This is a genomic window from Bacillus sp. 0209A (assembly GCF_036765095.1).
GTDB classification, from domain to species: Bacteria; Bacillota; Bacilli; order Bacillales; family Bacillaceae; genus Bacillus; species Bacillus subtilis_G.
Map to the genome: position 1 here is coordinate 230,088 of NZ_JBAIZV010000002.1, position 115,343 is coordinate 345,430.

Below are 115,343 nucleotides of genomic sequence, written 5' to 3' on the forward strand. Positions count from 1 at the left end.
GGTTTCAGCTGCCGCGTCATAACCGCCTTCAGCTGTCCAAGTGGACTGGAAGTTGCCGCGGCAAATATGCATGGTCACCGTCAGGTCATCCGGACGATCCGCAATCGCGTCGTTAATGGATTTCGCAAACAGCTGGCGAAGCTCGTCTGGCGTTGTTCCGAATGCTTCGATTTGTTTTAAGCCTTTTTCAGATAAGAAAACAGCCCATGCCGTATCATCAAGCTGGAGGTAGCGGCAGCCTCTGTCATAAAACGCTTGAATCGCTTTTTTATATGCTTTGGATACATCATGCTGGAAAAGCTGATAGTCGTTTTTGTACGCATCCTTTTCAAGCTTTCCGCGGAAAAACAGCATATTCGGGCTTGGGATCGTCATCTTCGGCGTCGCGTCACCTGCAATGCTATGGAGAAATGAATAATCTTCAAGCATTGGGTGAGTTGAAAAGTCGATATCATCTGTGACTTTAATGCCGCGTGCTTTTGTCTGTACGTTATGAAATTGAATGCCGTGCTCAGGAATAAACGGCTCAACCCCATCCAAGTTTTCCAGAAAATCAAAATGCCACCACGCTCTGCGGAATTCGCCGTCTGTCACGACGTTCAGGCCGGTTTCCTTCTGTTTTTCCACAATGCGGATGATTTCATCGTTCTCGATCTGGCGAAGCTGTTCAGCCGTAATCTCGCCGGCGGCTTTTTGCAGCCGCGCTTTTTTGACGGGCTCAGACCTCAGCAGGCTTCCGACTTGATCCGCGCGAAATGGCGGTTTTTGTCTTTGAAGTGATTTTTGTTCTGCGGGTGTTGTTTGTTGTGGCATGTTGTTCATTCCTTCTTTCCATTCAAATATAAAAAAGCTCTTCCTTTGGATAAGGAAGAGCTTGCGTGACAATCTCAACCTTATCTTCAAGAGCAATCAATGCTCTAAAGGATTTAGCACCATTCTGTTAAACAGCGGTTGCCGGGTATCGCAGGGCCAGTCCCTCCACCTCTCTTGATAAGGAAAACCTTTTTATGAAATTTTCTGATAGTATCTATTATTCACACATTTTACATGTCTGTCAATGATAGATTATCTCCACACATCGTTGGCGATGTCGATGACGTGGCGCAGCTTCGCCCATTGCTGCATCTCTGTCAACAGATTGCCTTCTTCTGTAGAGGCGAAACCGCACTGCGGGCTGAGGCACAACTGGTCAAGGCTGACAAAGCGCGCCGCTTCATTGATTCGGCGTTTCACATCCTCAGGATTTTCGAGCTCGCCGTATTTTGATGTAATTAAGCCAAGAACAATTTGCAGATCCTTGCGTTTCACGAAACGGAGCGGATCAAAATTTCCGGAGCGATCATCATCATATTCCAAGAACAGGCCGTCCAAGTTTAAGCCGTCCAAAATCGTTTCCGCTACAGCGTCATAGCCTCCTGATGCCGCCCAAGTCGACTTGAAGTTGCCGCGGCAAATGTGCATTGTGATTGTTAAATCATCAGGGCGGTCCGCGACTGCATCGTTAATCGTTTTGGCAAACAAGGCAGGCAATGTTTCTGGATCGCCGCCGAGCGCCCGGACAACCTCTCTGCCTTTTTCCTCAAAGAAGAGAGACCATGACGTATCATCTAGCTGAAGATAGCGGCATCCAGCGTCATAGAAGGCGTTGATTGCTTTTTTGTACGCTTGGGCCAGATCATGAAAGTACTCCTCTTGATCGTCATAAATGCCTTTATCGGCCTTTTCACCGAAAAACAGCATATTCGGACTCGGAATCGTCAATTTAGGTGTCGCGTCGCCGGCAATCTCTTGTAAAAATTGATAATCAGCAAGCGCTGGGTGGTTCGTAAAATCGAGTTTTCCCGTCACTTTGATGCTGCGTGCTTTTGTTTTTACGTTATGGAACTGAATCCCTTCAGCGGGAATGAACGGTTCCACACCGTCAAGCCCTTCGAGAAAATCATAATGCCACCAAGAACGGCGAAATTCACCGTCTGTTACCACGTCGAGACCGATTTCTTTTTGTTTTTTGACAATGCGAGTGATTTCCTTGTTTTCAATCTCACGAAGCTGTTCCGCTGTGATCTCGCCGGCCGCTTTTTTCTGGCGTGCTTCTTTCACCGGAGCGGAGCGCAGTAAACTGCCGACATGATCGGCGCGGAAAGGAGCTTTGTTTTGTTTTTCTGATTTTTGTCCTGCAACATTTGTTTGTTGAGCCATGTCATTCGCCTCTTTTCTGAAATAGGGTAAGCATGAAAAAAGCTCTTCCTTTGAGTAAGGAAGAGCTTGAATGATCAAATCTCCGCCTCATCTGCAAGAACGCAATGTTCTTAAGGATTTAGCACCATTCTGTTTGAAACAGCGGTTGCCGGGTATCACAGGGCCAGTCCCTCCACCTCTCTTGATAAGGTACATCTTCATATTTACATTTTAATTATCTTAATATTATTACTTTTGAATCAATTGTCAACACTTTTTTAGAAAAGACTCTCATCTTCATCGTCATATAAGACCATATCCAACACGATAGCGATGGCCGTGCAAAGCAGCACATCTTCCTCGTTTGCAATCTGCAAATGATAGGAATCACCCCAGCTGAGCCACTTCTTACTCACCGACATCCGGACATTCTCCCCGTCAGTCAGCTGGAATTCATTCTTCCACAAGTCACCGTCAATTTGCCAGTTAAGTCCGGAAATCTCAAACTTCGGTTTGAAAAACGCTAATTTCTTCGTCACCTCACAAACCGTTTTCCCGCCAATTGAAATCACATATCGCGGCAGAAATGACATCACTTTTTGTTCAATGGAAACGAGCGTTTTCCCGGATGAATCTGTCAATTGTAATGAGTCCCCTAACGAAAAGAACCGTCCTTCGACCTTGAATCGCTCTTGTTCATCCCGGTCATAAATGTGAAATGTATCTTTAAACGAGAACATTTTTTGTTTCATAAATAAATCGATCATTGCTGCAGTCTCCTTTTGAATTTGCCTTGTAAAATATTACGGACAGGGGGCAAAAAGGTTTCAAGTCCAAATCTATGTTTCCAAAATGAAAAAAGGCTGCGTTGTTCAGCAGCCTTTTCGTTTGAAATATCGTTTTAGGAAAGATGCATCCGGCGTTTTTGGCGGATGGCGTCAAGGTCGATTAGGTTGTTATGATAAGTTGCGGCTGCTGGCAGAGGGCTTGTCTTTTGCGGTTTGCGGCGATTGTCCTTGCTGAAAGAAAAAAGAAGATAGCCGCATAATGCGATGATAATAAATAGGATCATTTTACATACCTCCCAAAAAAAGTTTTGGTATCTCTATTGTACGGATAAATTGTCAAAAAGTATTCAAAAAATTCTAAATCAATCAAAAATAAATAACTGCCCCTCTAAAACAGTTTAACCTGATGACCTGAAAATAGTCTTGAATCACGGTGAATGTTCTAGTTGATGTTTAGTTCTATAGTTACTATCGACGAGAAAATAAATTCCTTTATATAACTTTTAACCTAAAATTATGTGATTCCAACTACCTGTTTTTGGATGTTTTTTTCTTGCTTGTTTGATGTATACCCTATTTATCTTAATTAAACACAAAAAACCCAAATCACGGAGCATTTGGGCGGTACGAGGGTATGCAGATTGTGGTTTTGAGGATTTGGATGACTGATCAGAAGAAGCGTTTGAACATTTTTCTAATCTTTTGAAATGCGCTTGATTTCTTTTGTGTGTTAAGCGGCCGGGTCATGATCCATTTTTTCAATAAACTTTTTGCAGCGATTGCATGTTTTGTCATTGTTTTTCCCCCTCATCCGTTGATACTTGTTTTACGGAGGACGTATGAAAAATGTTTCATTTTCACGTAAAAAAACCAGTCCTTTTTTTAGACTGGCTTTTGGCATTATGCTTGTTCTTCAAACTGCTTTGCAATCTCAACGATGACGTTTACGGCTTTAACCATGTTGTCGGCCGAGATGTATTCAAATTTGCCGTGGAAGTTTTCGCCGCCTGTAAAGATGTTTGGCGTCGGAAGCCCCATGTAGGACAGCTGGGAACCGTCCGTGCCTCCGCGGATTGGGGAAATCTTCGGTTCGATGCCGAGGTTTTCCATCGCTTGCTTGGCGATGTTGACGATTTCGATGACAGGTTCGATTTTCTCTCTCATGTTGTAGTATTGATCGTTCATATCAAGGTGAATCCGGTCTTGCCCATATTCATTTTGAAGTTCCTCAACGACACGCTTCATCGTTGCTTTTCTGCTTTGGAATTTCTCTTTGTCAAAGTCTCTGATAATGTAGTGGAGCTTTGTTTCCTCTACATCTCCTTGAATTGACAGCAGGTGGTAGAAGCCTTCGTAGCCTTCTGTATATTCAGGCGCTTCATCTGCCGGCAGCAGGCTGTTCAGCTTCATCGCGATTTTCGCGGAATTGATCATTTTTCCTTTTGCCGTGCCGGGATGTACGTTGTTGCCTTTGACTGTGATTTTTGCGGCCGCGGCATTGAAGCTTTCGTACTCAAGTTCGCCAAGCGGGCCGCCGTCAACTGTATAGGCAAAGGACGCATTGAACCGTTTGACATCAAACTTGTGCGGTCCTCTTCCGATTTCTTCATCAGGCGTAAACGCGACTCTGATGGTGCCGTGCTTGATTTCAGGGTGTTTGATGAGGTAATCCATGGCTGTCATGATTTCGGCAATCCCGGCTTTATTGTCTGCGCCGAGCAGGGTTGTGCCGTCAGTGGTGATGAGTGTGTGGCCTTTATAGCCAGATAGCTCAGGGTATTGATCAGGTGACAGGATGACCTGCAGTTTTTCATTGAGAACGATGTCTTTTCCATCGTAGCTTTCAACGATTTGCGGATTCACGTTTTTGCCGGTAAAGTCTGTAGCGGTGTCGACGTGAGCGAGAAAGCCGATTGTCGGCACGTCTTTTTCAGTATTGGAGGGAAGAGTCGCCATCACATAACCGTTTTCGTCAATCACTGCATCCTGCATGCCGATAGATTTCAATTCATCAACAAGCATGTTTCCTAACGTCAATTGGCCGGGTGTGGAAGGGCAGGTGTCGACGGATTCATCAGACTGCGTGTCGACTTTTACGTATGTAGTAAACCGTTCAATGATTTCTTCTTTCATTTCCAATCATCTCCTTTGTCTTATCTTATCATGGCGGGACGAGAGATTTCTATTGCACAATACCGTTACGGATGGCAAACACGACTGCCTGTGTCCGGTCTTGGGCGTTGCATTTTTGCAGGATGCGGTGCACGTGGGTTTTCACAGTGCTTTCACTGACGAATAGCTTTTCAGCAATCTCTTCATTTCTCAATCCGTAGGCCATTTGCTGAAGAACCTCGAGCTCTCTTTTGGTAAACGATTCTGCCAGTTTATCAGCTTGTGTCTGTTGCTTCGCGCGAAATGTTTCACTGATGATTTTTAGTTAAGCGGAATGATCGAACATGTCCCGGGCTTTACCGTTCGTTCTCGATACATCGATAAAATAATAAAAATAATTCAAATCAACATATAGGGGCTCATCGCCATGTTATCAAATCCTTTCTGCATGAAGCATAGCGAATATTGGAAAAGAAAACGTCAACCGGCAGATTGATTTTTCAGCTGCTATACTTGTTCGCGCAGCATAAAGTCATGTAACATGGCGTGAAAGTGCTGAATGTCCTCATTGTTTCTTTTCCACATCATAAACGTCTGGGACGCCGGCAATTCAAGATGCGGGGGCGTACTTACAGCCATCAGCTTTTTTTCCGCTTCTTCCTGCTTGATGATGTAGGCGGGGAGAAAAGACGCTCCCATTCCCGCTTTTATCATATGGACAGCCGTATCAGTCTGCCCGGCAGCCATCGTTTGAAGGTGAGGGTAATGTGAACGGATGTTATGTAAAAAGGTATCCCCATATGAAGGGTGATCATGCGTGAGAAGCCGATAATGGCTGAAAACAGAAGCAGCATCAGCAGGCCCGTTTTCCTGGAATGGGGCCGCAAGACACAGCGTGCCTTCGCATATGTGCTGATAATAGAGTGTGTTTGAGTTCGGATCTTTCCGCGACAAACCAATATCCGCTTCATTTTGTTCCACCGCTTTTTTGATATCATCAGATCCAGCCACATGAGTTGAAAGTTCAACATGCGGATGTTTTTGGATATAAGCCGGGAGAAAGCGAGGCAAGATATAGGATGCAATGTAGGGATGGACGGCCAGTGTAAGTGAACGGCTGTATCCTTGCTTCCATTGGCTGACTTTTTGCTTTCCGGCTTGGTATACATTGATCATTTCTTTGGCATAAGGCAAAAACAGCCTGCCTTCGTCAGTCAGGACGACGCGTCTCCCGCGATGCAAAAACAGCCGCATGTCCAGTTCATTTTCCAATTTTCTTATATGTTGAGAAACAGCCGGCTGGGTGAGGTAAAGACGCTCAGCCGTTTCCCTGAAGTTCTCTGATGCCGCTGCGACAATAAAGGTTTGCAGCCATTTTAAATCCATAACCTATCTCCTTCACTGCAAGTAATCAATAACAAATTGTTAAGTGAACATGCGCATTTGCTTATCACTGATTATACATCCATTCGTTTAGTATACCTATAGAACGAGAAAATAGAGAGAGGGATTCATATATGAACATATACGTAGAAGCAAATCCGTATTTACATGACAAGTTTTCAAAATACACTGATGAAAAATATAAAAGAGAAGGGAATCCATTTGTATCCTTTCCGATTCGTTTTGAGGACGTCCCGCCCGGCGCAAAGACGCTCGCGCTTACTTTCATTGATCATGACGCCATTCCCGTATGCGGGTTCAGCTGGATTCACTGGACAGCGGCTAACATTCCGGCGCGCATCGGAGAGCTTCCTGAACATGCGAGCGAGGAAAGACAGGACTTGATGATACAAGGGCAAAATAGCTTTGCTTCACCGCTTGCGGGAAGCAGCAATCCAAAGGTGATTCACCAGTATTGCGGACCGACACCGCCTGACAAGGATCATGCTTACGCGCTGACAGTTTATGCTTTAGACACAGAGCTGAATCTTCAGCAGGGCTTTTATATGAATCAGCTCTATCAAGAAATGAAGGGGCGCATTCTCGATGAGACCTCTATTGAATTACTGGCAAGGGTTTAAGAAGAAAATATGAAGAAACGGTTAATAAACAATTAAACTTCTTGAAAATGGATGTAGAAAGCTTCTGAAAACTTTATAATATTAAACAATACATTCTCTTTAGGAGGTTATTCATCATGGCAATACTTGTAACAGGCGGAGCGGGATACATCGGGAGCCACACATGTATTGAATTATTAAACAGCGGCTATGAGATTGTCGTTCTAGATAATCTGTCCAACAGTTCGGCTGAGGCGCTGAACCGCGTCAAGGAGATTACAGGAAAAGATGTAACGTTCTATGAAGCGGATCTATTGGACCGGGAAGCGGTAGATTCTGTTTTTGCGGAAAATGAAATTGAAGCTGTGATTCATTTTGCGGGGTTAAAAGCGGTCGGTGAATCTGTTGCGATTCCGCTCAAATATTATCATAACAACCTGACGGGAACGTTTATGTTATGTGAGGTCATGGAGAAATACGGCGTCAAGAAAATCGTGTTCAGTTCATCCGCGACGGTGTACGGCGTTCCGGAAACATCGCCGATTACCGAAGACTTCCCATTAGGTGCGACCAATCCTTATGGGCAGACAAAGCTCATGCTGGAACAAATTTTGCGTGATTTGTATACAGCCGACAATGAGTGGAGCGTTGCGCTGCTTCGTTACTTTAATCCGTTCGGCGCTCATCCAAGCGGACGAATCGGTGAAGACCCGAACGGCATTCCGAATAACCTCATGCCATATGTAGCGCAGGTAGCGGTAGGAAAGCTGGAGCAATTAAGCGTATTCGGGAATGACTATCCGACAAAAGACGGGACAGGCGTACGCGATTATATTCATGTCGTTGATCTCGCAGAAGGCCATGTCAAAGCGCTGGAAAAAGTACTGAACACCACAGGAGCCGATGCGTACAACCTCGGAACAGGCACAGGCTACAGCGTGCTAGAAATGGTCAAAGCCTTTGAAAAAGTGTCAGGGAAAGAGGTTCCGTACCGTTTTGCGGACCGCCGCCCTGGAGACATCGCGACCTGCTTCGCAGATCCTGCAAAAGCCAAGCGGGAACTGGGCTGGGAAGCGAAACGCGGCCTTGAGGAAATGTGTGCCGACTCCTGGAGATGGCAGTCTTTGAATGTGAATGGGTATAAGAGTGTAAAATCATAAACAAAAGGGCTGGAGGTTTCCCCAGCCCTTCTTTTATTGATCCAAGTTTACTTCAAATGTAAATGGGTTAATTGTAATATCGTAGTTTTCGGAAGAACCTTCTAAAATAATATTTGCTGTTTTGCTTTCGATTTTAGGGAAGACAATAATCCCTTCAGTTTTAACCCCCGGTAAGATTTCACTTTGAATTTCAGGATACTCTGAAAGGTCGGATTTAGGCTCAATCTGTTTATTATCAGCTGTAATTTTGGCATTGAAGTCATAAAAGCTGATTTCATCTTGTGATTTGTTTTCTATCTTTACATAAAGGCGAGTTTCTTTTTCCGCAAGTTCAACTTTTTGAAGTGTGAGCGCAAATCCGTGCTGGTTCTGTGTTTTATCTACGTTAATTGTTTTTTGAGCTGGGGCGAAAGCTGTTGCATAGTCGCTTTTTTCAATGGAATCGGCAATGATTCTAGGGGCTGAAACTGATCCGCCCAATGCGTTTTCACCATCATATTTGTCTTTCACCGTACCTACTACATGAATAATGTCGTCATCTTTAATATCTAAATCAGGGTCGTCGATCATAATAAGAGTATTTTTGCTTAACTTTTCCGGATTATTATAGCCCTGAAGATATGTACCATCGTCGTCTTGTTCAACGTCAAAAACTTTTACATACAGATCGACTTTATAATTTTTAAATTGATCGGCATTAGTATACAGTTTTTCGATATCAGTCTTTTGTACTGTTTTAGTTGACTTTGTAGAGTCGGAGCTGGTTGTAGTAGAAGCTTGAGAGTCTCCGCTATTTCCGATGTTCGCAATAATAATAATAATGACTACCATCGCTAGAATAAACGTAATGATTTTATGCCTCATAAAAAAGTTACGTTGATCTTTACCGCAATTCGGACATTTCTTAACGCCTTTTGCAATCTCTTGGCCGCAAGCTTTACAGTGTAGTAGCTTTCCTGACATTATGTTTCCTCCTAAGTAATTAATTTCTTGAAATATATGTTCTATTTTGCCTATATATTTTCATGCAGTCAATGATAAATTGGAAAAAACCTTTTAATTTATATCTGTTCAAAAAGGTACTTTGTATCATATCGACCGAATCTTTCATTTATTAACAGCTGATGATCTTTTTTGTTTCTCTTAATTTATTGAATAAATCTCCGCAAATACCTCTTGAACCAATTCAAACCGTCCCTTATAATGCTAATATTGGAAAGAAAAAATGATAGGATAAAAACATTGGTTTTCTAGGGTTCCGCAATGCATATTGGACTGTGACCGAGAGAAAACACATAACAGCCCGGCTGTTATGACACGGTGGGATAAAAGCCCAGGAGTTTCTGCTCTTTTGCGAGAGCGTACTCCTGGGCTTTTTTGTTGATACTATCTGGAGAAGGAGTGTTTTGTGGTGAAAAAGAAAATGCTTGATGTGCTGATGCTTGTGATTGGCGCTTTTTTCTTCGCGCTTGCGGTCAATTTGTTTGCGATTCCCAATGACCTTGGGGAAGGCGGGGTCACTGGGATTACGCTGATTTTATACTATATCTTTCAATGGTCTCCCGGTGTGACAAACTTTATTTTAAATGCATTTTTGCTCTTAATCGGCTACAAATTTCTAGACGGTAAAACCACGGTCTATACCATCATTGCTGTTGCGGCGAATTCGCTATTCCTCCATCTGACACATGGGTGGAGCACTCCGTCTGATGAATTGATCATTAATACGATTTTCGCGGGTGTTTTTGCGGGAGTCGGGATCGGAATGATTATCCGGGTCGGGGGGACGACAGCCGGCTCTGCGATTTTGGCCAGAATCGCTAATAAATATTTAGATTGGAATATTAGCTATGCGTTATTGTTTTTTGATTTAATCGTGGTATTTAGCTCTTACTTTATCATTGGCGCGGAAAAAATGATGTTCACGATCGTGATGCTGTATATCGGTACGAAAGTGATGGACTTTATTATTGAAGGCTTGAATACGAAAAAAGCCATTACGGTCATTTCAGAACATAAGAGTGAGATTTCAGAGAAGGTAAATAACTTGATGGATCGGGGTGTGACGATTTTATCAGGGAAGGGAAGCTATACAGGCCAGTCAAAAGAGATTTTATATATTGTCATTAACAAACAAGAGCTGTCTATGCTGAAGAAAATCATCAGAAGCTGTGACAAAAAAGCGTTTGTGATCGTGCATGACGTACGTGATGTGTTTGGCGAAGGGTTTGTTGATATATCGAAATAAAGAAAAATCCCTCTGCACTTGATGCAGAGGGATTTGTTCGTTTAGAACGGATATTTGCGGTATTGCTTCTGGATCGAAATCCATTTCGTTACGGTAAACTCTTCGACCACCCACGGATTTCCGAAGCGGCCGACACCGCTTGCTTTGTTTCCGCCAAAGGCGATATTCGGTGAATCATTGACAGACTGGTCGTTGACATGGGTCATGCCGCTGTCAATTTGCAGGGCGAACGTTTCACCTTTCTCTAAATCAGAAGTGAAAACTGCCGAGCTGAGCCCGTATTCAGTATCGTTTGCCATGTCAATCGCTTCCTGATCGCTGGAGGCTTTGATAATGGTGGCAATCGGGGCAAACAGCTCTGTTTGGGCAATTTTGCTGTTGTTGTCGGCGCCGACAAAGACATACGGTGTGAGTACGTTTCCGACGCGTTTTCCTTCAACCGCAAGCTCGATGCCATCTGCTTTTGCCTGCTCAATGATTTCCAGCGCTTTCTCGATTTGGCCCTCATTGATCAGCGGTCCGACTACGGTTTTCGGATCGGTTTGATCGCCGTACGGAAGCTCTTTGACACGTGCGGTGAATTTTTCAACAAATTCATCGTACACATCTTGATGAACGATGATTCTGTTGATAATCATGCATATCTGTCCCTGGTGAATAAATTTCCCGAAAATCGCTGCGTCTACGGCACGATCGACATCCGCGTCGGAAAGGACGGCAAATGGGTTGTTGCCGCCGAGCTCAAGGGCCATTCGCTTGAAGTTGCGCCCGGCGATTTCACCGATGTGGCGCCCGACTGCGGTTGATCCTGTAAAGCTGATTAATCTTGGGATTGGGTTTGTCAGCATGCCGTCTCCGATTTCCTTTAAGTCCGTCAACATGACGTTAAGGACACCCGCAGGAAGGCCGGCGTGTTCGAACGCTTTCGCAATGATGGTTCCGCCGGAAAGAGCGGTTTGGATATCAGGCTTGTGAACAACACTGTTTCCCAGCGCAATCGCAGGCGCAATCGTTCTCATTGATAAATTCATCGGAAAATTAAATGGAGAAATCGATGAAATCACGCCGAGCGGAAGGCGGTAAATCTTGTTGATTTTCCCTTCAATGTCGGATGGAACCTCTTTGATGCCGCCTAATTCGCCGGTATACGTAATGGCTTCATCTAAAATCGCAATGGTTTGTTCAAGCTCGATCGTGGCTTTAATGATCGTTCCGCCAGTTTCGCGGGAGATCATCATGATGATGTTATCGCGGTTTTCCTGTAAATAGCCTCGCGCTTTTTGCAGAACTGCTTTTCGATCTTCTGTTGTGCTCCTGGCCCACTTTTTTTGCGCCCGCTGTGCAATGTCAAACGCATCCTCCAGCTGCTTGCTTGTTGCCAAAGATGCTGTTGTAATCACAGACTGGTCGTATGGATTCAAGATATCCTCCGTACGTCCGCTTTCCCCTTCTGTCCATTTTCCGTTGATAAAACTTTTGTTTAACGCTTCTAAAGCCATTGATGATCATCCTCCTTTGGTCCTGCATTACTCTTCTATTTCCGTTGAGACCGACATGTAAACGAATCGGTTTTCCCTTTCAGTTTCTCGTCTGCTGTGCCGGATATACTCTTTTTTATTGGAGAACATGAGTGTTTCGCCTTATACTGGATATACAGATCCTTACATAAAGAGAGGAGACCATATGAAATCGCTGCTGGCTATTTATCCCGGTTCGATTGTGTCTGAAGAGCTTTGCGTACAGGAAGGCTGTCTATGTTTTTTTGATGAGAACAGTCAGAGATATATCTCCATTCCAAAAACAGAGATTAGCGAAAAAGAAATAATGCTGCTGCAGTCATTTTTGACGCCTGCGGATGAGGTCAATCAAATGTCTTTGAAGTCGGCGGAAGAAAACAAGTGGTTTGCGTTTCTTTTTTCTAGAGGGGAAGTGCCGGCGGATATAAAGAAGCGAACGAGATTTGTTCATTTTCATTTGATCGGTAATATAGAGCGGACGTCATTTGCGGAAGCTGTTCGTCATTTTTGGCCGGTGTCTTTTGTGATTGTGTGGATGCATGAGGACAGAGGCGTGATTGTCGAGCAGGAAAGTGAAGCGGCGGCGGGGAAGGACGAACTTGAATCGCTTGCTAAGGTTCTTGAGAGTGATTTCTACTTCAGTGTCCGTTTTTACGCCGGGAGATTTTATGAACCGGATGAGAGTCTCCGTACTCATTACGCCCGTGAACAGACGTATTTCCTCTTTGCTGAAAAGCGGCTGCCTCAGATGCAAAGTGTGACCTTTGACATGATCTTTCCTTTTTTATTATTAGAAACAGAAAAAGAAAAGCTGCAAACGCTGCTCTCTGAAGAAGCTGAGCTTTTATTTGAAAATGAATCTGAGCTGAGAAAGACAATCAAGCTCTTTATTGAAAACAACTCAAACGTGACGTTAACGGCGAAACAGCTGCATCTGCACCGCAACAGCCTGCAATATCGAATTGACAAGTTTGTTGAGCGGTCAGGGATAGACATTAAAACATATAAAGGCGCGCTGCTCGCCTATTTTATCTGCCTGCAAAGCAAAAGTTCAGAATAAATTGGAAATATGCACGAAAATGGCTGGTTGATTTTATGAACACTGCCCATATCAGTGATATGGAAATGCTGTTACACTCAAGTGAGGAAAGCGTTTACAATGATAAAGGGGGAATCAAGATGGCTGAATTGCGGATGGAGCACATTTATAAATATTATGAGCAGAAGGAAGCGGCTGTTGATGACTTTAACCTTCACATTGACGATAAGGAATTTATCGTATTCGTCGGCCCGTCCGGCTGCGGGAAATCAACGACGCTGCGGATGGTGGCAGGACTTGAAGAAATTTCAAAAGGCGATTTTTATATTGAGGGGAAACGGGTAAATGATGTAGCGCCAAAGGACAGGGATATCGCGATGGTCTTTCAAAACTACGCGCTCTATCCGCATATGACGGTCTACGATAATATCGCATTCGGGCTGAAACTTCGGAAAATGCCGAAGCCTGAAATCAAAAAAAGAGTAGAGGAAGCCGCTAAAATTCTCGGGCTGGAGGAATATTTGCACCGCAAACCGAAAGCGCTGTCAGGCGGACAGAGACAGCGGGTCGCGCTTGGACGGGCGATCGTGCGGGATGCAAAGGTGTTCCTGATGGATGAGCCTTTGTCGAACCTGGACGCCAAGCTGAGGGTGCAAATGCGTGCGGAAATTATTAAGCTCCACCAGAGACTGCAAACCACAACGATTTACGTGACGCATGACCAGACAGAAGCGCTGACGATGGCGACACGGATCGTGGTCATGAAAGACGGAAAAATCCAGCAGATCGGGACGCCAAAGGATGTATATGAATTCCCTGAAAACGTCTTTGTCGGCGGTTTTATCGGGTCACCAGCGATGAACTTTTTCAAAGGAAAGCTGACGGAAGGCGTCATCAAAATCGGTTCTGCGGCATTAACCGTGCCGGAAGGAAAAATGAAAGTGCTGCGTGAAAAGGGCTATATCGGCAAAGAAGTCATCTTCGGCATTCGTCCTGAGGATATTCATGATGAATTGATTGTCGTGGAATCGTATAAGAACTCTTCGATTAAAGCGAAAATCAATGTCGCAGAGCTGCTTGGTTCAGAAATCATGATTTATTCGCAGATCGAAAACCAAGACTTTATTGCGCGGATTGACGCCCGTCTCGATATTCAATCAGGTGATGAGCTGACGGTTGCGTTTGATATGAATAAAAGCCATTTCTTTGACAGTGAGACAGAAGTGAGAATTCGCTAAGTTCTAAACCGGACATGGAGACATGTCCGGTTTTTTTTCGCTCCAAGGTTTACAGAAAAAACCGCAGCGGGTAGTGGTTGGTAAGAAAGGAGAGATAGAGATGTGGCATGCGGCAATGTGGGGCGGGATCTCAGGCTCTGCTGTTTTGCTGGGCGCGCTGGCGTCCATGTTTTTTTCGATTCGCAAACAGATCATCGGCTATATTATGGCTTTTGGCACAGGGGTATTAATTGGCGCGGCTGCTTACGAACTTCTTGGGGATGCAGCGGCAGAAGGCGGGATGGTGTCGACGGGCGCCGGATTTATTGCAGGGGCGGTCGTTTTTACGATTTTTGATTACGCGGTTTCTAAAAGAGGCGCGTCACATAGAAAAAGATCGGGACAAGCAGCTGCCGGCGGAGGAGGAATCGCCATTTTTATCGGCACCGTCATGGACGCTGTCCCGGAATCGATTATGATTGGCGCCAGTCTTCTCGAAGAACAATCGGTCAGCTTCCTTTTGGTGATCGCTATTTTTATCAGCAATATACCTGAAGGGCTGTCCAGTACAACAGGAATGAAAAGCAGCGGGTATACCAGAACGAAAATTTTGCTGCTTTGGGCCGCAGTGCTCGTGATTTCAATTCTCGCTTCATGGTCAGGTTATTTCTTTCTAAACGGTGCTTCTGAAGAAGTGATGTCAGCAATCGCGGCGTTTGCGGGCGGGGGAATCATTGCGATGGTTGCGTCGACGATGATGCCCGAGGCGTACGAAGACAGCGGTCCAATGACAGGTTTAATCGCTGCACTTGGGCTGTTAACCTCGCTGGTTTTGAATCAGTTTTCTTAAATGTGCCGGTCATACTTCCATGTCCGGTTTTTTTGCTTGAAAATTTCAGAAAAAAACCGATGAAAAAGGAGGAAGAAATAGACAGAAAGCAGGAGAACGATGAAACAATTGATTTTAAGCATTTTTCTTTTGGGAAGCTGCTCGGCTCTGGCGGCTTGCGCTGATCAAGAGGCGAACGCGGAGCAGCAGATGCCGAAAGCGGAACAAAAGAAACCGGAAGAAAAGACAATACATGTTCAGAAAAAAGAGGACGATACATCCGCATGGATCAAAACAGAGAAACCGGCAAAGCTGCCGATTTTGATGTACCACAGCATTTCCTCAGGAAACAGCCTCCGTGTCCCGAAGGAAGAATTCGAAGCGCATATGAAATGGCTGCAAGATAACGGCTATCAGACATTAACGCCGAAAGAGGCGTACCTTATGCTGACGCAGGATAAAAAGCCGAGTGAGAAATGCGTGCTGATCACGTTTGATGACGGATACACCGACAATTATCAGGACGCGTATCCGGTGCTGAAAAAGTACGGGATGAAGGCGACGATTTTTATGATCGGCAAATCGATCGGACATCAACATCATCTGACAGAGAACCAAATGAAAGAAATGGCGCAGAACGGCGTATCGATTGAAAGCCATACAATTGACCACCTTGAACTGAACGGGTTATCGCCTGAACAGCAGTACAATGAGATGGCTGATTCGAAAAAGCTGTTTGACAACATGTTTCATCAAGAAACCTCCATCATCAGCTACCCGGTAGGGCGCTACAATGAGGAGACGCTGAAGGCAGCCGAAGAAACGGGCTATCAAATGGGCGTGACGACAGAACCGGGCGCGGCATCGAGAGACCAGGGTATGTACGCCCTCCACCGAGTGCGCGTGTCTCCGGGCATGTCAGGTGCGGCTTTTGGCGCATACATTGAGTCGATGAAATAAAAAAAGGCGGCGCTTAAACGCCGCCGCAGCGTGTCGACAAACCCTTGCATTCGTTGTTAAGCCTGTGCGTTGGTGCTCACGAATTAGGACATTCGCTCCGCTCCAATGCTCGCCTTTCCTAGACTTCAAGGGTTTTCAACCACGCTGAAAAGATGACAACATCCTAAAACTAAACCGTTTTAGGATGTTGTCAACAATCTGAGGCGGCGCTTAAACGCCGCCGTCTCCTCCTCCGCAGCCGGAATCACTGAAACTGCCGTCACTGCCGCATCCTCCGTTATGGTGCGAGCCATGGTCTGAATAACCCCCGAAAAACCCGCTGTCCGCATGCTGGCGGCTTTTGTTTTCCAAGGGCTTTGGCTGTACGACTGAAACGAAAACAATAATCGCTATAATGAATAAGATAATCACAATCACTTCTGGTCACTCCCTTTTCTCACCATATCTGTTATACGAACGAAACGCTGGCCGGTTTCATTTCAGAGAAATCGATTCCTTCAGCCGGTCTCTGAACCAGCGCTTCAACACCCCGTGTCCTTTGTTTGACAATAACGTGTTGACACGCCAATACATAGGGGGATGAGGTGCGAACTGAAAATCAATGAATCTGAAAAGCCAGCTTTTATCACGGGAGAGAGAGTCAATGGTAAGCTCGTCCTCATCTGCTTCAGAGCTGTAGGCGCTTTGTTTCTGTATATCCTCATCCTGCCGAACCGCCAAGATCCTCAATGCTTCCGCCATTTGTTTGTACCCGTCTTCCAGCAGTGAGGCGCCAAGGTTGTCAGCGCGCACCTCCATCCATTGTGAACAAAAGGATTGATAGAGCTGAAACAGGATGATGATTGCCATGATGAAAACCCAAAGCGCCACTTTATGGTCCGCGGGATGGGCGATATGCTGCTCAAATAAGAGGATGATCCCAACGACGGCTCCAAGATATAGAAAACGCAAAAGCTGTGATGACAAAACGTCACGTTTTTTAATATGAATCGCTTCATGGGCCACAATGCCTTCGATGACACGCTGCGGAAGTGTTAGTGTGGCGCTTGTCAGAATGACCATTGACCTTCCGACATTCATGCCGACTGCCATTCCGTTGTAATCATCACTCTCCGTCTCGTATATGCGGACATGGGAAATGCCGGCTTTGCGGAAAATTTTGTCGGCCGCTGTCTGTACATGCGGATGATGACAAGGCTTGGCATCCATTGCCGCCCGCAAAACAATGTCTGACAGGTACATATTGAAAATCCAGTACAACATCACGGCAACGGCCATGACCCATGGAGAGGTTTGCAATCCGTATAATGCGAGCACCAGTAAGGCGTAAGCTGACACGCCTTTTACGCTGGCGGCAAAATAAAGCTTCCCAAGCAGCCGCTTCACATTTTTTCTATGATAAAACGGCAAAACAGAAATCACAGTGTCCTCGTTGTTTTCCGCGTCTGTGTATTCCCGGAGAATCGCTTTCCATCTTTGCGGTTCCTTCACTGTCAGAAACAGCGTTTCACCGGGAAGGGACAGTTTGATGACTTGCTGAAAGCTTGTTGTCAAATCTACACGAGATGAATACATCGTCAGAAGCGGATGGAGCTTTAAGAGATCGGCTGTTGATTCAAGCTGGATGTCTTTCAAATCGGAAAGCGGGTATGTACGGGTTTCATAACGCGAGCTGATGTGCAATTTTTCTAAGGACGCCGAATACAAAACGGTTACACTGAAAACATTCCATATTCGTTTTACAAGTGCTCCTCCGCCGGAGATCATGCCGAAAAGGATCACATATTTGAGAGCGCTTGGATCAGGTCCATAGATGAAAAAAATAATGGCGCCCGCAAACACAACGGCGGTCAGCATGATGTCTGACAGGAGGCGTGTTTTGTTTCTGGCAAGCTCGATTTCCTGCCAGTCTCCCGAAGGTTTTTCCGCACGTTCTGACACTGTGAGATCCATTGCGGTCCAATAACAGTAAAACATTGTCGCGATCGAGACAATGCCGTCCATGAATGATTGATGAGAGAAGATATAAACAGCAGCGCAAACCCAAAGAACGATGTCAATCCAGAAGTCTATGAACGGAATGAGTTTTGCTGCCAGGGCTGATATAAAATATAATCCCAGCCCGAGAATCATAACGAGAAATAGATCTATTCCCATAGGCATGCTAGAGTCCTTTCTATCTGGTATTTCCAACTATTACTATACCATGGCGCGGGAATTTGCAAAAACAGGAATATGTAAAAAAAGCAAGCTCTTTCGTTTGACGAAGAACTTGCTTGCGGTGTATCAATAAAACTGGTGAAGCAGCAATAAGGTTAAGGACACTGTAATGGCTCCCCCGATTCGGGTAGACACCTGGGCGAATGGCATCAATTCAAGCCTTTCTGCGGCGCTTAAAATGGCGACGTCCCCGGTGCCGCCTTGTCCTGAGTGGCACGCATTGATAATGGCGGTCTCAATCGGATACATGTTCAGCCACTTTCCGGTGAAGAAGCCGACGGCCATCATGGTCACAACGACAGACAGAATCGTAATGATGTTGTTGAGATTAAAGGCGGCGACAAGCTTGTCCCACGGCGTCATGGACACCCCGATCGCAAAGAGCAGCGGGTAGGTCACAGCGGTTGAAAAGAAGCGGGACACCCCAAACGCGCCATTTTCAATTGAGGCGGGCGCCAATCTGAACAGCTTAATCAGAACAGCCAGTAACAGCATGGCAACGGGTGCCGGAAATCCAAAAAAGTCGTGAGCGAGCATGCCGACTAAGTATAAAGAAACAGCAAGGATACCGCCTGACGCAAATAAGGAAAGGTTGAACATTTGCTGTCCGCTTTGCGATTCTTCCAGCGCAGGGGACTCTTCTTCAGATCGGTCCACTTTGCCGTTGCCTGTCCATTCCGGTTTTTTCTTACCGATTCTGTTCAGCAATCCCGCTAGAATGATCGCGCACAGACTGCCCAGCATGATCGACGGCAGAACAAGTGCAAACGCTTCCCCTTGAGACATCGGCATGATGTCAGAATAACCGATGGACAGCGGGATAGCGCCTTCTCCGACACCCCCTGCCATGATAGGGATGACGATGTACAGCAATGTGTGCTGAAATCCGAGCCCGAGCGATGTGCCGACAGCCAGTCCGACAATAGCGGCTGCGACAGAACCGGCAATAAGCGGAATAAAGATTTTCATGAATGCTTTTATGAGTGTTTCTCTTTTCATGCCGAGGATGCTTCCGACGACAATCCCAGCGATAAATAAGTATAGAAAGTTTGAGTTTTCTGTAAATTCTGTGGTGGATTTGACGATATCATTAGGCAGCAGGTGATAGTAGACGACAGCGGACGGAATAAAAGTAGCTAGGATGGCTGGGCCGCCGATAGAACGAACAATCGGTATCGATTTACCGATTTGGGCAAAGGTAAACCCGAAAAAAGCCATGACGGCAATGGATGTCAAGATGTCACTTTTCACATCGTGATGCATAACAAAAACAGTGATTAATATAAACAGCAAGGCATACACAGGAAGCGGTATAATGCCTACTTTTATATTCATGGCTCTCGCAAACCAATTCTCTTTTCGAACCCCTTCGTGAATTGTATCCGTTTGCAATTGCATTTGGGTTTGAAGCTCTCCCATTGAAAAACCTCCCCTATTCTTGATGCAGTGAAATTGTTCACTACATGAATTATACTAAAAAATTGAAATGTTTAATATATTAAAAATTTACTATTCAGGTTTTCAAATCTTCCCGGTTCAAATAGAAAGAGGCATTCCGACTAAAAACGGTCTATGACGGAGTGCTGAGAAGCGAGGGCTGGTGACGGACAAGCATTTTATTCGCAAGGAACGAAATGTTGATGTACGATAATAAAGGGTCATTTATCCTAGCATCCGTCATAAATCCTCAACAAAATAGACAATAATCCGTCACACAGTGCGGGACTTTTTAGGTATTTTGGTCTTTATTTTTGAAATAAATCGTTGTAAAGTACTTAATATGAACCAGTAAGAGAATGTGTCATTTGATCAGTCTGGCAATCAGGAATCATATTGAATGATTTTTTGACATGTTTGTGAAATATTGAACAAATATTTTTTTCGTCTGCTTTGTGAATTGGTGATCAAAGTATCGCTTTTATTTGTGAAATAGTGAGCAAAATGCAGTTTTTAACCGGAAATGGAGGAGAAAGCATGAGTGAATTAGTTTTAGCCCGCATTCAATTTGCATCAACAACATTGTTTCACTTCTTGTTTGTGCCGTTGTCTATTGGGCTTGTGTTTATGGTTGCGTTGATGGAGACTCTTTATCTTGTGAAAAAAAATGAGCTGTACCTCAAAATGGCAAAGTTTTGGGGACACTTATTCTTAATCAATTTTGCAGTCGGTGTTGTAACGGGGATTTTGCAAGAATTCCAGTTTGGAATGAACTGGTCTGATTACTCCCGTTTTGTCGGAGATGTATTTGGCGCTCCGCTTGCGATTGAAGCATTATTGGCGTTTTTCATGGAATCGATCTTTATCGGATTGTGGATTTTCGGCTGGGACCGCCTGCCGAAAAAAATTCACGTTCTCTGCATTTGGCTCGTATCATTTGGAACGATTATGTCGTCTTTCTGGATTTTAACCGCGAACTCCTTTATGCAGGAGCCTGTCGGCTTTACGATCAAAAATGGCCGCGCGGAAATGAACGACTTTGCCGCGCTGATTACAAACCCTCAGCTTTGGGTTGAATTTCCGCACGTCATTTTCGGTGCGCTTGCCACCGGGGCTTTCTTTATCGCCGGAGTGAGTGCTTTTAAACTATTGAAGAAAAAAGAAGTGCCGTTTTTCAAACAATCTTTTAAACTCGCAATGATTGTCGGCCTTTGTGCCGGTCTTGGCGTCGCACTTAGCGGACACGCGCAGGCTGAGCACTTGATGGAATCACAGCCGATGAAAATGGCTGCCAGCGAAGGCCTTTGGGAAGACAGCGGTGACCCTGCTGCTTGGACGGCTTTTGCCACGATTGATACAACAAATGAAAAAAGCTCAAATGAAATCAAAGTTCCTTATGCTTTGAGCTACTTGGCGTATCAAAAATTCAGCGGAAGTGTCAAAGGGATGAAAACACTTCAGGCTGAGTACGAAAAAATATACGGAAAAGGCGACTACATTCCGCCTGTAAAAACGACATTCTGGAGCTTCCGCATCATGGTTGGCGCAGGTGTTGTCATGATTCTTGCTGCGTTAGGCGGCCTTTGGTTAAACCGCCGCAAAAAGCTTGAAAACAGCAAATGGTATTTGCGCATCATGATCGCGTTGATTTCCTTCCCGTTTATTGCGAACTCCGCGGGCTGGATTATGACAGAAATCGGACGCCAGCCTTGGACGGTTATGGGCTTAATGACAACCGCTCAATCTGTGTCGCCTAACGTAACAGCCGGCTCCCTGTTATTCTCAATCATCGCGTTCGGTGTGATGTACTTGATTCTGGGGGCGCTGCTTGCCTTCTTATTCGTCCGTGAAATTAAAAAAGGCGCGGAGCATGGTGATCATCATGATGCTCCTGTATCAACAGATCCATTTAGTCAGGAGGTATACCATGTCTCTTCATGATCTTTGGTTTATACTCGTTGCTGTATTGTTTGTAGGTTTCTTCTTTTTAGAAGGCTTTGATTTCGGGGTCGGCATGGCGACCCGTTTTCTTGGCCATAATGAATTAGAACGCAGAGTGCTGATCAACACGATCGGACCGTTTTGGGATGCGAATGAAGTATGGCTTTTGACTGGTGCAGGCGCCATTTTCGCGGCATTTCCGAACTGGTATGCAACGATGCTGAGCGGTTATTACATTCCGTTTGTCATTGTGCTGCTTGCATTAATAGGCCGCGGGGTCGCGTTTGAATTCCGCGGCAAGGTTGATCATTTAAAATGGGTAAAGGTTTGGGACTGGGTCGTTTTCTTCGGCAGTCTGATTCCTCCGTTTGTGCTTGGTGTGCTGTTCGCGACATTATTCCGCGGGATGCCGATTGATGCCGATATGAACATTCACGCGCAAGTATCCGATTATTTCAATGTGTACTCTGTACTTGGCGGTGTGACTGTAACACTTCTTTGCTTCCAGCACGGATTAATGTTTATCACGCTGCGTACGATCGGTGATTTGCAAAACCGCGCCCGGAACATGGCGCAAAAGATAATGGGTGTTGTTTTTGTAGTGGTTCTAGCTTTCGCGGCTCTTTCTGCCTATCAGACAGACATGTTTACACGCCGCGGCGAGATAACCATTCCGCTCGTTGTTTTGATTGTCATCTGCTTTATGCTCGCGGCTGTCTTTATCCGTAAGAAAAAAGACGGCTGGACATTTGGGATGACTGGCGCGGGGCTGGCGCTGACTGTAGGAATGATCTTTATTTCATTATTCCCTCGGGTCATGGTCAGCTCGCTTCAAAGCGCGTACGATTTAACAGTAGCTAACGCTTCTTCCGGTGATTATTCGCTTAAAGTCATGTCAATTGCGGCATTAACCCTATTGCCGTTTGTAATCGGCAGTCAGATCTGGAGCTATTATGTCTTCCGGAAGCGCGTCAGCCATAAGGAGCCTATGACTTATTAATGGGAAAAGACCTGTTTCGATATAAAGGAATGAAGCGGATTCTCACCGTGATTACTTGTTTAACGCTGATTCAGACAGCTGCCATTATTATGCAGGCAGAGTGGCTGAGTGAAGCCGTAACCGGACTGTTCAACGGGAAGAGCATGGCCTCCCTGTTTCCGGTGATCGGCTTTTTCCTCATCGCTTTTGTCGCCCGGCACGGGGTGACGGTGGCACGCCAGAAAATCGTCTATCAATATGCCGCCCGGACAGGAGCCGATTTGAGAAAGAGTTTTCTTGATCAGCTGTTCCGGTTAGGTCCCCGCTTTGCAAAGAAAGAGGGGACGGGGCAAATGGTGACGCTGGCGATGGAAGGCATCAGCCAGTTCCGCCGCTACCTGGAGCTGTTTCTGCCGAAAATGGTCAGCATGGCGATTGTGCCGGCGGCGGTTGTCATTTATGTGTTTTTTCAGGATCGCACGTCAGCCGTCATTTTAGCCGCTGCGATGCCGATTCTGATCATCTTTATGATTCTCCTCGGCCTTGTCGCGCAGAGAAAAGCGGATCGCCAGTGGAAATCCTATCAGAGACTTTCCAATCATTTTGTTGATTCTCTTCGCGGGCTGGAGACATTGCGTTTTTTAGGTTTGAGCAAGTCGCACAGCAAAAACATTTTCTACGTTAGTGAGCGGTATCGCAAAGCAACGATGAGCACACTTCGGGTGGCATTTTTATCTTCATTCGCCCTCGATTTTTTCACGATGCTGTCAGTGGCGACAGTTGCAGTGTTTTTGGGCCTGCGCCTTATTGACGGAGATATTTTGCTTGGTCCCGCCTTAACGGCGCTCATTCTGGCACCTGAGTATTTTCTGCCGGTGCGGGAAGTGGGGAATGATTATCATGCAACGCTGAACGGACAGGAAGCAGGCAAAACCATTCAAGAGATTTTGTCGCAGCCTGGTTTTAAAAAAGAGGCGCCGCTTCAGCTTGGGACGTGGTCCGAACAGGATGAGCTGAAAGTGTCCGGCGTGTCAGTCGGCCGGTCGGTGTCCGATATTGATTTGTCATTGAAAGGCAAGAAAAAAATCGGCATCATCGGTGCAAGCGGTGCCGGGAAATCAACATTCATTGATGTCCTTGGCGGATTTTTGGAGCCTGATGACGGTATGATCGAGGTCAATGGCTCAAGCCGGTCCCACTTGCAGGACGGAAGCTGGCAGAAAAACCTCCTTTATATCCCGCAGCATCCGTACATTTTTGATGACACGCTGGCGAACAACATTCGCTTTTACCATCCAAGCGCGTCGGCCGAGGATACAGCCCGCGCCGCTGCCTCGGCGGGACTGACGGAGCTGGTGGACAAACTTCCGGACGGATTAGAGGGACGGATCGGGGAAGGCGGCCGGGCGCTCAGCGGCGGCCAGGCTCAGCGTGTCGCACTGGCCCGTGCCTTTTTGGGAAACCGCCCAATCCTGCTGCTGGATGAGCCGACCGCCCATCTTGATATCGAAACAGAATATGAATTAAAAGAAACGATGCTGGATTTATTTGAGGATAAGCTCGTCTTTCTCGCGACACACCGCCTTCACTGGATGCTCGATATGGATGAAATCATCGTGCTTGACGGGGGCAGGGTTGCAGAAATCGGGACTCACGATGAATTGCTGGCGACAAACGGTGTGTACACCAAACTGGTGAAGGCGCAACTGGGGGAAAGAGCATGAAGAAAGAAGAATGGATTCTGCCGTATATCAAGCAAAATGCCCGCCTTTTCGTTCTGGTTATCTTGTTGGGAGCGGTGACGATTTTTTCTGCTGCTTTTCTCATGTTCACCTCAGGATTTTTGATCTCGAAGGCGGCGACAAGGCCGGAAAACATCCTGCTCATTTATGTGCCGATTGTCGCTGTGCGCACCTTTGGGATTGCACGGTCTGTGTCACGATATGCGGAACGCCTTGTCGGCCATCACATCATTTTAAAAATCGTGTCCGACATGCGCGTCCGCCTTTACAACATGCTTGAGCCGGGTGCTTTGATGCTGCGTTCCCGATTTCGCACGGGGGATATGCTCGGCATTTTGTCGGAGGATATTGAGCATTTGCAGGATGCCTTCTTAAAAACGATTTTTCCTGCGATCTCGGCCTTGCTTCTGTATGCTGTTTCAGTAATCGCGCTTGGCTTCTTCTCTTGGCCGTTTGCCATATTGCTTGCGCTTTACTTGTTTGTTCTTGTTATACTGTTTCCGGTTGTGTCTTTGCTCGTGACGAGAGCGAAGAATGCGAAGCTGAAAAGCGGGCGGAATGTGCTGTACAGCCGGCTGACAGATGCCGTGATGGGTGTCAGCGACTGGATGTTCAGCGGACGCCGGCATGCTTTTATTGATTCCTATGAAAAAGAAGAACATGCTTGGTTTGAGCTTGAACGGAACAAACAGCGCTTCACAAGATGGCGGGATTTCGCCGCGCAATGCTTTGTCGCGGGCCTCATTTTGCTGATGCTGTTTTGGACGGCGGGGCAGCATGCAGACGGCGAACTCGCCAAAACGATGATTGCGGCCTTTGTGCTAGTGGTGTTCCCTTTGACGGAAGCCTTTCTGCCGCTTTCAGATGCTTTGGGCGAAGTGCCCAGCTATCAGGATTCCATCAGACGCATGAACAAGGTAGCCCCTCAAACGGAAGCGTCACAAACAGAATCAGCGGCTGAAACGCTCGATCTCCAAGATGTCACACTGTCCTTTCGTGATGTGGCGTTTGCTTATGATAACAGCAGCCGAGTGCTGAACGGCTTTTCCTTTACGCTGGGCCAAGGAGAAAAAATGGCGCTGCTCGGCCGGAGCGGGTCTGGGAAATCAACGTCGCTCGCATTAATCGAGGGCGCCTTAAAGCCGGATTCAGGATCTGTGACGTTAAACGGAGTGGAGACCGAGCTGTTAAAGGATCAGATTGCTGATACGGTAGCTGTGTTAAATCAAAAACCTCATCTGTTTGATACAAGCATTCTGAACAACATCAGGCTTGGAAATGGCGACGCAAGCGACGAGGATGTGCGCCGTGCTGCAAAGCAGGTGAAGTTGCATGATTATATTGAGTCACTGCCTGACGGATATCATACATCTGTTCAGGAAACCGGCATCCGGTTTTCCGGAGGGGAGCGCCAGCGGATCGCACTCGCCCGGATTTTGCTGCAGGATACGCCGATCATCATCCTCGATGAGCCGACAGTCGGACTCGATCCCATTACAGAACGCGAACTAATGAATACGGTGTTTGACGTACTGAAAGGAAAAACGATTTTATGGATTACGCACCACCTCGCGGGAGTGGAAGCGGCGGATAAAATTGTGTTTCTCGAAAACGGCAAAACAGAAATGGAAGGAACGCATGAGGAACTGCTGGCGGCAAACGAACGGTATCGCCGCCTGTATCATCTTGATGTTCCTGTGAAATAAGACAGCTCCCTAAGGCTGTCTTTTTTTGTTTGAAATAGAAAAGGTACAGGAAAAATAGGAAGAGAAAGCAGAGGAGGGATAGAGATGAATATTCCAATTTGGACGGAGGAGCATGTGAGGGCCTCGCTTCCTGAAAGAGATGCGGAGAGCCATAAAGGCACGTACGGTACCGCATTGCTTCTGGCGGGAAGCGACGACATGCCGGGCGCAGCGCTTTTAGCCGGGCTTGGTGCCATGCGGAGCGGTCTCGGCAAGCTTGTCATCGGCACGTCTGAAAGCGTGATCCCGCTGATCGTTCCGGTTCTGCCGGAGGCCACGTATTGGCGTGACGGCTGGGAAAAAGCGGCGGGCTCTCGCCTTGAAGAGACGTACCGGGCAATTGCGATCGGTTCGGGGCTTCCGCAAACAGAGAGGGTGCAGCAGGCCGTTGATCAAGTCCTTGAGAAGGATTGCCCCGTTATTTTGGATGCCGGGGCGCTGACAAAGCGCACGTATCCGAAACGGAAGGCGCCCGTCATCCTTACGCCGCATCCAGGTGAGTTTTCCCGAATGACAGGGGTTCCGGTGAAAGACTTGCAAAATAAAAGAGAAGAATATGCCAAGGAGTGGGCGGTTCAGCTGCAAACGGTGATCGTGTTAAAAGGAAATCAAACCATCATCGCGTTTCCCGATGGCGACTGCTGGAGCAATCCGACCGGAAACGGGGCACTCGCCAAAGGCGGAACCGGCGACACACTGACGGGAATGATATTGGGCATGCTTTGCTGCCACAAAGACCCGAAACATGCCGTATTAAATGCCGTATACTTGCACGGTGCATGCGCCGAGCTTTGGACTGACGAACACTCTGCTCATACGCTGCTCGCCCACGAGCTCTCTGACATGTTGCCTCGTGTGTGGAAACGATTTGAATGAAAAAAGCTGTCTTCATAGGGAAGACAGCTTTTCTTGATAAGCCGCTCGTTTTTTCAGGCGCGGTTTCATGAGTACATAATATAGAACAGAAGGCACGGCTAAGCCGATAATCCATGCAATATCCCCGCCGCCAAACATTTTTGCCAATGGCCCGATGTAAAAGGATGTATTGATAAACGGAATTTCTAACAAGATGGACAGAATGAAAGCAATCGTTGTGATCCAATTGACTCTTCCATATGGCCCGTTGACATCAAACATCGCTTTGACCTCATAGTTCCCGTGGCGGACGAAGTAGTAATCCACTAAATTGATCGCCGTCCATGGAATTAAGAAATAACTGATAAAAAAGATAAAATTCAAAAACAGCTCCATAAAATTACTTTGCCCGAGAAGGCTTAGGACTGTTCCGACGACGGTGACGCCAAGGATCATGATGATTCTGATTTTCGGTGTGACTTTTAATTTCAGAAACGGCTCAAGCGTAGTCGTCGTGGACATAAAAGCTCCATACAAGTTAAAGACATTAATCGCCATCTGGCCAAATAAAACAATGATCAGCATAATGAACGAGAAGGGACCGAACAATTGCACAATCTGGGTCCCTGAGTTTGTCGTAAAATCAGGAAGTGCCGTGGTCAGCAGCGCGCCGAGCAGCATCATCCAGATGGAGCTGACAGATGTTCCTGCGTAGCTGTACCAAAACGTTTGGGACGCCGGTGTTTTAATTGGCAGATATCTGGAATAATCGGCGACATAAGGCGCATAGGCAAGCTGCCAAGTTGCTACGGCGCTGACTGCCACCAAGAAAACGGGCAAGTCGATCGTCCCGGGCATCCAGCTGCCTGCCGGAATCGGTAATTGGAAAATGAGTATCGTTGCAGCAAAAAATACGGCAAAAGAGGTCCAAGACAGGATTTTTTGCATTTTGTGAATCAAATCATGACCGAAAATGGTGAGTAAAAAACATGCGGCGCTTAAGCCTATAATGCTCCATGATCCCGGGATGGGAACAAAGCTGCTTAAGGTTCCGGCCGCCAGAATCGTGCTGCTTGCGAAGAAACCAAGGTAGATAAACATAACTAAGAAGAGGGGAAGAATCGCTCCGATTACGCCGAATTGGGCACGGCTTTGAATCATTTGCGGGATGCCAAGCTGAGGGCCTTGCGCGGAATGAGACGCCATAAATATGGCACCGATTAAGGTTCCGCAAATAATAGCGGCAACACTCCAAAACAGATTAAGTCCCATTGCCACGGGAAGAGTACCGGTCACTAACGTGGTGATATGCATATTAGCCCCAAACCATACGGGGAATAAATCTTTCGCTTTACCATGTCTTTCTTCATTCGGAATATGTTCAATCGTTCGCCTTTCTACTTTCAATGCATCGTCCTCCATATTGGATGTTATTTAAAATCGACATAAAGACATAGCTTAGCAGACTATGAGGGGGTTTACAAATGCGGATGTACAGCCAAACGTCCGAGAAGCCTGATCTGTCAATAGCTGAATAGAATTGTAAAAAAGCTGAACGGTTTCGAATCCGGTGTCGTCTCATAAGGCAGAAAAACAAAAAAAGGGGGATCGCGGCCATTGGATACATGTGAAGAACAGCAGCTGATTCAGCAGGCGAAAGAGGGAAACGATGAGGCGTTTACAGCCCTTTTCCACTATCATTATTCTTTTTTATACAAATATTTGTTAAAGCTTTCCCTTCACCCTGATCTCAGCGAAGAACTTGTACAGGAAACCTTTCTGAAAGGGTACATTCATTTAAGAAGCTTCCAAGGCCGTTCCAAATTCTCCACGTGGCTGATCTCTATTGCATCGCGGCTCTATCTCGATCACCAGAAAAAGAGAAAGAGAGAATGGAAACGGAATCAGGCGGTTACGGAGGAAGCAATCCGCAAGATCAAGTGGGATGTGTCGTCGAAAGGGGCAGAGTGGAGCGAAACGCTCGATCTGTTTTCAAAGCTGGACCCTAAACTGCGCACGCCGGTTTTATTAAGGCATTACTACGGTTATACCTACGCCGAAATCGGAGTGATGCTTCAAATCAAAGAAGGCACTGCAAAGTCAAGAGTGCATAAAGGGCTCCAGCAAATCAGAAAGGAGTGGGACGATGAATAAAGAAAAGCGATCTCTTCATTTAAAATCAGAATTGCAGAAAATTGATGAAACAGCCAATCCCTCTATACCGAATCAAAAAGAACTGCTTTACCAGCTGTCACTAATGAAAGCTGAACGCAGAAGAAAACTGCTAAAAGAGATCATCTTATTTGTATTCTGCGCGCTGATGGTTGTGAGTGCGGCAATCCTGGCATTCACTCAAGCTCCCGCTGTGTTTATCGTACTTCAGGTTTGTGTGCTTGCTACCCTGCCGATCTTGATTGTGAACGAGAAAAAAAGACAGCTCGGGGAATGCGAGGTGGAGCGCCGATGACACAAACAGAAATGATCATAACGGCTGCGGCTTATCTCATCGTATTAGCGCAGGGAATCTTTTTATTTATTGATGCGAAAAAACGAAATCGCATGGCATGGGTCTGGGGAATTGTCGGGCTGATTCAAGCGCCGATGCCTCTGATTTGCTATTACTTTTTTGTTATTAAGCCGGACCGGAAGAAAAGGGGGATTAAGCAATGAATATTTCTTGGGAAATGATTTTGCCGCTGATTGTATTGCAGTTGGTTTTGGCGGTGTTTGCCCTTATCAGCTGTATAAAAGAAGAGCGGACAAACGGGCCAAAGTGGATGTGGGCTGCAATCATCGTATGTATCAATATTATCGGGCCGATTTTATTTTTCACCGTCGGCAGAAAGCAAAGGTGAGCGGGCATGCTGTCTATTGAGTCATTATACAAATCGTACAGGCATCATGAAGCTGTAAAGAATGTCAGTTTTCACGTGAATGAAAACGAGTGTGTCGCACTATTAGGCCCTAATGGAGCCGGTAAAACCACAACGCTGCACATGCTGGCCGGACTGCTTTCGCCAACCTCTGGAACCATCAAGCTGTTAGGGGAGAAAAAGCCGGATCGTCGTTTGATCGGGTACCTTCCGCAGTATCCTGCCTTTTATTCGTGGATGACCGCAAACGAATTTTTAACATTTGCCGGGAGACTGTCAGGGCTTTCAAAGAAAAAGTGCCAAGAGGAAATCGGCGGGATGCTTGAATTTGTCGGCTTGCAGGAAGCGGCACACAAAAGAATCGGCGGCTATTCAGGCGGCATGAAGCAAAGACTCGGTCTGGCACAGGCGCTGCTCCATAAACCGAAGCTGTTGATTTTGGATGAACCGGTGTCCGCTCTTGATCCGTCAGGACGGTTCGAGGTGCTCGATATGATGCGGGAGCTGAAGAAGCATATGGCTGTTCTGTTTTCCACACACGTTTTGCACGATGCAGAGCAGGTGTGTGATCAGGTGGTGATCATGAAAAACGGGGAGGTTTCATGGAAAGGCGAATTACAGCAGCTTAAGAACCAGCATCAAACGAACGTTTTCACCCTTACAGTGAAAGAGGAGCTGAGGGGCTGGCTTGAAGAGAAGCCTTACGTATCAGGTATTGCCTATATGAATCCGTCGCAAGCTGTTTTCGAGCTGCCTGGTATACACGCTGGCCGGACATTGCTGAGTGATTGTATCCGAACGGGATTGACCGTCACCCATTTTGAACAGAAAACGGAGTCTCTTGAAGACGTCTATCTAAAGGTGGTGCACGCATGAAGGTGATGATGACTCTATTTCAAAAAGAATGGCTCGATGGGTGGAAAAGCGGCAAGCTGATCTGGCTGCCGATCGCGATGATGATCGTCGGGCTGACACAGCCGCTGACCATTTATTATATGCCGGAAATCATTGAACACGGAGGAAACCTTCCGGACGGCATGAAAATCAGTTTTACGATGCCTTCCGGGTCTGAAGTGATGGTCAGCACGCTTTCTCAATTCAACACGCTTGGCATGGCTCTGGTCATCTTCAGCGTGATGGGCATCGTGGCGAATGAAAGAAATCAAGGCGTAACGTCGCTGATCATGTCGCGGCCTGTGACGGCAGCCCATTATATCGTGAGCAAATGGCTGACCCAAAGCGTGATCGGAATCGCGTCCTTTGCAGCTGGATACGGGCTTGCTTATTATTACGTCCGGCTGCTGTTTGAGGACACATCCTTCAGCCGCTTTGCCGGAAGCCTTGGCCTTTACGCTCTTTGGATCATGTTTATTGTGACAGCCGGCCTTGCCGGAAGCACGATGTTTCGGTCTCTCGGAGCAGCCGCGGCTTCCGGGATCGGGCTGACGGCTGCGGTTTCTTTTGCTGTTTCGCTATTTCCTGATGGTGCGAAATGGCTTCCGGCTGCGCTTTGCAAGCAGGCGGAGCATATCCTTCTTCATGGAGAGCGGGCGGATTTTTTCGGATGGTCGCTCACATTCTCTATTTTGTCCATCGTGCTTCTGGCCATGTTTTCTGTGTGGCGCTTTCAGCGATATGAAAGCTATTAATTGGCCATGCTGCGCTTTTGCATGAGCATGACAAGAAAGGCGGCAAATGCCAGCGCCCCGGCTCCATAAAAAACCCCCGAAAGCCCGAAAAGCTGTGCGATTTTTCCGGCGAGAAGGGGTCCAAGGAAGATGCCCAATGCATAAAACGATTGATAGAATCCCATGACTGACATTTTTAAAGGGGCAGAACTGATATGGACGACATGGCCTAGCAGCAAAGGGAACACGAAACCGAGCGCCATCCCGATGCAGGCGTGCGTGATGCAAACCGTGAACAATGTAGCTGAAAAAGGAACGAATAGCAAACAGGCTCCGGTCACTGCAAAACTGGAGAGCAGCACGGAGTAAGCGATCCGGCTTGTCATGCGCAGAAACACAACGCTTAATGTGGCGGCTGCGTGAGGGAGGAAAAAGGCGCTCATCACCCAAAGCAGCTCCGCGTCACCCAATCCGAGCTGATGAATGTAAAGCGGTGTAAAACCAAACACTGTCATAAATAACACCGCGTGGGCGGTCATAGAGAGGATGGTGAAAAGCTTGAGCTTCGGCAGCCGCAATGTGTCTTTGATGTATTGCGGCACACCGATTGTGTCGCGATTCGCGGGAGAAGCCGACGGGTCTTTAATAAAGCAGCAAATTACCAGACCGGCGGCCGAGGCCGCCAGCGCCATCCAAAACGGAACCTGCCTGCCTAAGTGGGCTGCCGCAAGCCCGCAGAACACAATGCTGATAAACTGAGGCATGACGGTGAAAAACTGCATGATGCCCATTGCTTTTGAGGCATTTTCGCTGTTGGAATATTGTGCATATAAAATCGTCGCCATGACCCACATAGAGGCGGTGATCCCCGCAAACAGCCGGGCGGCCAGCACGAAGAAGAAAGAATCAAACAGCAGAAAAAGCAGGCTGCTGAGGATGGAAAACCCAAACCCGCCAATTAACAATTGTTTGCGTATAGAAAACAGGATGTCTGACAGCAAGCCGAGCGGAAATCGAAGAAGAATTTGCGTCACCCCGTAGCTGCCGAGAATGATGCCGATGGCGCCATAGGAAAAGTGCAGGTCCTCCAAATACAGGCTGAATACAGGGACGTAAATATAGCCTGAAAACCAAAAACAAAATATCATGCATAAGAAAACGGCGTGATCTAAAGCGCCGATTGTTTTTTTCTGAGACATCATGTCCTGCTGTAATTCCATCTTTCCTCTCCACCTTTTTCTTCCAGTACAACACAATTGCTGAGAGCGTTTCAATAGAAAAATAAAAAACAGGACTTCCAAAAGCCCTGTTCGATGTTTTAATACGGGTCAGACGGATGACTTTCCTGTTCAGCTTGCATTGCAGCCTGTTCAGTCGCTGTTGTGCCGATCGGTCCGTTGCTGTTGTTTTCGGTGGCTTTTTTCAGCCCTTCTGCCACGCGTTTTCCGTAGTCGGGATCAGCTTTTGTGAAATTCTCTATCATTTGATCCTGAATTTCTTTTCGGCATGTAGAAAGTGTATTAACCAGATTCGTGATCAATTCGTTCCGTTCAAATTCTGAAAATCTCCGGTAGGTCTCTCCAGCCTGTCCGAAGTTGTTCGTTCTGTTGAGCGCTTCACGCTTTACATCACCTTCGACATGGGGCGTATGATCTTTGCCATCCTGATTCGCTTCCTTCAGCCCGCCCATAATCGATGGCTCATAGTTGACGTGCGGGTTTTGGCCTTCTGCTCGATCGACCCGATATTGCATTTGCCCGCCTTCCTGGTTGGTGGCGACATGCTTATTCGGCGAGTTGATCGGAAGCTGCAGGTAATTTGCGCCTACACGGTAGCGCTGCGTATCAGAGTAGGCAAACGTCCGCCCTTGCAGCAATTTATCATCTGAAAAATCAAGCCCATCGACAAGCACTCCCGTTCCGAATGAAGCTTGTTCCACTTCCGCATGGAAGTTTTCCGGATTTTTATTAAGAACCAGTTTGCCGATCGGCTTCCATGGAAAATCGTCTTTATACCACAGCTTTGTCGGATCAAGCGGATCAAAGTCCAGTTCAGGATGCTCATTATCGCTCATAATTTGGGCATACACTTCCCATTCCGGATAATCGCCATTTTCAATTGCTTCATACAAATCCTGTGTTGCATGGTTAAAGTTTTTCCCTTGAATCTCTTCCGCTTCCTTCTGTGTCAGGTTGCGGATGCCCTGCTTCGGTTCGAAATGATATTTCACGAGGACGGCCTTGCCTTCCTCATTCACCCACTTATAGGCGTGTACGCCTGAACCCTGCATGTGCCGGTAGTTGGCCGGAATGCCCCAAGGCGAAAATAAGAAGGTGATCATATGTGTCGCTTCAGGAGACTGGGAAATGAAGTCGAAAATACGTTCACCATCTTGGATGTTGGTCACTGGATCAGGCTGAAATGCGTGGACAAGATCCGGAAATTTCAGCGGGTCGCGAATAAAAAAGATTTTCAGGTTGTTCCCGACCAAATCCCAGTTTCCGTCTTCGGTATAAAGCTTCACGGCAAAACCGCGCGGGTCTCTCAATGTTTCGGGTGAGTGTTTTCCATGATTCACCGTAGAAAAACGGACAAATGCCGGCGTTTTCTTGCCTTTTTCCTGAAACAGCTTGGCCCGGGTATACTTTGAAATCGGTTCGTCTCCAAAGCTTCCATACGCTTCAAAATACCCGTGTGCACCCGCTCCTCTGGCGTGGACAACCCGCTCCGGGATGCGTTCACGGTCAAAGTGGCTGATTTTTTCGAGAAAATCGTAGTTCTCAAGTGTTGTAGGCCCTCTGTTCCCGACCGTTCTCACATTTTGGTTGTCAGTGACAGGGTGCCCCTGCCTGTTCGTCAAAGTATCCTCTGATTCGTTTTTCCCGGATGTCTTATGAGAAAGCGTATCTTCGCTGCTTTGGGCATTTGTTCCGTGATGCTTGTTTTGGTGCTCATCTTTCATTGATTGGCCCTCCTTTTTTGAACGATAACAATATGCCCTGAATGGAAAGATTTTAAAACAGCCGTTTTTCTTCATCAGGTTGGGGAATGGTACAATGTACAAAAATCGGTAAAAGGAGAGGTCGATTCGTGACGAGAGAAAGACATCCGCTACCCATCACGTTTTATCAAAAAACCGCCCTTGAGCTTGCCCCGGCGCTTCTCGGCTGCCTTCTGGTTAAAGAGACAGACGAAGGCACAGCATCAGGCTATATTGTGGAAACAGAGGCCTATATGGGAGCTGGAGACAGAGCGGCCCACAGCTTTAACAACCGCCGGACGAAGCGGACTGAGATTATGTTTGCGGAAGCTGGGCGGGTGTATACATACGTCATGCACACCCATACATTGCTGAATGTCGTTGCCGCAGAAGAGGATGTCCCGCAAGCGGTACTAATCAGGGCGATTGAGCCCCATGAAGGGCAGCTGTTAATGGAGGAGAGAAGGCCGGGCCGGCGTCCGAGGGAATGGACAAACGGACCTGGAAAGCTGACGAAAGCGCTTGGCGTCACGATGAATGACTACGGACGCTGGATCACGGAACAGCCCCTTTACATTGAAAGCGGGTACACACCGGAAGAAATCTCAACCGGCCCGCGCATCGGCATTGACAACAGCGGAGAGGCACGCGATTATCCGTGGCGTTTCTGGGTGAAGGGAAATAGGTACGTGTCGCGTTAGCATGTTTATGCAAAAGAGAATCAGGGGAATGGTTGAGAAAAAAGAAGGGAGAATCGGAGCTTTGAAAAAGATGATCAAAACCGTTATCAAATGGGCGCCGCTCATTTACCCGATTGTACGAAAAATCATGAAGGATCGGAAGGCGTCAAAACAAAAGAACACGTCCTCATCCCGAACAGCCGGCTGAACCCGGCTGTTTTTTTATGGGTCCGTTTCCCCTCTTGTCCTCCCGATGTTCATTGACTTGCCATTCTCTCCATTATAGAATTTATATACATTTCATTCCTTCACCATCCTTTCTGCCTATTGACTTTATCCCTGCATCTACTTGATAGGAGGTTTTTCTCATGCTTCATGGGCGACTTCGTGATATTCTGCGCTTGCTGATGGCGGCTGAATCCCCGGTGACTAGCTCGTTTTTTGCCGCGCAATTAAACGTAACGACGCGGACGGTCCGCAATGATATAAAGGAACTGCAAGGTGTGCTGAGCGGTCATGGCGCCTGGGTCCAATCGGTAAGAGGCTCCGGTTACAAACTCCGCATTCAGGATGAGCAGACATTCAGAACGCTGCTGCAAGATGTATTTCAGCAAAAAAAGGCCCTGCCGGTGTTGCCGGAGGAGAGAATGATTTATCTTATGAAACGGCTGCTGCTGGCGGAGCATTACCTCAAGCTCGATGAATTGGCTGAAGAACTATTTATCTCAAAATCTACGCTGCAAACGGATTTAAAAGAAGTAAAGAAACGGCTGCTGCCTTACCGCATCGTCATGGAAACACGACCGAATTACGGCTTCAAGCTGCGCGGGGACGAGGTGCAGATGAGATATTGTATGGCTGAGTACATTGTCGATGAAAGAGAAACGGAGATTGATGTTCTGAATGAAAAGGCTAATATTTTGCCGAAGGAAGAAATTGAGATCATCCGTTCCGCCATCCTGAAAAAAATGAAAAACGACCGCATTCCTCTCTCTAACTTGGGACTGAATAACCTCATCATTCATATCGCCATCGCTTGTAAACGAATCAGAACGGAAAACTATGTCTCTCTTTTCCCGGAAGATATGGATCATATCCTGCATCAAAAAGAATATCAGGCTGCAAAAGCCATCGTAAAAGAGCTGGAATCAGCTCTCGCCGTTACATTTCCGAAAGACGAGGCGGCCTATATCGCCATGCATCTCCTCGGCACAAAACGAATGACACAATCCCAATGCGGGGAAGACACATTTTCAATAGACGAAGAAACCGATCAGCTGACTTTTGCTATGATCAAGGCAGTTGATCGTGAACTGAAGCTCGGCATTCTGCATGACAAAGAGCTGAAAATTGGCTTGGCGCTGCATGTGAAGCCGGCGATCAGCCGCAATCGATACGGCATGAACCTGCGAAATCCGATGCTGGCAGCGATCAAGGAACATTATCCTCTCGCTTTTGAGGCCGGAATCATTGCGGGAATGGTGATAAAGGAAGAAACGGGCATCGACATTCATGAAAACGAAATGGGTTATCTGGCCCTCCATTTTGGCGCCGCGATTGAACGAAAAAAAACAGAAAGCCCGCCGAAACGCTGTATCATTGTGTGTGCATCAGGTGCCGGGAGCGCCCAGCTTCTGCGTGAAAAACTCCGTTCCCATTTCGGCAAGCGGCTCGATATTCTGGGAACTGCTGAGTATTACAGTCTTGACCAGATATCCTATGAATCCATTGATTTTGTCATCAGCACCATCCCGATCAAAAAAGAGCTGCCTGTACCAGTGCTGAAGGTTAACACACTCTTGGGCGGAACCGACTTTACAAAAATAGAATCCATTCTAAGGGATGAAAAAGAAAAAGCGGTCCGCTACCTGAAAAAAGACCTCGTTTTCTTCCAGAAGGATCTGCGCTCAAAAGAAGAAGTGATTCAATTTTTAGGGCGGAAAGCGGTTGATTGCGGCTATGCAGATGATGAACTCATCGCTTCCATTTTTGAACGAGAAGCCATGTCGCCAACGTGCTTCGGCAATCTTGTTGCCATCCCGCACCCGCTCGTTCCGCAGACGAAAACAACGTTTTGGGTCGTTTGTACGCTGAAAAAACCGATAGATTGGGAGAATCAGCGTGTTCAATTTGTTTGTCTGCTTTGTGTTGAAAAGGAGAACAAAGCGGATTTGCAAAGCATGTACAAATTGCTCGGCAGCATGTTGGATGACCCGTCGGCGGTAAACCAGCTGATCAAATGCCGTTCGTATCAAGAGCTTTCGGAAGTGTTTGACCAAAAAATGCTGAGCTGACAGCCTGTATATACCTTTTTTCCGTTTCCTGCGGAAAAACCTTGAGTGTTTATGAAAGCGATTTCATAATATGATGATATCAACAGCAGGACATGACAAAATTGATTAAACTCTAGGAGGTCTTTTACATGAATATATTACTCGTTTGTGCAGCAGGCATGTCTACCAGCTTACTGGTGAGCAAGATGGAAAAAAGTGCGCAGGAACAAGGAAAAGACTATACCATTTGGGCAGTTTCAGGGGATTCTGTACAACAACATATTGATAAAGCGGATGTATTGCTTCTCGGCCCGCAAGTCCGTTATATGCTTCCGCAGCTGAAAAAATTAGGAGAGGCAAAGGGGGTTCCGGTAGACGTCATTAATACCGTCCATTATGGCACGTGCAACGGGGCGGAAGTGCTGAAATCGGCTGAACAGCTTGGACATGTGTCATAGAGAGGGGCGGGCTATGTGAATAAAGTCAATCAGATCTTAGAAGAAAAGGTCATGCCTATAGCGGGAAGAATTGCGGGCCAGCGTCATTTGCAGGCGCTGCGTGATGGTATCATTCTCACGATGCCGCTGATTATCATCGGTTCCTTTTTCCTCATCATCGGCAACCTCCCGATCCCGGGCTACGCTGAGTTTATGGCAAAAACGTTTGGCAGCTCCTGGTCTGATAAACTGGACTACCCAGTCGACGCCACCTTTGAAATTATGGGCCTTGTCGCCGCGTTCGGCATCGCCTACCGGCTCGCCGAGAAATATGGTGTTGATGCCTTGTCGGCCGGAGCCATTTCACTTGCGGCATTTTTGTTAGCGACACCGTATCAAGTGCCGTTTACGCCTGATGGTTCGACGAAAGAAATCATGGTCGGCGGCGGAATTCCGCTAACACTCATGGGAAGCAAAGGTCTGTTTGTCGCCATGATTATCGCGATGGTATCAACTGAGATTTACCGCCTCATTATCCAGCGCAATTTGGTCTTCAAAATGCCGGACGGTGTTCCCCCGGCGGTCAGCAAGTCATTTGTCGCGTTAATCCCCGGCTTTGCCGTCATCTTTCTGATTTGGGCAGCCCGGCTGATTGTTGAAGCAACACCGTTTGAAAGCCTTCATAATATTGTAAGCGTTTTATTGGGGACGCCGCTTTCTATTCTTGGCGGAAGTCTCGGAGGCAGCCTTGTCGCTGAAGCCGTCAAAATGCTTTTATGGGCCTGCGGTCTTCATGGAGCAAACATTGTCGGCGGCGTCATGGCACCGATTTGGTACGGCGCCATGGATGCCAATAGGATTGCCTTCCAAGCCGGTGAGGAGCTGCCTAAGATTTTCACCCAGCAATTTTTTGATATCTGGATCAATATCGGCGGAAGCGGCGCCACTTTGGCGCTGGTTGTCACAATGTTCCTGCGCGCCCGAAGCAAACAAATGAAGCAGCTCGGAAAGCTTGCGATCGGACCGGCCATTTTCAATATTAACGAACCGATTATTTTCGGTATGCCGATCGTCATGAACCCGATGCTTTTACTTCCGTTTATCATCACGCCGCTTGTCACAGTGACACTCACATACATCGGAATGAGCACCGGGCTTGTCGCCAAACCGGCGGGGATCGCAGTGCCGTGGACCATGCCGCCAATCTTTTCAGGCTATTTGGCGACAGGGGGAAAAGTCTCAGGTGCGGTCATGCAAGCCATTAATCTCGCCGTATCCTTTGTTGTCTACTATCCGTTTTTCAGAATGTGGGATAAACAGAAGCTGAAAGAAGAAAACGATCTGGAGCTGGCCCAAACGCCTGCAGCATCAGATGACAAAGAAGCGGCTCTGTAGAGAAAGGAAGTGAATCGCGTGAATGAGAAAATGGAGCAAATCATTTTTCAAATCATCCTTCACGGAGGAAACGGAAGGAGCTCCGCAATGGAGGCCATTGCCGCTGCGAAAAGCGGTGACGCAGAAGAAGCGCGGAACAAGCTTCAAGATGCCGCAGAAGAATTGTCAAAAGCCCATCACTATCAGACAGAGCTGATTCAAAATGAAGCGGGCGGAGAAAAAACGGAAATGACGCTTCTGATGGTTCATGCACAGGATCATTTAATGAATGCGATGACAGTGAAGGAACTGGCGGCGGAGATCATTGAGCTATATGAAAAAATCACCGAGCAAAGGGGAGCAAGCATATGACAAAAGGATTAAAGATTGTAACGATTGGCGGAGGTTCGAGCTACACGCCAGAGCTCGTGGAGGGATTGATTAAACGGTATGATGAGCTGCCTGTCCGTGAATTATGGCTCGTCGATATCCCCGAGGGCGAAGAAAAGCTCAATATTGTCGGCACGCTCGCCAAACGGATGGTTGAAAAAGCCGGTGTCCCGATTGACATTCATCTTACGCTCGACCGAAGAAAAGCGCTGAAAGACGCAGACTTTGTCACGACTCAATTCCGCGTCGGACTTCTGCAGGCAAGAGCCAAGGATGAGCGCATCCCATTAAAATACGGCGTCATCGGCCAGGAAACGAACGGCCCGGGAGGCCTGTTTAAAGGATTGCGCACGATTCCGGTCATCCTTGAGATCGCAAAGGACATAGAAGAGCTCTGCCCGAACGCATGGCTCGTTAACTTCACAAACCCTGCCGGCATGGTGACAGAAGCCTTGCTTCGCTACTCCAACCTGAAGAATGTCGTCGGTCTCTGTAACGTTCCAATCGGCATCAGAATGGGCGTAGCCAAAGCGCTTGATGTAGATGTGGAACGCGTAGAAGTCCAATTCGCCGGATTGAATCATATGGTGTTCGGGCTGGATGTCTTCTTGGACGGCGTCAGTGTGAAGGATCAAGTCATCGAAGCAATGGGTGATCCGAAAAACGCGATGACGATGAAAAACATCTCAGGCGCAGAGTGGGAGCCGGAATTTTTAAAAGCGCTCGATATCATCCCTTGCGGCTACCACCGTTACTATTTTAAAACAAAAGAGATGCTGGAGCACGAACTGGAAGCATCACAAACGGAAGGCACCAGAGCTGAAGTGGTGCAGAAGGTCGAAAAAGAGCTATTCGAACTCTACAAAGACCCGAACCTTGCGATCAAACCGGAGCAGCTGGAAAAACGGGGCGGCGCTTACTACAGCGATGCCGCGTGTAATTTAATCAGCTCCATTTACAATGATAAACACGATATTCAGCCGGTAAACACGATCAATAATGGTGCGATCGCCAGCATCCCAGACGATTCCGCGGTTGAAGTGAACTGCGTGATGACGAAAAACGGCCCTCAGCCAATTGCTGTCGGGGACTTGCCGGTATCTGTCCGGGGCCTCGTCCAGCAAATCAAATCCTTTGAACGTGTCGCGGCAGAAGCGGCTGTCACAGGCGACTACCAAACAGCACTCCTCGCCATGGCGATTAACCCGCTCGTTCCGTCCGACACGGTCGCTAAACAGATTTTAGACGAAATGCTGGAGGCGCACAAAGCGTATCTGCCGCAGTTCTTTAACAAGATTGAAGCATAGAAAAGCCGGCCTTCAGTGGGCCGGCTTTTTCTTACTTGCTTTCAGTCAGCGCTGCGACCTCTGTCGTCCATCCGAATTCGTCTGCGACAGCGCCTTTTTGAATGCCTGTAATCGTGTCATATAGTTTTTTGGCGATTTCTCCTGTTTCACCGTTGTTAATCGACAGTGTTTCATCCTGCCAGATCAGCTCGCCGACTGGAGAAATAACAGCCGCTGTACCGGTTCCGAAAGCTTCTTCGAGGATGCCGTCTTGATGGGCTTGGATGACCTCATCGATCGCAATTTTCCGTTCAGAAACTTGAAGGCCCCAATGCTTGAGCAAGGCGATGACGGAATTGCGCGTAATGCCTTCCAGGATGCTTCCGTTCAGCATCGGCGTTACGATTTCACCGTTGATTTTGAAGAAGATGTTCATGCTGCCGACTTCTTCGATGTATTTCTTCTCAATGCCGTCCAGCCAGAGCACTTGGGAAAATCCTTTCTCTTCGGCTACCTGCTGCGCTTTTAAGCTTGAAGCATAGTTCCCCGCGGTTTTGGCATTTCCCGTTCCGCCTTTTACCGCACGGACAAATTCATTTTCAACAGCGATTTTGACCGGCTTGATGCCTTCTTTATAATAAGAGCCGACCGGAGAGAGAATGATAAATAGTTTATACGTATGAGATGCCGCAACACCGAGAAAAGGCTCGGTTGCGATGATGAACGGACGGATATAAAGGGACGTGCCCTCCGCGTTCGGAATCCAGTCTTTATCGATTGCGACAAGCTGTTTTAAACCTTCGAGAACCTGTTCTTCATCGATTTCCGGGATGCAGAGTCGGTCGTTTGATTGATTCAGGCGCTCCATATTTTTTTCCGGTCTGAAAAGCAGGACATGGTCATTCTCTGACACGTAAGCCTTTAACCCTTCAAACACGGTTTGGCCGTAGTGATATACCATTGCGGCCGGGTCCATTGAAAAGGGTTGATAAGGAATGATTCTTGGATCGTACCATCCTTTATCCGCCGCATAGTCCATTACAAACATGTGGTCTGTAAACACTCTTCCGAACGAAAGCTGATTAGGATCTGGTTTCGGTTTTTTTGTTGATGTCAATTCAACGCGAATCGTATGTTTAGTCATGGTCAATCTCCCTGCTGTTAAATTGTTTATATTATCAAACTTATTTGAAAATAATTTATATTCTATTGTATACCTTCAACAAATATTCGCAATAGGTTTGCTCAAATTTGTAAGAAATTCATAAGAAAAAAGCAGGAGAAATTAATTCTCCTGCATGTTCATTTGTTCGAACACCCTGTCATAATCGGCGCGAGTGGCATTACGAAGACCTTCAACACGTTCATTTGTAATCTCTTGTTTGCCTTCTTTCAAGCCGTCCAAGAAATATTGAACATATTCTTCAGCTGAAATGCCGCGGTACGTCAGGCCTTGTTTATCGCGTGACTTTTGGTTTAATCCCGTGTCCACCATAGGAGGCGCCATTTCAATCACTTCCACGCTCGTATCGCGGAGTTGGTGTCTGAGCGTAAGCGAGAACGAGTGCAGCGCCGCTTTTGTTGCGCAGTACACTGGATAAACAGCTAACGGGTTAAACGCAAGCCCCGACGTGACCTGAACAATTGCCGCCTCGGATTGCTTCATCAAATGAGGTGTGAAAAGGGCTGATAAATGGACAGGCGCTTGGAAATTAAGTTCAATTTCATCTCCGTCCACAAAAAGCTCCTCAGTCCCTTTGGCAAAGTCGATTTCCTTTTGAATGCCCGCGTTGTTGACGAGAACATTCAGCTCCGGAAATTCCTTTAGAGCCCATTCAAACAAAGCTTTCCGCTGCGAACGGTCTGCAACATCACATTGCTTCGTATGGATGTTTGGGAGCTGCTGTTTCGCTTCCTTGAGACGCGCTTCGCTGCGTCCGCAAATGATGACTTCACTGCCGAGTTCCAAAAGCCGCTTGGCCAGTTCAAGCCCGATGCCCGCGGAACCGCCTGTGATTAAAACTGTATTGCCTGTCATCTTCATGGATGTAACACCTCTAATTCAGTTGGCTGTGATTCCTTTACTATTTCAAATCTTAGCAGGAAATATGCAGCCGCGTCCTATGGGATGCTCAGGATGAAGTGACTTTTCCGGTTCTATAAAATTCGTCAATCGCTTTATCGACATACACCCAGCCTTTCCAGCCGATGTGAATGGTATCTTTCATGAAGTACGGGTCATGTTCATGCCCAGAAAAATCAGCAACCTGGAAGCCCTTCGCTTTAATCTGTTTATTCACCTTTTGGTAATAGTCAGTGCGGCCTTTTTTCGGGAAGCCTGTGTAGTCGTACCATTTTCCGTTAACAGGAATAGTGACAAACATAGGCTCTGCTCCCGCATCCTTCAGGATATCAAGCATCAGCTCGAAATCACCGTATTCCGGTGACACCGCATACGATTTTCCTTTGTTTTTCCCTTTCAGCTTAGGCACTTTCGGCTTTAGCTTTTTATAAACAGGGTTGTCGATGTGAAAATCGTTAGACCCGGAGTGGCGTTTGCCGGATTGTTCTGCGAGTTTATTTAATTCAGCCCATGACTTATCCTTTACTGCCTGTGAGATATGCCGCTTTGGACCGGATGATTCCGTCGCTGAATAATACAGGTCTTTCTTTTCCAGCATGCTGTAATACACTTTTGCCGCCGGCTTCAGCGCGTTCACTTTCCACGTCTGCCCGTTTACGATTGCTTTGTACAGCTCGGAAAGAATCTCATCGTTTTGCACGGCCTTAAAGCGCAGCATGCGTTTCATCATTTTCTTTTTCACATCGGGGTCGACCTGCTCGTTAAACGCCAAATCAAGCCCTTGCAGCGCGGAATAGTTCGGCGCGAAATGCTGTTCATCAGACCCGCGCTTAATAAACCATTGCGGAGACACGATGAATACGATTTTTTTGCCCTTCAACTGATCCATATGGGCAGCGAAGTTTAAAGAATGAATCAATGACTGTGATCCGCCTTTGCCGACAAGGTATGGCGTGAACCCCTCATTGTTCACCTGAAAATAGTTAGATGGGTGGAACTCGTCCAGCCGGGAAAGCTCAGATGACCCGTAAATCGGAAGATATGCCGGATCTTTGAGCATCTGGTCTTGTAAATAAAGCCCTTGAAACATACTTGGGTTCAAGGCTGTTGCTGATTCTTTCACCCGCTTATCGGTGATGAAGCCTGTCAGCCATGAAGATGGAATTGCGATGGCGCCTGCGAAAAGAATAAACGCCAAAATAATTGGACCGAAAAAACGCTTTTTCATTATTTCAACTCAGACAGCTGATTTACAATGTTGTTAGGTGTATTCCATATATCCCGGTCAAACTCAGTGATCGGCACTAAAATATCAAAACGGTTTTCAATCGCAAGCAGCAATTCTACTGTTCCAAAAGAATCAAGCAAACCTTCTTCAAAAATTTCAATATCAGGATTTTCCTTTACGATGTCATCCTGGCAAACCTCTGCTAAAACGTCTAATACCTCTTGTTTAAATTCCATAGCTTTCTAATCTCCTTTAATGGTGGTGATGAAATAGTTTTCCTGAGAAAATATAAAATCCGAAGCAAACGAAGTGGAATGTGATCACAATCGCAAGAGCGGTTGTCCAGCGGTTGGACGGCAGCCATTTGTATTTCTTATTCCACTTCTCGAAAAAGTTGTAACACGTCATCAGCACGGCGTGATAGAGGCCGTAGATGATATATTGCGGCGCAAGCCCGTGCCAAACCCCCATCAGCATAAACAGCAGGAAATACCCGATGTTTGAGACGGCCATACGGTTTTTGATCCACTTTTTCTTTGTCATCCAAAATACAAATCTCATAAACACATAATCTCTGAACCAAAATGACAGAGACATATGCCAGCGGTTCCAGAAATCTTTAATATTTTTACTGATAAACGGTTTATTAAAGTTTTCAGGTGATTTAATGCCCATTATATAGCTGACCCCGACGGCAAACATCGTGTAGCCGGCGAAATCAAAAAATAAATACATGCTGTAGCCGTACATGTACAGGAGGTTCCCAAGAATCTTATTGTGCGTGATCGCGGGAAGATTCATGATGAAGTACGTGTTGATGGCGTAGCCGATAATAAACTTGTACAGGAAACCGATAAAGATTTTATGAATCCCTGTATACAATAGATCGGCGTATTCTTCTTTCGTCCAAGCCTTCTGTTCATCCTTGACGAACCGGCGGTATCTGTCGATCGGGCCGGAGGAAATCGTCGGGAAAAACAGGATAAAATACAGCAGGCGGTGCAGCGGCAGCTGTTCCTTCAACAGACCGTCTCTTGCTTCCATAATCAGCTGAACGCCTTTAAAGGTTAAATACGAAATCCCTAAAAAGCTGATCAGATTATGTGGCGGGTGGTGCGGCTGCGGGTGTGAAAGAAACGGCCATATTTTTGACAAGAATAAAGGCAGAATCGATGCGATAACAGCCCCGCAAAAGACAAAGCCGCTATTCGCTTTCTGCCTGTACGCCAAGTAGCCGCTGATCAAAAGCACCTGCCATATCGTAAACAGACACAGGGCGATGACCCCGTGTACGTCGTGCGAAAAAATTAAAGCTAATATAATGATAGATATGAACATGTTGTATGCTTGAAATCTTTTTCCGTTCAGGCCGAGAATGATCGTCGGCAGAAGAAGAATGCCAAGCAGTATAAAGAATAAAAACGAGCTGTAAGGCGTCATACAAGAACCTCTTCGCCGATGCGTTTCCGGTCAATTTTGCCGTTAGCCGTCATTTGAATGTGATCCTGGTAAATGAATTTTCTCGGGATCATATATGCCGGAAGGGAAGCGGCAAGCTCTTTTTTAATGGCGCTTGTCAGCTGGAATTCCTTCTGGAACTCATGCTCCTCAGGCACAATAGCGGCGATCAGGTACTCAACTGTTTCGTTTGGCTGATACGGAATCACGACAGCAGAGCGAACGTACTGAGACTGTCTGACATGGACCTCGATTTCCTCGAGCTCCATTCGGTAGCCGTGAAGTTTAATTTGGAAATCCAAACGTCCTTGGCAGAAAATCTGACCATCTTGGATATAGCCGGCATCGCCAGTCCGGTATGCCCACTGCCCTTCATAAGAGAAAAACGCTTTATCCGTCAGTTCAGGTTCGCCAAGGTAGCCTCGGCTTACGCTCGGCCCTGCAATGACGATCTCTCCTTTTTCTCCATCAGGAAGCGGCTGTCCCTGTTCGTCCATAATGAAAATGTTCATATCTGGCTTAGCGAACCCGACGGGAAGCGATTCGTTGCGGCTTATGACGTCATCCGTAATTTCAACAGATGTGACAGCCACTGTTGCTTCGGTCGGACCGTACGTATTAAAGAGGTTTGCTTTCGGAAAACGCTCAAGCAGCGCTTTTGCAACAGAAACCGGGAGTACCTCTCCACAGAACATAAATGTGTCCGCATGAGGCAGCAGGTCCTGTGAAAAACCCGGGTCCATCAGGCACATCTGCACAAAGGAAGGCGTTGATGTCCACACATTCAGCCCGGACTTCTTCAGCTCTTCGAATAAGATTTTCGGCTTATTCACAGCATCCTTTGTCACGCAGTGTAAAGTCCCGCCTGATTGAAGGCACGGATAAAGGTCCATGACAGATAAATCAAATGAAAACGGCGCTTGGTTTAAAAATGTTTTTCCTCCGCTGACTGGAAAATCTGCACAAATCCAGTCTGTGAAGCTTTGAAGATTCGCGGCGGAAATCTGCACGCCTTTCGGATTTCCTGTGCTTCCGGAAGTGTAAATGATATAAAACGTTTCGTGTTCCTTGACCCATTGACCTTGGCTGACAGAGCCGTCTTCGTTTTCCAGCAGTTCTTCTGCTGAAACCGTCTGAATCTGGTAGCTGTCTGCATCAATTGAAAGTCCGGCAGCATGGATTAACAATTCTGCTCCAGAGCTTTCGATAATTTTCGCGATCCGCTCGGACGGAATCGACAGATCAACTGGAATATAAGGATGTCCCGCTTTGACACTTCCCAAGAAGGAAACGATCATGTGCGGCTCCATATGGCCGTACACAAGGATAGGGGCTTTCTTTTCCCCGGAAATGCGTTGTTGGATCGCGGCAGCCGCACGGTCAGACTGCTCCCATAATTCCTGATACGTGAGCGACTGGCCTTGAGAGCGGAAGACAACGGTTTGCGGATAAGATTCCGCATGTGTTTGAATAGCATGTAAAAGTTTCATCTTTATTCTCTCTCCAATTAGAAATCGTTATAAATATATGAACCGGTGTTCGCGGTGTGAAAACCATACATAAAAAACAAAACAAGCAGTATTATCAAATAAAAACCTGTATGACATGTCCACTTGACAGCGGGCTTTTCATACAGCTGTTTCATCAATTGCAGCATATCAAAAATCCTTTCCCGTTTTTTCGACAATCACATGAGTATTTGACGATTAGATGCTCAAAAAGTTTCATTTTTTCCCTAAACTCCTCAAATAAATATATCGGCATTTTGCTATTGAAAATGAATCTTTATACCCGCTAGGGCAAGAATGAATTGTCTGAGGCTGATTCATTATAAAAGGTAAAGGTAGAAGGAGTAAAAATGATCTTTTTAACTTTTAAAAAGCGTAATGCACTTAAAAAAAATTTTCTGTATTTGTTCGTTCAGGTGAAAGCAGAAAACTGATGAAATCGGGGCGGAAAGCGTATAATAAGAAAGAAAACGCCTTCTTGCGGTATCTTGTGAAATGGGGGAGAAGTCATTATGATAGATAAGGAAGCAAAAGGAGTTTTTATCAAAGCTGCCGGCTGAAAAAAGTAAGCCTTTTAATAGAAAGGAAGAGGAAGATGAACCAAACAAATAAGGGTGAGGGTCAGACAGCGCCGGAAAAAGAAAGCATGGGGCAGATCCTTTGGCAGTTAACCCGTCCTCATACGTTAACCGCATCGTTTGTGCCTGTGCTGCTCGGAACGGTTTTGGCGATGTTTTATGTGAAGGTTGATCTGCTGCTGTTTCTGGCTATGCTGTTTTCTTGCTTATGGATCCAGATTGCGACGAACTTATTTAATGAATACTACGATTTTAAACGCGGGTTAGATACAGCAGAATCTGTCGGAATCGGAGGTGCGATTGTACGCCACGGAATGAAGCCGATCACGATTTTGCAATTAGCCCTTGTATCATATGGGATTGCCATTTTACTCGGCGTCTATATTTGCGCGAGCAGCAGCTGGTGGCTGGCTCTGATCGGCCTTGTCGGCATGGCGATCGGCTACCTGTATACAGGCGGGCCGCTGCCGATTGCATACACGCCGTTCGGTGAGTTATTCTCAGGCATTTGTATGGGTTCGGTGTTTGTGCTGATTTCGTTTTTCATTCAGACAGATAAAATCAATTTGCAAAGCATTTTGATTTCGATCCCGATTGCGATACTTGTCGGTGCGATTAACCTGTCGAACAACATTCGCGACATTGAAGAGGACAAAAAAGGCGGACGCAAAACATTAGCGATTTTGATGGGGCATAAGGGAGCTGTCACGGTCTTAGCTGCGTCGTTTGCTGTCGCTTATATCTGGGTTGTCGGCTTGGTCATCACCGGTGCCGCAAGCCCGTGGCTGTTTGTCGTCTTTTTGAGCGTGCCTAAGCCGGTTCAGGCAGTGAAGGGCTTCGTCCAAAAAGAATTGCCGATGAATATGATTGTCGCAATGAAATCAACAGCCCAAACGAATACATTTTTCGGATTCCTGCTCTCGATCGGGTTATTGATCAGTTACTTCCGGTAAAAAGAAAGACCGCTTGTTTTTCGTGCGGTCTTTTTTTGTTACATTCGACCGCATTTTGTAAAAAAATTCATAGAACCATACTGGAAGCAGGGCCGTCTAGTACATGGACAGCGGATAAAGATCCGTTAAAGGAGATGACGAAAATGGATTTATCTGTAACACATATGGACGATTTAAAAATGGTAATGGAAGATTGGAAAAATGAATTATTAGTTTATAAATTTGCGCTTGATGCTCTGGATACAAAGTTCTCAATTATCAGCCAGGAATATAACCTCATTCACGGACACAACCCGATTGAACATACGAAATCCCGTGTCAAAAGCTTTGAAAGCATCGTGAATAAGTTAATGAGAAAGGGCTGCGAGATTACGACGAAGGAAATGAAAGAGCACATCCACGACATTGCCGGTGTTCGCATCATTTGCTCCTTTATTTCGGATATTTATAATGTCGTGAATGTCTTAAAGCAGCATGATGACCTGCGAATCATAAAGGTAAAGGATTATATCCAGACGCCAAAACCGAACGGCTACCGAAGCCTGCATTTAATCATTGAGATGCCTGTGAATTTAACGAACCGTGTGGAATACGTCAAAGCGGAAATTCAAATTCGGACGATCGCGATGGATTTTTGGGCGAGTCTTGAGCATAAAATTTACTATAAATTGAACAATGACGTTCCTAAGCCATTAACAGATGAGCTGAAGGAAGCCGCGGAGATCGCCCATTATTTAGATGAGAAAATGCTGGGGATTAAGAAAGAAGTGGATTAGAAAAGACGGCAAAGTGCCGTCTTTTTTATTGAATATCTTCATAAATGTCAGGGGCTTTCGCCTTCATTTGTTTCTTAATGGTTTTCGCTTTCTTCTCTTTTTTCACAGCCTGATAGACAGCGTTTGTCACAAGATCGCCGGCCTGCTGAAGGCGTTCTTTGCTGACATGTTCGATCGAGTCTTCAGGGGTGTGATACCACGGCTCAACTTCTTCGGTTTCCGGATCTCCCCAAATAAAGTTGGCTGAATCAATGCCGGCTTCGTGGAACGGCACATGATCAGACGATCCTCCCTGTGTCAGAGACAGGCTGTCAAACCCAATGTTTTCAGCGGCCGTCTGGCTGGATTCCCAAACAGCGTTAGATTGGCCGTCCAATGTGTTGACATACAGCTCAGACGCATTCTCCCAGCTTGTGCCGACCATGTCTAAGTTGAAGTTCACTTCACTTCGTTTCAACTCTTTTTCCGATAGATGATCTACATAATATGATGAGCCGAGCAGGCCAAGTTCTTCAGCGCCGAAAGCGATAAAGCGGATTTCTTTGTCGGAAGGAAGGCTTTTTAAGACGCGCGCCATTTCCAGCATGACAGAGGTTCCTGAGCCGTTGTCATTTGCCCCGGGGGAAAAAGGAACACTGTCGTAATGGGCCGTCACGTAGACGATCTCTGGATCTTTGATGTTCTTTGGTTTTTTGATCCCGATGATGTTCTGGGAGGTCTGGTTTGTGATTGCTTTTAGGTTTAAGGTTGCTTCTTTTTGCTGGGTAAGGGTTTCGCCGTCTTCTTTTTTAATTCCGACGACGGGAATGCCGACTTCATTGCCTGACAGGTTTGGCGTCACAGGCACGAGGCTTTCTTTGTTGTTATAAATGATGACAGCCTTGGCTCCGGCGGTTTGGGCATTTTTCGCTTTCTCGTAAAATGTAAGGTCTCCTCTGGAAATCAAAGCGATTTTGCCCTTGGCGTCAGCGGTGAAGTCCTTTGGATAGCCCAATCCGGCATTGTAAAGCGGAGCTGTCAGCCCTTTTTCTTCTGTAGGGGCTGAGCCGGATGCCGCTCGGAGAAGAATATCGTGTCCTTCTGAAGAAAGCGTTCCCTCAAGCCGGTCAGGAATACCGAATCGTTGAACCTTCACATCAAACTTTAATTTTCTCAAGGATGAAGCGATCAAAAGGGCACTCTTTTTTTCAGCGGCAGTTCCGGCTATTCTGGGGCCAATTGTTTCACTAAGCTGAGAAATGGTTGAGTACGCACGCTTTGCGTGAAATGGAAGCTCCCGCTCGTTATCTGATATTTGAACAGCGCGGGCGGCAGGGGTGACACTCTGTGCCGGCATGAGAATCGTACCGGCAGTTAAAACGGCCATCGTCATGACAGTTAAAAGTTTTCTCATCAAAAAGAAACCTCCCCTAATGTATGGATGGGGAATATTTCGGGATGCTAAGGGAATTTCCTGCAAAAAGGAGAGCGTTTTTGAAAAGACAGTGCTTAATACCTGTAAAAAAACGCTTATGAATGAAGGGTCATAAGCGTTTTGGGATATCAATCTATTGGAGTTTTAAAAACTTGCGTTTGCCGACTTGGATGATCATATTCTCCTTTATCTCCGCATTGGCGTGAATATCTGTTATTTTCTCTCCGTCAATTCGGACACCGCCGTTTTGAATCATGCGGCGTGCCTCGCTCTTCGAAGAGAGGAGCTCTAATGTGACCAGCAGATCGACAATCGATAATGTTTTCTCACCTTCCCATTGGACAGCCGGAATATCATCAGGCAGGCTGTTTTCCTGAAAGACTGTTTTAAACGAGTGTTCGGCAGCTTCAGCCGCTTCGGCTCCGTGATACATTCGGACGATTGTTTTGGCTAAAAGCATTTTGGCATCCCGCGGATGAACGGCGCCGTTTTCTAGGTCTTTCACGAGCTGTTTTTTCTCCTCAAGCTCTAAGTCCGTTGCCAATTGGATGTACTTTTTCATCAGGCTGTCGGGCAGTGACATCGTTTTTCCGTACATGTCATTTGGATGTTCATCAATGCCGATGTAGTTATTTTTTGACTTCGACATTTTTTCAACCCCGTCTAAGCCTTCCAAAAGCGGCATAAGGATGACGACTTGTTTTTCTTTGTTGTATCGTTCTTGGAAATGCCGCCCCATCAGCACATTGAAATGCTGGTCTGTCCCGCCTAATTCAATATCGCTTTCGAGAACGACGGAATCGTATCCCTGCATCAACGGGTAAAAGAATTCATGAAGCGAGATCGGTTTTTGCATGGCAATTCGTTCTTCAAAATCGTCGCGTTCCATCAGGCGGGCTACCGTTATTTTGCCTGCCAATTCAATGACATCTTCCAGATTCAATGTTTTCAGCCATTTCGAGTTGTAGTGAAGCTCGATTTTTTCTGGATCCAGAACTTTCCCGAATTGCTCAAAGTATGTTTTGGCGTTGTGCTGAACTTCTTCATCAGTCAGCTGCTTTCTGGCTGCCGATTTTCCGGTCGGATCACCGATTTTTCCTGTGAAATCCCCTATTAACAGCTGGACAATGTGGCCGTTTTCTTGAAATTGGCGAAGCTTGTTTAACACAACTGTATGGCCCAAATGTACATCCGGTGCAGACGGATCTAATCCGAGCTTAATTTTAAGCGGTGTGCCTGTGAAAACGGATTTGACGAGCTTGGCCTTTAATTCCTCCGGCGGTATGACCTCATGGGCGCCAGTCATGTATAGCTGAAGCTGTCTTTCGACTTCTTTTTGCTGTGCTGCTGTGAGCTGCTCAAATGTTTTCATGATTCTTCCTCCTTTTTTAGAAACACAAAAAAGAGCCCATCCCGAAAAGGGACGTGGCTCAATGCACGCGGTACCACCCTGGTTGAAGACATCGTCTTCCGCTCATTCGAATAACGGTTTCCCGTTCTTTGCTACTAAGGTTCACAAAGAAAGCTCGGGGAGGTAATTCACGGTTGCCTGTGCGCCGGCTCGCACCTTCCGCCGGCTCTCTGAAACAGGGAGACAAAACGCTACTGGATTCCCGTCAAAGCTTATGTTGTATGAAGATTGTCAGCTACCTTTCTAAGCAGCTCTGTCAATGTTTTCTGTTCGTTCTTCGTCATACCCGCAATGAGCTCTGTTTCCCCTTTGTGAAACTCCGGGTAGAGCTCTTCGATCGCTTGTTTTCCGGAATCGGTGATGGAGACAAACACGAGCCGTCGATCTCTTGTGTCGATGCTTTTGCTGCAAAAATTCTTTCTTTCGAGCGTTTTGATCACGTTGCTTGCTGTAGCTGTTGAAATGCCTGACAGCTCAGCAATTTTTCTCGTTTCGAGCGCCCCCCATACCCATAGATCATAAAGGATGGAGAAAGCGGTCCAAGAAAGGCTATAGGAAGAAAGAACCTCAGTCTCCATTTTGACACGGAGCTTTTGCGCAGACCGATACAGGTTCGTCGCAATCGATATGGCTTCCAGGTTGAGTGACTCAACGGGCATTTGTTTAAGCTTAGAAAGTGTGTCATGTTCTTCTTTCCGAAGCTGCTGATGTTGATAGGAACGTTCCATTTTTTAGGCCTGCCTTAAATTATCAGAATCATTAGCTATGAAATGAATTGTAACAGAGACCGATTTGAACTTCAAGCCTATATATCGGTTGAATAAAAAAGGCCCCCACAACACCAAAATAAACAAAAACTCGCAAACGGGGGTGCCATCTTGCAAAAATATGTTCAAGCCGTCTATAAACATGATCCGTTTCACCTTTTTTCAGCAGAGCATGTGGTGACATTAGCAGTGATCGCCGTCTTGGCCATTCTGTTGTTTTTGTTCCGCCAGACGGTCAAGCGGCCTAAACTCAGCCAGTTTTTGCGCTATTTGTTTGTGTTTCTGCTGCTTGGCTCGCAAATCGGTTATCAAATATGGATGATCGCCGCGGGCAGGTGGTCGGTGCGGACTTCATTGCCTCTCCAGCTTAGTGACCTGTCGGTGTATTTGTCGGCCATTATGCTGGTGACCAAAAGCAGGAAGCTGTTTGTATTTTTATACTTTGTCGGCATCGGCAGTTCGATTCAGGCTCTTGCCACTCCTGATCTCGGTATGTTTTCTTTTCCGCATATCCGATATATCCTCTTTTTTATTTCGCACGGATCTGTGTTTCTCTCCTGCCTGCTGATGACGGTAATTGGGACGTACAGGCTCAGACAGCGTTCTTTGTGGGTGACCGTCCTCATTGTCAATGTGTACGGGGTCTGCATTTATTTGCTTGATCGCTGGCTTGGCGCGAATTATATGTATTTGACGAAAAAACCGGGGGGCTCTTCTCTTTTGGATGTTCTCGGGCCGTGGCCGTGGTATATCGCCTCGGCTGAAGCCATTACGATCGCATGCTTTTACATTCTTTATTGGCTTTATCGCAGGTTTAAAACATGACGCCTTTTTTGTTGTATAGCACATTCTGTCTAAAAAAGTATTGATGAATAGTGTTTAATTTTCTGAAATCGGGAATGTAACTTGTACAACACAAAGGGAGATGAATACCATTGAAGAAAGATGAAATTATGCATATCGTGTCATGCGCTGATGATAATTATGCTCGTCATTTAGGTGGAATGTTCGTTTCTTTATTGACAAATATGGACCAGAACAGAGAAGTAAAGCTATATGTGATTGATGGAGGAATCGAGCCTGATAACAAAAAAAGGCTGGAAGAAACCACATTGAAATTCGGCGTGCCGATTGAATTTTTAGAAGTGGATGCCAACATGTATGAACATGCGGTGGAAAGCAGCCATATTACAAAAGCGGCGTATTACCGCATCTCAATTCCTGACTTAATTAAGGATGAGAGTATCAAACGAATGATTTATATCGATTGTGATGCAATTATTCTGGAAGATATTTCGAAACTGTGGGATTTGGATATTGCGCCATATACGGTCGCTGCAGTTGAGGATGCGGGGCAGCATGAACGCCTGAAAGAAATGAACGTCAGTGATACAGGGAAGTATTTTAACTCAGGTATGATGATTATTGATTTTGATTCTTGGAGAAAGCAAAACATCACTGAAAAAGTCATCAACTTTATCAATGAAAACCCGTCTGAAGACTTTCTTGTGCTTCACGACCAAGATGCGCTGAATGCGATCTTGTATGATCAGTGGTATGAACTTCACCCGCGCTGGAACGCTCAAACTTATATCATATTAAAACAAAAAACGCCTGCGACGCTGTCAGGCCAGAAGCTTTATAGAGAAACGAGAGAGAACCCGGCCATTGTCCACTTCTGCGGCGGAGAAAAGCCTTGGAATTCCAATACAAAACACCCGTATCGCGACCAGTATTTCCATTACATGTCGTATACGAAGTGGAATACAATCAGCAATCCGGCGATCAACCAATAAACTGAATATAAAAACGCTTTTGATGATCTCAAAAGCGTTTTTATTTTGCCTCAGCGTGCGACTGACCGTTGGTAAAATCGCTGAATATGCATGGCGATATAGCATAATTCTTTTTCAGGAAACACAAAGCCGTATTCCTTCTTCACAAATGTACCGATGCTTAGGGCACACAGGAATGCATCCTTAAACTTCTCTTTAATAATGTCGATCATTTCTGCGTCCAGCTCGTAAATGGATTCGCCCGCTTTTATATGCTGGATCGCAAAGCGGAGATGGGTCACAAGCCGCTCATAAGAAATGGTATCTTCTACAATATTGATTGATAGCTGAATTTCAATAATCTCAATGATATCACGGATCATAGTTGTAATATCAAGCGTCTGTGTCATATCACCGGCATTGTTTCTTGCTGTGTGGATATGCATGGCGATATTGCCGATTTCATCATCAGGAATGTGTATCCCCAGTTTATCTTTAATCAGCGCTCTGGCCCACAAGCCGATCTGAAATTCCTTGGGATAAAGGACTTTGATTTCATTCAGCAGCGGATTTTTGATCACCATTCCATTGCTCAGGCGTTCGATCGCAAAGGAAAGATGGTCTGAAAAAGCGACGTGTATGCGCTCGTTGATTTTAATGTTCAGCTCTTTTTCGGCATGGGAGATAATTTGCTCGGAAATCTGAATATGGTCTTCCGGCAATGTTTCTAAAATCTCTTCGAACTGCTTATAGTCAGCTGTGTCTTTTCTGACAAAGGTTTTTTCTATTTTTGACGGATCGACAATATCATTTTTCTTTTTGTCGAACGCAATTCCTGCACCTAAGAGAATCTTCTCTTCACTTTGATCCTTTACGACGATAGCATTATGATTTAAGATTCTTTTAATTTTCATAGCTTTTTTTGTCCTTTCATCCCCCGTTTTATGAATGAAAACGAATAAATCCAGTTATTCTGTCTCTTCTTTAAACCCGAGAAACAATGTAGCTATAAAAGCAGAGACGGCCGCGATCAAAAAACCGATCATATAATGAACAAAATTGGCGGCGCCGAACGGCAGCACGATTGAAATCATCGGAATGCCTGTCAGCCCGTAGGAATTCGACACGACATGTACCGCAACCACGTATGCTCCGCCAATAGCGCCGCCGATGGCAGCTCCGATAAAGGGACGGATCAGTTTGACATTTACCCCGAACACAATGGGCTCCACTATGCCTAAAAACGCGGTGAGGGCAGCGGGGAGCGCAATTTTTTTCAGGCTTGATTGTTTCGTTTTGAAAAAGACCGCAAGTCCCGCTCCGCCTTGGGCCACATTCGCCATCGACCATATCGGCACTAAAAAGTTCACACCGACATGCGGGTCAGCAAGCAGCGTTGCTTCAATCGCATAAAAGCTATGATGCAAGCCAGATAGAACGACAGTGGAGTAGATGCCGCCGAATAGGGCACCTGCGGCAATGCCGGCGTGATCATAAATATAGACAATCGACTGTGTCATGATCTGGCCGATGATGGAAGCGGCGGGATTCATGACAATCAGTGCGAGGCATCCTGTCACCATGACTGTAATAAAAGGAATGATGATGACATCAAGCGACTTCGGCACAATCCATTTTAGTAGCTTCTCAATTCTGCTCATGACATAAACGGAAAGAAGAATCGGGATAATGGAGCCTTGATAGCCCATCATTGGAATATGAAGCCCCCATATGTCTAAGGAAGCAGGGGTTTTGCTGCCGAGCATAGACGGGTCCAGAAGATCGGGATGCGTCAAGAGCCCTGCTAACACTGCCCCTAAATAGGGATTGCTGCCAAATTGCCGTGCGGCACTGAAGCCAACCAAAATCGGCAGCAAAATAAAGGCTGTGCTGGACACGAGGTCGAGCATTTTGATCCAAGGGCTGCCGGCTGCAAACCAGTGAAACACCTTAATCATGCCAATCAGCCCCATGAGCAGGCCGCTTGCTGTGATTGCCGGGATAATCGGCACAAAAATATCGGACAGCGTTTTCGCGAATGCTGCGACAGGGGTCAGCTTCCGGCTGGCCTTTTTCTGTTGAACAGGCTCCTCAGAAGGCGCGGCCTCCCACACTTGAACGACTTCTTTATATATTTTGTTGACGACGCCTGCTCCGAAGATAATCTGGAATAACCCATATCGGAAAAAGGTGCCCTGCACACCTTGTAGATGTTCAATGGCATGTATATCGATTTTCGTCTCGTCTTTTACCTCAAAACGAAGACGGGTCGTACAATGGCTGATGCTGATAATATTGCTTTTTCCTCCTGTGAGGAGAAATAATTCTTTTGCAATCTCTTTTTGCAAGCAATCAAAACCTCCTTTGCTGCAGAAAAGTCGGCTTGTTCATCGTATCAAATGAAAAGTTGACAATCAAAATGAAAAAAGTGAGAAATACCGGCTCAAAATGACAAAATGAGCAGGGACAACAAAAAATGCCCGCGTCGGTGACGGAGCATGAAAATAGGAATAGGGGTTGTCCATGGCGCCGTTATGAGCCCAACACGAAAAGAAGGGTAAAAAATGCCCTGTTTATTAGGCACTAATACTCCCTTTACATCATTGGGTCTTGCCTGCTGACCAGTCACAATCCCTCCATATGTGGCGATAACTGTAATAACGTACATTTTATGCTGTTCATGGCTGGATAGCAATAGTAGGAAAAGCCTGCGCGGTGTATGGGAAAATGGTTGTGTGTGATGTTCTTGCAATGGAAAAAACCTTTAAAACCTAGAATACAAGTCTTAAAGGCTTTTTGGTTACTTTTTCGGTTTGACGGCATTTAACCGTTTTTGCAGCTTTGTTTTTTCATTGGATTTTTGTAATTGATTCACTGCAGACTGAGCGGATGTCTTTGCTTTTTTCGTTTTGGCTTTTTCCGCTTTCTTCACTTTTGCTTTGGCAGTTTCAACTTTTTTCACTTCGGCTGCGGCCGCTTTTTTCTTCACTTTGTCTAACCGTTTTTGCAATGACGTTTTGTCCTTGCCTGATTGAAGCTGATTGACGGCTGATTGTGCTTTTGCCGCATTGGCATGAGTTGATTTCTTTTCTGCTGCAGATACGGATTGCTTCGCCGTTTTCAAATTGGTGCTTTTTACTTTGGCAAGGCGCTTCTGCAGGGACGTTTTTTCTGAACCTGCCGGCAGCTTGCTGACTGCTGATTGTGCGCTGTTAACATCTGTTTTCTTTTTGCTTTTTTCCGCTTTCGCCACTTTCTCTTTCGCCTGCTTTGATGCGATATAGCGTTTTACTTGGTTTAAGCGTTTTTGCAGGTTCTTTTTGTCTGTTCCGTTTGGCAGCTTGTTAATGGCAGCTTGTGCTGTATCAACGGTTTGCTGAGTTTTATATTTTTGAGCTTTTACGACTTTGTCTTTCGCATCTTTTACATTTCTGAATGACTGTACTTTATCCAGTCTTTTTTGCAGGGCCGTTTTGGCGTTAGAATTCGGCAGCTGGCTGACGAGTTTTCTCGCTTTGTCGATATCTGTTTGTGTTTTTGTTTGTTCCGCTTTTTTCACCGCTTGCTCTGCCTCAGCGTATGCAGAATCTGCTTTCTGCGCTTTATACTGGATCATCCCATAGCCAAAATGCTGATCGCGGCCTGTGGTTCCAAGATCAATGATATTTTTTTTCATTTCTGCGCGCAGCTGCACGTTTGTCTCGGCAGGATTACGTTGCAGTAACAAAGCAAACATGGCAGCGGCGTGCGGTGTCGCTTGGGAAGTTCCGCTTCCTGTCGCATAGTATTGATGTAAGTAAGTGCTCGTGATGTTGGTTCCCGGCGCTGAAAATTCAACTTCATCTCCGGTAGTTGAGAATCCGGCAAGCTGATTCTTTTCGTTTGTCGCTGAAACGGCAACGACACTGCTGTATGCCGCCGGATAGTTCACTGGTTTGCCGTTCCCGTCGTTACCGCTGGCGGCAACGAGCAGAATGCCTTGTTCATATGCTTTGTCCACGGCGTTATGAAGGATTTGGCTGTCTGAGGTCGTGCCAAGGCTCATATTGACGATGTCCATCCCGTGTGTGATCGACCAGTCGATTCCTTGGAGAAGGCTTTGAAGATCCCCCGAACCGTTCTGATCAAGCGCTTTAACCGCGTATATTTGAGCTTCCGGTGCGATGCCGTTAATTCCGTAGCCGTTATGCTTGGCTCCGATAATCCCAGCGACATGTGTTCCGTGGCCGTTATCATCTTTGTAAGAAGAGGTGTAACTGGCAGCTGAAAACCCGCCGGCAATCGACAGGTCTTCGTGGGGAGAGATCCCGCTGTCAATAACTGCGATTTTGACACCTTTGCCAGTCAGTCCTGCTTTCCAAGCCTGTTTCACTTGAATGGGTTCAAGGTTCCATTGTTCAAAATTTTCAGTGTCCTCAGTGTCGTCTGTCAGCACTTTGAAATCTGTGCTGCCTGCTGCGGTGAATGAGACATTGTTTTCGACATACAAAATATCAGGATCCTGTTTTAATTCTTTCACTGTCTCCTGATCAGCTGTGACCGCTACCGCGGGAAGATGCTTATACTGCTGTTCAACCTCTGCATCGCTGTCAAGGACGGTTTCCTTGCCGGCCTTATTTTTATAAACCACAATAACTTCTTTCCCGCTGCTGTTTTGCGCATGCGCGAAAGGGCCTATGGCGAGAAAACTGAAAAACAGAGTGACTGATATGACAAGCTTGCACGACACGTTTTGCATGATTCATCTCCTTCTTTCTATGATGTTTGATATATATATCGGAGAAAAAAGAGAGTTTAATAGTTAGGAGGAAAAATTTTTTCATTGACAGGACTGTAGAGCAGAACGCAGGTTTTTTCCGCAGGAAGAGGAAATTTTCCAAATGAATTTGTAAGCGTTTTCAAAATAAGATAAAGAAAACATTGCGAAGGTTGTTTACAAAGCAATGCAAAAAGGGGGCTTTTCAGATGAGCGCATTCACTCGGGTGATGGAAGAAAAAATCATGCCTGTCGCTGGGAAAATTGCCGGGCAGCGGCATCTCAGCGCTTTGCGTGACGGCATTATCCTGACCATGCCGCTGATTATTATCGGGTCTGTCTTTTTGATTTTAACGAGCCTGCCGATTCCCGGTTATGCTGATTTCATGGCGAGTGTGTTTGGAGATCAGTGGGCGGATAAGCTCGGTTATCCCGTTAATGCTTCATTTGATATTATGGCGATGATCGCCGCTTTTGGAATCGCCTATCGTCTTGCGGAAAGCTATGGTGTAGATGCGCTGTCGGCCGGCGCGATATCAATTGCCGCATTTCTGTTGGCAACGCCGTTTGAGGTGCCATTTACGCCGGATGGATCAACGGAATCCATCTTTGTTGGGGGCGGAATTCCGATTACATTGCTTGGCAGCAAGGGTTTGTTTGTCGCTATGCTGATCGCTTTGTTTTCGACTGAAATTTACCGGTACATTATTCAAAAAAATATCGTCTTCAAAATGCCAGACGGCGTGCCGCCGGCGGTAAGCAAATCATTTGTCGCGCTGATTCCCGGATTTATCATTGTGTTTCTCGTGTGGCTGGCGCGTCTTCTGATTGAAATGACGCCTTTTCAGAGCCTGCACAATGTCGTTGGAGACTTGCTTGGCACACCGCTTTCCATCCTTGGAGGCAGTCTCGGCGGAAGCCTGATCGCTGAATTTGTGCAGATGTTGCTGTGGTCGTGCGGGATTCACGGAGCTTCCATCATTGGCGGAATTATGGCGCCGATTTGGTATGGCGCGATGGATGCCAACCGTCTCGCGTTCCAAGCGGGAGAGGCGATGCCGAGTATTTTTACGGCCCAGTTTTTTCAAATTTGGATTAATGTCGGCGGAAGCGGAGCGACGCTGGCGCTTGTCCTGACAATGCTGGTACGCTCCCGGAGCAAACAAATGAAGCAGCTGGGCCGATTGGGGATTGGTCCTGCGCTATTTAATATCAACGAGCCGATCATTTTCGGCATGCCGATTGTCATGAACCCGCTCCTCATCGTTCCATTCATCATCGCGCCGCTCCTCACGATTACAACAACTTATATCGGCATGAGCACCGGACTGGTGGCAAGGCCGGCGGGAATCGCCGTGCCATGGACGATGCCGCCGCTCATATCAGGCTATCTGGCGACTGGCGGAAAAGTGTCCGGAGCCGTTATGCAGCTGGTGAATCTTGTGATCACCTGTGCGATCTACTATCCGTTTTTCAGAATATGGGACCATCAAAAATGGCGGGAAGAGAGTGCGGGTGTAGCTGTGGATAAGAATGTTTTGTGATTATGTAAGCATTTAATTAACGAAAAAAAGCAGCGTTATGCTGCTTTTTTCTTACCGCTGAAAGAACTCAATCCACTCACCGTCAGGACCTTCGATATAGAAATAACGGTATCCGTTTGGAAGTGTTGTGATCTCTTCGTCGATAAATTTCGCGTTCATTCTTTCCGCTTTTGTATATTCAGCCGCGATGTCATCCGTCAGCAGGGCAATGTGGTGCACTTTTCCTTCGGCGGGAAGCTCGCTGCTGTAGCCTTGAATCAGTTCGATTTCTGTTTCCGGCCCGTCTTCAAAGCCAAGAAAAGCAAGCTCGATTATACCGTTCGTGTGAGTGATGCGATCCTTCAATTTCATGCCGAGAACCTCTTCATAAAATGTGATGGACGCGTTGATATCCCTTACCATAATGCCTGTATGGTCAATTCGTTTTGCCATGCTGCTCCTCCTCGTAACTCTTTTTGTCTATCGTAGAAAAACCTTTCCTTTCTGTCAATGCAGACATCTTGGCGTTTTGTGGTACGATAAGAGAAAGCAAACAGAAAGAGGACGAACAGATATGAAGCTACTCACTCTAAAGAAAGCACATGCTGCAAAAATCAAAAAAGGCTATCCGCTCATCGATAAGGAAGCTCTCGCAGGGAGTGCGGGGCACGTGAAAGAAGGAGACCTCGTTGATATCGTGTCAGAGAGCGGCGAGTTTCTCGCGCGGGGTTATTACGGCCTGCAAAACAAAGGGGTCGGCTGGACGCTTACCCGCAATAAACAAGAACAGATAGACCAAGCATTTTTTCTCAGCAAATTAACTAAAGCGATCGAAGCGCGCGCCAAACTTTTCGCGGCTCAAGACACAACAGCTTTCCGTATGTTCAATGGTGAGGGTGACGGCATCGGCGGCGTCACCATCGACTATTATGGCGGGTATCTGCTGGTTCAATGGTACAGCAAAGGCATTTACGCCTTTAAAGATATGCTGATTTCCGCTTTGGATGAGCTTGATCTGGATTATAAAGCGATTTACGAGAAAAAACGCTTCGACACGGCTGGGCAATACGTCGAAGATGATGACTTCGTGAAGGGGAAAAGAGGCGAATTCCCGATCATTATTCAGGAAAATGGCATTCAATATGCGGTAGATCTGAATGAAGGCGCCATGACAGGCATCTTTTTGGATCAAAGACATGTACGCAAGGCGATCAGAGACCGCTATGCAGAAGGAAAAACCGTCTTAAACACGTTTTCTTATACGGGGGCATTCTCCGTGGCAGCTGCGCTTGGCGGAGCGGAGAAAACAACAAGCGTGGACGTGGCAAACCGGAGCATGGCCAAAACGATCGAGCAATTCAGCGTGAACAAGCTCGATTACGAGGCACACGACATTAAAGTGATGGACGTCTTTAACTATTTTTCGTACGCGGCGAAAAAGAATCTGCGTTTTGATCTGATTATTCTCGACCCGCCTTCCTTTGCGCGCACAAAAAAACGCACCTTTAGCGCGGCTAAGGATTATAAAAACCTCCTGAAGGAAACGATCGCTATCACAGCTGACAAGGGCGTCATCGTTGCTTCCACAAACAGCAGCGCCTTTGGCATGAAGAAATTCAAAGGCTTTATCGATGCCGCCTTTAAAGAAACAAATGAACGCTACACGATCATTGAGGAATTTACGCTGCCGGAGGATTTCAAAACGATTTCGGCGTTTCCGGAAGGCAACTATCTAAAAGTGGTCTTTCTGCAGAAAAAATAAAGCAAAAAGCTGCCCTGTTCAGGAGCAGCTTTTTTTATGTAGAAATGATCTGCTGGACGCGGCCGATGCGGCCATCTTCAAGCCGGACTTTAATGCCGTGCGGGTGATAGCTTGATTTCGTCAAAATATCCTTCACTGTGCCTCTCGTCAGTTTTCCTGTTTTTTGGTCTTCTTTCAATACAATATCCACCTGTAAACCTTTCGAAATGCTTCTTCGCTCTTGCCCGTTCATCGCGCTCATCCTTTCTTTTATTCATTATAGTCATTATGGTTTAAAAGTAACAGCCGGCTGATGAAGTGTATTTTTGTTTTTTTCAGCCCTCATTAAATAGAATGTCAGCCCAAAGCCTGCTATGCTCAGAATGCTAAAAAGCAGGTAGACTGCGAAGATGGACACGTAGTCAAAAATGTACCCGCCCGCAAATGTACAGAACCAGTTGCCGAATCCATTGCCGATGGCCGCGTACATGGTTAACGCCGTCGCTTCAACGTGGCTTGGGGTGATTTTTTTCACGTATTGAAGCGCCGCCGGGATAAATAAACCGATGGCCACTCCCTGAAGAAAGACTGTCGCATAAATGATCCATAATGAAGGCGCTGTGAAATAGAGCGCCCACCTGAATAATGAGACCCCGCCTGACAGCATAATGACATTGAGCAGCCCCATTTTATCTATAAATGTTTGGGCGAATCGCATAAATGGAATTTCCGAGATCACGCCGATAAAAAATAAAATGCCGATAGCGGAAAGGGACGCGCCGCTTTTGTCCAGAAAAAGACTGAAATACGTATTGTTCGCTAAGTTTGGAGCAAATGTCGTAAAGGTGATGATCATAAAGATGAGGAACGTTTTGTTGCTGATAAGCTCCCGGAATCCTTTGCGGATATTGACCTTTGTTTTTGTCTTCTGCTGGCCCGGCATTTGTGAGGCCAGTATGGCGGCAATACAGAGAAAGGCACAGCCAAAAATAAAGATCACGTGAATGGGGTACAGCTGATTCGTCACCTGTCCCATGACAAACACGGCGACGCCGAAGCCCAGAGAACCAAACAGGCGGATTCCGCCGTAGTTGCCGTTTGTTTCTTGAGTGTACCTTAGTGAAATGCTGTCCGATAATGGAATAATCGTGCTTTGAAAGACTGCAAAACAGGCCGCAACTAAAATAAAAAGAGGAAACCCGTCAAATGCAATATAGCCTAATCCGATGATGCCTGTGATTGCTGTGCAAACCGCCAGCAGGCTTTTCGTTTTTTGCGTATAGTCGCTCAGCATGCCCCAAAACGGCTGAAAGAAAATCATCACAATCGGGCCGAGTGACATGATCAAGCCGACCTGTGCTCCGCTTAAATGCTGTTCTTTCGTTAAATACATGCTGAGTAAGGGGATCATGCTGCCCGTGCCGAGAAAGGCAAACAAATAAAATCCTTTTAACGCGGCGTAATGCCGTCTCACCTGCAAGTTATGCATGGGGGTGCCTCCTTTAGTATCCACAAATTACATTATATTGTAATCTGCCAGCTTTTCAATAAGGAGAAGCACATAAAAAAACTGCCCTCGAGAGGACAGTTTTTTCTTACATAAATGAAAGTAAAAACGGCGCCGCGCAAAGCGTCATAATCGCAGCTAAGATCATCGACACACTGGAAATCGTGCCGGACACAGAGCTGAGCTCAAATGCTTTTGACGTTCCCGCTCCATGTGCGCTTGTGCCGAGCAGCACGCCCCGCGCGATTTCGTTATCAATACGGAAATAGCGGATGACCATTGGGCCAATTACTGTGCCTAACAAAGCGGTCAAAATCACAAACACGGCTGTGACGGCAGGCATTCCGCCGATCATTTCAGATACGTTCATAGCGATCGGCGTTGTCACTGATCTCGGGACGAGGCTGTCAATTAAGCCGGTGCCGAGGTGAAGCCATTTCGCAATAAGAGCAGTTGAAATAATCGCGATGCATGAGCCGACGGCTACGTTCAAAATAATTTCCACTGCGTATTTCTTCAAAACAGGGAAATATTTATATAGCGGGATCGCAAAAGCTACGGTGGCCGGCTGAAGCATATCGGTCAGCAATTCGCCGCCAAGATTATATGACTCGTACGGGACATTCACCAGCAGCAGCAGACCGACTAACACAGCGGGCGTTACCAATAGCGGAGACGTATAGACACGCGGAAAGCGTTGATATACCTTTTTTGCTCCTACATACACCAAGACCGTTAAAAACAAACTTACAATTCCGATGAACACGTATGCTTTTTCTCCTTTCTTTTTGCAATGATTTGTGTAAGCGTTCCTGTGGACACCATCACGACAAACGTGCTGATGATGACAACAAGCAGAATGCTGACGCCAAATTTCGACATAATGTCTCCGTATTCAATCACTCCGACGGCAGACGGGATAAAAAATAAAAGCAGCTCCCCGAGAAGCCACGCCGCGCCAAGCTCTATCCATTCAAGCTTGATAATCTTAAAGTGTAATAATGTGAAAATAATCACAATCCCAATAATACTGCCGGGAATATTTATATGAAGAAGGGCTGTCACCCAATTAATCAGCCGGGCAAATATAAATAACAGAGCGATTTGAATAACGGTTAGCAGCAGTTTTTTCATATTGATGCCTCCCTTATATTCATATTGTACATAAGGTCTCGCTATAGGTAAAATATATATTAAGAATAATAAGTATTCCTTTTGTCTATAGGAAGGGTGAAGCACATGGATATCCGCCATTTAACATACTTTTTGGAAGTCGCCCGTTTAAAAAGCTTTACGAAGGCTTCCCAATCTCTTTATGTTTCGCAGCCGACGATATCAAAAATGATCAAAAATTTAGAAGAAGAGCTCGGAATTGAGCTGTTTTACCGGAACGGCAGGCAGGTGGAACTGACTGACGCCGGGCAGAGTATGTATGTGCAGGCGCAAGAAATTATTAAATCATTTCAAAACCTGACGTCAGAATTAAATGATATTATGGAGGTCAAGAAAGGTCATGTGCGGATCGGGCTGCCGCCGATGATCGGGTCGGGATTTTTCCCGAGAGTGCTCGGCGATTTTCGTGCAAACTATCCGAATATCACCTTTCAGTTAGTCGAAGACGGTTCTATAAAAGTCCAAGAAGGTGTTGGGGACGGCTCTCTCGATATCGGCGTTGTGGTTCTTCCTGCAAACGAAGACATCTTTCATTCGTTTACAATCGTAAAAGAAACCTTAATGCTTGTCGTTCACCCATCCCATCGGCTGGCAGAAGAAAAAGAGTGCAGGCTGCGTGAGTTGAAGAACGAGCCTTTTATTTTCTTCAGGGAGGATTTTGTCCTGCACAATCGAATTATGACCGAGTGTATCAAGGCTGGATTCCGGCCTCATATCATTTATGAAACCTCACAATGGGATTTTATCAGTGAGATGGTGTCAGCCAACCTGGGAATCGGGCTTTTGCCGGAACGAATCTGCCGCGGGCTTGATCTGGAAAAAGTGAAAGTCATCCCGCTTGTTGAGCCGGTCATCCCTTGGCACCTCGCCATTATTTGGAGAAAAGACCGCTACTTGTCCTTTGCGGCCAGAGCTTGGCTTGAACACACGAAATCGTATTTATGGGACCCGAAAAAAGAAAGTAAAGGATGATGCAAACATGGATGCACAATCAGCTGCAAAATGTCTTACTGCTGTCCGCCGCCACAGCCCTCTGGTGCACAGCATAACCAACAATGTCGTTACGAATTTCACAGCGAACGGACTGCTCGCCCTCGGCGCATCCCCCGTGATGGCGTACGCGAAAGAAGAGGTCGCCGACATGGCGAAGATAGCGGGAGCCCTTGTTTTAAATATCGGTACGCTGAGCAAGGAGTCAGTCGAAGCGATGATCATCGCGGGAAAATCAGCCAATGAACATGGCGTCCCCGTCATTCTTGATCCTGTCGGTGCCGGAGCAACACCGTTCCGCACCGAATCAGCGCGTGACATCATTCGTGAGGTGCGCCTCTCTGCGATTAGAGGAAACGGGGCGGAAATTGCCCATACCGTCGGCGTGACCGATTGGCTGATCAAAGGTGTGGATGCGGGAGAAGGCGGAGGCGACATCATCCGCCTGGCTCAGCAGGCGGCACAAAAGCTCAACACGGTCATTGCGATCACTGGCGAAGTCGATGTCATAGCTGACTCGTCAAACGTATATACCCTCCATAACGGCCACAAGCTGCTGACGAAAGTGACAGGCGCCGGATGTCTGCTGACTTCCGTTGTCGGTGCGTTTTGCGCTGTCGAAGAAAATCCATTGTTTGCTGCTATCGCTGCCATTTCTTCATATGGGGTCGCAGCCCAGCTTGCCGCACAAGAGACAGCTGACAAAGGTCCGGGAAGCTTTCAAATTGAATTGCTGAACAAGCTATCATCTGTTACTGAACAAGACGTCCAAGAACTGGCGACAATAGAAAGGGTGATTGTCTCATGACACGTATTTCTCGGGAAATGATGAAAAAGTTATTGTCTGTTTACTTCATTATGGGGTCAAACAATACGAAAGCCGATCCTGTCACAGTCGTACAAAAAGCGTTAAAAGGCGGCGCCACGCTGTTCCAATTTCGTGAAAAGGGCGGGGATGCGCTGACAGGGGAGGCGCGGATTGAATTCGCTAAAAACGTGCAGGAAGCCTGCCGTAAAGCCGGCGTTCCTTTCGTTGTCAATGATGATGTGGAGCTGGCTCTGAAACTGAAGGCTGACGGTGTCCACATCGGCCAGGAAGACGCCAGCGCAAAAGAAGTAAGAAGTGCTATAGGCGATATGATTCTTGGCGTTTCCGCCCATACAATGTCTGAGGTGAAGCAAGCTGAAGAAGATGGAGCGGATTATATCGGACTCGGGCCAATCTACCCGACAGAAACGAAAAAGGATACGAAAGCCGTACAGGGTGTATCTCTTATCGAAGCGGTTCGCCGCCAAGGCATCGGCATTCCAATTGTCGGCATCGGCGGCATCACAATCGAAAATGCCGTACCTGTTATCCAAGCGGGGGCCGACGGTGTCAGTATGATCAGCGCCATCAGTCAAGCGGATGATCCTGAGGGTGCCGCACGCAAGTTTTATGAAGACATTCAAACGTATAAAAAGGGTAGATAAGCGTTCTTATTTCTTCGAAAGGCTGTTCCGTAATGGACAGCCTTTTTGCCGTGGCATCAAGGTTTTCAGACCTTCAAATTTTAATTGACAAAAAACAGGAACTGGCTATGATTATGTTATACAATGATAATCATTTTCAATTATAGGAGGAGCATGATGACTCGGGGGCTGGCGCTTATTTTATTTAGCTTGTTGATGGTTTTCGGTTCTGCGGCATATGCGGAAGACGATCCGATCGCTGCGCTGATTCAATTAAACAAGCAAATGACCGAATCCGTAAAAGACGGAGATACGGAATCGGCACAACAAACGTTTGAAACATTCAAGGCAAAGTGGAAAAAAGAAGAACCTTCTATTAAAAAGGAAAACCTTTCTTCCCACAGCAAAATGGACTCGAATATCGCGATGATTTCTCTTTCTTTCATTAATCAAGATGCAGATAAACTCAAAACGCAGCTTGAAGAGCTTTCTTCTCATCTAGAAACCTATCAGCAGGCTGTCGTGCTGAAAAAGACATCCTCGGGTCAATCAAGGGCGTCCTTAACAGCCTATATTCAAAATTTAAAAGACACAAAAACGTTAATAGAGCAAAACCGATTGGATGAAGCGTCATCCGCAATCGACAATTTAATTACATCCTGGCTCGCTGTTGAGGGAGACGTCGTTTCCCAATCGAAAGAAGCCTATACGACATCAGAGGAAAATCTGGCGCTGATGAAGGCTGAGATCGGCAGCCATCCCGAAAAGGTATCAAAGCAAATTGACGACATGATCCAATTGCTCGAGCCGATCGCTTCAAGCAGCTACAGCTGGTGGGATGCTGCGTTGATCCCGATTCGTGAAGGGATGGAGGCGCTGCTAGTCATCGGGGCGCTTTTGACCATGACAAAGAAAGCCCGTGTCACGCGTTCCTCGGTATGGATCTGGGGTGGAGCGTCAGCCGGCATGGTTATTTCCTTGACAGCCGGCATCGGTGTCACGCTTCTGTTCTCCTCCAGCGTATTCGGAGAAAACAACTTCTTGCTTGGCGGCGTCACCGGCGTACTGTCCGCTCTCATGCTTTTATATGTCGGGGTGTGGCTGCACAGAAACGCCTCAATGGATAAATGGAGAGAAAAAATCAATATCCAGAAGTCACAGGCGCTTAAAAAACGAAGCCTGCTTTCCTTTGCGCTCATTGCATTTCTGGCAGTTGTAAGAGAAGGGCTCGAAACAGTCATCTTTTTCATCGGCCTTGTCGGGAAGCTCCCGCTCACTGAGCTGATCGGCGGAACTGCCGCGGGGCTTGTCGTTCTCGTCATCGTCGGTGTTCTAATGATCAAGCTCGGAATGCGTATTCCATTAAAGCCGTTTTTCCTGCTGTCCATGGCGGTCGTCCTGTATATGTGCGTGAAATTTCTCGGAACAGGCGTTCACAGCCTGCAGCTGGCGGGCATTCTACCGTCTGATGCGGAGAGCTGGCTGCCGTCTATATCGGTGCTTGGTGTTTATCCGTCCGTGTACAGCGCCATTCCGCAATTGCTGATTTTACTCTTTTTACTGATTGCGCTTATCTCAGAAGCGGCAAAATATTTTACAAACGGAAAGGAACTGACAAAATGAATTTCACAAAAATCGCTGTATCAGCAGGCTGCATCCTTGCGCTAGCAGGCTGCGGAGCTAATGAGACATCCTCAACCAAAGAAAAAGCTTCATCTGAAAAAAGCGGGGTTACTAAAGAGATCGCCGCATCTGTAGATAAAATGGAAACCATGATTTCCAAGCTGAATGATTCAGCGGAAAAAGGAGACCAACAAGAGATCGAAAAAAAGGGGAAAGAGTTAAACAGCTACTGGCTTTCCTTTGAAAATGATATCCGCAGCGATTATCCGTTCGAGTATACAGAAATCGAAAAGCACCTTCAGCCCATCTATACAGAAGCGCAAAAAGACAAACCAGATACTGACAAAATCAAGACGGAATCCGAGTCATTGAAAGCATCCTTAGAAGACCTGACAGAAGCGAAGAAGAGCAGCAAAAAGGCAAGCGAACAGCTGGCAAAGGCAGCGGACGAATATAAAGACTATGTCAAAGAACAGAGCGATCAGCTTGTAAAAGCGACGGAAGCATTTACAAGCGCTGTAAAATCAGGCGATATCAAAAAATCTAAAACGTTATACGCGAAAGCGCGTGTTTATTACGAACGAATCGAACCGATCGCTGAAAGCCTCGGTGATCTCGATCCGAAAATTGACGCCCGTGAAAATGATGTAGAAGAAGGGGGCAAATGGACAGGTTTCCATAAGCTTGAGAAAGCCATCTGGAAGGATAAAGATATTTCCGGGGAAAAGGCAATAGCTGACCAGCTTCTCAAGGATGTAAAGGAGCTTGACGGTTCAATTGAATCACTGACATTAACACCTGAACAAATGGTAGCAGGCGCGATGGAGCTTCTGAACGAAGCCGGCATTTCGAAAATCACGGGAGAAGAGGAGCGCTACTCACGAATTGATTTAGTCGACCTCATGGCGAATGTGGAAGGCTCCGAAGCTGTTTATCAAACAGTAAAAAGCGCGCTTGTCAAAGATCACTCTGACCTGACGGAAAAACTGGATACGGAATTCAGCGAATTTGAAGTTTTAATGGCAAAATACAAATCAAATGATCAGTCTTATACGTCTTATGATAAATTAAGTGAAGATCAAATCAGAGAGCTGAGCACAAAGCTGACGACTCTTTCTGAAACCATGTCGAAGATTGCGAATGTGCTATAAAAGGAGTTTTGTAACAGCATGAGCGATGAACAAAAAAAGCCAGAACAAATTCATAGACGGGACATTTTAAAATGGGGAGCGATGGCAGGTGCGGCCGTTGCGATCGGTGCCAGCGGACTCGGCGGTCTTGCCCCGCTTGTTCAGACTGCTGCTAAGTCATCAAAAAAGGATGAGCAAGAGGAGGAGCAGGCCGTCCCGTTTTACGGAAAGCATCAGGCCGGAATCACAACTGCCCATCAGACGTATGTATATTTTGCCGCGCTGGATATAACAGCAAAAGAGAAGAGCGACATCATTACATTATTCAGAAACTGGACAAGTCTGACACAGATGCTGACGTCAGGAAAGAAAATGTCAGTTGAGCAGAAAAATCAATATTTGCCGCCGCAGGATACAGGTGAATCTGCTGATTTATCCCCTTCCAATTTAACGATCACATTCGGATTCGGGCCTGACCTTTTTGAAAAAGACGGAAAGGACCGCTTCGGGCTGAAAAACAAAAAACCGAAGCACCTTGCCGCTCTTCCAGCTATGCCGAATGACAACTTGGATGAAAAACAGGGAGGCGGAGATATCTGCATTCAAGTATGCGCAGACGATGAGCAAGTGGCGTTTCACGCGCTGAGAAATCTGCTGAACCAAGCGATCGGCACCTGTGAGGTCCGCTTTGTGAACAAAGGCTTTTTAAGCGGAGGGAAAAATGGCGAAACGCCGCGCAATCTCTTCGGGTTTAAAGATGGAACAGGCAACCAGAGCACGAAGGATGATACCTTGATGAACTCGATCGTGTGGATTCAGTCCGGTGAGCCTGACTGGATGACGGGCGGCACCTATATGGCCTTTCGGAAAATCAAAATGTTCCTTGAGATATGGGACCGTTCTTCCCTCAAGGATCAAGAGGACACCTTTGGGCGCAGAAAAAGCTCGGGGGCGCCTTTCGGCCAGAAAAAAGAAACAGACCCTGTGAAGCTGAATCAAATCCCGTCAAATTCACACGTCAGCCTTTCCAAATCTACGGGAAAACAAATTTTGCGTAGGGCTTTCTCTTACACAGAAGGACTTGATCCGAAAACCGGCTATATGGATGCGGGCCTCCTGTTTATCAGCTTTCAAAAAAATCCCGACAATCAGTTCATCCCCATGCTGAAGGCCCTTTCGGCAAAGGATGCGTTAAACGAATACACGCAAACAATCGGTTCCGCTTTATATGCATGCCCAGGCGGCTGCAAAAAGGGCGAATATATTGCCCAGCGTTTGCTGGAATCATAAAAGAAGCCTTTATCGGCTTCTTTCAGCGTGTCGACAAACCCTCGCATTCGTTGTCAAGCCTGTGCGTTGGTGCTCACGAATTAGAGCATTCGCTCCGCTCCAATGCTCGGCTTTCCTAGACTTCAAGGGTTTTCAATCACGCTGAAAGGATGACAAAATCCTAAAACTGTATCGTTTTAGGATTTTGTCAACAATCTGAAAGAAGCCTTTATCGGCTTCTTTTTTAAAAAAACATTTGTAACTTTAATAGTTACAGTTTAAAATCAACCTATACGAAAGGAGATTATCATGACAGTACACATCAAAGTTTATTCAGATTACGTCTGCCCATTTTGTTTCATTGGCAAAGCCGCTTTTGAAGAAGCGATTAAAGGAAAGGATATTGAAGTCGAGTGGATGCCGTTTGAACTGCGCCCAAGCCCATCTCCAAAGCTTGACCCGGTCAATGATCCTTCCAAGCAGTACATGTGGCAGACATCAATTCAGCCAATGGCGGAGAAATTAGGAGTCGAGATTAATTTTCCAAACATCTCGCCTCATCCATATACAGATTTGGCGTTTGAAGGCTTTCACTTTGCAAAGGAATACAATAAAGGACATGAATACAATACCCGTGTCTTTCAGGCATTTTTCCAAGAGGGCCAAAATATCGGCGACATTGACATCTTGACGAAGCTTGCCAAGGAAGTGGGGCTAGACGGAGCTTCATTCAAATTCGCACTGGACTTAAGAACATATCAGGACGTGCAGCGCCAAGCCTTAAAACACGCCTACGAAGAGGCTGACATCACAGCCGTTCCAACCTTTATCATTGGCGACACCGTGATTCCGGGTGTTGCCGGCAAGGATGTATTTGAAAAAGCGATTTCTGAGGAACAGCAGAAAAAGTAAGGAAAACTCTCTATACAAGAGAACTCAGGCTGTCGAGAGTACCTCGACAGCCTTTTTTGGATTTCAAGCACAGATTGGTTTTTCCTATTTCTTTTTTACTCTTGATCCATATGAATGCCGGTATGCGCCTTCACCTGTATTTCCGCAAACGTATCTTCATCAACTGTTTTATCTGACGACAGCACCGTTCCAAGCCACGCGCCGAGGAAGCCGAGCGGGATGGAAATAATGCCCGGATTGGAAAGCGGAATGAGCGGATCGCCGATAAAAACAGCACCTCCGGACGGATCCCACACACTAGGGCTCATCGACACAAGCACAAGCGCGCTGATCAGGCCTGTCAGGCTGCCCCATAGAGCGCCTGAGGCATTGAATCTCTTCCAGAAGACCGTAAACACAATCAGCGGGAGGTTTGCGCTGGCCGCCACCGCAAACGCAAGTGCGACAAGGAACGCTACATTTAAAGACTGTGCAAAAATCGCAAGAAGAATGGAGAGCACTGACACGGCGACAGAAGCCCATCTGGCCGCTTTCATCTGTTCTTTTTCAGTTGCTTCTCCCTTTCTGATGATTTGGCTGTAAATATCATGGGCAAACGCTGAGGCGGCAGACAGCACCAATCCGGTCACGACAGCTAAAATGGTTGCGAAGGCGATGGCTGACACAAACGCAAACAGAAAATCTCCCCCGAGCGCTTTCGCCAAAAGCGGAGCCGCCATATTTCCCGCTTGGTCAGCCGCCGTAATCGCGTCAAAACCGACAAACGCAGCCGCGCCAAAGCCGAGAAACACCGTCATAATGTAAAACACGCCGATAATCCATGTCGCTGACACAACAGATGTCCGGGCCGTCTTAGCATCCTTAACGGTATAAAACCGGATCAAAATATGAGGAAGCCCGGCAGTTCCCAGCACGAGTGCCAAATTTAACGACAAAGTCTCAAGCGGCACCTTGTATTTATTTCCGGGATTTAAAAAATCAGCGCCAAGCGGAGTGGCCGTTTTCATCTGCTCAAACATGGTATTAAGGTTAAAGCCGAATTTTGAAAACACGATGATTGAAATCACGAGTGTGCCGGCCATCAGCAAAACCGCTTTAATGATTTGAACCCAGCTTGTCGCGATCATGCCGCCAAACACGACATAAATGGTCATCAGCACTCCGACGATGAGAACCGCCACGGTATAATCCAGCCCAAGCAGCAGTTTGATCAGCGCACCGGCCCCCACGAGCTGGGCGATCATATAAAAAGTAGAGATGGCAATGGTATTCAGAGCCGCGACGCCGCGGATTTTCTTTTCCTTAAAACGAGCCGCAATCATGTCAGCCATCGTATACTTCCCAAGATTCCGAAGCGGTTCCGCCACGATGTACAAGACAACGAGATAAGCCACCAGAAAACCGATGCTGTAAAAAAATCCATCAAATCCATATAACGCAATCATTCCGGCAATCCCGAGAAACGAGGCTGCAGACATGTAGTCGCCGGCAATTGCCAGTCCATTCTGAACACCGGTGAGCCCGCCGCCAGCCGTATAAAACTCACTCGTCGTTTTCGTCTTCTTCGCGGCAAAATAGGTGATGACAAGCGTTAGGCCGACGATTGCTAAAAATAATAGAAAAGCAGTCATATTCATGTCTGTTCACCCTTCAAATCTTCATTTAAAGCGCTTACATATCTGTCGAAATGAGCTGCCCTTCGGGAATACACCGTACTCAGTATCCAGGTCATGGCGAATTGGGCGATAGCAAACAGCCAAGCCCATGAAACAGCTCCAATGGCCGGCGCATTCAAAAAGGTGAAATAAGACGTCAAAACAGGAAGTGAAAAATAAAAGACGAAAAAGAAAATCGCAGAAGGAACAATAAAAGCGTGTTTCTGCTTTAAAAAAGCTTGGAAAGACGGCGTTTCAGCAATCTGTTTGTAATCAGCTTTGTACATGGCTATCCTCCTTTTATTGACTAAACGTAAGCAAAAAGGTACACCAATAGGTATGTACTGAAAGTCTGATTTATGCATTGAAGAATATCTGAAGAATGAAAAAAGAAGGAAGTCGTGAAGATAGGAACGCAATTGGCAGAAAGACAGGCGAAGGTTTTCCAGCTCGGCCGCGTATATACGAGTTTGCTTTCAAAACCTCACCGAATGCAGCTTGTTCTCAGCAAAGCTGCTGTTGCCAGAGCCTGGTTATGGATGTTCGCATCACCTCTTAATGACAATGCATGTGCCAAGAGGTGACCGCATCACCGGCTGTCTGTCGTATGTTAGCTGACACACCGTTTGTCCTCAAGCTCGGCGCAGCAATCGCTTTCGAATAGAGGATATGGTGAAAACTCAGATCAGATGATAGAAAAGCCAGATGTAATAGATCCGCCTGTTCGGATTAGTCTTGGCGGACGGTTTTTTTGTGATTGTTCTTTCTCAAAGCTGTCTCAGATTCTAAAAACTGTCTCACATCACGAATGCCTAACCCAATGGATCTAGCTTCTTGCATTAGCATATGCCAATCTTTGTCCAAATCTTTTTTAACATGAGTTTTCATAGTAACCTCCAATTGTATAAAATGTTTTCCTGCAACATGCGGGCAATAAAGAAAGCCGCGCGATGATGAGGCAAGTACAACAAATTTCACACATAGTTGCCCGGTGTTCACAAACTGAAGGAAAAACCACCTACCTATTCCCTAAAAAAATGACTAATATAACCAATGAATCTTATTTATAATAATAAACAATTAAATACTGACTGGATAGTACGTAAATGAAAATAAATCATTTAGCCTATTAAAAATGACCCCTGGGAAACCGAATAGCATAAGCGTTCAAAGAAATAAATACCGCTAAAGATTGATCCGTTGTAAGATAAGGATAATCATGCCGCCTGGAGAAAAATATGAAAAAAAACAAATTTCAAATTAAAAGAGAAGTAACATTTGAAAGTTTTATAGAAGCTGGCTTGAATTTGTTGATTGACCGAGCGTATGATCCGGTTTCTGTAGAGGATATCAGCAGAGCAGCCGGGTACAGCAAAGGAGCTTTTTATGTTCATTTTGTCAGCAAGGAGGATTTTCTGCAGCATCTTCTCGAAAAACGCCAAATGAAAATAAAGATGATCATAGGGTATCTTGATCAAATGGAGCAGATTTCAGTGAAACCGCTGACATTGGACGAGGCTGCGAAACATGCCGCAGAGATGCTTTATTCCTATTACATAAATAAGCCGTCGTGGGACATTGTCTCATTTGCCATGAATATGCCGACATATAAAATCCTTCGGAAATGCAAGGCCTATGCACGGCTGTACGAATTGTGGGTCGAGGAAAACGCGTTATATATTATGTGGCTGAAGGAGAGAAAGCTGATTGACGCCTGTATTGATCCGGGATATACGGCTAAAATAATATGTGCGGTACTCGACGGAATCATTAAACAAGCATATGTATTGGGACAGCCCGCCACATTCCGCAGCTTTTTAGACGCACTCTCGATTTTTTTCACGCTAGACAGAGAGCGCGTGAGACCAAGAATCTTGAAAAGTTTTTCAGAAAGCGAGGAACATCAGTGAAGTATAGAGAAATGATTATGTATATCATCATGGGGGTTTTCACAACCATTGTGAACATCGCCAGCTTTTATATATTGGTAGAGATCATGAATATGGATTACAAAGCAGCCACTGTCGCCGCTTGGGTTTTGTCCGTGCTGTTTGCTTACATCACGAATAAATTATATGTGTTTCAGCAAAAAACACATGACCTGCAGAGCCTAATGAAAGAGATCACTGCCTTTTTCAGCGTTCGGGTTCTGTCTCTCGGCATAGATTTAGGCATGATGATCATTCTTGTCGGCCAGTTCAATACAAATGAAACCTTGGCTAAAATACTCGACAACGCGGTCATTGTTGTCGTCAACTATGCCGCAAGCAAATGGCTCGTTTTTAAAAAGACAAAAGAAGAAGGCGTGTGACAGGCACTATCGTTTCGCTTAAGAAATAAGGGGAAATAAGAAAATAAAACCATGAAAGGTGATTGCACATGCGGGAAGAGCTAAAGGGGATATTTGCAAGTGTATTCGGAGAAAAAGAAGGGTTACGGTTTTTTTTCGCACCTGGCAGAGTGAATCTGATTGGAGAACATACAGACTATAACGGCGGGCATGTCTTTCCGTGCGCGCTGACAATGGGTACATATGCTGCAGTTGCAGAAAGAAACGACGGGCTTGTCCGGATGTATTCTGACAACTTTAAAGACGCAGGCATCAAGGAGTGCAGCCTTGACGACATCCGCTATCAAAAAGAAGACGACTGGGCGAACTATCCGAAAGGCGTCATTTATGAATTTCAGCAAAGGGGCTATTCAGTTCCCCATGGCTTTGACATTGTATTTTCAGGGAATATTCCAAACGGGGCGGGGCTCTCGTCCTCCGCTTCTATTGAGCTGCTGATGGGAGTCGTGCTTCAAACCTATTTCCACCCTGAAGTGGATGCGCTTGAACTTGTAAAAATGGCGCAGCATGCGGAAAACACATTTATCGGTGTCAATTGCGGGATTATGGACCAATTCGCAATCGGAATGGGCAAAAAACACCATGCGATGCTGCTGAACTGTGACACGCTGGACTATGAATATAGCAAACTCGATGTCTCAGGCCTCGCACTTGTCATTGCGAACACGAACAAAAAAAGGACATTGGCAGACTCTAGCTATAATACGAGACGCCAAGAGTGTAATGACGCGTTGCTTGATCTGCAAAAAGCACTCGGTATTGCCTCGCTGGGCGACATCAAGCCCGCTGATTTCGACGTGCATTCCAGCCTGATTCGAAATGAAACGAACAGACGCCGGGCAAAGCACGCCGTATATGAAAACCACCGGGCGATCAAGACGGCCGATATGTTCAAAGAAAACAATATAGATGAAATCGGGCGGTTAATGAAGGAATCCCACCTTTCATTGAAGGATGATTATGAAGTGACATGCCCTGAACTTGATGAGCTTGTGTTTGCGGCGTGGGACCACGAAGGAGTCATCGGATCAAGAATGACGGGAGCAGGCTTCGGCGGCTGCACCATCAGCATTGTAAGGGATGCGTTTGTTGATGATTTTATCCAAAAGGCTGGAGACAGATACCAAGAAAAAACAGGTCTCAAAGCGGAATTTTATATCGCTGATATTGGAGAGGGAGCGAGAGAACTAAAGGGGGAGTGACACATGCGTATTGTTGAATATCTGGAACAGCTGCTGGAGTATGGCCTGGAACGAAAACTGATTTCGATCTGGGACCGGGAATACACGAGAAACCGTCTATATGAAGCATTGGACATCGAACATCCTGAGCCGGTCTCCTCCACACGTATCAAGAAGGAACAGAGCCTTCCGAACCTGCTTGCTCCTATTTACAAATGGGCGGCGGAAACCGGCCGTATGGAAGCGGATACAGACACATACCGTGACTTGCTCAGCGCAAAGCTGATGGGATGTTTCGTACCTCCTCCGTCTGAGGTCATTCGCAAGTTTGAGGAGACAAAAGCATTATACGGCCCAAAACAGGCGACAAAGGAATTCTATCAATATTCAGAGGATGTCTACTATATCCGGTCTGGCAGGATCGCCAAAAATGTGCATTGGACGGTGCCGACCGAATATGGCGAGCTGGAAATGACCATTAATCTATCAAAGCCCGAAAAGGACCCAAAAGCGATTGCGGCTGCAAAAGAGCAAACGCAGACTCATTACCCGATGTGTTTGCTTTGTAAAGAAAATGTCGGGTTTGAGGGAAGCGAGAATCATCCGGCCCGCCAAAATCACAGAATCATTCCGGTCATCCTTAAAGGGGAAGAATGGTACTTGCAGTTCTCGCCATACGTCTATTATCCAGAGCATTGTATCGTCTTAAAGGGTGAGCATGAACCGATGGAGATCAGCAGAAAAACATTTGAAAGGCTGCTGTCATTCCTCGGGCAATATCCGCATTACTTTATCGGTTCAAATGCGGATCTGCCGATCGTCGGCGGCAGCATCCTGAGCCATGATCATTTTCAAGGCGGGGCGCACGATTTTCCGATGGCGCGTGCAGAAGCGGAGGAAGTATATGAATTACATGATCATCCCGGTGTGTCGCTGGGCTTAGTGAAGTGGCCGATGTCGGTTCTCAGGCTCCAAGGAGACAAACCGGATCATGTCGCTGAAGCTGCTGATCATATATTCCGCACGTGGCAAACGTATTCCGATGAAATAGCCGGGATAGCCGCCTATACAGACGATACACCCCATAATACGGTTACGCCGATCGCGCGGCGCAAGGGAGACTTGTACGAACTTGATATCGTGCTGAGAAACAATCGGACGGATGAGGAGCATCCATTAGGAATATTTCATCCTCATCAGGACGTTCACCATATTAAAAAAGAAAATATCGGCCTGATTGAAGTCATGGGATTGGCGATATTGCCGGGCCGTTTACAGGAAGAAATGAAAGAAACGGCAGTGGCGCTGTGTTCTGCTGATCCGAAAACAGTTTTAGAACAAAATCCGCTCACGGCAAAACATAAGGAGTGGGCTCTTCGGATGATGGAAAAAAGAACGATAACAAAAGAGAATGCCGATCTAGTGATAAAGGAAGAGCTTGGACATGTATTCGCTCGCATTCTTGAACACGCCGGTGTATTTAAACAAACACCGGAAGGAAAACAGGCCTTCAAAAGGTTTATTGATCATTTAGGCGTTAAACCAGTCAAAAGCCTCAACCGCTAGGGTTGAGGCATTTTCGATTTTATCGCAAAACAAACGCCCAAAGCACTGACGCTTCGGGCGCTGTCACTCTTATCCTCTTTTTCTCGCTAACAGGCTTACTAGAAATACGACAATGGCTGCGCCGATCACTGCCGGAATAATGGCAAATCCGGCTAGGTTCGGTCCCCATGTTCCGAGCAGCCCGTGTCCGATCCACGCGCCGATAAGACCCGCTATCATAGACCCGATAATTCCTCCGGGCATATCTCCTTTCACAAACAGACTGCCAAGCCATCCGATAATAATAGCGACGATAAGTGAAATAATAAAACTCATCATGCAACACATCCTATTTTGTATTTATTTGCTTATAACATTCCTCTATTGCGTGTAAGCTAAACAAATGGATGTTCTCTTAAAAAATGGGAACAGTTTAGAGCATATTGCCGCTTTATTAAGCCTTTTCATTCAAAATTTGATGCGTTAAAATGGTAATCGTGTGAAAAGATGCTAGACAAGGAAAAATTAATTCCTAACTAGAAAGTTTAACAAAATGAAATTTTTGATTGACCTAAGTTTTTTATTGTGGTAAACCTTTATTTGTCAGAATTAGTTTTTCATCATCTTTCTTTACTTATATGCGGAAATAACTAGAAACTTTTCATCTTAAGCGATAGATGTGAATAAAGTTGGAGCAATTTTTGTCGATTTTATGACATTTAAGCGAAAATGGGATGAAGTTTAGAAAAAAATAAAGCTAATAAGTGAACTTTTTGATAGCATAACAAAGTAGAGAAAAGATTTTGAGGAAGTATGCACTTCAGATTTATTACATCAATAGGAAGGATGGTGATCTTCTTGTTCAGAGCATTAAAACCGTTGCTTGTATTAGCGCTGTTAACTGTGGTTTTCGTCCTTGGGGGATGCAGCAATGCTTCAGTACTAGATCCGAAAGGGCCTGTAGCTGAACAGCAAAGTGATTTGATCCTGTTATCTATCGGATTTATGCTGTTTATCGTCGGGGTCGTCTTTGTTCTATTTACCATTATTTTAGTAAAATACCGCGACCGTAAAGGCAAAGATAATGGATCTTATAACCCAGAAATTCACGGTAACACGTTCTTAGAAGTAGTCTGGACAGTGATCCCAATTTTAATCGTCATTGCACTTTCTGTGCCAACCGTACAGACGATATATTCGTTAGAAAAAGCTCCTGAAGCAACAAAGGATAAAGAGCCTCTTGTTGTTTATGCTACTTCGGTAGACTGGAAATGGGTATTCAGCTACCCTGAACAGGATATTGAAACGGTCAACTACTTAAACATTCCTGTAGACCGCCCGATCTTGTTCAAAATTTCATCTGCAGATTCAATGGCTTCGCTATGGATTCCTCAGCTTGGAGGACAAAAATACGCGATGGCAGGAATGCTGATGGACCAATACTTACAGGCTGATGAAGTGGGAACTTACGAAGGACGCAACGCGAACTTCACAGGTGAACATTTTGCAGACCAAGAGTTTGATGTGAATGCAGTCACAGAAAAAGACTTTAACAGCTGGGTGAAAAAGTCTCAGAACGAGGCGCCTAAGCTGACAAAAGAGAAGTATGATCAATTGATGCTTCCTGAAAATGTGGATGAATTAACGTTCTCATCTACTCACTTAAAATACGTTGATCACGGACAGGACGCAGAATACGCGATGGAAGCGCGCAAACGCCTTGGCTACCAAGCCGTTTCACCGCACTCTAAAACAGATCCGTTTGAAAACGTAAAAGAAAATGAATTTAAGAAGTCTGATGATACAGAAGAATGATATTGATCAGGAAAGGAGGAAGCCCGCATGAAATTCAAATGGGACGAATTTTTCGTAACTGGTGACCCATTAATTCTGGGCGCACAAGTTTCCATTGCGCTTTCAACCATTGCCATTATTTTTGTACTGACTTACTTCAAAAAGTGGAAATGGCTGTGGTCTGAATGGATAACTACTGTTGACCATAAAAAACTCGGAATCATGTATATTATAGCTGCTGTAATTATGCTATTCCGCGGCGGTGTCGACGGCCTGATGATGCGTGCCCAGCTAGCGCTTCCGAATAACAGTTTTTTAGACTCAAACCACTATAATGAAATTTTTACAACTCACGGTACAATCATGATCATCTTCATGGCGATGCCGTTCCTAATCGGTCTTATCAACGTTGTTGTACCTCTTCAAATCGGTGCTCGCGACGTTGCGTTTCCTTACTTGAACAACCTGAGCTTCTGGACGTTCTTCGTAGGGGCGATGCTTTTCAACATTTCTTTCGTGATCGGAGGTTCTCCGAACGCAGGCTGGACCAGTTATATGCCGCTTGCAAGTAACGAAATGAGCCCTGGACCGGGTGAAAACTACTACCTCCTCGGACTTCAGATTGCCGGTATCGGTACCCTGATGACAGGGATCAACTTTATGGTCACGATCTTAAAAATGAGAACAAAAGGCATGACATTGATGCGTATGCCAATGTTCACATGGACAACACTGATCACAATGGTTATTATCGTGTTTGCGTTCCCTGTGCTTACAGTAGCTTTAGCACTTTTATCATTTGATCGTTTGTTCGGCGCTCACTTTTTCACATTGGAAGCAGGCGGTATGCCGATGCTTTGGGCTAACTTGTTCTGGATTTGGGGACATCCTGAAGTATATATCGTTATTCTTCCGGCGTTCGGTATTTTCTCTGAGATTATCTCAAGCTTTGCAAGAAAACAATTGTTTGGTTACACAGCGATGGTCGGATCTATTATCGCCATCTCCGTATTGAGTTTCCTAGTTTGGACTCACCACTTCTTCACAATGGGGAACAGTGCGTCCGTTAACTCATTCTTCTCAATTACGACAATGGCCATATCAATCCCGACCGGGGTTAAAATCTTCAACTGGCTCTTTACCATGTATAAAGGCCGAATCAGCTTTACAACGCCTATGCTGTGGGCGCTTGCGTTCATTCCTAACTTCGTAATCGGCGGGGTTACAGGGGTTATGCTTGCGATGGCAGCAGCGGATTATCAATACCATAATACGTACTTCCTTGTATCTCACTTCCACTATGTGCTGATCGCGGGTACTGTATTTGCTTGTTTCGCCGGATTTATTTTCTGGTATCCAAAAATGTTCGGCCACAAGCTGAACGAAAGAATCGGAAAATGGTTCTTCTGGATCTTTATGATCGGTTTCAATGTGTGTTTCTTCCCGCAATATTTCTTGGGGCTTCAAGGCATGCCTCGCCGTATTTACACATACGGACCGAATGACGGTTGGACAGCATTGAACTTTGTCTCAACTGTCGGAGCTTTCATGATGGGTGTAGGATTCTTAATCCTTTGCTATAACATCTACTACAGCTTCCGCTACTCTACTCGTGAAATCAGCGGAGATTCATGGGGTGTGGGACGTACGCTTGATTGGGCGACTTCTTCTGCGATTCCGCCGCATTACAACTTTGCGGTGCTTCCTGAAGTCAAATCTAAAGATGCGTTCCATCAGATGAAAGAAGAAAAAACGGAGTTATACCCTGAAAGCAAATTCAAGAAAATCCATATGCCAAGCAACTCAGGCAGACCATTCTTTATGTCTGTTGCCTTCGGTATTGCCGGCTTTGGACTTGTCTTTGAATGGTACTGGATGGGCGTAGTCGGATTGATCGGGGTCCTGCTCTGCATGGTTCTGCGTTCATTCGAATACGACAACGGCTACTACATTAGTGTTGATGAAATAAAAGAGACGGAAAGAAAGATTTCCGAATAAGGAGGCGTGAGTTATGGAACATGCAGAACACGGCAATTCTAACGCGCCTATGGAATATCAATCTGAAACCGGCAGACTTAATATTCTCGGGTTTTGGATCTTTTTAGGGGCAGAAATTGTGTTGTTCTCAACACTATTTGCAACCTTCTTCGTTCTTCAAAACAGAACAGCAGGAGGTGTCTTACCGGACGAACTGTTTGAAGTCAATCTGGTAATGATTATGACGTTCTTGCTGCTTATCAGCAGCTTTACCTGCGGGATCGCTGTTCATGAAATGCGCCGCGGAAGTTTAAAAGGCGTCGTCATTTGGACAATTATCACTCTTCTTCTCGGTGCCGGCTTTGTCGGTTTTGAGATTACCGAGTTTGTCCACTATGTACATGAAGGAGCATCTCTCGGTACAAGTGCGTTCTGGTCTGGATTCTTTGTTTTACTTGGAACTCACGGAACTCACGTAACAATCGGTATTTTCTGGATCACAGGAATTCTGATTCAGTTGAAGAAACGCGGCCTAACTCCGCAAACTTCATCTAAAATCTTTATCTCAAGCTTATACTGGCACTTCTTAGATGTTGTATGGATTTTCATCTTTACGGGTGTCTATCTCATGGGATTGGGGGGTCTGTAAAATGGCAAACAAATCTGCTGAACACAGTCACTTTCCATGGAAACACATCGTAGGTTTTGCACTGTCTATCGTTTTGACCCTGCTGGCTCTATGGGTTGCAGTGTATACTGACCTGAGCTCATCAGCAAAACTTTGGATCATTTTCGGCTTTGCCTTCATCCAGGCGGCGCTGCAGCTTCTCATGTTCATGCACATGACAGAGAGCGAAAACGGCACCATCCAAGTCGGAAACACGCTATTCGGATTCTTTGGCGCGATCGTTATCGTACTTGGATCCATCTGGATTTTCGCGGCTCACTATCACCATGGTGACCATATGGACGGAAATCCTCCTGGAGGCACTGAACACTCAGAGCATTCAAGCCACCACGAATAAGCAAAAACCCTCTTCGTCAGAAGAGGGTTTTTTTGCTGTTTCAGCTGCTGCTTCGCTTTCTGCGAAGATACGGAAGACCGTAAATGATAAATGCGGCGATATGAGCGACAATGACATTGACGGCAAACAAGATAATCATGAGAGTGTGTCCTAATGGAGAAAGGCTTTCAGTTGCGTAAAAGAAGAAGAATACCCACATTAAGATGATTGGCGGAATAGCTGAGAGTGCGACTTTTTTGTTATCAAGCCAAATAAAAAGAGGAGTTGCGCTGGCAACCAATAAATAAGCAAAAAACATGTCCATCATACCCGTCTCCTTTCATTTTGTGATAACGTTTACAAAAATGAAATAGAGGAACTGATTTGTGTCTGTTTTGTGGTCGTTTTTTGAACATTTTGTTACAATTATTATACCATGTTTTCCAGAAATTGATACATGTTTTTGCGGAAATGGTCTGGACCTATTGTCTTATTTTTTAGTGTTATAAGCTAGGAGAATGTACGGGACTTTCTTTTTAAGGAGGATGTTGATGTACCAAGTAATAAAGCTTGAAAGAGGAGACTGGCGGGAAGTGATCTATATGTCTGAATACGCTTTTCAGAAAGAACTCAGTGATGAGGAACGAGAAGAGAAAAGTAAAGGCTTTAGAGAACCATTACGTCATTGGAATCAAAGAACAAGAGAAATTACTTTCCAAGCTTCACATCATTCCCTTTTCTGTCATGCTGGAGGAGCAGGAGATGAAGATGGGCGGTATTGCCGGAGTGGCAACCTGGCCTGAATACAGAAGAAAAGGAACAGTAAAGGAGCTGATTCTAAACGCTTTAACGGTCATGAAGAAAGAAAACCAAAAAATCAGCTTTTTACATCCGTTCCTCATTTCCTTCTACCGCAAATTTGGGTGGGAGCTCTGTTTCTACCAAAAACGTCTGACGTATCTTAAAGAACAGTTGCAAAAGCTAGACCATGTTTCAGGATATGTAAGAAGGCTTCAAAAGGATGAAACAGATACAATGAATGCCATCTATAATCAGTACAGAACAAAGCATAACGGGCTGATGAAGCGTTCAAAGGAGCATTGGGCAGAGAAGGTCTCTGGATTGAAAGCTATTTATATCTCTGAAGATGGGAAGCCTTGTGGATATCTTGTGTATGACATCAAGAATAATAGGATGCGAGTTGAGGAATTTGTGTATTTGAACAGGGAGGCACAGAGAGGCTTGTGGAATTTTATTTGCCAGCATGACTCGATGGTAAATGAAGTAGAACTGACTGTAAGGATGGAGGAAGATCTTGATTTTTTAACTGCCGAACCCCGTGTCAAACAGGAGGTATATCCTTATAGTATGGCACGCATAGTAGACGTTGAGGGTTTTTTGCGGGAATATCCAAAACCTCGCATGACAGCACCCTTTGTCTTTAAGGTAACGGATCAATGGGCTCCATGGAATCAACAGACTTTCCGCGTCGATTCGGGGCAAGTACAGGTCACTTCGGAAGAGGTGTCTGACCATCTAATAGAATGCGATATAGCTTCTTTAACCGCTTTCTTCCTTGGCGCCAGAAGTGCCCGTTTTCTTTATGAAACAGGTATGATAAAAGGACCGGTATCGGAAATCAAACGACTTGATGATGTTTTTCAGTTAAAACCTCCATTTCTTATGGATTTCTTTTAACCCCTATTTATATGGGGTTTTTTTATTTGAAAAGTTTAATATCAATCGAAACATTTCGGTTTATGATACGTCATATTTCGTGTAGCTGAAAAAGCGACGTGTATGCGCGCAAAAAACATAAATGGAAGCGAGCTTCACGTGTCATCTTGAACGTGGTTCATGTATAATAAACATTAGTGATTTTCCGATGAAAATGTAAGGCGGGATAGAATGAGTCGATATAAGAAACAGCAAAACCCCTTTTACCAAGGGGATTTGATTTTTATATTTGGTGTGTTTTTTATTATAAGTGTAATTGCGATTTATGCTGCCGGCCAGTTTGGGCAGTATGGGGACGATGCTTGGAAGAAACAAATTGTCTATTATATATTAGGTGCTATCGCTGTATTTGTATTGCTTTATTTCGATCTTGAGCAGTTAGAAAAACTTAGTTTGTATGTATTCTTATTCGGGATTCTGCTCTTATTGATATTAAGAGTGAGCCCTGAGTCAATTGCGCCTGAAAAAAACGGTGCGAAAAGTTGGTTTAAATTTGGTTCTGTTACGCTGCAGCCGTCAGAGTTTATGAAGATTGGTCTCATGATGGTGGTAGCCTCGGTAATTTCTAAGGCAAATCCTAAAAAAATCCGATCACTTACAGATGATGTTTATTTGTTATTAAAGATAGCGGGTGTTTCTGTAGTGCCAATCGGGCTTATTCTTCTCCAGGATGCCGGTACTGCAGGGGTTTGCATGTTTATTGTGATGGTCATGGTCTTTATGTCTGGTATAAACTGGAAGTTGATTGCGATTGTTGGCGGTGCAGGTATTCTATTCATTACTCTTATATTATTAGTCATGATTAATTTCCCTGATGTCGCCAAATCAGTGGGGATTCAAGAGTATCAAATTAAGAGGGTTACCTCTTGGGTATCTGATTCAAATGGAACAACTCAAGAAGATGCAAATAGCGGCTGGCAGGTTGACCAGGCAGTTATGGCAATTGGTTCGGGCGGCATCATCGGAAATGGCGTTCATAATCTAAAGGTGTATGTACCAGAGGGACAGACCGATTTTATTTTTGCTATTTTAGGTGAGAGTTTCGGGTTTTTAGGCTGTGCTATTGTCGTCATCATGTTTTTCTTCTTGATCTACAGACTTGTCGTTCTCATTGATAAGATACATCCTTATAGCCGCTTCGCTTCTTTCTTTTGCGTGGGATATACGGCGTTGATTGTCATTCATACATTCCAGAATATCGGTATGAACATCGGCATTATGCCTGTTACCGGGATTCCGCTGCTGTTTGTCAGTTACGGGGGAAGCTCGACGCTTGCCACGCTAATCTGCTTCGGCATTGTTTATAATGCGAGTGTACAGCTGACGAAATACAGAAGTTATCTGTTTAATTCTTAATATGCAGACAGCCTTGGCAGAGGCTGTCTTTTTTGTTGCAGAGCATTTTGCTTTTGAGTTCTCTTTTTTTCGGATATGATAAAAAATAGATAAGGAGGTTCTTGTGATGAATAACACAATCGAAACCATTTTGAATCATCGGTCGATCCGGTCTTTTACTGATCAGCTTTTGACAGCTGAAGAAATTGATATATTAGTGAAAAGTGCGCAGGCTGCGTCTACGTCCAGCTATGTGCAGGCGTATTCCATTATCGGTGTTTCCGATCCTGAGAAGAAACGCGAGCTGTCTGTGCTTGCAGGACCACAGCCTTACGTTGAGAAGAACGGGCACTTTTTTGTATTTTGCGCGGACTTGTATCGCCATCAAAAACTGGCTGAGGAAAAAGGCGAAAATATTTCTGAGCTGCTGGAAAATACGGAACTGTTTATGGTTAGTTTAATTGATGCTGCGCTTGCAGCTCAAAACATGAGCATTGCCGCAGAATCAATGGGACTAGGCATTTGTTATATCGGCGGCATTCGGAATGATCTGGACAAGGTGGCAGAGGTGTTGCAAACCCCAGATCACGTGCTTCCGCTCTTTGGCCTAGCAGTAGGGCATCCTGCAAACCCATCAGGCAAAAAGCCGAGATTGCCGAAGCAGGCTGTCTATCATGAAAATACCTATGACCTAAATGAAGAAAATTTTCGCCAAAACCTGAAGGAGTATGATCAAACGATTTCTGATTATTATAAGGAAAGAACAAAAGGCCAGCGTGTGGAGACGTGGTCTGACCAAATTCTTCAGTTTATGAAGCAAAAGCCGCGTACGTACTTAAATGAATATGTAAAAGAAAAAGGCTTTAATAAAAAATAATGCCGCAGCCTCTCTGTTGTTGACGGAGAGGCTTTTATGTTTCACGTGTAACATAATGCGACAAATATAGACACGCTCAACCAAAAAAATGAAACAGTGTGAGAAGGCTTTAGGTTCAGTGATACACTAGGATGAGGTGATAAGGATGATGACATTAAGCATTTTAGATCAATCTCCTGTTTCGGAAGGAAGTTCTGCTGAAACGGCGTTGAAGCAAACCGTCGAGCTTGCGCAGGCTGCGGAGGATCTTGGATATAAGCGATTCTGGGTATCTGAGCATCACTTTTCAAAGCGGTTGGCAGGGTCCAGCCCTGAGGTGCTGATCAGTCATATAGCGGCGAAAACGAAGCGAATCCGTGTTGGCTCAGGCGGAGTCATGCTACCGCATTACAGCGCTTATAAAGTAGCTGAGAATTTCCGTGTGCTGGAGGGGCTGACACCGGGAAGAATTGATCTCGGGCTTGGCAGAGCACCGGGGGGAATGCCGATTGCGTCATGGGCGCTGAATGACGGCGGGAAGCGCAATGCTGATCAGTATCCGCAGCAAATCAAGGAGCTGGCTATGTATTTGCATGATTTGGCGGATGGCAAACACCGTTTTCCGAATCTGACGGCAGCGCCGCATATTTCCACCGCGCCGGATGTGTGGCTGCTCGGCTCATCCGGAGAAAGCGCGCTGCTTGCCGCTGAGACAGGCGCTGGCTATATGTTTGCCCACTTTATCAATGGAGAGGGCGGAGAAGATACGGTCAGACAGTATAAGAGACGATTCAAGCCGTCTGTTTTAGGAGACATGCCTCGTGCGGCAGTCGCTGTTTTTGTTCTTTGTGCTGACACAGAGGAGAAGGCAGAGGAGCTTGCGGCAGTGCTTGATTTCACGCTTTTGGCGGGGGAGCAGGGCATCCCTTTAGAAGGAGTTCCTTCGTATAAAGCTGTCCGGGAAAATACGTATTCTCCGTATGAACAGAGACGAGTTGCTGATAATCGAAATCGAATGATTGTCGGCACGAAAGAACAGGTGAAGGCGCAGCTGTTGGCTTTAAGTAAAGCGTATGGCACGGAGGAAATCATGGCGGTAACCATAACGCATCATTTTGAAGATAAGCTTGATTCTTACCGCTTGTTACAGGAAGCATTTGCGAATGAATAAGAAGAAGCCCCGCCGATTCGGCAGGGCTTCTTCTTATTCCAAGGTAAAAGGTTCTTCAGTCAGAACCTGGCTTGATTTGCCTTTGTTCGCGGCATAGGCGAGCAGGTAATATTCTCCGGCCGGAAGCTTGGTTCCGCCATTGATCGTGCCGTCCCAGTCAAAGTACCGATAGCCCTTATCTTGATTTTTATAGATGCCGGCTTGGCCTGCAAAATCAAGGTTGCTGTCATAGACGAGGAACGCCAGCTCTTCTGCTCCCGCAGGAAGATAGGTTTCAATTTGATAGGTGCCTTGTACAGATCCTTCGCTGACGGAGACAGATGTTACTCTCGGATAATCCGGCTCTTTGACGATCAGCAATGTAGGCACCTTAGCGACGGTTTTTCCGCCTTCTCTGACGATGACCGTTCCTTCATAGGTGCCGGCTTTTGTTTTCTTTGTATTGACCTTTACTTTTGCAGTAGCTTTTCCGGTTTTATGGGCCGGAATCACAACGCGGCTAGTGCCGGATGTGGAAATGCCGCTGCCGTTAAATGAGTATTCCAGCGTGTATGACTTTCTGATGGAAGATTGATTCTCAATTGTAAAGGTTTCTTTTTTCGTCTCGTTTTTGTTTTCCTTTAAGAATGTGCCGTATGAATAGCTTCCCGGTGAAACAATGGAGTCGGCTTTGATTGCATTCATGATTCTTGCGCTGCCTGCGCCTTGGGCGTTATGCGGGTACACTTCTCCGTCGCCGTCCTTTAAGGTGACAGCGGTATTCATGATGGCGGCTTTAATCTGTTCAACGCTCCATTTCGGTTTTGCTTGTTTGATAACGGCAACCGCTCCGGCAATATGAGGCGATGCCATGCTCGTTCCTTGTTTTGATCCGTAACCGTATGGGTTGTTAGGATCGTGTGTCGGGATGGTGCTGACGATATTGACGCCTGGTGCGGAAATATCAGGCTTAATCATCCATGTATCCATAACAGGGCCGCGGGATGAGAAATCAGCGACTTGTTCACCGAGCGCTTTTGAGACCGTCAACTTGAATGTTGCTTTTGTCTCGCCTGCTTTCATGGCGCTGATGAGTTTTTCACCGTCTTCTAATGAAAGTTTGATTGTTGGCACAGACATGCCAGGTACATTGGCTTCAATTTCACCAGATAGGTTGTTATATACAACCATGCCGATGGCGCCGGCTTTTTTGGCGTTGTCTGCTTTATCCACAAAAGCGATGCTGCCCCTTTTGACAACGGCGACTTTGCCTGTCAGATCTTTTCCTTCAAAGTCCTTTGCTTCGCCGATTCCGGCTTCGACAAGTTCAACTTCTTTGTTATTGAGCGCTTTAACGTCATTCTCTTTGTCATAGCCCATCACTTTTGCTGAAGAGTAGGAGCCGAATGTGACGGCGTATTCATTGAGCGGCAGCTGAGTCGCACCGACAGAAATCGCTTCTCTTGATGTGCCCGGTGATCCGACTGTCCAGCTGTTCGGTCCGCTGTTGCCGTTTGACGTAACCGCGACAACGCCTTCTGACATGGCCCAGTCAAGCGCTGTGCTTGTCGCCCAGTCCGGATTGTTTAAAGAGTTTCCGAGAGACAGGTTCATCACATCTGCTCCGTCCTGTACTGCACGTTCCACGCCGGCGATGACGTTTTCTGTTGTGCCGCTTCCGCCAGGGCCTAACACGCGATAAGCAAGAAGTGTGGCATCAGGCGCAACCCCTTTAATCGTTCCGTTTGCGGCAACAGTTCCGGCTACATGTGTTCCGTGGTCAGTAGATCCGCCCCTTGGGTCGCCCGTAGGTGTTTCTTTTGGATCGTAATCATTGTCTACAAAATCGTATCCTTTATATTGTCCGAAGTTTTTCTTCAAGTCAGGATGGTTGTATTCAACCCCGGTATCAATAATCGCCACCTTGACGCCTTTTCCTGTGTAGCCTAAATCCCATGCGTCGTTTGCTCCGATATACGGCGCGCTGTCATCCATTTGCGGAGATACGGCGTCCTCGGAGATCGTGACGTCTTTATCCTTTATATTGTCTGTTTTATACGTGACGTTTGGGTATACGGCTTTTACGTCTTTTACCGCGAGAAGTTTTGGAATTTCATTAGCTGGGAGTTTTATAGAAAAGCCTGAGAATACCTGCTCATATTCCCGGTTTACTTTTCCGTTTTTCACCGCTTTGATGGCCTTGTTTTTTGCTTTGGTGCGAGCGGTTTTCAGCTTGCTTTTCGTTTGGCTTTCACCTGCTTCCTTCGCCTCTGCCAAGGATTTTTCTTTTAACTCCACAATTACGGTTGTTTTTTTGCTAGTTGTCATGTCGATGTCACCGAATATCTCGGCTTTTTCCAGATCAGCCGACGTTTTTGAAGAAGCCGGAGCTGCCTGTATGCCTGTCATACCTGTGGATAACGTGAAAAATAAAATGAAACTTAGAAGCAGAAAGCGAATAATCCCATTTTTCAATGTGTTTCCCCCTTTGTGTTTTAGAAAAAATGTTAAAGACCTAGTATATATTTCTTGAAAATTCAAAAAAATCCTTGTGTCAAATGAACCATTTATTGAAATTCTATTGTGTATAAGGGAGGAGTTATACACAGAACCCTGTGCATAAGTGAATAAACCTGTGTATATATGTAGTTGGGAATATATGTTCCTATACAAAATATTGAGAGGGATTGTGGACATGTGGATATCTCTTGTGACTAAGTTGTTCTTAACTTTGGGATAACTTGTGTATAAAGTTTTTGAAGCGGTTCTCCAATTTTCATTTCATTTCTTTCAGCTTTCAACAAAACTTCTAAAAACTAGTTGGTTTTTTCACTCATATTGTGACAAAGAATTCTCTATTCGCGGTCTATCATAGAGTCATGAGTTTTGCTAGAGCCGCTAGTTTGCGAGAAAAGAAATCGGCCGTCTTTTCCCGCGGGCTGCGGCTGAGAAAACGGGCTGCTAAAAAGGCTGCCTGCCAAAAAGAAGCGGAGGGATGTTTTTCTATGAAACGTTTGCTTGTATCTTTACGGGTGTGGATGGTCTTTTTGATGAACTGGGTGACGCCGGACAGAAAAACTGCGGCTGCTGCGGTCTATTCGGCTCAGCGTACATACCAAAGAAAAGCGGCGGTGCAGGCCGCAGGACTTGTTTCGTTTTATGAATGGCGGATGGCTGTGAATGACGAAGAAAAGCAGAAAGCGAAAGCCGCCGCGCTTTATAAAAGAAGGTGTTTGCAAGCCTTCAAGGAATCGCCAAAGCAGGAGAGAGCTGGACCGCACCTTTACATGGCGGTCAAAAGGAGGTAAAATCCCAGTCAAAAGCAAATTGGCGGGAGAGATAGCCTCTTGAAAATCTATAAAGTATTAAACAACAATGCGGCTTTAATAAAAGAGGATAATCAGGAAAAAATCGTGATGGGACCGGGAATCGCATTTCAAAAAAAGAAAAATGATCTCATCCCTATGAATAAAGTGGAAAAGATCTTTGTCGTGCACGACGAGAATGAAAAGTTTAAACAAATCCTGCAAACGCTGCCGGAGGAGCATATTGAAATCGCTGAGGATATCATCAGCTATGCGGAGGGGGAGCTCGCGGCGCCGTTGAGCGACCACATTCATATCGCGCTTTCTGACCACTTGTCCTTTGCGATCGAAAGGGTTCAAAATGGGCTGCTTGTGCAGAATAAACTGCTGCATGAGATAAAGGCGCTCTATAAAAAAGAATATGAGGTCGGCCTGTGGGCAATCAGACATGTAAAAGAGACATTGGGCGTGTCTCTGCCTGAAGATGAAGCGGGTTATATTGCCCTTCACATCCATACGGCGAAGATGGATGCGGAGAGCATGTATTCAGCGCTGAAGCATACGACCATGATTAAAGAAATGATAGAGAAAATAGAAAACTACTTTAATCGAAAGGTGGATGAAAACAGCATTTCCTATCAACGCCTTGTCACGCATTTGCGATACGCGGTCAGTCGGTTGGAATCAAATGAAGCGCTCCATCATATGGATGAGGAGATGCTTTATTTCATCCAAAAAAAGTATTCATTTGCCTATCAATGTGCGCTGGAGCTGGCGGAGTTTTTGAAAAGTGAATATCAATTACATTTGCCGGAGTCCGAGGCCGGCTATATCACGCTGCATGTCCAGCGTCTTCAAGATCTCTCGGAATAACCGCTTTGACTTGCAGAGAGTGATCTCTGGAAGTTTTTTTATTTATCGGGATTGAGCGTGTAGTACATCCAGCCCATCATCACTATTCCTGCGGTCAGATTTCCGAGCGTAACAGGAATTAAGTTTCTGACCGCTCCCATCAGTGTCACTGTATCAGGGTGCTCGATCAAAAGTGCGATGGCGAATGTGCACATATTGGCAATGCTGTGCTCAAAACCTGAAATAAAGAAGCAGAAAACAAAAAGCATCATGGTAAACAGCTTGGCTCCTTCTCCTTTGAGAGACATCGGAATGAAAAAGGCGAGGCACACAAGCCAATTGCACAGCATACCTCTGAAAAACAGTTCGGAAGCTGACGGCTCCATTTTGTGCTCTGCCAGATGAATCAAAAAGGAATGAACAGAAGCCTCCTCAAAAAGTCCTGTCGCGCTGATCAGAATAGCAAATAGGATGGCGCCAATTAAATTGCCGGCATAGCTTGTCATCCACAGGTGCAGGGTGTCTCGCCAGCGAAGTTTTTTTCGGAGCGCGGTATAGGTGAAATAAAAGGTGTTGCCGGTAAATAAATCCCCGCCGCCGTAAGCAATCAGCAGAATAGCGGCTCCGAATGTGACAGCGGCTGCCGGAAAGGCAAACGGAGAATCAGCCATGAAGAAATAGCTGCCTGTTTTGCTTGCGGCTGTAATGCCGAAACCGATAAACATGCTGGCCAGAATGGATCTAAGCAAATAACGGAATTTACTGGAAATAAATATATTTTGTTTTTTTAAAGCGTACTGTTCAACCTTTTGCAATGCTTGAGTTTCCATGTTCTTTTCCTGCTTTCTTTGATGATTGAGCATAGTATAGCATGATATTGTGAAGTATTTCACAATTAAATTCAACGAATTTATGACTAAATGTTTTATCAAACTTTTTAACTAAAAAACAGTTGACGAAAACGCTGTCATGATTTATGATGAAAGCGTATTCTCAATCTGAATAAGCGGGATTGTGACTGGTAAAGCAGGCAAGACCTAAAATTTGCGTAGATGAAAAAGGATCGCTGTGTCCTTTATTCGTTGGCGAATTTTAGGTCTTTTTTGTTTAAATAAAAGGGGGAAAAACAGATGGATTACAAAGAGACTGCAAAACGCCTCACCGAGCTTCTCGGGGGCAAAGAAAACATTATCAGCGCGGCTCATTGTGCAACAAGACTGCGTTTAGTGATTAAGGATGAATCAAAGATAGATCAAACACAAGTAGAAGAGCTTGACGGTGTCAAAGGCGCTTTCAGCAGTTCTGGCCAGTACCAGATCATTTTCGGAACAGGCCTTGTCAATAAGGTGTACGATGCTTTTTCGAAGGAAGTTGATGTCGAGCGTGACGAACATGTAAATCACCAGGATGCGGCGAAAGAAAAACTGAATCCCGCTGCGAGATTTGCGAAAACGCTTTCTAATATTTTTGTTCCAATCATTCCGGCTATTGTCGCCAGCGGCCTGTTAATGGGCTTACTGGGTATGATCAATGCGTTTCATTGGATGAGCAAGGAGTCTGCTTTGCTGCAGCTGCTTGATATGTTTTCAAGCGCAGCCTTTATTTTCTTGCCGATTTTAATCGGGGTCAGTGCTTCAAAAGAGTTTGGCAGCAACCCTTACTTGGGAGCGGTTATCGGGGGAATCATGATTCATCCGACGCTTTTGAATCCTTGGGGGTTGGCGGAAGCAACACCAGATTTTATGCATCTTTTCGGATTTGATATCGCGCTTCTGGGCTATCAGGGGACTGTCATCCCTGTCCTGCTGGCGGTTTATGTCATGAGCAAGATTGAAAAATGGACAAGAAAAGTGGTTCCTCATTCGGTAGATTTGCTTGTTACCCCATTTGTCACAGTGATTGTCACCGGGTTTGTCGCTTTTATCGCGATTGGTCCTTTGGGCAGAGCACTTGGCTCCGGCATTACGGTTGCTTTAACGTATGTATATGATCATGCTGGTTTTGTCGCGGGTCTGGTTTTCGGGGGGACTTATTCACTTATTGTATTGACAGGCGTTCATCACAGTTTCCATGCGATTGAGGCAGGACTTATTGCTGATATCGGCAAAAACTACTTGCTGCCGATCTGGTCAATGGCGAATGTCGCACAGGGTGGGGCCGGCCTTGCCGTCTTCTTTATGGCGAAAAAGGCAAAGACAAAAGAAATCGCGCTTCCGGCTGCATTCTCTGCTTTTCTCGGCATTACTGAGCCAGTCATATTCGGAGTCAATCTTCGCTACCGTAAGCCATTCATCGCCGCGATGATCGGAGGCGCATTGGGCGGTGCGTATGTCGTCTTTACACATGTTGCTGCAAACGCTTACGGGTTAACAGGGATTCCGATGATCGCCATTGCTGCGCCGTTTGGCGTTGGCAACTTGATCAACTATCTGATTGGGATGGCCATAGCGGGAGTGTCATCGTTTACCGCAGCGTTTATTATGAAGATTAATGAGGATGAGGGGAGAAAAAAATGACATCACATGATCAGGAGCTTCGTCGCCGGGCATATGAAGAAGTGGAGAAAAAAGAGCCTATCGCTGACAGTGATCCGCACCGCCAGCATTTTCATATCATGCCGCCGGTTGGGCTGCTGAATGACCCGAATGGCGTTGTATATTGGAAGGGCAGCTTTCATGTGTTTTTTCAGTGGCAGCCGTTTCAGACGGGGCACGGCGCGAAATTCTGGGGCCATTATACGAGTCAGGATGCTGTGAATTGGAAGCGGGAAGAGATTGCGCTGGCGCCGAGTGATTGGTTCGATAAAAACGGCTGCTACTCGGGCAGCGCTGTCACGAAAGACGGTCGGCTTTATCTGTTTTACACTGGAAATGTCAGGGATCAGGAGGGGAACCGAGAAACATATCAATGCCTTGCTGTATCTGATGACGGGCTGACCTTTGAGAAGAAAGGTGTTGTCGCCCGCCTTCCAGAAGGATACACGCCGCATTTTCGCGATCCGAAAGTATGGGAGCATGAAGGCACATGGTATATGGTGATTGGCGCGCAAACGGAGAATAGGCAAGGACACGCTGTGTTGTTTGCTTCTGATAACCTGACGGAGTGGAGATTTCTCGGCCCGGTAACTGGCGCAGGCTTCAATGGGCTGGACGATTTCGGGTACATGTGGGAATGCCCTGACTTGTTTACTCTTCAGGGGTCCGATGTGCTGATTGTCTCACCTCAGGGTCTTGAGGCAGACGGTTTTCATTATCAGAACGTGTATCAATCAGGTTATGTTGTCGGGCGTCTTGATTATAACAAGCCTGAACTGAAGCATGGCGATTTTATTGAGCTTGATCAAGGTTTTGATTTTTACGCTCCGCAAACACTTGAAGACGATCAGGGAAGGCGGATTTTGTTTGCATGGATGGCGGTGCCTGATCAGGATGAAGGATCTCATCCGACAATTGACTATCACTGGATTCACTGTATGACGCTGCCGAGACAGCTGACGCTATCAGGGCAGAAATTGATTCAGCAGCCGCTGCCTGAGCTGAAAGCCATGCGCAGGAATGAGAAGAACATACAAATCAACATGCATGGATCATCTGGGACGCTTCCAGTTGAAAACCCTGAAAGAGCTGAGATCTTGATCGAAGACATTGAGACAGAATCCGGTTTTTCAATCAGTATCCGGGGAACGGCTGCGTTCTCCTTTGATCAGAACGAGGGGGTTATTACGCTGGAGCGAACGAGCTTCGACGGAAAACGAACAGAAGCGAGACATTGCCGCATCAAGGATTTGCATACTGTGCACATGTTTATCGACGCGTCATCTATAGAAATCTTTATCAATCATGGAGAAGAGGTCTTTAGTGCAAGATATTTTCCTTTCCCCGGAAATCATGACGTGACAGCCAGTTCGACCGGAAAATCTGAAATGAATGTCGGAATTTGGACACTTATGTAGTTCCTTTTGTGAAAAATTATAAGACACTTGTACTGAAAAAACTGCCTTACTTTCAAAAGGTAGTTTTTTTATAAGAGCCGAATGTCTAGTTGAATAGTAACAGGATAATTCAATCTATATATTTACATATTGTGAATATATTGTATAATTAGTTTAGATTTAAAACTTAGGAGGGTTTAAATTGAAGAAAATTTTAGCCAGTTTTTTATTTGCCATTTGTCTGGTGTGTTCACCTTCGTTAACACTTGCTAGTTCAATGGATTTTTCACCTCAAAGTTATGGGGACACGAAAGAGGTAGAGTTTTATACGATTTATCAAAGAATCGAAGATGTCTCTCCTGAAAAATTCTATATTACCAATCAAGGAGGATGTTTTGCAGGGATTGTGCCGTTGTATTCAACCGAGATCCTTACATATAATCAAGTTAAAGCTACATATCGAGGTATAGTCACTAATATACCATTAGGAACATTCTGTACTCCTAGATTGGTTAATTAAAACTGTTAAATTGTTTTAACATTAAACTGGTGAATATCTGTTTAACTATACGTTATCTAATAAAGACCTGAAATACAAAAAAAGATAACGCTTCTTTTTTATTTGGTGCTTTGTGATCCCCTTGTTGTTCTGTAGGAGTATAAAAATGTTATATTCTAGTCTTTCGTGTACGGAACTTTTTAAAATAGTAAAATAATATATTGATTTAGTAAGAAAAAATTTAAAATTTTGGATAAAAGTAATTTTATAAAGGAAAACCTTCTATTTTCTTATGTGAAATCTGTGCCATCTGTGCTATTCTTCAACGATAACCTACTATTTTTTTCTGTAAAAGGAGTTGTTTTCTTGAATATACATGAACAGAAGATAACACCGGAATGTTTGGAAAAGGCTGCGGACCAGGTTGAAGATAAGCGGGAAGAATATAAGGATGTGCTGCTGCAGCTGAAAAAAATGCTTGGCGGGACCGCACCGCACAGTGAAACGGCGGAAATTCTTTCACGGGCATATGAGCAAATGAAGGAATACGCACTTTTTGTTCAGTCGATAGAAACATTTTTGAGGAAATCTGCGAACAATTTAAAAATCAAATAAACAGGCTGCCGATGGGATCGGCAGTTTTTTTTGTGAAAAGTTATTGGTTATATAAAAAAGGCTGCCTCTAAGTAAGGCAGCCGATGTTGTTTATGATGATTGATCCATACGATGCGCGGAATGCTTCGTAGGTCCGACATATTGGTTGAGCGGGAAGGATTCTTTAATGGCAGCGGTAATGAATTCTTTCGCTGCGTAAATGGCTTCTTTGACTTCCGCACCTTTTGCGAGCTCCGCAGTTACGGCAGCTGAGAACGTACAGCCTGCGCCATGTGTATAAGGCGTATCGATCATGTCGCTTTCGAGAACCTCCGCTTTTTCTCCGTCATAGAGAACGTCAACGGCTTTTTCGTGTTTGAGTTTGCCACCGCCTGTAATCACAACATACTGAGCGCCGAGTGCGTGAATTTTTTTCGCGGCTTCGATCATATCGTCAACTGTTTTTAATTCATCCATGCCGCTGAGCTGGCTGGCTTCAAACAGATTCGGTGTAATGACAGTGGCTAGCGGCGCTAATTGTTCCCGCAGGGCTTGGGCGTGCTCCGGATAAAGGACTTCATTTGCCCCTTTGCAAACCATGACCGGGTCAATCACCACATTTTTTAATTGTTTTTCTTTGATCGTTTTTGCCGCAAGCTCGATGATATCAACGGTTGGCAGCATTCCTGTTTTCATGGCGTCCACTCCGATGCCGTCCGTAATCGTTGCAAGCTGGGCGCGGATTGTATCAGTATCGATCGGGAATACCTGATGGTCCCAGCTGTTGTTCGGGTCCATCGCGACGATCACTGTTAAGGCGGTCATCCCGTATACGTTTTTCTCTTGAAATGTTTTTAAATCAGCTTGAATCCCAGCACCGCCGCTGGAATCTGAGCCGGCAATGGTAAGTGCTTTATGCATAGACATGTCTTGAACCTCCATCATGTTTTGTCTTTCATTATAGTTAGATTTTCTCTGTATCACAATATAGAAGATCTATAGGAATCATTTGACAATACTAAAGAGCTTTCGTAAAATGCTACATAAGAAAACTAGGTAGGGGTTTTGTGATGTTAAATCGTGAGCTGGTGAAGGGCAGCACTGTGATATTGGTATTGACGCTTCTGAACGAGCGGCCGATGTACGGCTATGAGCTTGTAAAAGAAATGGGAACCCGCAGCGGAAATGAATGGCAGATGAAAGAAGGGACCTTGTATCCTTCTCTTCACAAGCTTGAACGCCAAGGGGTTATTTCTTCCTTTTGGGAGAAGCAGGAGAAAGGGCCGGACCGCAAATATTATCGGATTACAGATGAAGGCAAAGAGGTGCTGGCGGAACGCACGAAGGAATGGAGCGTATTTTCGGCTATGATGGACCGAATGTTGAAGCGGGGCGGGCAGAATGGATAAAGAAACATATTTGTCTGAAATCAAAAATGGACTTATAGGGCTTCCAGAAGGAGAGACGATAATAGAAGAGATTGAGAGTCATATTGAACATCATCTGCTCCACTCTCTTCAGGAAGGGAAGAGTGAGGCGGAAGCTATGCAGATTTTATTGCAGACGTTCGGAACACCAGCTGACATTGTTTCTTCGTTTAAGAAAGAACAGCCTGTAACGTTCCGTGTGTTTTTGGTGTTCCATCTTTTCTGTAACAGCGCACTATTCGCTGCCGGCATCGCTATTACGACGATGCACGTCTGGCTTGAATCGCCTATTGTTCAAGCAGTATGGAAAGGCATTTCTGTTTCTGTGTGGCTGATCTTAGCTGCATATATCATGTACTGGGTGCTGATTGGGTATCAAGGGGTGAGGGAGTTTGGAAAACGCGGAGAAAAGCTAGTTTTACAAACGATTCAAATCTCTATAGTGCCAAATATCATTTTTATGCTTGTATTTCTGTTCAATGTGATTCCTGCTGCGCTGTTTCAATCCTTTCTGACGCCTTGGTTTGTCGGAATTTGCGCTTGTGCAACACTGTTATTTCCGTTATTCGGCCGAATAGGCTGTTATATTGGCAGGCGTCAGCTTGCCTGATTTTTTAGGTATATGCATAGAATTTCTATGTAAGGAAGGTGTATGTCGTGAAGCTTAGCTCTTGTTTATATGGTTTTTTCGTTCATGGGCAGTATTTTTGTTTACTGGCGGCTGCATGCTCTTGGCTATGTTAGCCAGCTTGCCTTTTGTTTTTCTTCTTGGATGGCTGCCTGATGTCGTCTTTACAGCCGGTGCCATTCTTATGCTGTTATGTTCATATGCTTATGTCTGGTTTTGGGCGGTCAGGTTTGCATATAACCAGAAAATGCGCCTGTTTGATGTTCAATTGGGGTCCTTTGTGCTGCTGGCCTTCATGATAAGTTTGTTTTTATTGGATGGATCTAGTATGAAAGACATCGTGATGAATTGGGACGATACAGGCTGTGCTTTTGTTCCGCCGGCTTTTACTTTTTTGTGTCTTTCTTATGCACTTGTGCTGCTTCCGGTCTATCAATCTAAGCTGTGGCATCTGATCCTTCCGAATAGCGTACGCCTGAAAGATCTCTTTCATGTATTTGGAGATCTGGCACTGATCTTGGTGCTATTGATCGGTGCCACATTATTGTTTCTATCATTCTAGTTTACTGTTTCAGTAGGATATTCCCACTGATCTCCCGTCCAATATATGTTTTAATAGTACATGACTATGAAAATGTGAAGGAGAGCATCATGAAGATTTCTATCGTAATTGTGACCTATAATCGGATTCCGGCTTTGTGTGAGCTTCTGGAGTCGATTTCGCAGCAGACCTTGAAGCCTTATGAAGTCATTATTGTGAATGATGCCGGGGAATCGGTCGTGCCGGTCAAAGCACTGTATCCGGAGCTGCCGATTGCTGTCATCAATTTAGAAAAGAACTCGGGGCATGTGGCTGCGAGAAATGCCGGTGTAAAAGAAACGTCTGGCGATTGCATTATGCTTTGTGATGACGATGATTTCTTTACACCGGGGCATGTGGAGAGAATGGCGAAGGAAATAGAAACGGCGGATTTCGTTCATTCTGATGCGGAGATTGTCTCATTTGAAGAGAAAAACGGAACAAGATATCCAATTTCGCGGAAGCTGTTTGCTTATACCGCTGACTACGAGGATATGAGAGTGTTCTCTACATATGTGCCGTCGGGAAGCATGTACAGACGTTTTCTGCATGCTGAAATCGGTTATTTCGATGCTGATGTGCACAATTATTGGGACTGGGATTTTTATTTGCGCGCGGCGAAGGATTACCGGGTGAAGCGTGTCCCTTGCGCCAGTGTGATGTATGCCTTCAGTGACGCGGGAGACAATCAGTCCGCGGACCTTGGCGCCAAGCGGAAACAATATTTGGATCGTTTAAGTGAAAAGCACGGACTCGGGGAACTGCCGACGAAAAACTTTGCCGTCCTGCTTGAAGAGCCTGAGATGAAAAGACGGGAAGCAAAAAGTGAAATCGTTTGGGATGGCAAACCTGTCTATTCCAGACTTCATCGTACGTAAGGGAGGCCTGAATCTTGAAACAGATTTTAGAAGACAGCTGGTGGAATCAGCTGGAAGAAGAGTTTGAGAAACCGTATTATCAAGAGCTCAGAGAAATGCTGAAGCGGGAATACGCGGAGCAAACGATTTATCCGGACAGCCGGGATATTTTTAATGCGCTGCATTATACCCCATTCGATGATGTCAAGGTGGTCATTCTCGGCCAAGACCCGTATCACGGGCCAGGACAGGCTCAGGGTTTAAGCTTCTCCGTAAAGCCGGGTGTGAAGCAGCCGCCTTCATTAAAAAATATCTTTCTTGAGCTGCAGGAGGACATCGGGTGCAGCATTCCGAACCACGGGTCGCTTGTCAGCTGGGCAAAGCAAGGGGTTCTCTTGCTAAACACTGTGCTGACGGTAAGACGCGGACAGGCAAATTCTCATAAAGGGAAAGGCTGGGAGCGGCTGACGGACCGGATTATTGACGTGTTGAATGAAAGGGAGCAGCCGGTAATCTTTATTTTGTGGGGCCGGCATGCCCAAATGAAAAAAGAACGGATCGACACGTCCAAGCATTTTATCATTGAATCGACGCATCCCAGCCCGTTTTCGGCAAGAAACGGATTTTTCGGGAGCAGACCGTTTTCCCGGGCGAATGCGTGCTTAGAGAAAATGGGAGAAGCGCCGATTGATTGGTGTATAAAGGATTTGTAAAAAGCGCGGATCATCTGCGCTTTTTTATTTGAGTATTTTCCGAATCATTCGCAGCCCGTTTTTGGAAGAAGGATAACGAAAAGCGATGTCGAAGCGGTTCGTTTGTTTGACGACGCTTTTTTTGTGCGTAAATGTGTTAAAGCTGTCAAATCCGTGATAGCTGCCGATACCGCTTTCTCCGACGCCGCCGAATGGCAAATACGGTGTCGCGACGTGCATTAGCGTATCATTGACACAGCCTCCGCCAAACGACAGATTCTCTAAAACAGACCGCTCGATTTCTTTGTTTGTGGTAAAGACGTACAGGGCGAGTGGCTTCGGGCGCGATTGGACTTTCTCAATGACTTCATCGATATCGCCGTACGTAAACAGCGGAAGAATCGGCCCGAAAATCTCCTCCTGCATCACAGGAGAGTCATCCTCCACTTGGTCAAGAATCGTCGGCGCTATTTTGTGGTGATCAGAATCAGATTGTCCGCCTGTGAGCGGGACGCCATTATTTAGAAAATCGAGCAGCCGCCGATAGTGGCGCTCACTGACGATTTTGCCGTACTGCGGATTCCGTTCGGGCTGAGGGCCGTAAAATTCATTGATCGCACGCTTCATTTCTTCTGTGAGCTTTGTTTTGATGTCTTCGTGAACAAATAAATAATCCGGTGCGATGCAGGTTTGTCCCGCATTCGTAAATTTCCCGAAGACAATGCGTTTAGCGGCAAGCTGTATGTCCGCATCCTTATGGACAATACAGGGGCTTTTGCCGCCAAGCTCCAAGGTAACGGGTGTTAATTGTTTGGCCGCAGCCTCCATGACGATTTTCCCCACGGCAACGCTGCCAGTGAAGAAAATATAATCGAAGGGCTGCTGTAGTAACGCTGTGCTGACGTCGGGCCCGCCTTCCGCCATAGCGACATAATCATTTGGAAAAACGCTGCTGATGAGGTTGGAAAGAACAGCGGAAACAGCCGGCGTATATTCCGACGGTTTGAGAACGACCGTGTTCCCGGCGGCAATGGCTCCAATCAAGGGAGAAAGCGCCAGCTGCAGGGGATAGTTCCATGGCGCAACCACTAAAACGGTTCCATACGGCTCAGGGATGATGATGCTTTTGGAGCCTAGATGGGTCAGCGGTGTTTTGACTCGTTTCGGCTTGGCCCATTTTCCCAGCCGTTTCATCACAAAGCTGATTTCCTCCAACACAATTCCGATTTCCGTTGTGTATGCTTCTTGTTCGGATTTGTTGAGATCTTGATAGAGAGCGGCTGTGAGATCAGCTTCATGTGTTTTGATGGCTTGTTTCAGCTTCTGCAACAGGTCCAGTCTCGATTCTAGCGGTCTCGTGTGCCCCGCCGCAAAATATGCTTTATGCTTGCTGACGATAAAGGGTATGCTGTTCATTCCATCACTCCTTTTTTGTAAAGTATGGTGATTTATTATGTGAAAAATTTCTTCTGCTTGTCAAATGCGCAAGGTTTGTTAGAAAAAATCACAAACTCATATCTGCGTTTGTGGCGGGAATTTGATAAAATGCAGGAAGACGATAAATATTCTGGAGGGTTCTTGATGAACATTCATATATCTGCTTTGATTCAAAAAATGGAAGAGGAGCTCAAAAAAGCGAAGACGGCTGAGCTAGATGAGGAGCTGAAGCGCTCGGTAGCGGTTGTCCGTTCTTTGTGTGACGTCGTGCTGGATCAGCCGGAGGCCGCGAGCGCGCCCCGCATCCAGCCGAGCAGCACGCCAAGTCCTGCCGCGCCGCCATCGACAGACCAGTTGATGATGGAAAAAATGATGGGAAGCGCGGGATTAAACAATTATCGAAAGCAGGAAAAAGAGAAGCAGGAAGAGGACGGAAACGGAGAGTCTTTATTTGATTTTTAATGAGAAAGGTTGAGCGCACGTGAAATTGGTTCTTGGCGCGCTGCAATGGACAGCGTTTATCATTGCTGCGGCGATTGTTGTTCCGGTGGCGGTTGCCCAGTCGTTTCATCTGGATCACTCAGATTCTGCGAGATTGATCCAGAGCACATTTTTTGTATTGGGAATTGCCGCAGTCATTCAGTGTTTGAAAGGCCACAGACTGCCGATCAATGAGAGCCCCGCCGGCTTGTGGTGGGGCGTGTATACGATCTACGGCGGGCTGACGGGAACTGTTTTTGCAACTTACGGGGACACACTGCGCGGTTTGCAGGGAGCTCTTCTTGTAAGCGCTGTATGTTTCTTTTTGTTAAGTATCTTCAAGGTCATTGACCGGCTCGCAGCCTTGTTTACTCCGGTTGTAACGGGGGTCTATTTATTGCTGCTTGTCATGCAGCTGAGTCAGCCCATTATAAAAGGAATTCTCGGAATCGGCTACCGCAAGGACGGTGTAGACGGCCTTGTATTTGGTCTTGCACTTGTTGTAGTCGCCGCCGCCTTTATAATGACAAATTCGAACATCACGTTTTTTAAGCAATATTCTATTTTATTGGCTCTGTTCGGCGGATGGGTGCTGTTTGCGGCTGCCGGAGCGGCAAAGCCGATGGAAATACCTGATCGGCTGTTTCAGCTACCCTCCCTGTTTCCTTTTGGCAAACCTTTATTTAACAGCGGTCTTATCATCACCTCCATTTTTATTACCATCTTGCTGATCGTGAATATGCTGGCGAGCATGAAGGTTGTGGATATCGCTGTAAAAAAATTCGGCAAACAGCCGGATGGGCGGCATCATGAACGCCATGCCGGTTTTGCCGCCTCATTCAGCCATCTGCTGAGCGGTTTGACGGGAGCCATTGCACCGGTTCCGATTTCGGGAGCAGCGGGTTTTATTGAAACGACCAAAATGCCTTCTAAAAAACCGTTTATGCTCGGCAGTATTTTCGTTGTTGTGATCAGCGTGATCCCGTTTTTCATGAATGCGTTTGCGAGCCTGCCGTCACCCGTTGGATTTGCGGTAAACTTTGTTGTGTTTTCCGCGATGGGCGGTCTGGCCCTTGCAGAATTTGATTCATATGAGAAAGCGGAACTGAAAAGGGTGCGGTCTGTGATCGGCACCTCGCTGTTGACGGGGGTCGGCATTATGTTTGTTCCTGAAACTGCCTTAAAGGGTTTGCACCCGGTATTTATTTCTCTGTTAAGCAACGGGCTTGTATTAGGAACGCTTGTTGCAATAGCGTCAGACCAGTTCCAGCTTTGGCGCAGGAGAAAATCCGACAATCTCGTGTCATCGGAGAACAAATATTGAATTTTAGTATAGGTGCGATAAGATAAAGGATATGAGTTTAACGAAAAGGCGGGAGAGCTAGATGAAAGTTTTTATCATATTAGGGGCCATTAACGCCCTGCTTGCTGTGGGACTCGGGGCATTTGGCGCTCACGGATTAGAAGGGAAAATTCCTGATAAATATCTTCAGGTGTGGCACACAGGTGTGCAGTATCATATGTATCACGCCCTTGGGCTTTTCGTTGTCGCCTTCCTGGCCGATAAATTATCCGGCATCGGCAGTGTCACGACAGCCGGTTGGCTGATGTTTGCGGGAATTGTGCTGTTTTCCGGAAGCTTATATATTCTCAGTTTGACGCAAATCTCCATTCTTGGGGCCATTACCCCGCTCGGCGGTGTGGCGTTTATTATTTCTTGGATCATGATCATTGTCGCAGCCGTCAAATATCTATAAAAAAAAGCCAATCCTCATCATATGAGTGATTGGCTTTTACTTTATCTTGGCGAATAGGATGCCATGGAATATGGATACGTATACGCAATTTCTTCATCAAATGTAATGTAATCGAGGTAGATGGTCAGGAGCAGGTAGCGAGTTCCTGATTTCGGGTCGCTGATGATAATGTGATCCCGTCCCGCAGCCTCGATGACGCCGCGAAAGATCTTTGAGCCCCATTCCTTGCTGTTTTCAAATGTCATATAAATGGTGGCCGTTTTTCCCCTGTTCAGTCGCAAAATGTTCTCAATGTACGATTCCTCAACAGGCAGCATGCCGGGAATGCTTTGTCCGGGCGCCGACGGTGTCGGCCCCGATGGAATTTGAAACCCGCCGCCCTGCTGGCCCGGGAATCCGAATCCTTGCTGCCCTTGCTGCATTGGCATCATTGGCTGCATCCCCATCGTCTGCATTTGCGCGCCTTGACCTTGCTGCGGGTACGGATTGGCGCCGTACTGAGGCTGATATCCTTGCATATTATCAAATCCCTGCATTTGCTGATATTGATTTTTTTTCGGTTTCATATCGTTCCTCCTTTTTATGAAAACCATTCAAAACAAGTTCCGGATGTATAAATGAACGCTCCGCGATGACTCACCTCCGATGGAAAACGATCTTAGTCGTTGGTGCGATTTTTATCTCTTTCACCTTATGAGGCTGATGCTTGGAATATGCGGAAAAAGAACAGCGGACGGGCCAGATTTTCGTCTGGGCAGCCGCTGTTTTTCGTAGGCATACACAAACTTTTCGCGCATATTGGTTTGTATCCCTAGCGCAACTTGCGCATAAGTAACATAAGATAACGTTAGTTTCAGGTGTGAAGTTTCAAGAAGGAGGTGTAGGATTTGCCGAAAGTATCAGTCATTATGACGAGTTATAACAAAAGCGATTATGTGGCAAAGTCCATTTCCAGCATACTTTCACAAACGTTTTCCGATTTTGAATTGTTTATTATGGATGACAACTCCAATGAAGAGACGCTAAATGTAATCCGTCCTTTTTTGAATGATAACCGAGTGCGTTTTTATCAAAGCGATGTATCTGAAGTAAAGGAAAGAACGGAAAAAACAAGATACGCGGCGCTGATCAATCAGGCGATTGAGATGGCCAAGGGTGAATATATCACCTATGCGACGGATGACAACGTCTATATGCCGGACCGGCTCTTAAAAATGGTGAAGGAGCTCGATGATCATCCTGAAAAGGCTGTGATTTACTCAGCCTCCAAAACCTATCACTTAAACGAGGATCGCGACATTGTAAAAGAAACTATCAGGCCGGCCGTTCACGTGACGTGGAACGCGCCGTGCGCCATCGACCATTGCTCGGTGATGCACAGGTATTCTGTGCTTGAGAAGGTAAAGGAGAAATTTGGCTCCTATTGGGATGAAAGCCCGGCGTTTTACAGGATCGGGGATGCCCGGTTCTTTTGGAGGGTCAACCATTTTTATCCGTTTTACCCGCTGGCTGAGGAGCTGGATCTGAATTATATTACCGACCAATCGATTCACTTTCAGCTGTTTGAATTAGAAAAAAATGAATTCGTCAGGAACCTTCCTCCGCAGCGCAATTGCCGAGAGCTGCGTGAATCATTAAAAAAGCTTGGGATGGGGTGAGAGCTTGTCGGCCTATTTAAGCAATTATTGGGTGCTGTACCGGAAGTATGTAGAGCTTTTTGACAGACTTCGCTACAAGGGGATTCCGCTTGGGCTTATCAGTAATTTTTATCAATACATCAGCCCGGAGCTAAGGGTGATGATGGATGAAGAGCCGGAGTTATTCGGAGCGGTGGATCAGCATATCGATGAAGGGCAGATTCAGCCGTTTTTTGAAGAAAAAATACGAAGTATAGCCAAAATAAACAACATACCAGGTAAGGGAAAAGTCATTTTGCACTTTGATTATCTGCGTTTTACAAACGAAAATTACTATCAGTTCGATCCTGAAAAAACAGCTGTTTTGGCCCGGTGGAGTTTGCCTGATTATTGTGATCTGCCTGTGATAAGCAAGCGTGAGATTACGGAATCATGCCAAAAAGGTGATCCGAAGCCGTATCTCGAAACAGCCTGTTCGATTCTCGCCCCTTTTGATGACCACCCTGCATTCGGTGATCAAGCGTTTCGCGATCGGCTTTACAAAGATATACCTTTATTTATGGAAGCCATTGATACGGTTGATGCGCTGTTTGAGCAGGAGAAGATTTCTGCTGTTGTCGTCGGAACGGCAGAAGATATTTACAGCAGGGTGCTCGCTCTTATGTGTGAAAAGAGAGGGGCCGTCAGCATTTGTCTTCAGCATGGCGCATTGATGGGAGATGAAGCCTTCATTCCTGTTTTTACAACCTATCAGGCTGTTTTTGGCGCTTATGAAGCGGAGTGGTTCAAACGAAAAGGCTGTAAACCTGAGCAGATTCTCGTAACGGGACATCCCCGCTTCGATCAGATATTTAACAGAACCCCTATCGACATGTCCGTATTCTATCGAAAACTTGCTTTTCATCCATCCAAAAAAATCGTGCTTATTGCGACCCAGCCTTTTTCGGAAGATTTTTATTCCGGTTTGCTAGAAGAGCTTTCTGATCAGAAACAGCTGCAAATCATCATCAAACCCCACCCTTGGGAAATCGGGAAAAATAAGCTGGATCTGTATCACGCTGCGGCGAAAAAACATAATGCCTGCAGAGTCATCAAAAAGGAGATGGAGCTGTATGATTTGCTGCCGTATGCTGACGCGGCAGTGACGCAAACCTCAACAGTCGGACTTGAAGCCATGCTGTTTCAAAAACCTGCATTTATCGGGAAATCATCCGGAACCCGCACGTATCCGTATTATGAATCTCTTGGCGGTTTTATATTTGATCAGCCGGATGAACTGGCGCGCACCTTGATTGCGGTTCTTCGAAGTCCCTCAGTGCATCAAAAAGCAGAAGAGGCGCGTCTGGCATTCACAGCAGCTAATTACCCGGTGGCAGAATCAACAAATGCCTTATTTGCGGAATTGAAAGACAAAACAGGGGTTGATTACAGGCGGGAAGATACTGAATAAAATGATAGGAGCGCAAAGAAATGGTGCAAAAGAGAAATCATTTTCTTCCTTACTCTTTACCGTTAATCGGCAAGGAAGAAATTCAGGAGGTTACAGAAACGCTTGAATCGGGATGGCTCTCCAAAGGCCCGAAGGTTCAGCAGTTTGAAAAAGAGTTTGCCTCGTTTGTCGGGGCGAAGCACGCCGTGGCGCTGAATTCATGTACGGCCGCCTTATTTTTGGCTTTGAAAGCAAAAGGAATCGGGCCGGGTGACGAGGTCATTACCTCTCCGCTTACGTTCAGCTCGACCGCCAATACAATTATTCATACAGGAGCGACGCCTGTGTTTGCGGACATTGACGAAAACACGCTCAATATTGATCCGGTAAAGCTTGAGGCGGCCCTCACACCGCGAACGAAAGCAGTTGTACCCGTCCACTTTGGCGGGCAGTCCTGCGATATGGATGCGATATTGGTAATTGCCCAAAAGCATGGCTTATTCGTTCTTGAGGATGCGGCACATGCTGTGTATACGACTTATAAGCAAAGAATGATCGGTTCTATCGGGGACGCGACGGCATTCAGCTTTTACGCCACCAAAAACCTGGCGACAGGGGAAGGCGGCATGCTGACGACAGACGATGAGGAGCTTGCCGATCACATCCGGGTGCTGAGCCTTCACGGCATGAGCAAAGCCGCGTGGAACCGTTATTCTTCAAATGGCAGCTGGTATTATGAAGTCGAATCGCCCGGCTATAAGATGAACATGTTTGATCTGCAGGCGGCTCTCGGTCTTCATCAGCTGAAACGTCTGGATGAGATGCAGAAACGGAGAGAAGAGATTGCCGGCCGCTACCAAGCCGCTTTTCAGCAGATTTCGGGACTGATCACGCCGTTTGTCCATGATGACGGCAGGCACGCTTGGCATTTATATGTTCTGCAAGTGGATGAAAAACAGGCCGGTGTCACGCGCAGCGAAATGATTACGGCTTTAAAGGATGAATACAATATCGGCACAAGCGTTCATTTTATTCCCGTGCACATTCATCCGTATTATCAAAAGCGATTCGGGTTTAAGGAAGAGGACTTCCCGATCGCGATGAATTACTATAAACGAACCCTGTCGCTCCCGCTTTATCCATCAATGTCTGACGAGGATGTAAATGATGTCATTGAAGCTGTGCGGGCTATCGTAAAAGGGGCTGGTTAAGTGTACACGGTAAAAGAAAATGTCTCCAAAGAGGCGATTGAGAGTTTTCTCCACAGCAGGCAGCTTACACTGGACGTTCCCTATCAATTTTCCCTCGGCCTTTTTGAAAACAGCGGGCTCCAAGGCGTCTTGCTTTATGAAGACTCTCTGTGGGAAGGCAAGATTCTTCAGAAGAAAGTCATGAACGTCAAGCTTCTGGCGGCAAACAGCACCGGGCAGCTGAAGAGGCTGTTTCAAGCGTTTTATTCTGTAAGGCAAATGGATGAAACGGATTTTATCTTTGTTCGCGTTCCGGCTGAAGATATCGGAGCCGCGCATGTGATACAGCAGCAGCCGTCCTCTTACTTTGTCGGCAGTTTGCTGAAGCTGGCGAATCCCCCGTCTTTATATGACAAAACACCGCCATTTTTTGAACTGGGTCCGCCTGAGCCCGAAGACACAGAAGCGATATGTGAGCTGGCCCGCGACTCGTTTACCAAAAGCAGATATTTTCAAGATCCTTATCTCAGCCGCGAAGCAGCAAGCAAAATTTTTCAGGAGTGGACACGAAACAATCTGAATGGAAGGGCCGCTGTCAATGTTGCCGCTAAGCATAATGGCGAGGTCATCGGTTATCTTCAGGGCTTATCCAGAGAAGATGAATGTATTCTCGATTTGATGGCTGTGAAGCCGGGATTCGAAGGCAAACGTGTCGCGTTTCATTTATTGGCGAATCTCATAGAACACCCGTTGATCCAGAAGCATAAAACGGTAACAGCGGGGACGCAGCTTCACAATGTAAGGGCGATCCGCCTTTATGAAAGAATGGGCTTCACCGCTGAACAATCGTATTACTATTATCATATTTGGCCGGGCAAGGAGGCGAAATAATGGCAACGTTTCAGATCGCGAATAAAACTGTGGGCAAAGACGCTCCTGTATTTATTATTGCCGAGGCGGGAATTAATCATGACGGAAAGCTTGATCAGGCTTTTGCGCTGATTGATGCAGCGGCGGAAGCCGGCGCGGATGCCGTGAAATTTCAAATGTTCCAGGCTGATAAGATGTACCAGAAAGATCCTGGTTTGTACAAAACAGCGGCTGGCCAGGACGTCTCTATTTTTTCTTTGATTCAATCCATGGAAATTCCCGCTGAGTGGATTTCCCCGCTTTTGGATTACTGCCGCGAAAAGCAGGTGATCTTTTTAAGCACAGTATGTGACGAAGGGTCAGCCGACCTGCTTCAGTCCACCTCGCCGAGCGCTTTTAAAATCGCATCCTATGAAATTAACCATCTTCCGCTGCTCAAATATGTCGCCCGACTGAACAGGCCGATGATATTCTCGACAGCCGGAGCGGAAATTTCTGATGTTCACGAAGCGTGGAGCACCATCAGGGCAGAGGGCAACGATCAAATCGCCATTATGCATTGTGTGGCGAAATACCCTGCGCCGCCGGAGTACAGCAACCTCAGCGTCATTCCGATGCTTGCCGCCGCTTTTCCTGATGCTGTGATCGGCTTCTCCGATCACAGCGAGCACCCGACTGAAGCGCCGTGTGCCGCGGTTCGGCTCGGAGCAAAACTGATAGAAAAGCATTTTACGATCGATAAAAATCTGCCGGGCGCCGACCACTCGTTTGCGTTAAATCCGGACGAATTAAAAGAAATGGTCGAAGGAATCAGGAAAACCGAGGCCGAGATGAAACAAGGAATCAGGAAGCCGGTATCTGAAAGACTGCTAGGCAGTTCATACAAAACCACAACCGCCATCGAAGGAGAAATCCGACAATTTGCATACAGAGGAATTTTTGCAACAGCTCCGATACAAAAAGGCGAAGTTTTTAGTGAAGACAATATCGCAGTGCTGCGCCCCGGACAAAAGCCGCAGGGGCTGCACCCGAGATTTTTTGAGCTGCTGACCGGCGGCGTTCGGGCTGTAAGAGACATCCCGTCCGATACAGGCATTGTCTGGGACGACATTTTAATGAAGGACAGCCCATCTCATGAATGACATTCTCTTTATCATCCAAGCCAGAATGGGTTCAACACGGCTTCCGGGAAAAGTGCTGCGTCCGCTCGGGTCCAATCGTTTACTCGATATTCTCGTTCACCGTGTCCGGAAAAGCGCGTTTTATCAAAAGGATCGGGATAATCTTGTCATCGCCACGTCTGACAAAGAAACTGACGACATCTTAGAGGCGCACTGTGTGAAATATGGCTTTCGCGTTTTCCGCGGCAGCGAGGAACGTGTTCTCGACAGGTTTGTGCAGGTCATTAAAGCTGTCAAACCGACAGTGGTCATCCGGTTAACGGGTGATAATCCGTTTGTCGATCCGGAGCTGCTCGATTTCATGATAGCGGCGCATCTTGATCAAGGAGCGGATTATACGTATATCCGGCACACTCCGTTAGGGATTAGCGGGGAAGTGGTCAGCGCCAAGCTGTTAACAGACATCAGCCGTATTCAGGCGTTGGAGGATCAATATCAGGAGCATGTCACGTTATATGTAAGGAACCATCCAGATCTTTATCGCGTTCAGTTTATAGAGGCGCCGGAACAATTTCGCGCCCCTCAATACCGGCTGACCATCGACACAAAGGAAGACTATGAATCGATAAAGGCCCTTTATCAAAAAGCAGGCGAGCGTCCCGATGTATCCGCCTCCGAGCTCATCAACCTGCTGAACCGGAACCCTGATGCGGCAATCGAACGAGAGGCTGAATAGCCATGCATATTGGGATCGTCGCAGACGGCGGTTATGAAAAGGGAATGGGCCATGTTGTCCGGATGAAGAGGCTCGCGGAAGAACTCAAACAGCGCTGCTTGATTACGTTTTACACGAATCAGGAGTCTGAACCATTTCTTCATGAAGAGCATTGGCATGTCATCGTAAAACCGGAGCTGCGGCAGGATGAATTTATTCTCCGGGAAATAAAAAACAAGCACCTTGATCTGCTTTTGTTTGATATTCTCGATGCGCCTGCTGAGCTATTAAGGAAAATAAAGGCGGAAACAGATGCAAAAATCGTACTCTTTGAAGAGAAAAATGAAAAAGCGATTCAGCTAAGTGACGCAGTCATCAACGGAATTTACGGTGATATCAGAAGCAGGTCGTACGATCAGGGAAACACCCGCATCTATGAAGGCCCTGATTATCTCATTCTTCACCCCGCCTTCCAGACCGCAAGAAATGATTACAAACTGAGGAAAAAATGCCGCAATATTCTTGTTGCGCTGGGAGGAAGCGATCCGAAGCAGCTTATTTTTAAAGTGCTGGCTGCAGCCGATCAAGTCCCCGCCATGAAAGATAAAAACATGATTTTTGTGATGGGGAGCGCTTCACCGCATCAAGAAGCGCTCCGAAGGCTGATTCAAAAGAAGCCGCAGTACACGGTGATCGGGCAGACAAGTGATATGGCGGGTGTCATGAAACAAGCGGATGCAGCCATTGTAGCCGGCGGCATCTCCTTGTACGAAGCCATTTGCATCGGTGTGCCGTGCCTTGTTCTTTCTCAGGTTGAGCACCAAACGGCAACAGCCAAAACATTCGCTGAACAAGGCGCCGCTCTTGATCTTGGTCTCGGAGAGCTTGTATCGGATGAAACGCTCATCTATCAGATGTCACGAATCAGCAGCAGCTATCCTCTTCGCCGTTCTTTGCACAAGGGAGGGAGGCCGCTCGTGGATGGCAAAGGCATCAAGCGGGTAAAAGCTATTCTTCAAGATTTGTATGATCAAAAGCTATAAAAATGCATGTAAGGAAGTGTTACTGTGAAAGGTGTAATTTTAGCCGGAGGAAACGGCTCACGCCTTATGCCCTTAACGAAAGCCGTCAACAAGCATTTGCTTCCTGTAGGCCCGTATCCGATGATTTACTGGTCGATTATGAAGCTGGAGGAAGCCGGAATAAAAGACATTTTACTCATCAGCCAAAAAGATCATATGCCGCAGTTTTTCAAGCTGCTTGGGAACGGGGAAGAGCTTGGCGTCACAATCACTTATCAGGTCCAGCCTGCCGCATCGGGTATTTCGGATGGGCTGTCTTATGCAAAACGCTTTACGAAAAAAGAGTCTTTCATTTTATTATTAGGTGATAATATATTCGAAGATTCATTAAAGCCTTTTACGGAGCGCTTTGAACAGCAGGGAAAAGGAGCAAAGGTGCTGCTGAAAGAAGTTGATGATCCGGAGCGCTTCGGGATTGCTGAAATTGATGAGAAAAACAAGCGGATTCGTTCCATTATCGAGAAGCCCGCACATCCGCCGACCAACCTTTGCGTAACCGGCATTTATATGTATGATGCGGAGGTATTTTCGTATATTGAACAAATATCACCGTCAAAGCGCGGCGAGCTGGAAATCACTGATGTGAATAATCTATACATCGAAAACAGCCAGCTTACGTATGATGTGTTATCAGGCTGGTGGGTCGATGCCGGAACTCACGAATCGCTTCATCTCGCCTCTCAGCTTGTACACCGGGCTTTACAGAAAGGACAGGACGAACAGTGATGGCAAAATCATATTTAATTACGGGCGGGGCC

At 46.1% G+C, this 115,343-nt stretch carries 115 protein-coding genes, 4 pseudogenes, 3 riboswitches and 1 other annotated feature (2 of these 123 cut by a window edge); of the genes and pseudogenes, 74 read left to right on the top strand and 45 right to left on the bottom strand.

The window, feature by feature from the left end:
* From V6D44_RS06375 to V6D44_RS06415, 9 genes and pseudogenes are all read right to left on the bottom strand, one after another.
* Positions 1-813 carry the 5' portion of a 5-methyltetrahydropteroyltriglutamate--homocysteine S-methyltransferase gene (locus V6D44_RS06375; RefSeq protein WP_087993262.1) on the bottom strand. The gene continues 324 nt to the left of window position 1, outside the view, so 813 of the gene's 1,137 nt are visible here — the first part of the coding sequence; its start codon is at positions 811-813; its stop codon lies beyond the left edge, outside the window.
* A 77-nt stretch (positions 814-890) separates the two neighbouring features.
* A riboswitch (SAM riboswitch) is annotated at positions 891-997 on the bottom strand.
* A 68-nt stretch (positions 998-1,065) separates the two neighbouring features.
* Positions 1,066-2,199 (bottom strand): 5-methyltetrahydropteroyltriglutamate--homocysteine S-methyltransferase, encoded by a 1,134-nt coding sequence (locus V6D44_RS06380; RefSeq protein WP_333516362.1) that lies wholly within the window; start codon positions 2,197-2,199, stop codon positions 1,066-1,068.
* A gap of 84 nt (positions 2,200-2,283) precedes the next feature.
* A riboswitch (SAM riboswitch) is annotated at positions 2,284-2,390 on the bottom strand.
* Positions 2,391-2,456: 66 nt separating this feature from the next.
* A complete protein-coding gene (locus V6D44_RS06385) occupies positions 2,457-2,945 on the bottom strand; it encodes an LURP-one-related/scramblase family protein (RefSeq protein WP_087993261.1) in 489 nt (162 codons plus the stop codon).
* A 134-nt stretch (positions 2,946-3,079) separates the two neighbouring features.
* Positions 3,080-3,336, bottom strand: a pseudogene (locus V6D44_RS06390) (hypothetical protein).
* A gap of 299 nt (positions 3,337-3,635) precedes the next feature.
* A complete protein-coding gene (locus V6D44_RS06395) occupies positions 3,636-3,761 on the bottom strand; it encodes a hypothetical protein (RefSeq protein WP_277986971.1) in 126 nt (41 codons plus the stop codon).
* Between the two features lie 105 nt (positions 3,762-3,866).
* The gene (gene pepT, locus V6D44_RS06400) at positions 3,867-5,099 is read right to left on the bottom strand and encodes a peptidase T (RefSeq protein ID WP_202327849.1); all 1,233 of its coding nucleotides are present in this window, start codon (positions 5,097-5,099) and stop codon (positions 3,867-3,869) included.
* 49 nt (positions 5,100-5,148) lie between these two features.
* A pseudogene (locus V6D44_RS06405) lies at positions 5,149-5,400 on the bottom strand (response regulator transcription factor); the annotation flags it as partial.
* 5 nt (positions 5,401-5,405) lie between these two features.
* Positions 5,406-5,507 (bottom strand): annotated as a pseudogene (locus tag V6D44_RS06410) (DUF1453 domain-containing protein); the annotation flags it as partial.
* A gap of 78 nt (positions 5,508-5,585) precedes the next feature.
* Positions 5,586-6,464, bottom strand: coding sequence for a LysR family transcriptional regulator (locus V6D44_RS06415; protein WP_333516363.1), 879 nt, complete (start codon positions 6,462-6,464; stop codon positions 5,586-5,588).
* 131 nt (positions 6,465-6,595) lie between these two features.
* Here V6D44_RS06415 and V6D44_RS06420 point away from each other — a divergent pair, with 131 nt between their 5' ends.
* Together V6D44_RS06420 and galE are read left to right on the top strand one after the other, a co-directional pair.
* A complete protein-coding gene (locus V6D44_RS06420; RefSeq protein WP_333516364.1) occupies positions 6,596-7,102 on the top strand; it encodes a YbhB/YbcL family Raf kinase inhibitor-like protein in 507 nt (168 codons plus the stop codon).
* 116 nt (positions 7,103-7,218) lie between these two features.
* A complete protein-coding gene (galE, locus tag V6D44_RS06425) occupies positions 7,219-8,241 on the top strand; it encodes a UDP-glucose 4-epimerase GalE (protein ID WP_289348748.1) in 1,023 nt (340 codons plus the stop codon).
* A 33-nt stretch (positions 8,242-8,274) separates the two neighbouring features.
* On the opposite strand, the gene V6D44_RS21080 is transcribed toward galE, so the two are convergent.
* On the bottom strand, positions 8,275-9,204 hold the full coding sequence (locus V6D44_RS21080; protein WP_442893319.1) for a zinc ribbon domain-containing protein: 930 nt from the start codon (positions 9,202-9,204) through the stop codon (positions 8,275-8,277).
* Between the two features lie 276 nt (positions 9,205-9,480).
* Positions 9,481-9,583: riboswitch (guanidine-I (ykkC/yxkD leader) on the top strand.
* Between the two features lie 69 nt (positions 9,584-9,652).
* On the opposite strand from V6D44_RS21080, the gene V6D44_RS06435 reads away from it, so the two are divergent.
* Positions 9,653-10,489 carry a YitT family protein gene (locus tag V6D44_RS06435; RefSeq protein ID WP_087993255.1) on the top strand — a complete coding sequence of 279 codons (837 nt, stop codon included), beginning with the start codon at positions 9,653-9,655 and terminating at the stop codon, positions 10,487-10,489.
* A 41-nt stretch (positions 10,490-10,530) separates the two neighbouring features.
* Here the strand turns inward: V6D44_RS06435 and V6D44_RS06440 are convergent, their stop codons facing one another.
* On the bottom strand, positions 10,531-11,988 hold the full coding sequence (locus tag V6D44_RS06440; protein WP_087993254.1) for an aldehyde dehydrogenase family protein: 1,458 nt from the start codon (positions 11,986-11,988) through the stop codon (positions 10,531-10,533).
* Between the two features lie 184 nt (positions 11,989-12,172).
* On the opposite strand from V6D44_RS06440, the gene V6D44_RS06445 reads away from it, so the two are divergent.
* From V6D44_RS06445 to V6D44_RS06460, 4 genes are all read left to right on the top strand, one after another.
* The gene (locus V6D44_RS06445) at positions 12,173-13,066 is read left to right on the top strand and encodes a PucR family transcriptional regulator (protein WP_087993253.1); all 894 of its coding nucleotides are present in this window, start codon (positions 12,173-12,175) and stop codon (positions 13,064-13,066) included.
* Between the two features lie 119 nt (positions 13,067-13,185).
* Positions 13,186-14,283 carry a maltodextrin ABC transporter ATP-binding protein MsmX gene (msmX, locus tag V6D44_RS06450; protein ID WP_087993252.1) on the top strand — a complete coding sequence of 366 codons (1,098 nt, stop codon included), beginning with the start codon at positions 13,186-13,188 and terminating at the stop codon, positions 14,281-14,283.
* Between the two features lie 100 nt (positions 14,284-14,383).
* On the top strand, positions 14,384-15,112 hold the full coding sequence (locus tag V6D44_RS06455) for a ZIP family metal transporter (protein ID WP_289348744.1): 729 nt from the start codon (positions 14,384-14,386) through the stop codon (positions 15,110-15,112).
* A 99-nt stretch (positions 15,113-15,211) separates the two neighbouring features.
* A complete protein-coding gene (locus tag V6D44_RS06460) occupies positions 15,212-16,051 on the top strand; it encodes a polysaccharide deacetylase family protein (protein WP_253268678.1) in 840 nt (279 codons plus the stop codon).
* A 210-nt stretch (positions 16,052-16,261) separates the two neighbouring features.
* On the opposite strand, the gene V6D44_RS06465 is transcribed toward V6D44_RS06460, so the two are convergent.
* The 3 genes from V6D44_RS06465 to cimH all read right to left on the bottom strand — a co-directional run bounded on the left by V6D44_RS06465 (position 16,262) and on the right by cimH (position 19,690).
* The gene (locus V6D44_RS06465; RefSeq protein WP_253268677.1) at positions 16,262-16,468 is read right to left on the bottom strand and encodes a hypothetical protein; all 207 of its coding nucleotides are present in this window, start codon (positions 16,466-16,468) and stop codon (positions 16,262-16,264) included.
* Positions 16,469-16,525: 57 nt separating this feature from the next.
* Positions 16,526-18,214 carry a M56 family metallopeptidase gene (locus V6D44_RS06470; RefSeq protein ID WP_333516365.1) on the bottom strand — a complete coding sequence of 563 codons (1,689 nt, stop codon included), beginning with the start codon at positions 18,212-18,214 and terminating at the stop codon, positions 16,526-16,528.
* 123 nt (positions 18,215-18,337) lie between these two features.
* Complete coding sequence (gene cimH / locus V6D44_RS06475; protein WP_202327857.1) at positions 18,338-19,690, bottom strand: citrate/malate transporter CimH; 1,353 nt, start codon at positions 19,688-19,690, stop codon at positions 18,338-18,340.
* A gap of 555 nt (positions 19,691-20,245) precedes the next feature.
* On the opposite strand from cimH, the gene cydA reads away from it, so the two are divergent.
* The 5 genes from cydA (at position 20,246) to V6D44_RS06500 (ending at position 26,991) form a co-directional block, all read left to right on the top strand.
* A complete protein-coding gene (cydA, locus tag V6D44_RS06480; RefSeq protein ID WP_087993246.1) occupies positions 20,246-21,649 on the top strand; it encodes a cytochrome ubiquinol oxidase subunit I in 1,404 nt (467 codons plus the stop codon).
* Positions 21,636-22,649, top strand: coding sequence for a cytochrome d ubiquinol oxidase subunit II (cydB, locus tag V6D44_RS06485; protein ID WP_202327858.1), 1,014 nt, complete (start codon positions 21,636-21,638; stop codon positions 22,647-22,649). The genes cydA and cydB overlap by 14 nt, the downstream gene beginning before the upstream one ends.
* Positions 22,649-24,352 carry a thiol reductant ABC exporter subunit CydD gene (gene cydD / locus V6D44_RS06490; protein ID WP_202327859.1) on the top strand — a complete coding sequence of 568 codons (1,704 nt, stop codon included), beginning with the start codon at positions 22,649-22,651 and terminating at the stop codon, positions 24,350-24,352. The genes cydB and cydD overlap by 1 nt, the downstream gene beginning before the upstream one ends.
* Positions 24,349-26,076 carry a thiol reductant ABC exporter subunit CydC gene (cydC, locus tag V6D44_RS06495; protein WP_087993244.1) on the top strand — a complete coding sequence of 576 codons (1,728 nt, stop codon included), beginning with the start codon at positions 24,349-24,351 and terminating at the stop codon, positions 26,074-26,076. The genes cydD and cydC overlap by 4 nt, the downstream gene beginning before the upstream one ends.
* 84 nt (positions 26,077-26,160) lie before the next feature.
* Positions 26,161-26,991 (top strand): NAD(P)H-hydrate dehydratase, encoded by an 831-nt coding sequence (locus tag V6D44_RS06500; protein ID WP_087993243.1) that lies wholly within the window; start codon positions 26,161-26,163, stop codon positions 26,989-26,991.
* 12 nt (positions 26,992-27,003) lie between these two features.
* On the opposite strand, the gene V6D44_RS06505 is transcribed toward V6D44_RS06500, so the two are convergent.
* Positions 27,004-28,377, bottom strand: a complete 1,374-nt coding sequence (locus V6D44_RS06505) for a purine-cytosine permease family protein (protein WP_253268675.1) — start codon at positions 28,375-28,377, stop codon at positions 27,004-27,006.
* Between the two features lie 210 nt (positions 28,378-28,587).
* Here V6D44_RS06505 and sigY point away from each other — a divergent pair, with 210 nt between their 5' ends.
* Genes sigY through V6D44_RS06535 form a run of 6 tightly spaced genes read left to right on the top strand, consistent with a single transcriptional unit; the run spans position 28,588 to position 31,492 of the window.
* Positions 28,588-29,124 (top strand): RNA polymerase sigma factor SigY, encoded by a 537-nt coding sequence (gene sigY, locus V6D44_RS06510; RefSeq protein WP_253268674.1) that lies wholly within the window; start codon positions 28,588-28,590, stop codon positions 29,122-29,124.
* A complete protein-coding gene (locus V6D44_RS06515; RefSeq protein WP_253268673.1) occupies positions 29,117-29,437 on the top strand; it encodes a YxlC family protein in 321 nt (106 codons plus the stop codon). Before sigY ends, V6D44_RS06515 begins: the two co-directional genes overlap by 8 nt.
* Positions 29,434-29,640, top strand: coding sequence for a sigma Y negative regulator YxlD (gene yxlD / locus V6D44_RS06520; RefSeq protein ID WP_253268672.1), 207 nt, complete (start codon positions 29,434-29,436; stop codon positions 29,638-29,640). The genes V6D44_RS06515 and yxlD overlap by 4 nt, the downstream gene beginning before the upstream one ends.
* Positions 29,637-29,825 carry a sigma Y negative regulator YxlE gene (gene yxlE, locus V6D44_RS06525; RefSeq protein ID WP_003218770.1) on the top strand — a complete coding sequence of 63 codons (189 nt, stop codon included), beginning with the start codon at positions 29,637-29,639 and terminating at the stop codon, positions 29,823-29,825. Before yxlD ends, yxlE begins: the two co-directional genes overlap by 4 nt.
* 6 nt (positions 29,826-29,831) lie before the next feature.
* The gene (locus tag V6D44_RS06530) at positions 29,832-30,719 is read left to right on the top strand and encodes an ABC transporter ATP-binding protein (RefSeq protein ID WP_253268671.1); all 888 of its coding nucleotides are present in this window, start codon (positions 29,832-29,834) and stop codon (positions 30,717-30,719) included.
* Positions 30,716-31,492: an ABC transporter permease gene (locus V6D44_RS06535; RefSeq protein WP_253268670.1), complete on the top strand. Its 777-nt coding sequence runs from the start codon at positions 30,716-30,718 to the stop codon at positions 31,490-31,492. Before V6D44_RS06530 ends, V6D44_RS06535 begins: the two co-directional genes overlap by 4 nt.
* On the opposite strand, the gene V6D44_RS06540 is transcribed toward V6D44_RS06535, so the two are convergent.
* Both V6D44_RS06540 and katX read right to left on the bottom strand, forming a co-directional pair.
* The gene (locus V6D44_RS06540; RefSeq protein WP_333516366.1) at positions 31,489-32,691 is read right to left on the bottom strand and encodes an MFS transporter; all 1,203 of its coding nucleotides are present in this window, start codon (positions 32,689-32,691) and stop codon (positions 31,489-31,491) included. The genes V6D44_RS06535 and V6D44_RS06540 overlap by 4 nt on opposite strands.
* A 98-nt stretch (positions 32,692-32,789) precedes the next feature.
* Positions 32,790-34,433: a catalase KatX gene (gene katX, locus V6D44_RS06545; RefSeq protein WP_087993237.1), complete on the bottom strand. Its 1,644-nt coding sequence runs from the start codon at positions 34,431-34,433 to the stop codon at positions 32,790-32,792.
* Between the two features lie 128 nt (positions 34,434-34,561).
* Between katX and V6D44_RS06550 the strand changes: the two genes are divergently transcribed.
* From V6D44_RS06550 to licH, 7 genes are all read left to right on the top strand, one after another.
* A complete protein-coding gene (locus tag V6D44_RS06550) occupies positions 34,562-35,152 on the top strand; it encodes a DNA-3-methyladenine glycosylase (RefSeq protein ID WP_087993236.1) in 591 nt (196 codons plus the stop codon).
* A 28-nt stretch (positions 35,153-35,180) separates the two neighbouring features.
* A complete protein-coding gene (locus V6D44_RS06555; protein WP_087993235.1) occupies positions 35,181-35,339 on the top strand; it encodes a hypothetical protein in 159 nt (52 codons plus the stop codon).
* A gap of 160 nt (positions 35,340-35,499) precedes the next feature.
* Entirely contained in the window at positions 35,500-37,425 is a 1,926-nt protein-coding gene (licR, locus tag V6D44_RS06560) for a transcriptional regulator LicR (protein WP_087993234.1), read from the top strand.
* Positions 37,426-37,553: 128 nt separating this feature from the next.
* The gene (gene licB / locus V6D44_RS06565; protein ID WP_087993233.1) at positions 37,554-37,862 is read left to right on the top strand and encodes a PTS lichenan transporter subunit IIB; all 309 of its coding nucleotides are present in this window, start codon (positions 37,554-37,556) and stop codon (positions 37,860-37,862) included.
* Positions 37,863-37,877: 15 nt separating this feature from the next.
* On the top strand, positions 37,878-39,236 hold the full coding sequence (gene licC, locus V6D44_RS06570) for a PTS lichenan transporter subunit IIC (RefSeq protein WP_087993232.1): 1,359 nt from the start codon (positions 37,878-37,880) through the stop codon (positions 39,234-39,236).
* Positions 39,237-39,254: 18 nt separating this feature from the next.
* Positions 39,255-39,587, top strand: a complete 333-nt coding sequence (gene licA, locus V6D44_RS06575; RefSeq protein ID WP_087993231.1) for a PTS lichenan transporter subunit IIA — start codon at positions 39,255-39,257, stop codon at positions 39,585-39,587.
* Positions 39,584-40,912: a 6-phospho-beta-glucosidase LicH gene (gene licH, locus V6D44_RS06580; RefSeq protein WP_087993230.1), complete on the top strand. Its 1,329-nt coding sequence runs from the start codon at positions 39,584-39,586 to the stop codon at positions 40,910-40,912. The genes licA and licH overlap by 4 nt, the downstream gene beginning before the upstream one ends.
* Before the next feature lie 31 nt (positions 40,913-40,943).
* Here the strand turns inward: licH and V6D44_RS06585 are convergent, their stop codons facing one another.
* The 7 genes from V6D44_RS06585 to V6D44_RS06615 form a co-directional block, all read right to left on the bottom strand.
* Positions 40,944-42,035 carry a branched-chain amino acid aminotransferase gene (locus V6D44_RS06585; RefSeq protein ID WP_087993229.1) on the bottom strand — a complete coding sequence of 364 codons (1,092 nt, stop codon included), beginning with the start codon at positions 42,033-42,035 and terminating at the stop codon, positions 40,944-40,946.
* A 141-nt stretch (positions 42,036-42,176) separates the two neighbouring features.
* A complete protein-coding gene (locus V6D44_RS06590; protein ID WP_202327864.1) occupies positions 42,177-42,935 on the bottom strand; it encodes an SDR family oxidoreductase in 759 nt (252 codons plus the stop codon).
* 88 nt (positions 42,936-43,023) lie between these two features.
* Positions 43,024-44,202, bottom strand: coding sequence for a D-alanyl-lipoteichoic acid biosynthesis protein DltD (gene dltD / locus V6D44_RS06595; protein ID WP_333516367.1), 1,179 nt, complete (start codon positions 44,200-44,202; stop codon positions 43,024-43,026).
* Positions 44,202-44,438, bottom strand: coding sequence for a D-alanine--poly(phosphoribitol) ligase subunit DltC (dltC, locus tag V6D44_RS06600; RefSeq protein ID WP_087993226.1), 237 nt, complete (start codon positions 44,436-44,438; stop codon positions 44,202-44,204). Before dltC ends, dltD begins: the two co-directional genes overlap by 1 nt.
* A 16-nt stretch (positions 44,439-44,454) precedes the next feature.
* Positions 44,455-45,642: a D-alanyl-lipoteichoic acid biosynthesis protein DltB gene (gene dltB, locus V6D44_RS06605; protein WP_333516368.1), complete on the bottom strand. Its 1,188-nt coding sequence runs from the start codon at positions 45,640-45,642 to the stop codon at positions 44,455-44,457.
* A complete protein-coding gene (gene dltA / locus V6D44_RS06610; RefSeq protein WP_087993224.1) occupies positions 45,639-47,150 on the bottom strand; it encodes a D-alanine--poly(phosphoribitol) ligase subunit DltA in 1,512 nt (503 codons plus the stop codon). The genes dltB and dltA overlap by 4 nt, the downstream gene beginning before the upstream one ends.
* Before the next feature lie 17 nt (positions 47,151-47,167).
* Entirely contained in the window at positions 47,168-47,317 is a 150-nt protein-coding gene (locus V6D44_RS06615; RefSeq protein WP_039075082.1) for a teichoic acid D-Ala incorporation-associated protein DltX, read from the bottom strand.
* Positions 47,318-47,763: 446 nt separating this feature from the next.
* On the opposite strand from V6D44_RS06615, the gene V6D44_RS06620 reads away from it, so the two are divergent.
* Both V6D44_RS06620 and ywaC read left to right on the top strand, forming a co-directional pair.
* On the top strand, positions 47,764-48,699 hold the full coding sequence (locus V6D44_RS06620; RefSeq protein ID WP_087993222.1) for a 1,4-dihydroxy-2-naphthoate polyprenyltransferase: 936 nt from the start codon (positions 47,764-47,766) through the stop codon (positions 48,697-48,699).
* 143 nt (positions 48,700-48,842) lie between these two features.
* Complete coding sequence (gene ywaC / locus V6D44_RS06625; RefSeq protein WP_087993221.1) at positions 48,843-49,475, top strand: GTP pyrophosphokinase YwaC; 633 nt, start codon at positions 48,843-48,845, stop codon at positions 49,473-49,475.
* A gap of 25 nt (positions 49,476-49,500) precedes the next feature.
* Here ywaC and V6D44_RS06630 read toward each other — a convergent pair whose 3' ends face one another.
* From V6D44_RS06630 to ywaE, 3 genes are all read right to left on the bottom strand, one after another.
* A complete protein-coding gene (locus tag V6D44_RS06630) occupies positions 49,501-50,868 on the bottom strand; it encodes a M28 family metallopeptidase (RefSeq protein ID WP_202327867.1) in 1,368 nt (455 codons plus the stop codon).
* 154 nt (positions 50,869-51,022) lie between these two features.
* Positions 51,023-52,264: a tyrosine--tRNA ligase gene (tyrS, locus tag V6D44_RS06635; RefSeq protein WP_289349186.1), complete on the bottom strand. Its 1,242-nt coding sequence runs from the start codon at positions 52,262-52,264 to the stop codon at positions 51,023-51,025.
* 41 nt (positions 52,265-52,305) lie between these two features.
* Positions 52,306-52,518: a binding site (T-box leader), on the bottom strand.
* Entirely contained in the window at positions 52,513-53,028 is a 516-nt protein-coding gene (gene ywaE, locus V6D44_RS06640) for a tyrZ transcriptional regulator YwaE (RefSeq protein ID WP_202327868.1), read from the bottom strand. (Overlaps the previous feature by 6 nt.)
* Before the next feature lie 150 nt (positions 53,029-53,178).
* On the opposite strand from ywaE, the gene V6D44_RS06645 reads away from it, so the two are divergent.
* Complete coding sequence (locus V6D44_RS06645; RefSeq protein WP_087993217.1) at positions 53,179-53,892, top strand: YwaF family protein; 714 nt, start codon at positions 53,179-53,181, stop codon at positions 53,890-53,892.
* Positions 53,893-54,002: 110 nt separating this feature from the next.
* The gene (locus tag V6D44_RS06650; protein WP_333516369.1) at positions 54,003-54,863 is read left to right on the top strand and encodes a glycosyltransferase family 8 protein; all 861 of its coding nucleotides are present in this window, start codon (positions 54,003-54,005) and stop codon (positions 54,861-54,863) included.
* 50 nt (positions 54,864-54,913) lie between these two features.
* Here V6D44_RS06650 and sacY read toward each other — a convergent pair whose 3' ends face one another.
* The 3 genes from sacY to V6D44_RS06665 form a co-directional block, all read right to left on the bottom strand.
* Complete coding sequence (gene sacY / locus V6D44_RS06655) at positions 54,914-55,756, bottom strand: transcription antiterminator SacY (protein ID WP_087993215.1); 843 nt, start codon at positions 55,754-55,756, stop codon at positions 54,914-54,916.
* A gap of 54 nt (positions 55,757-55,810) precedes the next feature.
* Positions 55,811-57,190: a SacY negative regulator SacX gene (sacX, locus tag V6D44_RS06660; protein WP_087993214.1), complete on the bottom strand. Its 1,380-nt coding sequence runs from the start codon at positions 57,188-57,190 to the stop codon at positions 55,811-55,813.
* Between the two features lie 452 nt (positions 57,191-57,642).
* A complete protein-coding gene (locus V6D44_RS06665) occupies positions 57,643-59,580 on the bottom strand; it encodes a S8 family peptidase (protein WP_202327871.1) in 1,938 nt (645 codons plus the stop codon).
* A gap of 227 nt (positions 59,581-59,807) precedes the next feature.
* On the opposite strand from V6D44_RS06665, the gene celB reads away from it, so the two are divergent.
* Entirely contained in the window at positions 59,808-61,142 is a 1,335-nt protein-coding gene (gene celB / locus V6D44_RS06670; RefSeq protein ID WP_087993212.1) for a PTS cellobiose transporter subunit IIC, read from the top strand.
* 51 nt (positions 61,143-61,193) lie between these two features.
* On the opposite strand, the gene glxA is transcribed toward celB, so the two are convergent.
* Positions 61,194-61,574, bottom strand: coding sequence for a glyoxalase GlxA (gene glxA / locus V6D44_RS06675; protein WP_087993211.1), 381 nt, complete (start codon positions 61,572-61,574; stop codon positions 61,194-61,196).
* 121 nt (positions 61,575-61,695) lie between these two features.
* On the opposite strand from glxA, the gene V6D44_RS06680 reads away from it, so the two are divergent.
* A complete protein-coding gene (locus V6D44_RS06680; RefSeq protein ID WP_202327872.1) occupies positions 61,696-62,883 on the top strand; it encodes a class I SAM-dependent rRNA methyltransferase in 1,188 nt (395 codons plus the stop codon).
* A 34-nt stretch (positions 62,884-62,917) separates the two neighbouring features.
* Here the strand turns inward: V6D44_RS06680 and V6D44_RS06685 are convergent, their stop codons facing one another.
* From V6D44_RS06685 to V6D44_RS06700, 4 genes are all read right to left on the bottom strand, one after another.
* Positions 62,918-63,115 carry a YwbE family protein gene (locus V6D44_RS06685; RefSeq protein WP_202327873.1) on the bottom strand — a complete coding sequence of 66 codons (198 nt, stop codon included), beginning with the start codon at positions 63,113-63,115 and terminating at the stop codon, positions 62,918-62,920.
* A gap of 33 nt (positions 63,116-63,148) precedes the next feature.
* Positions 63,149-64,351 carry an MFS transporter gene (locus V6D44_RS06690; RefSeq protein ID WP_087993208.1) on the bottom strand — a complete coding sequence of 401 codons (1,203 nt, stop codon included), beginning with the start codon at positions 64,349-64,351 and terminating at the stop codon, positions 63,149-63,151.
* Positions 64,352-64,457: 106 nt separating this feature from the next.
* Positions 64,458-65,135 (bottom strand): CidB/LrgB family autolysis modulator, encoded by a 678-nt coding sequence (locus V6D44_RS06695; protein ID WP_087993207.1) that lies wholly within the window; start codon positions 65,133-65,135, stop codon positions 64,458-64,460.
* Positions 65,117-65,503: a CidA/LrgA family holin-like protein gene (locus V6D44_RS06700; protein WP_087993206.1), complete on the bottom strand. Its 387-nt coding sequence runs from the start codon at positions 65,501-65,503 to the stop codon at positions 65,117-65,119. Before V6D44_RS06700 ends, V6D44_RS06695 begins: the two co-directional genes overlap by 19 nt.
* 105 nt (positions 65,504-65,608) lie before the next feature.
* On the opposite strand from V6D44_RS06700, the gene cidR reads away from it, so the two are divergent.
* The 7 genes from cidR to V6D44_RS06735 all read left to right on the top strand — a co-directional run bounded on the left by cidR (position 65,609) and on the right by V6D44_RS06735 (position 72,918).
* Entirely contained in the window at positions 65,609-66,514 is a 906-nt protein-coding gene (cidR, locus tag V6D44_RS06705; protein WP_087993205.1) for a cidABC operon transcriptional activator CidR, read from the top strand.
* A 7-nt stretch (positions 66,515-66,521) separates the two neighbouring features.
* On the top strand, positions 66,522-67,340 hold the full coding sequence (thiM, locus tag V6D44_RS06710) for a hydroxyethylthiazole kinase (RefSeq protein ID WP_087993204.1): 819 nt from the start codon (positions 66,522-66,524) through the stop codon (positions 67,338-67,340).
* Positions 67,337-68,005: a thiamine phosphate synthase gene (gene thiE / locus V6D44_RS06715; protein ID WP_087993203.1), complete on the top strand. Its 669-nt coding sequence runs from the start codon at positions 67,337-67,339 to the stop codon at positions 68,003-68,005. The genes thiM and thiE overlap by 4 nt, the downstream gene beginning before the upstream one ends.
* Before the next feature lie 156 nt (positions 68,006-68,161).
* Positions 68,162-69,607, top strand: coding sequence for an FTR1 family protein (locus tag V6D44_RS06720; protein WP_087993202.1), 1,446 nt, complete (start codon positions 68,162-68,164; stop codon positions 69,605-69,607).
* A complete protein-coding gene (gene efeM / locus V6D44_RS06725; RefSeq protein WP_087993201.1) occupies positions 69,604-70,758 on the top strand; it encodes an iron uptake system lipoprotein EfeM in 1,155 nt (384 codons plus the stop codon). Before V6D44_RS06720 ends, efeM begins: the two co-directional genes overlap by 4 nt.
* An 18-nt stretch (positions 70,759-70,776) precedes the next feature.
* A complete protein-coding gene (gene efeB, locus V6D44_RS06730) occupies positions 70,777-72,027 on the top strand; it encodes an iron uptake transporter deferrochelatase/peroxidase subunit (RefSeq protein WP_087993200.1) in 1,251 nt (416 codons plus the stop codon).
* Positions 72,028-72,315: 288 nt separating this feature from the next.
* On the top strand, positions 72,316-72,918 hold the full coding sequence (locus V6D44_RS06735; RefSeq protein WP_087993199.1) for a DsbA family oxidoreductase: 603 nt from the start codon (positions 72,316-72,318) through the stop codon (positions 72,916-72,918).
* A 95-nt stretch (positions 72,919-73,013) separates the two neighbouring features.
* Here V6D44_RS06735 and V6D44_RS06740 read toward each other — a convergent pair whose 3' ends face one another.
* Both V6D44_RS06740 and V6D44_RS06745 read right to left on the bottom strand, forming a co-directional pair.
* Positions 73,014-74,555 (bottom strand): solute symporter family protein, encoded by a 1,542-nt coding sequence (locus V6D44_RS06740; RefSeq protein ID WP_333516370.1) that lies wholly within the window; start codon positions 74,553-74,555, stop codon positions 73,014-73,016.
* A complete protein-coding gene (locus V6D44_RS06745; protein ID WP_333516371.1) occupies positions 74,552-74,860 on the bottom strand; it encodes a DUF485 domain-containing protein in 309 nt (102 codons plus the stop codon). Before V6D44_RS06745 ends, V6D44_RS06740 begins: the two co-directional genes overlap by 4 nt.
* 114 nt (positions 74,861-74,974) lie before the next feature.
* Here V6D44_RS06745 and V6D44_RS06750 point away from each other — a divergent pair, with 114 nt between their 5' ends.
* The gene (locus V6D44_RS06750; RefSeq protein ID WP_333516372.1) at positions 74,975-75,157 is read left to right on the top strand and encodes a hypothetical protein; all 183 of its coding nucleotides are present in this window, start codon (positions 74,975-74,977) and stop codon (positions 75,155-75,157) included.
* Positions 75,158-75,302: 145 nt separating this feature from the next.
* Here V6D44_RS06750 and slrA read toward each other — a convergent pair whose 3' ends face one another.
* A complete protein-coding gene (gene slrA / locus V6D44_RS06755; RefSeq protein WP_014115625.1) occupies positions 75,303-75,461 on the bottom strand; it encodes a transcriptional regulator SlrA in 159 nt (52 codons plus the stop codon).
* A gap of 350 nt (positions 75,462-75,811) precedes the next feature.
* On the opposite strand from slrA, the gene V6D44_RS06760 reads away from it, so the two are divergent.
* The 4 genes from V6D44_RS06760 to galT all read left to right on the top strand — a co-directional run bounded on the left by V6D44_RS06760 (position 75,812) and on the right by galT (position 79,670).
* The gene (locus V6D44_RS06760) at positions 75,812-76,483 is read left to right on the top strand and encodes a TetR/AcrR family transcriptional regulator (RefSeq protein ID WP_202327880.1); all 672 of its coding nucleotides are present in this window, start codon (positions 75,812-75,814) and stop codon (positions 76,481-76,483) included.
* A gap of 17 nt (positions 76,484-76,500) precedes the next feature.
* A complete protein-coding gene (locus V6D44_RS06765; protein ID WP_148963448.1) occupies positions 76,501-76,884 on the top strand; it encodes a GtrA family protein in 384 nt (127 codons plus the stop codon).
* 68 nt (positions 76,885-76,952) lie between these two features.
* Positions 76,953-78,125, top strand: coding sequence for a galactokinase (locus V6D44_RS06770; protein ID WP_202327881.1), 1,173 nt, complete (start codon positions 76,953-76,955; stop codon positions 78,123-78,125).
* 3 nt (positions 78,126-78,128) lie between these two features.
* Complete coding sequence (gene galT, locus V6D44_RS06775) at positions 78,129-79,670, top strand: UDP-glucose--hexose-1-phosphate uridylyltransferase (RefSeq protein WP_333516373.1); 1,542 nt, start codon at positions 78,129-78,131, stop codon at positions 79,668-79,670.
* A gap of 69 nt (positions 79,671-79,739) precedes the next feature.
* Here the strand turns inward: galT and V6D44_RS06780 are convergent, their stop codons facing one another.
* The gene (locus V6D44_RS06780) at positions 79,740-79,985 is read right to left on the bottom strand and encodes a GlsB/YeaQ/YmgE family stress response membrane protein (protein ID WP_003222176.1); all 246 of its coding nucleotides are present in this window, start codon (positions 79,983-79,985) and stop codon (positions 79,740-79,742) included.
* 513 nt (positions 79,986-80,498) lie between these two features.
* Between V6D44_RS06780 and qoxA the strand changes: the two genes are divergently transcribed.
* The 4 genes from qoxA to qoxD are packed head-to-tail and all read left to right on the top strand — an operon-like array spanning position 80,499 to position 84,445.
* Complete coding sequence (qoxA, locus tag V6D44_RS06785; RefSeq protein ID WP_087993273.1) at positions 80,499-81,464, top strand: cytochrome aa3 quinol oxidase subunit II; 966 nt, start codon at positions 80,499-80,501, stop codon at positions 81,462-81,464.
* 27 nt (positions 81,465-81,491) lie between these two features.
* Positions 81,492-83,441, top strand: a complete 1,950-nt coding sequence (qoxB, locus tag V6D44_RS06790) for a cytochrome aa3 quinol oxidase subunit I (RefSeq protein ID WP_087993192.1) — start codon at positions 81,492-81,494, stop codon at positions 83,439-83,441.
* A 13-nt stretch (positions 83,442-83,454) separates the two neighbouring features.
* A complete protein-coding gene (qoxC, locus tag V6D44_RS06795; protein WP_087993191.1) occupies positions 83,455-84,069 on the top strand; it encodes a cytochrome aa3 quinol oxidase subunit III in 615 nt (204 codons plus the stop codon).
* A gap of 1 nt (position 84,070) precedes the next feature.
* Positions 84,071-84,445 carry a cytochrome aa3 quinol oxidase subunit IV gene (gene qoxD, locus V6D44_RS06800; RefSeq protein WP_202327883.1) on the top strand — a complete coding sequence of 125 codons (375 nt, stop codon included), beginning with the start codon at positions 84,071-84,073 and terminating at the stop codon, positions 84,443-84,445.
* A gap of 40 nt (positions 84,446-84,485) precedes the next feature.
* Here qoxD and ywcE read toward each other — a convergent pair whose 3' ends face one another.
* Positions 84,486-84,752 carry a spore morphogenesis/germination protein YwcE gene (gene ywcE / locus V6D44_RS06805; RefSeq protein WP_081638379.1) on the bottom strand — a complete coding sequence of 89 codons (267 nt, stop codon included), beginning with the start codon at positions 84,750-84,752 and terminating at the stop codon, positions 84,486-84,488.
* Between the two features lie 308 nt (positions 84,753-85,060).
* On the opposite strand from ywcE, the gene V6D44_RS06810 reads away from it, so the two are divergent.
* From V6D44_RS06810 to V6D44_RS06825, 4 genes are all read left to right on the top strand, one after another.
* A complete protein-coding gene (locus V6D44_RS06810) occupies positions 85,061-86,122 on the top strand; it encodes a GNAT family N-acetyltransferase (protein ID WP_242519873.1) in 1,062 nt (353 codons plus the stop codon).
* A gap of 210 nt (positions 86,123-86,332) precedes the next feature.
* The gene (locus tag V6D44_RS06815; RefSeq protein ID WP_202327884.1) at positions 86,333-87,517 is read left to right on the top strand and encodes an FtsW/RodA/SpoVE family cell cycle protein; all 1,185 of its coding nucleotides are present in this window, start codon (positions 86,333-86,335) and stop codon (positions 87,515-87,517) included.
* Positions 87,518-87,623: 106 nt separating this feature from the next.
* The gene (gene nfsA, locus V6D44_RS06820; RefSeq protein WP_202327885.1) at positions 87,624-88,373 is read left to right on the top strand and encodes an oxygen-insensitive NADPH nitroreductase; all 750 of its coding nucleotides are present in this window, start codon (positions 87,624-87,626) and stop codon (positions 88,371-88,373) included.
* Between the two features lie 145 nt (positions 88,374-88,518).
* Entirely contained in the window at positions 88,519-89,523 is a 1,005-nt protein-coding gene (locus tag V6D44_RS06825; protein ID WP_087992802.1) for an LLM class flavin-dependent oxidoreductase, read from the top strand.
* Between the two features lie 33 nt (positions 89,524-89,556).
* Here the strand turns inward: V6D44_RS06825 and vpr are convergent, their stop codons facing one another.
* Positions 89,557-91,977 (bottom strand): serine protease Vpr, encoded by a 2,421-nt coding sequence (gene vpr, locus V6D44_RS06830; protein ID WP_202327886.1) that lies wholly within the window; start codon positions 91,975-91,977, stop codon positions 89,557-89,559.
* A 530-nt stretch (positions 91,978-92,507) separates the two neighbouring features.
* Here vpr and V6D44_RS06835 point away from each other — a divergent pair.
* Together V6D44_RS06835 and sacT are read left to right on the top strand one after the other, a co-directional pair.
* Positions 92,508-92,810: a hypothetical protein gene (locus tag V6D44_RS06835; protein WP_087992814.1), complete on the top strand. Its 303-nt coding sequence runs from the start codon at positions 92,508-92,510 to the stop codon at positions 92,808-92,810.
* A 39-nt stretch (positions 92,811-92,849) separates the two neighbouring features.
* Positions 92,850-93,680 (top strand): sac operon transcriptional antiterminator SacT, encoded by an 831-nt coding sequence (sacT, locus tag V6D44_RS06840; RefSeq protein ID WP_087992800.1) that lies wholly within the window; start codon positions 92,850-92,852, stop codon positions 93,678-93,680.
* 38 nt (positions 93,681-93,718) lie between these two features.
* Here sacT and V6D44_RS06845 read toward each other — a convergent pair whose 3' ends face one another.
* Complete coding sequence (locus tag V6D44_RS06845) at positions 93,719-94,489, bottom strand: formate/nitrite transporter family protein (protein ID WP_202327887.1); 771 nt, start codon at positions 94,487-94,489, stop codon at positions 93,719-93,721.
* Between the two features lie 300 nt (positions 94,490-94,789).
* Here V6D44_RS06845 and scrA point away from each other — a divergent pair, with 300 nt between their 5' ends.
* The 4 genes from scrA to V6D44_RS06865 all read left to right on the top strand — a co-directional run bounded on the left by scrA (position 94,790) and on the right by V6D44_RS06865 (position 98,704).
* Positions 94,790-96,175 carry a PTS system sucrose transporter subunit IIBC gene (scrA, locus tag V6D44_RS06850; protein ID WP_087992798.1) on the top strand — a complete coding sequence of 462 codons (1,386 nt, stop codon included), beginning with the start codon at positions 94,790-94,792 and terminating at the stop codon, positions 96,173-96,175.
* Entirely contained in the window at positions 96,172-97,611 is a 1,440-nt protein-coding gene (sacA, locus tag V6D44_RS06855) for a sucrose-6-phosphate hydrolase (RefSeq protein ID WP_087992797.1), read from the top strand. The genes scrA and sacA overlap by 4 nt, the downstream gene beginning before the upstream one ends.
* A gap of 181 nt (positions 97,612-97,792) precedes the next feature.
* Complete coding sequence (locus V6D44_RS06860; RefSeq protein WP_333516374.1) at positions 97,793-98,110, top strand: hypothetical protein; 318 nt, start codon at positions 97,793-97,795, stop codon at positions 98,108-98,110.
* Positions 98,111-98,455: 345 nt separating this feature from the next.
* Positions 98,456-98,704 (top strand): hypothetical protein, encoded by a 249-nt coding sequence (locus V6D44_RS06865; RefSeq protein ID WP_087992796.1) that lies wholly within the window; start codon positions 98,456-98,458, stop codon positions 98,702-98,704.
* 90 nt (positions 98,705-98,794) lie between these two features.
* Here the strand turns inward: V6D44_RS06865 and V6D44_RS06870 are convergent, their stop codons facing one another.
* Entirely contained in the window at positions 98,795-99,610 is an 816-nt protein-coding gene (locus V6D44_RS06870; protein ID WP_333516375.1) for a bifunctional hydroxymethylpyrimidine kinase/phosphomethylpyrimidine kinase, read from the bottom strand.
* 143 nt (positions 99,611-99,753) lie between these two features.
* On the opposite strand from V6D44_RS06870, the gene V6D44_RS06875 reads away from it, so the two are divergent.
* The 5 genes and pseudogenes from V6D44_RS06875 to V6D44_RS06895 all read left to right on the top strand — a co-directional run bounded on the left by V6D44_RS06875 (position 99,754) and on the right by V6D44_RS06895 (position 102,888).
* Complete coding sequence (locus V6D44_RS06875) at positions 99,754-100,092, top strand: PadR family transcriptional regulator (protein ID WP_087992794.1); 339 nt, start codon at positions 99,754-99,756, stop codon at positions 100,090-100,092.
* Complete coding sequence (locus V6D44_RS06880; RefSeq protein ID WP_333516376.1) at positions 100,085-100,720, top strand: permease prefix domain 1-containing protein; 636 nt, start codon at positions 100,085-100,087, stop codon at positions 100,718-100,720. The genes V6D44_RS06875 and V6D44_RS06880 overlap by 8 nt, the downstream gene beginning before the upstream one ends.
* Positions 100,721-100,767: 47 nt before the next feature.
* Positions 100,768-101,300: pseudogene (locus tag V6D44_RS06885) on the top strand (hypothetical protein).
* A gap of 89 nt (positions 101,301-101,389) precedes the next feature.
* Positions 101,390-102,196: a glycosyltransferase family 2 protein gene (locus tag V6D44_RS06890; protein WP_087992791.1), complete on the top strand. Its 807-nt coding sequence runs from the start codon at positions 101,390-101,392 to the stop codon at positions 102,194-102,196.
* 14 nt (positions 102,197-102,210) lie between these two features.
* Positions 102,211-102,888 carry a uracil-DNA glycosylase gene (locus V6D44_RS06895; RefSeq protein WP_202327889.1) on the top strand — a complete coding sequence of 226 codons (678 nt, stop codon included), beginning with the start codon at positions 102,211-102,213 and terminating at the stop codon, positions 102,886-102,888.
* A 24-nt stretch (positions 102,889-102,912) separates the two neighbouring features.
* Here V6D44_RS06895 and V6D44_RS06900 read toward each other — a convergent pair whose 3' ends face one another.
* A complete protein-coding gene (locus tag V6D44_RS06900) occupies positions 102,913-104,283 on the bottom strand; it encodes an aldehyde dehydrogenase (protein WP_087992789.1) in 1,371 nt (456 codons plus the stop codon).
* A 165-nt stretch (positions 104,284-104,448) separates the two neighbouring features.
* Here V6D44_RS06900 and V6D44_RS06905 point away from each other — a divergent pair, with 165 nt between their 5' ends.
* From V6D44_RS06905 to V6D44_RS06915, 3 genes are all read left to right on the top strand, one after another.
* Complete coding sequence (locus V6D44_RS06905; RefSeq protein WP_141113421.1) at positions 104,449-104,766, top strand: YwdI family protein; 318 nt, start codon at positions 104,449-104,451, stop codon at positions 104,764-104,766.
* Between the two features lie 19 nt (positions 104,767-104,785).
* On the top strand, positions 104,786-106,108 hold the full coding sequence (locus V6D44_RS06910) for a purine/pyrimidine permease (protein WP_253268656.1): 1,323 nt from the start codon (positions 104,786-104,788) through the stop codon (positions 106,106-106,108).
* Positions 106,109-106,169: 61 nt separating this feature from the next.
* Positions 106,170-106,541, top strand: coding sequence for a DUF423 domain-containing protein (locus V6D44_RS06915; RefSeq protein WP_087992786.1), 372 nt, complete (start codon positions 106,170-106,172; stop codon positions 106,539-106,541).
* A gap of 41 nt (positions 106,542-106,582) precedes the next feature.
* Here the strand turns inward: V6D44_RS06915 and gerQ are convergent, their stop codons facing one another.
* Complete coding sequence (gene gerQ, locus V6D44_RS06920) at positions 106,583-107,107, bottom strand: spore coat protein GerQ (protein ID WP_087992785.1); 525 nt, start codon at positions 107,105-107,107, stop codon at positions 106,583-106,585.
* 321 nt (positions 107,108-107,428) lie between these two features.
* On the opposite strand from gerQ, the gene spsA reads away from it, so the two are divergent.
* The 9 genes in view from spsA to rfbB are tightly spaced (at most 24 nt apart) and all read left to right on the top strand, a layout consistent with a single transcriptional unit that may run on beyond the window.
* On the top strand, positions 107,429-108,199 hold the full coding sequence (spsA, locus tag V6D44_RS06925; RefSeq protein WP_087992784.1) for a spore coat dTDP-glycosyltransferase SpsA: 771 nt from the start codon (positions 107,429-107,431) through the stop codon (positions 108,197-108,199).
* Between the two features lie 4 nt (positions 108,200-108,203).
* Complete coding sequence (locus V6D44_RS06930) at positions 108,204-109,628, top strand: CDP-glycerol glycerophosphotransferase family protein (protein ID WP_253268655.1); 1,425 nt, start codon at positions 108,204-108,206, stop codon at positions 109,626-109,628.
* Positions 109,629-109,648: 20 nt separating this feature from the next.
* Positions 109,649-110,818: a DegT/DnrJ/EryC1/StrS family aminotransferase gene (locus V6D44_RS06935; protein WP_087992782.1), complete on the top strand. Its 1,170-nt coding sequence runs from the start codon at positions 109,649-109,651 to the stop codon at positions 110,816-110,818.
* Positions 110,819-111,688: a GNAT family N-acetyltransferase gene (locus V6D44_RS06940; RefSeq protein ID WP_087992781.1), complete on the top strand. Its 870-nt coding sequence runs from the start codon at positions 110,819-110,821 to the stop codon at positions 111,686-111,688.
* Positions 111,688-112,809 (top strand): N-acetylneuraminate synthase family protein, encoded by a 1,122-nt coding sequence (locus V6D44_RS06945; RefSeq protein ID WP_087992780.1) that lies wholly within the window; start codon positions 111,688-111,690, stop codon positions 112,807-112,809. Before V6D44_RS06940 ends, V6D44_RS06945 begins: the two co-directional genes overlap by 1 nt.
* Entirely contained in the window at positions 112,802-113,524 is a 723-nt protein-coding gene (locus V6D44_RS06950) for a glycosyltransferase family protein (protein WP_087992779.1), read from the top strand. The genes V6D44_RS06945 and V6D44_RS06950 overlap by 8 nt, the downstream gene beginning before the upstream one ends.
* 2 nt (positions 113,525-113,526) lie before the next feature.
* Positions 113,527-114,546, top strand: a complete 1,020-nt coding sequence (locus V6D44_RS06955) for a PseG/SpsG family protein (RefSeq protein WP_253268654.1) — start codon at positions 113,527-113,529, stop codon at positions 114,544-114,546.
* Between the two features lie 24 nt (positions 114,547-114,570).
* Positions 114,571-115,311, top strand: coding sequence for a sugar phosphate nucleotidyltransferase (locus V6D44_RS06960; RefSeq protein WP_087992777.1), 741 nt, complete (start codon positions 114,571-114,573; stop codon positions 115,309-115,311).
* Positions 115,311-115,343, top strand: the beginning of a protein-coding gene (gene rfbB, locus V6D44_RS06965; RefSeq protein WP_087992776.1) for a dTDP-glucose 4,6-dehydratase. The gene runs 915 nt beyond the window's last position; the window shows 33 of its 948 coding nt (coding positions 1-33); its start codon is at positions 115,311-115,313; its stop codon lies off the right edge, out of view. Before V6D44_RS06960 ends, rfbB begins: the two co-directional genes overlap by 1 nt.

Coding starts and splice junctions, on each gene's coding strand:
- qoxD (WP_202327883.1), top strand. CDS start 84,071: ATGGCAAACAAATCTGCTGAACACAGTCACTTTCCATGGAAACACATC.
- V6D44_RS06540 (WP_333516366.1), bottom strand. CDS start 32,691: ATGGAATTACAGCAGGACATGATGTCTCAGAAAAAAACAATCGGCGCT.
- V6D44_RS06810 (WP_242519873.1), top strand. CDS start 85,061: ATGAGGAACGAGAAGAGAAAAGTAAAGGCTTTAGAGAACCATTACGTC.
- V6D44_RS21080 (WP_442893319.1), bottom strand. CDS start 9,204: ATGTCAGGAAAGCTACTACACTGTAAAGCTTGCGGCCAAGAGATTGCA.
- qoxC (WP_087993191.1), top strand. CDS start 83,455: ATGGAACATGCAGAACACGGCAATTCTAACGCGCCTATGGAATATCAA.
- V6D44_RS06825 (WP_087992802.1), top strand. CDS start 88,519: ATGATGACATTAAGCATTTTAGATCAATCTCCTGTTTCGGAAGGAAGT.
- V6D44_RS06440 (WP_087993254.1), bottom strand. CDS start 11,988: ATGGCTTTAGAAGCGTTAAACAAAAGTTTTATCAACGGAAAATGGACA.
- licB (WP_087993233.1), top strand. CDS start 37,554: ATGAATATATTACTCGTTTGTGCAGCAGGCATGTCTACCAGCTTACTG.
- V6D44_RS06630 (WP_202327867.1), bottom strand. CDS start 50,868: ATGAGAAAACTTTTAACTGTCATGACGATGGCCGTTTTAACTGCCGGT.
- licR (WP_087993234.1), top strand. CDS start 35,500: ATGCTTCATGGGCGACTTCGTGATATTCTGCGCTTGCTGATGGCGGCT.
- ywaC (WP_087993221.1), top strand. CDS start 48,843: ATGGATTTATCTGTAACACATATGGACGATTTAAAAATGGTAATGGAA.
- V6D44_RS06815 (WP_202327884.1), top strand. CDS start 86,333: ATGAGTCGATATAAGAAACAGCAAAACCCCTTTTACCAAGGGGATTTG.
- katX (WP_087993237.1), bottom strand. CDS start 34,433: ATGAAAGATGAGCACCAAAACAAGCATCACGGAACAAATGCCCAAAGC.
- gerQ (WP_087992785.1), bottom strand. CDS start 107,107: ATGAAACCGAAAAAAAATCAATATCAGCAAATGCAGGGATTTGATAAT.
- galE (WP_289348748.1), top strand. CDS start 7,219: ATGGCAATACTTGTAACAGGCGGAGCGGGATACATCGGGAGCCACACA.
- pepT (WP_202327849.1), bottom strand. CDS start 5,099: ATGAAAGAAGAAATCATTGAACGGTTTACTACATACGTAAAAGTCGAC.
- V6D44_RS06835 (WP_087992814.1), top strand. CDS start 92,508: ATGAAACGTTTGCTTGTATCTTTACGGGTGTGGATGGTCTTTTTGATG.
- V6D44_RS06385 (WP_087993261.1), bottom strand. CDS start 2,945: ATGATCGATTTATTTATGAAACAAAAAATGTTCTCGTTTAAAGATACA.
- celB (WP_087993212.1), top strand. CDS start 59,808: ATGAGCGCATTCACTCGGGTGATGGAAGAAAAAATCATGCCTGTCGCT.
- V6D44_RS06395 (WP_277986971.1), bottom strand. CDS start 3,761: ATGACAAAACATGCAATCGCTGCAAAAAGTTTATTGAAAAAATGGATC.
- V6D44_RS06445 (WP_087993253.1), top strand. CDS start 12,173: ATGAAATCGCTGCTGGCTATTTATCCCGGTTCGATTGTGTCTGAAGAG.
- V6D44_RS06415 (WP_333516363.1), bottom strand. CDS start 6,464: ATGGATTTAAAATGGCTGCAAACCTTTATTGTCGCAGCGGCATCAGAG.
- thiE (WP_087993203.1), top strand. CDS start 67,337: ATGACACGTATTTCTCGGGAAATGATGAAAAAGTTATTGTCTGTTTAC.
- V6D44_RS06455 (WP_289348744.1), top strand. CDS start 14,384: ATGTGGCATGCGGCAATGTGGGGCGGGATCTCAGGCTCTGCTGTTTTG.
- V6D44_RS06585 (WP_087993229.1), bottom strand. CDS start 42,035: ATGACTAAACATACGATTCGCGTTGAATTGACATCAACAAAAAAACCG.
- V6D44_RS06735 (WP_087993199.1), top strand. CDS start 72,316: ATGACAGTACACATCAAAGTTTATTCAGATTACGTCTGCCCATTTTGT.
- V6D44_RS06460 (WP_253268678.1), top strand. CDS start 15,212: ATGAAACAATTGATTTTAAGCATTTTTCTTTTGGGAAGCTGCTCGGCT.
- cidR (WP_087993205.1), top strand. CDS start 65,609: ATGGATATCCGCCATTTAACATACTTTTTGGAAGTCGCCCGTTTAAAA.
- V6D44_RS06555 (WP_087993235.1), top strand. CDS start 35,181: ATGGTTGAGAAAAAAGAAGGGAGAATCGGAGCTTTGAAAAAGATGATC.
- efeB (WP_087993200.1), top strand. CDS start 70,777: ATGAGCGATGAACAAAAAAAGCCAGAACAAATTCATAGACGGGACATT.
- V6D44_RS06870 (WP_333516375.1), bottom strand. CDS start 99,610: ATGTCTATGCATAAAGCACTTACCATTGCCGGCTCAGATTCCAGCGGC.
- galT (WP_333516373.1), top strand. CDS start 78,129: ATGCGTATTGTTGAATATCTGGAACAGCTGCTGGAGTATGGCCTGGAA.
- dltB (WP_333516368.1), bottom strand. CDS start 45,642: ATGACGCCTTACAGCTCGTTTTTATTCTTTATACTGCTTGGCATTCTT.
- cydC (WP_087993244.1), top strand. CDS start 24,349: ATGAAGAAAGAAGAATGGATTCTGCCGTATATCAAGCAAAATGCCCGC.
- V6D44_RS06745 (WP_333516371.1), bottom strand. CDS start 74,860: ATGTACAAAGCTGATTACAAACAGATTGCTGAAACGCCGTCTTTCCAA.
- dltD (WP_333516367.1), bottom strand. CDS start 44,202: ATGAAAAAGCGTTTTTTCGGTCCAATTATTTTGGCGTTTATTCTTTTC.
- V6D44_RS06690 (WP_087993208.1), bottom strand. CDS start 64,351: ATGCATAACTTGCAGGTGAGACGGCATTACGCCGCGTTAAAAGGATTT.
- V6D44_RS06665 (WP_202327871.1), bottom strand. CDS start 59,580: ATGCAAAACGTGTCGTGCAAGCTTGTCATATCAGTCACTCTGTTTTTC.
- cydB (WP_202327858.1), top strand. CDS start 21,636: ATGTCTCTTCATGATCTTTGGTTTATACTCGTTGCTGTATTGTTTGTA.
- sacY (WP_087993215.1), bottom strand. CDS start 55,756: ATGAAAATTAAAAGAATCTTAAATCATAATGCTATCGTCGTAAAGGAT.
- V6D44_RS06500 (WP_087993243.1), top strand. CDS start 26,161: ATGAATATTCCAATTTGGACGGAGGAGCATGTGAGGGCCTCGCTTCCT.
- cydA (WP_087993246.1), top strand. CDS start 20,246: ATGAGTGAATTAGTTTTAGCCCGCATTCAATTTGCATCAACAACATTG.
- V6D44_RS06880 (WP_333516376.1), top strand. CDS start 100,085: ATGGATAAAGAAACATATTTGTCTGAAATCAAAAATGGACTTATAGGG.
- V6D44_RS06685 (WP_202327873.1), bottom strand. CDS start 63,115: ATGAACGGGCAAGAGCGAAGAAGCATTTCGAAAGGTTTACAGGTGGAT.
- V6D44_RS06915 (WP_087992786.1), top strand. CDS start 106,170: ATGAAAGTTTTTATCATATTAGGGGCCATTAACGCCCTGCTTGCTGTG.
- V6D44_RS06700 (WP_087993206.1), bottom strand. CDS start 65,503: ATGAAAAAACTGCTGCTAACCGTTATTCAAATCGCTCTGTTATTTATA.
- V6D44_RS06950 (WP_087992779.1), top strand. CDS start 112,802: ATGAATGACATTCTCTTTATCATCCAAGCCAGAATGGGTTCAACACGG.
- glxA (WP_087993211.1), bottom strand. CDS start 61,574: ATGGCAAAACGAATTGACCATACAGGCATTATGGTAAGGGATATCAAC.
- V6D44_RS06845 (WP_202327887.1), bottom strand. CDS start 94,489: ATGGAAACTCAAGCATTGCAAAAGGTTGAACAGTACGCTTTAAAAAAA.
- thiM (WP_087993204.1), top strand. CDS start 66,522: ATGGATGCACAATCAGCTGCAAAATGTCTTACTGCTGTCCGCCGCCAC.
- qoxB (WP_087993192.1), top strand. CDS start 81,492: ATGAAATTCAAATGGGACGAATTTTTCGTAACTGGTGACCCATTAATT.
- V6D44_RS06420 (WP_333516364.1), top strand. CDS start 6,596: ATGAACATATACGTAGAAGCAAATCCGTATTTACATGACAAGTTTTCA.
- V6D44_RS06955 (WP_253268654.1), top strand. CDS start 113,527: ATGCATATTGGGATCGTCGCAGACGGCGGTTATGAAAAGGGAATGGGC.
- efeM (WP_087993201.1), top strand. CDS start 69,604: ATGAATTTCACAAAAATCGCTGTATCAGCAGGCTGCATCCTTGCGCTA.
- V6D44_RS06875 (WP_087992794.1), top strand. CDS start 99,754: ATGTTAAATCGTGAGCTGGTGAAGGGCAGCACTGTGATATTGGTATTG.
- scrA (WP_087992798.1), top strand. CDS start 94,790: ATGGATTACAAAGAGACTGCAAAACGCCTCACCGAGCTTCTCGGGGGC.
- V6D44_RS06680 (WP_202327872.1), top strand. CDS start 61,696: ATGAAGCTACTCACTCTAAAGAAAGCACATGCTGCAAAAATCAAAAAA.
- V6D44_RS06900 (WP_087992789.1), bottom strand. CDS start 104,283: ATGAACAGCATACCCTTTATCGTCAGCAAGCATAAAGCATATTTTGCG.
- ywaE (WP_202327868.1), bottom strand. CDS start 53,028: ATGGAACGTTCCTATCAACATCAGCAGCTTCGGAAAGAAGAACATGAC.
- V6D44_RS06515 (WP_253268673.1), top strand. CDS start 29,117: ATGAATAAAGAAAAGCGATCTCTTCATTTAAAATCAGAATTGCAGAAA.
- V6D44_RS06615 (WP_039075082.1), bottom strand. CDS start 47,317: ATGCTGCAATTGATGAAACAGCTGTATGAAAAGCCCGCTGTCAAGTGG.
- V6D44_RS06535 (WP_253268670.1), top strand. CDS start 30,716: ATGAAGGTGATGATGACTCTATTTCAAAAAGAATGGCTCGATGGGTGG.
- yxlE (WP_003218770.1), top strand. CDS start 29,637: ATGAATATTTCTTGGGAAATGATTTTGCCGCTGATTGTATTGCAGTTG.
- V6D44_RS06720 (WP_087993202.1), top strand. CDS start 68,162: ATGACTCGGGGGCTGGCGCTTATTTTATTTAGCTTGTTGATGGTTTTC.
- cimH (WP_202327857.1), bottom strand. CDS start 19,690: ATGGGAGAGCTTCAAACCCAAATGCAATTGCAAACGGATACAATTCAC.
- dltA (WP_087993224.1), bottom strand. CDS start 47,150: ATGAAACTTTTACATGCTATTCAAACACATGCGGAATCTTATCCGCAA.
- V6D44_RS06530 (WP_253268671.1), top strand. CDS start 29,832: ATGCTGTCTATTGAGTCATTATACAAATCGTACAGGCATCATGAAGCT.
- nfsA (WP_202327885.1), top strand. CDS start 87,624: ATGAATAACACAATCGAAACCATTTTGAATCATCGGTCGATCCGGTCT.
- cydD (WP_202327859.1), top strand. CDS start 22,649: ATGGGAAAAGACCTGTTTCGATATAAAGGAATGAAGCGGATTCTCACC.
- V6D44_RS06760 (WP_202327880.1), top strand. CDS start 75,812: ATGAAAAAAAACAAATTTCAAATTAAAAGAGAAGTAACATTTGAAAGT.
- V6D44_RS06890 (WP_087992791.1), top strand. CDS start 101,390: ATGAAGATTTCTATCGTAATTGTGACCTATAATCGGATTCCGGCTTTG.
- yxlD (WP_253268672.1), top strand. CDS start 29,434: ATGACACAAACAGAAATGATCATAACGGCTGCGGCTTATCTCATCGTA.
- V6D44_RS06380 (WP_333516362.1), bottom strand. CDS start 2,199: ATGGCTCAACAAACAAATGTTGCAGGACAAAAATCAGAAAAACAAAAC.
- V6D44_RS06780 (WP_003222176.1), bottom strand. CDS start 79,985: ATGAGTTTTATTATTTCACTTATCGTCGCTATTATTATCGGATGGCTT.
- V6D44_RS06905 (WP_141113421.1), top strand. CDS start 104,449: ATGAACATTCATATATCTGCTTTGATTCAAAAAATGGAAGAGGAGCTC.
- V6D44_RS06935 (WP_087992782.1), top strand. CDS start 109,649: ATGGTGCAAAAGAGAAATCATTTTCTTCCTTACTCTTTACCGTTAATC.
- V6D44_RS06765 (WP_148963448.1), top strand. CDS start 76,501: ATGTATATCATCATGGGGGTTTTCACAACCATTGTGAACATCGCCAGC.
- licH (WP_087993230.1), top strand. CDS start 39,584: ATGACAAAAGGATTAAAGATTGTAACGATTGGCGGAGGTTCGAGCTAC.
- V6D44_RS06620 (WP_087993222.1), top strand. CDS start 47,764: ATGAACCAAACAAATAAGGGTGAGGGTCAGACAGCGCCGGAAAAAGAA.
- ywcE (WP_081638379.1), bottom strand. CDS start 84,752: ATGATGGACATGTTTTTTGCTTATTTATTGGTTGCCAGCGCAACTCCT.
- V6D44_RS06470 (WP_333516365.1), bottom strand. CDS start 18,214: ATGCCTATGGGAATAGATCTATTTCTCGTTATGATTCTCGGGCTGGGA.
- slrA (WP_014115625.1), bottom strand. CDS start 75,461: ATGAAAACTCATGTTAAAAAAGATTTGGACAAAGATTGGCATATGCTA.
- msmX (WP_087993252.1), top strand. CDS start 13,186: ATGGCTGAATTGCGGATGGAGCACATTTATAAATATTATGAGCAGAAG.
- V6D44_RS06770 (WP_202327881.1), top strand. CDS start 76,953: ATGCGGGAAGAGCTAAAGGGGATATTTGCAAGTGTATTCGGAGAAAAA.
- V6D44_RS06945 (WP_087992780.1), top strand. CDS start 111,688: ATGGCAACGTTTCAGATCGCGAATAAAACTGTGGGCAAAGACGCTCCT.
- V6D44_RS06740 (WP_333516370.1), bottom strand. CDS start 74,555: ATGAATATGACTGCTTTTCTATTATTTTTAGCAATCGTCGGCCTAACG.
- dltC (WP_087993226.1), bottom strand. CDS start 44,438: ATGGAATTTAAACAAGAGGTATTAGACGTTTTAGCAGAGGTTTGCCAG.
- V6D44_RS06590 (WP_202327864.1), bottom strand. CDS start 42,935: ATGAAGATGACAGGCAATACAGTTTTAATCACAGGCGGTTCCGCGGGC.
- sacA (WP_087992797.1), top strand. CDS start 96,172: ATGACATCACATGATCAGGAGCTTCGTCGCCGGGCATATGAAGAAGTG.